Origin of the sequence: Dyella dinghuensis (assembly GCF_003977615.1) — a bacterium.
GTDB classification, from domain to species: Bacteria; Pseudomonadota; Gammaproteobacteria; order Xanthomonadales; family Rhodanobacteraceae; genus Dyella_B; species Dyella_B dinghuensis.
In genome coordinates this window covers 745,814-844,397 of record NZ_RYZR01000003.1, presented here as the reverse complement: position 1 = coordinate 844,397, position 98,584 = coordinate 745,814, and the positions used below count along the sequence as shown (strand labels likewise).

The window sequence follows — 98,584 nt, the reverse complement described above, 5'->3', positions numbered from 1 at the left end:
CTCAACCTTGCTAAAAGGTTGATCCGTGTTTGGATGAAGGTGCTTTCTAATGAAAGAAGTGAGGCGTGCGGTGAGCGTGGCCCCTCACCCCGGCCCTCTCCCCGGAGGGGAGAGGGAGTAACGCATCAGGTCGCGGCGTTGCCTGCCGGTTTGGCCTCCGGCAACGCGACCGACAGCTCGAGTATTTCATGCCCGCTGTCGCGCTCGACGTTGATGTTGATCGCGTCCAGGTCGACGTTCACGTACTTCTTGATGACTTCGAGCAATTCATTGCGCAGCAAGGGGAGGTAATCCGGTGCGCCTCGGGTGGAGCGCTCCTGCGCAACGATGATGCGAAGACGCTCCTTGGCGACCACGGCAGTCGGTTCGGGCCGGCGCTTTAGAAAATCGAGAATACCCATCGCGATCAACCTCCGAATACGCGCTGGAAGAAGCCCTTCTTGGGTGCTTCAAGGAAGCGCATTGGGCGGGTTTCGCCAAGGATGCGGGCCACGGTGTCGCGGTAGGCCTGCCCGGCGTACGAGTTTTCGTCGAGGATGACCGGCACGCCGGAGTTCGATGCGGCGAGCACGTTCTCCGATTCCGGGATGACACCCACCACGCTGAGGCCGAGGATTTCCTCGACGTCTTTCACGCTGAGCATTTCGCCCTGTTCCACACGCGCGGGGTTGTAGCGGGTAAGCAGCAGATGCTGGGCAATCGCGCCGTCGCCGCGTTCGGCGCGACGTGTCTTGCTGGCGAGAAGGCCGAGAATGCGGTCGGAGTCGCGCACCGACGACACTTCCGGATTCACCACCACGACGGCGTGATCGGCGAAATACATCGCCAGATGCGCGCCCTTTTCGATACCTGCCGGCGAGTCGCAGACGATGTAGTCGAAGCCGTCGCTCGATAGATCGTTGAGTACCTTCTCGACGCCTTCCTGTGTCAGTGCATCTTTATCGCGCGTCTGGCTGGCGGCGAGCACGGAGAGATTTTCGTAGCGTTTGTCCTTGATCAGCGCTTGCTTGATCGTGGCTTCGCCCTGGATGACGTTGACGAAGTCGTACACCACACGACGTTCGCAGCCCATGATCAGATCGAGATTTCGCAAGCCGACGTCGAAGTCGATGACCGCCACTTTCTTGCCCTGCATGGCCAGTCCGGTGGCAAGCGATGCGCTGGTAGTGGTTTTGCCGACGCCGCCCTTACCGGACGTCACAACGATAATCTCAGCAGTCAAGGCTCATCTCCGCATGTGTTCTTGTAATAGTCATTATTTCAGTGGCGCAATCAATAGTTTTTCGCCCTCGAGCCAGCATTGCACAGACTGGCCCTCCAGGTCTTTCGGAATTTGTTCGAAGACGCGGTAGTGGCCGGCAATCGCGATCAGCTCGGCACGGAAATCCGACACGAAGATGCGCGCTTTTATATCGCCTTGCGCGCCAGCCATCGCGCGGCCTTTCAGGCTGCCATAGATATGAATGCTGCCGTCGGCGATAACTTCGGCACCGTTCGCAATCGCGCCGGTGACGACAAGATCGCGATCGCGTGCATACACCTGCTGACCCGAACGCACCGCACTCTCGTGGCGTTGCGCGCCGACCGGTGCGTCCGTCGGTGACAGCACCGGTTCGCGTACCGGCGCAGGCGCGGGTGCTGCAGCGGGCGCGGCATTTGGCGCAGCATTCGTGGCGGGTGGCGCGATGCTGCCGCCGTCGGCGGGTTCGTAGGCTGCGCGGAACTTCGCGATCAGCGGCAGTCCCATGCGTTGTGCCAGCGCTTCGGTCGCGCTCGTGCCGTACGCCAGACCGACCGGCAACATGCCGGCACTGCGCACGGCTTCGAGCAGCGCATCGACGACGCCGTCATCGGGAAGATTGAGCAGGTGACTCAGATCGAGCACCACGGCAGCGCGTGAAAACAGCTGCGGCGCGGCACGAACGCGGCGTTCGAGTTCCTCGCACAAGGCCGCCGCATCGGGCCGTCGTACGCGCACACAAGCGATACCGACCTGGCCAAAGCGCAAGTCGCAAGCGTCAGAAGTCTGTTGATCCATTTTTACATTCATGAGCGCCGCTCTCCGGCGAGGCGGCGCTTGGTAGTGTTGTCAGTTTTAAGGGTGGGGCGGCCGGCAAGCCAGGGCTCGTCGGGCAAGCCGCCGTGTTCGAGATAGGTATCGCGAACATATGTGTAGCTGGGCAGATCTTTGGCGAGCAAGCTCACCTGTGGACCGTGTTCGCCCATGCGTTGCTGGCCGACTTCCTGAAAACCGTAGGTACCGTGGAAGAGCACCACGACATCGTCGACCGGTTCCAGAAACACTTCGCATGCCAGCAGCGGCACGCGTACTTCGGCGAAGCTGTTCACATCGCAATAGAAAATGCGGCCCAGGCCGTGGCGCCGGTAGGCGTTGGCGATGACGATGCGATCGATGTACACGAACGACGGATAGTGTTCGTTGAACCAGCGGTAATTGGGACTGCTGTAGTCGCCGCCGTCGCGCAGGGCGATCAGGAATCCGGCGAGCTGTCCGTCGATCTCGGCCACGCGGAAGTAGTCGGCGTGATCGTAGAAATAGCGCAACTGCACGGCGTCCAGCACGAGGATGGAGCGACCGGCGGTGTTGTTGAGCGCCAGGACGGCATCCAATTCGTGCTCGCGCACGTCGCGGATGGCAAGGGCCATTCGTTGCTCCGCAGTGAGTAGTTGCTAAGGAAAAGACCGACTGACGGCCCAGCTCCGGCGCATTATGGCATGTGCCACAAGGCGTATCATCCCGTATTGCGGCATGTAAAACCTTTGTAAAGCCACGCGCTGAGCAATCGAGGTAGGGGTGACTTCCCGCGCATTACAGGGCATTGGCGCGGCCCTATGATGCATGCCATGGCCATGACAACCAACTTCAACCATTTGCGGCTGCTGCGCATTACCGGGCTTATCGCTTATCTGTGCGATGGCACGCCGCTGTTCACCAGTTGGGCCACCAAGCGGCTGGATTTGCTACACCGGCCCGACTTCGCGTTGCTGCTTTGCACGCTGTTTTACCTGATCTTCGGCATCATCTATCTGCTAGTAACCAACAACCTCGGCGCGCGCACACACGTCGGTGCGCGATTATTCGGGTTGCTACTGATGACGGCGGCGGCGCTGGTGGTGGGCTGGTACAGCCACAGCGGGCTGTCCGCGATCCTGATGGTCGTGATCTCCGTCGTATTGCCGTGGCTGGTCCCTTTTTGGGTCGGCATCGGGTGGATGGTGCTGCAGACGATTTGTCTGACGGGGGTATTTGCGACCTTCCCCGAGTACACCATCGTGCTGGCGGTGCTGCAGGCCATCATCTATACGGCCTACTCGTTGGTCGGCTTTGTCATTTCCACTGTCGCGAGCCAGCAGGCGGACGAGCGCGATGTGCAGCGGCGCCTCAATTCCGAGCTGCGGGCGACGCGCGCGCTGCTCGCCGAATCCACCCGTATCGCCGAGCGCATGCGCATCGCGCGCGAGCTACACGACCTGATCGGCCATCACCTCACGGCGCTCAGCCTGAACCTGGAAGTGGCCAGCCATTTGAGCAATGAAGCGGCATCCGAACACGTGCGCAAGGCGCAAAGCACAGCGCGACTGTTGCTCGCCGACGTACGCGAAGCGGTGAGCGAGTTGCGCCAGGACGATGCCATCGATCTGACGCAGGCGCTGCAAAGCCTTATCGACGGCGTTCCCAGTCTGCAGGTGCACCTGACCACGCCCCCGCGTTTCGGGGTGGAAGACCCGCGCCGGGCGCAGGTTCTGCTGCGCTGTGTGCAGGAAATCATCACCAATACCGCCAAGCACGCCGGCGCCCGCAATCTCTGGCTGACTTTTGCCTACGACGATGAAAACCTGCTCAGCCTGAATGCGTGGGACGATGGCCGCGGTTCTGCATCGATTCTACCCGGTAACGGGTTGTCGGGCATGCGCGAACGTTTATCTGAGTACGGTGGCGATGTGTCGATGGAAAGCGAGGCGGGGCAAGGCTTTGCGCTGAGCGTGCGCTTGCCGCTGGGCGAGCCGTCGGTGCTGGCGCATACGCCGTCCCGGTTCGAGCCGCCTGCGTTGAGCGTGACATGATGGCCTGCAAGAATTTGTTTCAGTTAGCGGTACGCATGTGGCCTGCGATGTGCCACGAATATTGCGAGGATGCGCGATGATCTCCGTTTGTCTTGTCGACGACCAGAACCTGGTTCGCCAGGGAGTTCGTTCGCTGCTTGATCTGGCCGAAGATATCCGTGTGGTGGCCGAGTGCGCCGATGGCGTGCAGGCTGTGCAGGACATTCCACGGATCAAGCCCGATGTCGTGTTGCTGGACCTGCGCATGCCGAACATGAGCGGTCTGGAAGTCTTGCAAGCCTTGTCTGCAAGGAATGAATTGCCACCCACGATCATTCTCACCACATTCGATGACGATCAGTTGGTACTGCAGGGGTTGAAAGCGGGTGCGCGCGGTTATCTGCTGAAGGATGTCTCGCTGGAGCAACTTGTGGAAGCCGTGCGCACCGTCGCGTCCGGCGGCTCACTGGTAGCACCGATGGTGACGCAGCGCCTGCTGGCGGGCGTGAGTCGTATGCACAACCAGTTCACCAGCCTCGAACAGCCCGATCCGTTGACCGAGCGTGAAACGGAGATCCTGCGCCTGCTCTCAGGCGGTTACAGCAATAAGGAAATTGCCAATTCTCTGAAGGTGGCGGAAGGAACCGTGAAAAATCACGTTTCGAACATCCTGTCCAAGCTGGGCGTACGCGATCGCACCCGTGCGGTGCTCAAAGCGCTGGAGTTGGGGATCGTCTAGGAGGGATGCTCTGATCAATTCTACGCAGGCGTCACCGTGCCTGTCTGTTCGCATGACGCAGGGCCGTCGGCGAAGGCAGACTGGCCGTCTGTCGAGACGATGGACCGAAGGCATACGGACAGACAGGCACGGCCCAACGTGACGAATTTAAAGTAAAGGGTGATGTCCAGAAGGCGCGCAGGCCGTGCCACGCGACTTGCCAAGACAGCCAGTCTTCCCTGCGTCGCGCAACACACCCTGCGCGCCTTCTGGACATCATGCCGCCTGCGTAGAATTGATCAGAGCATCCCTAAGGCTCTAGACGTCCAATCCAGAAATGCTGCGCAGCAGCGTGGCTGCGGGTCCGCGTGGCCCGTAGCGTTCCTGAGCGTGAGCAAGTACCATCGGCAGCTTAGGCGCCGGCCGATCCCCGTCTGATGCGGTTTCCCTAAGGGAAAGCCATCCCTGGCGGTCCGCTTCGACCTGCGCTTTCCCGCACTAGAGAGACGTCTCGGAGAAACCTGGAATGGCGCGTGTTCTGGAATTTATCGTTGCCCTCATCATCGTCGTAGTTTTCGGCGTTGTGGTGGGTGTCATCATGCCCGGCAGCGGTCACGTTGAACGGTCAGTGGTAGTCAGCAAAGACTTGCGTCAGGTTTACGACGTTGTAGCCAACTTCCGTACCTTCCCCAACTACGGTGTGCTGCGCGCGTACGATGCCAGAACCCAATACACCTTGTCCGGCAATGCATATGGCCCGGGCTCGGAGATCAGTTGGAACGGTCAGGACGAAAAAGTGGGTGAGGGCAAGCTGACCATCGCCTCGGCCCAGCCCGATTTCGACAAGATCGACAGCACGGTCAACAGTGCGCAGATCATCTGGAATCTCGACAATGCCTGGCGCGGTAACGACAAGCATTTCACTCTGGATCTGCTGCGTCAGGGCAACACCGGCAAACTGACCAAGATCACGTGGTCGTATGACGTGGACTACGGTTGGAACCTGCTCAACCGCTACTCCAACATGTACATCCATGGTCAGCCTGACGCGTTCATCCAGTTCAGCCTGAACAACCTGCAGAATGTGCTCGCCGCTGTGCCGAACATCGACTACAGCAGCCTCGTGCCGTACATCGTGCAGACCAAGCCGACGCCTGTGCTGATCGTCTCCACGTCGATGCAGCGCAAAGACGGTCTGGACGGCCTCAATGAAGCCGTCGACGCCGCCGTCAAGCAGATCGAAGATGCCGCCAAGAAACTGGGCGTGCACACCACCGGTGCGCGCGTGATCTTCACGACGGATTACGGCGATCAGACCTACACCTTCGATGTGGCCGAGCCGATCGATTCGGCCAGCCTCAACGTGGCCGGTCAGAGCTATCAGCTGACGCCGCCGACCCCGCCGTCGCTGGCTGAGCAAACCGCCGCGCCGGCGTCGAGCAGCACCGCTGCCAATCCGGCCAACCAGAATCTGGACCCGGGTAGCAAAGATCGCTACGGCCGCCTGGTCATCGACAGCAACGTGCGCGGCACGCTTGCATTCGGCGGTCCTGCGCTCGAAGCGGAGTGGAACGGCACTGCAGCCGGTGTTCCGCAGACGCGCGACATGCTGCGCGCCTATGCACAGACGCACGGCTATAAGTTCGACGAAGTGACCAACCGTCTGTACGACATCCTTGCCCAGCCGGAAGTGAAAGACGCTGGCGGCAACATCACCACCTACGCGCAGTACGATGTATATCTGCCGATCGCCGATTCCGGTGACGGCGCCGCACTGCCGCAGCAGACGCCCGAGCAGCAGGCAGGCATCAAGCAGCCGCCTGTGATGAGCGCACAGCCCGCTTCCAGCGGCACTGCGCCGGCTCCTGCCAGCTCCAGCGCTGCGCCGGCTAAAGGCTAAGAAGCGCACTGCTTTGATGGTTCGCAAAGCCCTCCCTCCGGGGAGGGCTTTTTTTATTTCCGTATGCTTTTCACGGCGTTATTGGGCGAACTTTGTGCGTCGCTTGCGGTACATTGCCATGCGAACCGCGCAACGACGCGCGTGTGCAGGGCTCATCCGCGACCTCACATGATCGAAACCGACAAGCTCACCAAGCGCTATGGCCATTTGACCGCGGTGGATGCGCTAAGTATCTACGCCGAACCGGGTCAGGTATTGGGCCTGCTGGGTCCCAATGGGGCCGGCAAGACAACGGCCATGCGCATGATCGCGGGCTTTCAAGCACCCACCGCAGGCACGGCGCGTGTTTGCGGGTACGACGTGCGCAAGGAGCCGTTGAAGGCAAAGCGTGCGCTCGGCTATTTGCCGGAAGGCGCTCCCAGCTATGGCGAAATGACGGTGCGCGAGTTTTTGGTGTTCATCATGCGCATGCGCGGATTGCGCTCGGATGTCGGCCGTCGCCGTTTCGATGAAGTGGTCGGCCGCCTGGAGCTGGAAGGTGCGTTGAACGTCAGCATCGAGACGCTATCCAAAGGGTTGCGCAGGCGCGTGGGTCTTGCACAGGCCATCGTGCACGATCCGCCGGTGCTGATGCTCGACGAACCGACCGATGGTCTGGATCCCAATCAAAAACACACGGTGCGTCAATTGATCGATGCCATGGCACGCGAGCGCACGATCCTGATCTCCACGCACCTGCTCGAAGAAGTGCATGCGTTGTGCAATCGCGTGGTGATCATCGCGGGTGGGCGGCTGCGCGCCGATGCAACGCCCGCCGAACTGGAAGAACGTTCGCGCTATCACGGCGCCGTGTCGTTCAGCGCACCGGGCAGCGGCATTTCTCAAGAAATGCTGGGGCGTCTGCCACAAGTCGCTGGGATCGAAGTGGATCCGCTGGACGGGCGCGTCACCGTGTTCCCCAAGCCCGGTGAGCGCATTCTGGAACCGGTCGAGAGCTTGCTTCGCCAGCAAGGTCTGGAAGTTTCCGAGATCCAGCTTGAGCGCGGACGGCTCGATGAAGTGTTCCGTCAGATCACCTTGGGCTCGGAAACGGAGGCGCATCCATGAGTCCGGTGATGGCCTTGATGCGGCGCGAGTTGCGCAGCTACTTCGTTACGCCTGTCGCGTATGTGTTCCTGGTGATCTTCCTGGTGCTCGCTGGCATTCTCACGTTCTACGCCGGCGATTTTTACGATCGCGGCATCGCCGACCTGCAGCCGTTTTTCGTGATGCATCCGTGGCTTTATCTGATTCTGGTGCCTGCGGTATCCATGCGCCTGTGGGCCGAAGAAGCCAAATCGGGAACGCTGGAATTGCTGCAAACGCTGCCGACATCGTTGTGGCAAGCCATGCTCGGCAAATTTCTCGCGGCGTGGCTGTTCATCGGGCTTGCGTTGCTGCTGACGTTTCCGATCTGGATCACCGTGAACTATCTCGGTTCGCCGGATAACGGCATCATCATCGCCGGTTACCTTGGAAGTTGGCTGATGGCGGGAGCGTTTCTCGCCATTGGTGCATGCCTTTCCACGCTTACCAGCAGTCAGGTCGTCGCGTTCATCCTCACGGCCGTCGTGTGTGTACTGCTGATTCTTGCCGGTCAGCCGGAGGTGCTCGATTTCTTCCAGGGGGCGCTGCCACGCAAGCTGGTGAACGCCGTCGCTCATTTGTCCATGTTGCGGCACTTCGAGGCAATCGCGCGAGGCGTGTTGGACCTGCGGGATATTTTCTATTTCGTGCTCACCATCGTTGCCTGGCTGGCAGCCGGCGTGCTCATCCTCGACCTCAAGCGGAGTCACTGAAAGATGGCACGCTTGTTACTGCGTCGACGCACCATTCTGCTTAGCGCAGTGGTCCTGCTCATCGTGGCGTATTGCACGGCGACGCTCGTGACAAGCCGCTGGCTGACCATGGGGCGATTCGATCTGACGACCGATGGCCTGTACACGTTGTCGCCCGGAACCAAACAGGTCATCGACGGGGCAGAGCGGCCGCTTTGGCTCACGCTGTATTTTTCGCAACACGCAACCAAAGACCTGCCATTAGTGCGCAGCTATGAGCAGCGGGTGGCGGAGATGCTGCAGGAGATCGTCGCGCAATCGCGCGGGCGCATACGTCTGCAGATCGTCGACCCGGTGCCTTACTCGGACGACGAAGCACGCGCGGAAAGTGCAGGTCTTACGCCGGCCAATGGCGGCAGCAATGGCGAGCGCATTTTCTTCGGGTTGGTCGGAAGCACGCGTCAGCCAACCAGCGACGACACGCCGGATTCAACGCCCGACACGGCCGCTGATCGCACCGGCAAGGATGTCGATCGCACCTTGTCCATTCCGTTTCTCGATCCAAACCGCGAAACGTTCCTGGAATACGACGTTGCGAAGTTGCTGTATCAGCTCGATCAAGCAGAGAAGCCGCATGTCGGTGTCATCAGCGCATTGCCTGTGATGGGTGATCCGCTAAACGGTGTGCAGCCCTGGACAGTCATGCGCCAGTTGCAGCAGCTGTTCGATGTCGATGTGCTCGACGCCGACAAAATCAAACACATCGACAGCGATATCAAGGTGCTCTTGTTGATTCACCCCAAGCATTTGTCGAACGATGTGCAATACGCCATCGATCAATATGTGTTGGGAGGAGGACACCTTGTCGTCTTTGTCGATCCGTTTGCGGAGTCCGATCCCACACCGCTGGTGGATGAAACGAGCGGTGCACAAGGCGACCGCAGTTCCAATCTGCCGCGACTGTTCGCCGATTGGGGCGTGCAGTTCGATCCAAGTCAGATAGTTCTCGATCGTTCGCGTGCGCTGCAGATCGAACTCAACGGGACCAATCTTGCGCATCCGGCAATGCTGGGTCTGGGTGCGCAGGAAATCAATCGCGACGATCCGGTCACCGCGAGCTTGCAGCGTGTCAATGTGTCTACGGCGGGTCACTTCGATCTATTGCCGAATGCGACGACGCGATTGGTGCCACTGTTGCAGAGCAGTGCCGACGCCGAGTTGGCGCCTTTGCAGCGCGTGATCGATGCGGGCAGCAATCCCACAAGCCTGCTGCAAGGCTATCAGCCACAAAACCAGAATTATGTGATTGCCGCGCGGCTGCATGGTCCATTTGCCAGCGCGTTCCCCGAGCTCGCCAAACGCGCAGGTCATCTAGCGGCATCGCCGGGGAATGCAGAAGTTATTTTGATCGCCGACACGGATATGTTGACCGATCGCTTGTGGGTGGAAACGCAAACGCTGCAGGGTTTCGTGGACCAGCCTGTGCTGAGTGCGTTCGCCAACAACGGCGACTTCATCAGCAATCTCGTCGACAACCTCACCGGATCGTCCGCACTGCTCTCCATTCGTGGGCGTTCGACCTCACAACGCCCGTTTACGCGAGTACTCGCCTTGCGGCGCGCAGCCGATAGCAAGTTCCTGCAGAAGGAGCAGGAGTTGGAAGGCGAGCTGGCCGATACGAAGCAACGGCTCGACGAACTGCAGCCGTCGAAGGGCGCGCATGATGCCGCAACCAACGCCGAGCAGAAACACGAAGTCGAGCAGTTCCTGCAACGCGAGCTTGAAATCAGCAAGGAATTGCGCGACGTACAGCATCAGTTGAATGCCGAAATCGATGCGCTGGGTACGCGCATCAAGGTCATCAACATCACGCTATTGCCGGCGCTGATCATCCTGTTCGGCATCGCGTATGGTTGGCGCCGCACACAGCGTAATCGCCGTCAGCGTCCATGATGGCAATATGCCGCACGGTAAGTCTGCGGGTCACGGCGTGGCGTGATTTAAGCTTGAGCACGGCCGCCGTCGTACGGCGTGGGTGAGGGCGATGATTGCAGTCCTGATGAAGTGGATCGTTCCCTGGGAATTTTCGTGGATTTTTCTCGCGATATTCCTGGGGACGTGCGTGCTGTACTGGCGAGGCTGTCAAAAGCTGCCCGTCAGTCGGGGGCGTCGCATCGCGTTCTGGTCGGGCATGGCGATCGTCTATCTGTCGCTGCAAACGTATTTCGATTTCTATGCCGAGCATGAATTCTTCATGCATCGCATCCAGCAATTGCTGCTGCATCATCTGGCGCCGCTGATCATCATGGCGTCGTATCCGGGCTCGGTGTTGCGTGCAGGCTTGCCGTTGCGCTGGCGCGTGCATGGATTGAGGCCCTTGCTGCGGACGTGGCCATGGCGTGTCATTAACGCCGTGCTATTCAATCCTGCCGTAGCCACCATTCTGTTCGTGGTCTTCATCCTGATCTGGCTGATACCGTCGATGCAGACGATGGCGATGCTCGACTGGCGTGTCTATCGATTCATGAATTGGTCGATGATCGTCAGCGGCTTCATCTACTGGTGGCTGGTGCTCGATCACCGGCCGCGGCCACCGGGCCGCATGATTCCCGGCGTCCGCGTACTCTCGCCGGGTATCACCATGACGCCGCAAATTCTCGCCGGCGCCATCATCACCTTCTCCAAGGCCGACCTTTATCCGATCTTCGAAATCTGCGGTCGCGCGTTCGACTTCAACGTGTTTACCGGCCAATTGATCGGCGGGATCATCATCTGGGTACCCGCTGCGACCATCGAGACCATTGGCGGCCTGCTTGCCATGCGTCAATGGTTGCGCCTTTCACGCAGTGGCCGTATTCGCCGGCAGGCGCGATCGCGACAAGCGCTGGTAGATGCAGCGCCGTTAGGCGGACATAGCTAATTCGCGGTATGCACGTGCACCAGCCGGCGTGCCGTAAAGTGCGCCTCGGCAGGGTAACCAAAGGCGTTGTTGATATACGTCACGTCGTCGATGGTGACGTGCCGATTGACGTGACTGTGCCCGTAGACGTGCAGGCACGATCCCAGTTGCCGCAACTGTTTTTCCAGCAGGGTCGTGCCGAGAACGGGATAAATTTTTCGATGCCGGGCGGGGATGCGATCAGGCATCAGATCGATGCGCGGTAGAAAATGCGAGAAGGTGATGATCTTTTTCGCGCCATCCAGCTCGTGCGATGACGGCGCGATATTGCGTTCCGTGAAGAAGCGGGTGATGGCCGCATCGTCGTAACCGTCCGGCCAGCGGCACGCGCGATAGTCCACCCAGGCACTTTTGAGGAAGTCGCTAGCGTCGCCAAAGGAATAGTCGTACCACCCCAGCAACGGAACGATGGCCAGATCGCCGCGACGAAAAGCTGTCAGGTGTACGCCATGGTGCGTAGCCGTGTTACGCACGGTGATGTACTTCTCGAAGGAATCCTGCGCGTCGCTGCGGTGAATCCACAAATCGTGATTGCCGGGTACGTAAAGTACGGCGCCGAAGCGACGCGTCAATAACGCGAAGCATTCATCGATTAGGGCAAGCTTGTCCGAGATATCGCCGGCAAGTATCAGCACGTCGTCGTTGTAATCGTGCGATGAGAGCTGCCCCAACCATTCACGATTGGGTTCATAGTCCACGTGCAAATCGGAAACCGCAAATACTCGCATCGACGGCTCGCCTCAGGCAGCCAGCGTTAGATGGAACTAGTTCGTATCGACCGCGTTGGCCGGACGTACGAGAAAGGACACGGGCAGCTCGCTGCCATCGGCAAAGCGCAGCGTGACGTTGACGCTGTCGCCAGGCTTGACGGGGTGTGACGCATGTTCAAGCATCAGATGATAGCCGCTGGGAGACAGCGAAACGGCAGCGTGCGCGGGAATCGCCAGATGGTCCACCATGGCCATGTGACTCATGCCATCTGCGTCCTGCGTACTCTGATGAATCATGGCCGATGTATAGGCGTTCGTTTGCACGGCTGCAATCGTGGCAGCTTTTGCGTCGTTGTTCTGCAAAGTCACGTAGCCTGCTGCGGGTAAGTCTCCGGGCAACAGGCGAATCCATGCATGTTCGGCGGTGACGTGATTGGCTTGCTTAGCGTACGCGCTGCCGATGTGCAGTAATCCCACGAAAAGCAGCGCGGGCATAGCACCTCGTGTCACGACGCATTTCCTGAGCCGAGCATCAGCTGCAGATCGTGCACGATCTTGTCCTGAGGATCGGCAGGTGTGGCAAGCAGACGCGCCTTCCCGCTCTCATCGAAAATGTAGATGCCGGAGCTATGGCTGACTTCGTAACTGCCATCGGCAGCGCCCGGCTCACGCGTGAACGCGGCGCGATAGCGCTTGGTAAGTGCCTCGATATCCGTGGCAGATCCGGTAAGCCCAACCGCGCGCGGATCGAAGGCCTTGACGTAGTCGTGCATGACGGCAGGTGTATCGCGCGTCGGATCCACGCTGACGAAGAGGATGCGCACATTGTCAGCCGGCTTGCCCAGTTTCTGCAGCACCACGTGCAGGTGCGCCAGCGTCAATGGGCAAACGTCCGGACAATGCGTGTAGCCAAAATAGAGCACCGCGATCTTTCCACGGTAGTCGGCTGCGGTCACGGCTTTGCCTTCATCGTTGGTCAGCTGGAAGGCAAGATCCGGCATGTGTCCGGAGATATCCGAAAGCTGCCACGGCTGCGATTCATCGTGATGGCAGGCGGCGAGCAGCAGGCTGGCAGCGAAGAGGATCGAGAGGGAGGCCAGGCGGGCGAGGCGCGGCAACTTCATGCAAAAATCCCGTAGTAGACCGAGCAAGCATACGCCACGCGCGGTGCTTCATCGCACTTTTGCCGAGGGAAACCCATCTTCATGCGACAACTTGTCCGCAAAAACGATGGCTGGCTGGTCGGGATCGCGGGCGCGAGCGCCGTGTTGCTCGGCGCATTCGGCGCACATGCGCTGCGCGATACGCTCAGTGCTTCTCAGCACGAGCTCTGGCATACCGCGGTGGAGTACCACTTCTGGCATGCGTTAGCGTTGGCGGTTGCCGTGTGGTCGGGGCCGGGCAGGGCGTCGCGCATAGCGGTGATCTTGTTTGCACTGGGTATCGTGCTCTTCAGCGGAAGTCTTTATGCGCTTGCGCTCGGAGCGCCGCGATGGACCGGGATCGTGACGCCATTTGGCGGCGTGGCATTTATCGCCGGGTGGATCGCGCTGGGATTGTCACTTCGCTCCCAGCGCGATTGAAGGACGCGTTCAACGCGTTTCGTCATCCGTTAGCGGTTTGACCTTCCCTTGCTTTAATCGTCCGCTTTTCTGCAAGGCCTCGCGCAGCACGTATTCAATCTGGGCGTTGACGCTACGCAATTCGTCATCCGCCCAGCGTTGCATGGCTTCCAGCACCGTCGCGCTGATGCGTAGCGGATAGGCTTTTTTATCGGCCGCCATGATGCCGTCAGTTATGGAGCGTGCCGGCGTTGACTACCGGCTGCGTGCTGCGATCGCCGCAGAGCACCACCAGCAGATTGCTCACCATCGCCGCCTTGCGCTCTTCATCCAGATCGACGACGCCCTGCGTGCGCAGCTTATCCAACGCCATGGCGACCATGCCGACCGCACCTTCGACGATGCGTTCGCGCGCCGCGATAATCGCGCTTGCCTGCTGCCGCTGCAGCATGACCTGCGCGATTTCCTGTGCGTAAGCGAGATGGCTGATACGAGATTCGGTCACCTGCACGCCCGCTTTGCCCAGGCGCGCCTGGATTTCGTCGCGCAGGTGATTGTTGATTTCCTCGCCGTGACTGCGCAGCGACGGTTTGCCATCGTCGCGCCCGTCGTAGGGATAGCTTTGTGCCATCTGACGCAGGGCGGACTCGCTTTGGATCTGCACGAAGTTCTCGTAGTTATCGACGCAGAACACGGCTTCCGCGGTATCGACAACCTGCCACACCACCACCGCGGCGATTTCGATCGGGTTGCCATCGAAATCATTGACCTTCAACTTATTGCTTTCGAAGTTGCGCACGCGCAGCGAGATGCGCCGCCGGGTGTAGAACGGATTGGTCCAGCGCAGACCTTCCTCGCGCACCGTGCCGGCGTATTTGCCGAACAGCTGCATCACTTGCCCCTCGTTCGGGGCGACCTGGAAGAACCCTTTGAGGAACCAGATATCCAGGGCATGGATGGCGATACCTATGCCGCCGATCCACGGCGGCATGCCCGCCTGGCCGGCCAGCAGATAGAAAACAAAACCCGACAACGCCAGCAGCAACCACACAATGACAAACGGGATACCGCTGACGGAAAACCCAGTGCGCTCATTCATGATTTGACCCTCCTGATGCGCGAAGTAGATATCTTTTTGATATCAGATGCAAGTGCTGGTCGGAAGGCCGGGGAGCAGGCGGCCTAACCGTATCGGGAGCCGGGGAATCCATCGCAGGACGGCAACGCGCTAGTCGTACAATCTCCGTTTTTCAGGAGATCGCGATGAAGCCGTTTGGAACGCCCCATTCGAACCATGCCTTGAAGGTTCTACTGCTCGGATCCGGCGAGCTGGGCAAGGAAGTGGCCATCGAATTGCAGCGTTTTGCGGTGGAAGTGATCGCGGTCGATCGCTATGCGAATGCGCCGGCCATGCAGGTGGCCCATCGAAGTCACGTCATCGACATGCTCGACGGCGCCGCACTACGCGCCTTGATCGAGCAGGAAAAACCCGATCTGGTCGTGCCCGAAATCGAAGCGATCCACACGCCGACGCTGATGGAACTGGAAAAGGAAGGGCTGAAGGTCGTTCCGACCGCGCGCGCCACCTGGCTGACCATGAATCGCGAGGGCATTCGCCGACTCGCCGCAGAAGAACTTGGCTTGCCCACGTCACCTTATCGTTTCTGCGACAACGAAGCGGACTATCGCGACGCGGTGGCGGCCATCGGTTTTCCGTTCGTGATCAAGCCGGTGATGAGTTCGTCGGGCAAGGGGCAAAGCATCGTCCGTGATGTATCCGGCGTGCAGCACGCCTGGGACTACGCACAATCGGGTGGTCGTGCTGGCAAGGGCAAAGTGATCGTCGAAGGGTTTGTTCCGTTCGACTATGAAATCACCTTGCTCACCGTACGACACAAAGCGGGCACCAGCTTCTGCGCGCCGATTGGACACCGTCAGGAAGATGGTGATTACCGCGAATCCTGGCAGCCGCAGCCAATGAGCCCCGTTGCGTTGGCCGAGGCAGAGCGGCAAGCCGAGGCGATTACCAGCGCGCTGGGCGGCTGGGGTGTCTTTGGCGTCGAGTTCTTCGTCAAAGGCGACAGCGTGATCTTTTCCGAAGTCAGTCCGCGTCCGCACGATACCGGCCTGGTTACGCTGATCTCGCAAGACCTCTCCGAATTTGCATTGCATGCACGCGCGATTCTCGGTTTGCCCATTCCCATCATTCGTCAGAACGGCGCGTCGGCATCCTGCGCGGTGCTGGTCGAAGGTGAAGGGCAGGCGCCTCGTTATCACGGCATTGCCGAGGCGCTGGCGGAAATGGACACCCAGCTGCGCATCTTCGGCAAACCGGAGGTGAAGGGCCGCCGTCGCATGGCGGTAACGTTGGCGCGCGATACGGATATCGAGGCGGCGAAGGCCAAGGCCATCCGCGCCGCCAAAGTCATTCGCACCGAGTTGTAGAATTCATGTGACACCTGCGGCGCCGATGCCGCGCACACATCAAGACCACAATGGCAGCAGCCGTTGACGAAGGGAGAGCGAGATGGAATCGACGGGCTTTGCGCATTGGTTGGTCGTGCTGGTGGAAACCTTCGCACTCTTGTTTGTGCTGCTGCTGGTCGTTGTGGTCCTGGTCGTGGCGGTGGTCTGGGTGCTCGACCGCAACCAGACGCACAACTCGGTGCTGCGCAACTACCCGGTGATCGGGCACTTCCGTTACTGGTTCCTGCATCTGGGTGAATTTTTCCGGCAGTACCTGTATTCCAGCGATCGCGAAGAGCTGCCGTTCAATCGTGCGCAACGCATGTGGGTGTATCGCGCGGCGAAGAATTCGGAAAACACCAATTCGTTCGGTTCCACGCGCGATTTGCGTGGAGAAGGCGTGCCGTTCTTCGTCAACGCGGCGTTTCCGTCACTGGGCGACCATCACGTCGATCCCAAGCCGGTGCGCATCGGTCCGTATGCACGCGAGCCGTACGATCATGCTGCGTTCTTCAATATTTCCGCGATGAGTTTCGGTGCATTATCCGCACCTGCCGTGCGTGCGCTGTCCATCGGCGCGAAAAAGGCCGGTATCTGGATGGACACGGGCGAGGGCGGCCTGGCGCCGTATCACCTGGAAGGTGGTTGCGACATCGTGTTTGAGATTGGCACCGCGAAATACGGCGTGCGCACGCCCGACGGCAAGCTCGATGATCAGAAGCTGCTGGCGATCTGCGCGCACAAGCAGGTGAAGATGGTCAGCATCAAGCTGGGGCAGGGCGCCAAGCCGGGTATGGGCGGCTTGTTGCCGGCAGCGAAAGTCACGCCGGAAATTGCGGAGATTCGCGGCATTCCCGTGGGCAAGGATTCGCAGAGCCCCAACCGTCACCTGGATATCGGCAACGTTTCCCAATTGATGGACTCCATCAATCACATCCGCGATATCACCGGCAAACCCACGGGCTTCAAAGCGGTGTTTGGCGATATGGGATGGATCAACGAGTTGTGCGAAGAGATCTACAAGCGCGGCATCGAGAGCGCGCCGGATTTCATCATCGTCGACGGTTCGGAAGGCGGTACGGGCGCTGCACCGCAAACGTTGATGGAAGGTGTGGGTTTGCCGCTGCATGAAGCGTTGCCCGGTTTGGTGGATACGCTCACCACGCAAGGCCTGCGCGATCGCATCAAGGTGATCTGCTCGGGCAAGTGCATCACGGCGTACGACGTGGCGTGGGCGCTGTCGATGGGTGCTGACTTTGTCAATTCAGCGCGCGGTTTCATGCTTGCGCTGGGTTGCATCCAATCGCTGCAATGCAGCCGCAATACCTGTCCAACCGGCATCACCACGCAGAATCCTCGTCTGCAACGCGGCCTGGTCGTGACTGACAAGAGCGAACGCGTTGCGCATTACGCGAAAAATGTGATGCACGAAGTGGGCATCATTGCGCATAGCTGCGGTGTGGATGATCCGCGCGAACTGGATCGCACGCACTGCCGGATCGTCGGCGACGATGGTATTTCGGTGCCGCTTATCTCGTTGTTCCCGTATCCGAAGGCGCCGGAAGGGCAGAAAGCCAGCGAACTACCTTGACGGCATCATCGACGCAGATCTGTCCAGCCTTCTGTGGTGCGTACCTGCAGCGGCTGGAAACGCTTTTTGTAATCCATCTTGGGATGGCCATCGATCCAGAAGCCAAGATAAACCCAGGGAATACCACGGCGCCGCGCCAACTCGACTTGTTGCAGGATCGCAAACGTACCTAATCCGCGATCCTGTTCGTCCGGATCGTAGAAGGTGTAAACGGCGGAAACGCCCGTGTTGCACACATCGGTCACTGCGACACCAACAAGTTGACCGTTTAGATGCATCTCCAGAAAAACGGTCGGACTCCACGGCGCTGTGAGAAAGCGCCGGAAGTCGCTCGCTTCCGCTTCGTCCATGCCGCCACCGGGATGACGTGCTCGCAGATAACGCGAATAGAGCACATGACGCTCGCTGTTGTAGCCTGCCATGCGTTCGCTCACGGTAATGTCGGCGTTGCGTTTCAGGCAGCGGCGCTGCGAACGATCGGGTTTGAAGCGCGCCACATCAATGCGGCATGGCGTGCATGCATGACAATTCGGGCAATGCGGAAAATAAAGGTGACCGCCCGCGCGACGAAAGCCGTGATCCAGCGCAGCACCGTACAGCCGATCCAGCTGCGGCGCAGCCGGATCGATCACCAGATTCTGTGCCGTGCGCCCAACAAAATAACCGCAACTGTGCGGCAATGTTTGGAACAGTCGGACGTGATCGGAACGCATAGCCCGATTCTATGACCGCTGACGGCCACCGTGGCAAGGATTTTCGGGCAGAAAACGACTTAGATGACGTGCAGGTAGCGCAGAGCGAGGACCATGAACACGCCCAGGATGGCTAACAGGACAATACGCCTGACGCGGGCGACCGTATGTTCCCGTCGGTCATAGACCGTGCCGGGATTGCGGTCGGCCCGCAATTCCTCGCCGTAACGGACAATCGGCTCGATGCCCAGCTGGCGCAGCAGTTCACGCGCTTTCGTGTAATCGTCCGCGCGGCTCACCCACACTTGTGGCCAGTTGTCGCGGTTTTCCCGGCGCTGTTGATAGCTGAAGCGCTGGTAGCTCGGCCGGTTCCAGTTGGAACGATTGGTGATGGTGGTCTCGACGCCGTTTTCGCTCATGAAGGCGACAACGCGGTCGATGTTTTCCTGGCGAGGTGAGGTATAGAGCAGGCGCATGCGTTAAGTCTAACTAATCAATCGCCGCGCAGACGGATTAGCCCTTCTTGCGCGGTCGACGCGACCAACCGGCCATCCCGACTGAAGATCTGCCCACGTGCGAGGCCTCGCGCACCTTGCGCGGTCGGACTGTCGAAGGAATAGAGCAGCCAGTCGTCGACCCGGAACGGGCGATGGAACCACAACGCGTGGTCGAGGCTGGCCATCTGGATGTTGTGTGTGAGGTAGGACACACCGTGTGGCAGGGTGGCGGTGCCGATCAGGTGGAAATCCGATGCGTAGGCCAGCAAGGCGCGATGCAGGCTTGGCGAGTCGCCGATGGGCGAGGTGAGGCGGAACCAGATGTGCTGGATGGGCGGACGTTTGGCCGGGTGCAATTCGTCTCGCGGCCATACCTGACGAAATTCGAACGGGCCGTCGCTACCCAGCCAGCGCTGCAATTTCACCGGCAACCGTGCCAGTTCCTTTTGAGGAACGCGGTGCATCGGTTCCAGATCCTCCGGCGCGGGCACTTCCGGCATGGTGGATTGATGCTCGACACCTTTCTCCGGAACCTGGAAGGAGATGGCGCCGTTCAAGATCGGTTGACCGTGCTGAATGGCCACCACCCGGCGTGCGGAGAACGAACCGCCGTCACGCGCACGCTCCACGCTGTAGACGATCGGCGCATCGATATCGCCCGCGCGCAGGAAGTAAGCATGAAGCGAATGCGCTTCGCGCGACTCGTCGACCGTCTGCTGCGCGGCCGCCAGCGCCTGTCCGAGCACCTGGCCGCCGAACACGAAGCGTGTGCCGATATCCCGGCTCTGGCCGCGAAAAAGATTGTCTTCCAGCCGTTCGAGCTGCAACAGCTCGACCAGTTCGTTGACGTGCGTTTCCCGCATGGCGGTGGCCTGTGGCGTAAAAAGTAGCCCGCGATTATAGCGGTGCGGCGGTAGCTAATGGCCTGCGCCGATGCGTTTCAAACCGCTGCCCGCGAGCACCTCGGCCCATGGGAACAGCGGGCCGGGGTCCAATTTGCGCGGCACTTCCCTGGCGGGGTCGTCGCTGGCCGGCACCCGGGCAATATCCAGATCCTCATGGCCGGCGATCTCATGCAGGTTCGGATAGTCCGCTCGCAGCTGCGCCAGCAGCGCTCGCAGCGAGGCGATCTGCGCGGCCCTGTAAGGCTCCGTCATGGTTTGCTGGGTGGAGTCGAACCAGTGCGGGTAGCGTCCGCGGTTCACCAGCTCGATGCCGATCGATTGCGGGTTGTATCCGCGCACATGATGGGCAATGCGTGTGCCCGGCACGTACAGGTAAACCGAGCCGTCGCGGTCGATGTAATAGTGACCGCTGTTGCCGGTGCCGTCGTCGTACAACACCTTCTCGCCATACTCGCGGGCGGTCGCAAGATCCGGCAATTCCGTGCAATGAATCACCACCAGCGTGACCGCACTGGCGGGACGTTCGGGCAATTTGGCAACGTAGGGCAGCGGCTGGTCGTGAATGGTCAGCATCGGCATGACGGCAGTCTCGCATGAGCGGGGCTATCATGCGCGTCCTGTTTGGCAGGTTTATGGAGAAGGTCATGCCCGGACACGTCATTCTTTCCCACGGTTCGGACTCGGGCCCGGACGCCACCAAGGTCAGTGCGCTGGCCAAGGTCGCGGAATCGATGGGATGGACCAGTGAACGCCCCGACTATCGCGCGGACGACGCGCTTGGCCACGCCGGCTGCATCACGCCGCGCGTTGCCCGTTTGCACGACCGCATCGCCGCAAGCAGCACGCAGCCCGTGCTGGTCGGTTCGAGCATGGGATCTTTCGTTTCCGGTCTCGCGTCGCTGGAGGTGCCGGTCGCAGGGCTGTTCCTGTTGGCGACTCCGGCGGTGATTCCCGGCAGCGACTACGCGTTCGATGTCCGGCTGGACGTGCCCACGCTGCTCGTTCACGGCTGGCAGGATGATGTCTGTCCGCTGGATGACATTTACGAATTCGCCATGCGCCGTTCCTTGCCATTGCTGGTGCTGGACGATGACCATCGCCTGAGCGCACACGTCGACGCGATTGCGCGGCAGTTCGGTCTCTTCCTGGAACAACTGGCGGCGCGCACTTGAGCGATTACTTTGCAACCTGTCCCAAGGGACTGGAATATCTGCTGCGCGATGAGTTGATCGCGATCGGCGCTACCGATGTGCACGAAGCGCTGGCTGGCGTGCGTTTTTCAGGCAATCTGGACACCGCGTATCGCGCCTGCTTGTGGTCGCGTCTGGCCAGTCGCATCCTCGTGCCCATCGCCGAATTCGAGGCCGCTTCGGACGATGCACTGTACGCGGGCGTGCAGTCCGTCGACTGGACGGACCATCTCGCACCGCATGCAACCTTGGCCGTGGATGCCAACACGTCGCAAAGCAAGATGGCGCATAGCCAGTTTCTTGCGCAGCGCGTGAAAGACGCCGTGGTGGATCAATTCCGTGAGCGTGGGCAGGAACGTCCCGCTGTCGATACGGAAGAGCCGGATGTGCGCATCAATCTTCGGCTGCGACGCGATCGTGCGACGTTGTCGATCGATCTCGCTGGCTCGCCCTTGCACCGCCGTGGCTGGCGCGAGCAGCAGGGCGAAGCGCCGCTGAAGGAAAACCTTGCTGCAGCGATGTTGCTTCGCGCGGGCTGGCCGCAGATCTATGCGCAAGGTGGCGCGTTGCTCGATCCCATGTGTGGATCGGGCACGCTGCTGATCGAAGGTGCATTGATGGCGGCGGACGTGGCGCCGGGATTGCGCCGCGACTATTACGGGTTCCTCGGCTGGAAGCAGCACGACATTCCGCTATGGCGCGGTTTGCTGGATGAAGCGCGCAAGCGCGCCGAAGCCGGGTTGCCGGCGCTGCGCAGCTGCTTCTTCGGTTCCGATACCGATTCGCGCATGGTGCAGACCGCCAAGCGCAACGCGCAGGAAGCAGGCGTTGCGGGGTTCTTTACATTGGATCGCCACGATGCGCTGCATGTCGCGCCACCTCCTGGCGTAACTACTGGCCTGGTGATCACCAACCCACCTTATGGCGAACGACTGGGCGATCGCGAAAGCATGCCCAAGCTCTACCGCATGCTGGGTGAAGCGTTGCGTGATCGCTTCACGGGATGGCGCGCAGCGATACTTGCCGGCGATGCGGAACTCGGCCGCGCAACGACGCTTCGTCCCGAAAAGAAATACGCGCTCTACAACGGTGCGCTCGAAACCGTGTTGCTGATCTTCGAATTGCACGCGCGCGATGAAACGCCACGCGAGAGGCCGCCGCTTTCCGCCGGCGCGCAGATGCTGAAGAACCGGCTGGAAAAGAATGTCCGCCATTTGCGCAAACGGCTGGATCGCGAAGGCATTCATGCGTGGCGCGCGTACGATCAGGATCTGCCCGAATACGCGGCGGCCATCGATGTGTACACGGACACTTCCAATACCACGCACCTGCATATCCAGGAATATCGCGCACCCGCCGATGTACCTGCCGACGTCAGTCAAACCCGCGTACGCGAGATCGCGCGCGTCGCCGGCGAACTATTCGAAACACCGCGCACACGCATTGCGCTGAAGACACGCGAGCGCGGCAAGGGTGGTTCCAAATACGGGCAATTCGATCAGCGCGGCGAATTCATCGAAGTGGAAGAGGGCGGCCTGACGTTCATGGTCAACCTCTACGACTACCTGGATACCGGCCTTTTTCTTGATCACCGTCTGGTGCGCGCAAAGCTGCGCGAGCTGGCCAAGGGGCGCCGCTTCCTCAACCTGTTTGCCTATACCGCCACCGCTAGCGTCTATGCCGCGGCGGGTGGTGCGCGCGACACCACCAGTGTGGATCTGTCGGGAACGTATCTCGATTGGGCATCGCGCAATCTCGCGCTCAATGGATTCACCGGTACGAAACATCGCCTGATGCAATTGGATGCGACAGGTTTTCTGAAAAGCTCGCGCGATCATTTCGGGCTGATCTATGTCGATCCGCCGACCTTCTCCAATTCCAAGCGCGCGGACGATTTCGATGTGCAGCGCGATCACGTCGCCTTGCTGCTGGCGTGCGCGGATCGTCTTACTGGCGATGGCGTTATCGTGTTTTCGAATAACTTTCGCCGCTTCACGCTCGACCGTGAAGCGCTTGAAGATCGCCTGTCCATCGAGAACTGGGGCGCCGGCAGTATTCCCTTCGATTTCTCCCGCCGATCGAACATTCACGACTGCTGGTTGCTGCGGTTGAAGGCAGCTGAGGGCGAGATAAATCCTTGGGCAAATGTGAATGTAAAGAAATGAAACGCTTCAGTACAGATTAAGCGCTTCGGATCGAACATAACTTCCATCTTGACGGAGGTGTGTCATGTTCAAACGTAATGTCGGCAAGTTCGTAGCGATCGGTTTGGCTCTCGCCACTGCCGCGGCTGTGCCGGTAGGCGCATCTGCGGCCCCCTGGGGCTGGCACGGTGGTGGCGGTTACCACGGTGGTTACTACCATGGCGGCTGCTGCTATCGCGGCGGCGGTTATTGGTACGGCGGTCGCTGGATCGCGGGTGCTGTCGTCGGTGGCCTGGTGGCTGGCGCAGTGATCAGCGCCACGGCACCGCCCCCGTACTACTACGGGCCGCCGGCGGTGGTGTACGGCCCTGGTTACTATGCCCCGGGCACGGTGGTTTACAGTGCTCCCCCGCCGCCGCCGGTAGTGGTGACGTCGGACCCGTACCAGACGCGCTATGTCGGTCCTGCTCAATAATTGATCAGCACCTGATTCATTCAAGCAATCACAAAAAAAAGCCCGGCCGAGCCGGGCTTTTTTTGTGCACTGCAGTTTGCACTTCGCCGGGGTGAGGGAGTTAAGTGGGCGATGGCCTGGTGGGGTTGATTGCAGATGTAACGACCCCACGCTTGTGAGACGAACACACCACAGCGCCACGAAGATGAGGGGTCCTCATGACACCGCTTCATTGCCGTACCACCACGCAACGATGGCTTGACTCGCAGTCACGACGACCTCGCATTATGTGCATATCACGCTCTGTGAACGGCCTTTGCGGCATGTTGGCGGGCATTCTCCCTCGCTGATCGCCTCTCCACAGGTGTATCGCAGCACCCCCCTTCGCATCCCAACTGCGTCATGAACTCTCCAACACTAGCAGTCCACACTGAGGACGCCCTTGCGCGTTTCATGCGCATTCGTCGTCAAACCCTTGCGTTGACCAACGGGCTTGCACCGGAAGACCTGCAGGTGCAGTCGATGCCCGATGCCAGTCCGAGCAAATGGCATCTCGCGCATACCACATGGTTCTTCGAGCAGTTCGTGCTCGGGAATGATCCGTCGTATCGATCGCCCAACCCCGCGTGGTACTACCTGTTCAATTCGTACTACGAATCGGTAGGGCCGATGCATGCGCGGCCGCAGCGCGGATTATTGTCGCGCCCCACCGTGGATGAAATTCGCGATTACCGCGCGCGTATCGACGAAGCCGTGGGTGAGTTGATCTCGCACGGTATCGATGACGAGCTTGCCTCGCGCATCGAACTTGGATTGCATCACGAACAGCAACATCAAGAATTGTTGCTGACCGATCTGAAGCATGCGTTCTGGTGCAATCCGTTGCGTCCGGCCTATCGTGATGTCGTCATGGGCGCATCGGCCAGTCCATCGACGCCCATGCGCTTTGTTGCCGGAAGAGAAGGTGCGGTCGATATCGGTTATCAAGGTAAGCACTTCGCTTACGACAACGAAACGCCGAGACATCGCACGTGGCTGTCGCCGCATACCATCGCCAATCGTCCTGTAACAAACAGCGAATATCTTGCGTTCGTGCGCGACGGCGGTTATCGCGAAGCTGGGTTGTGGCTATCCGACGGATGGGCCACCGTGCAACGCGAAGGTTGGCAGCGGCCGTTGTATTGGCAGGACGATCTGTCGAGTGAATTCACGCTCATGGGCATTCGCGAGTTGGAACCCAACGCACTGGTTTGCCATTTGAGCTATTTCGAAGCCGATGCGTTTGCCCGATGGGCTGGCGCGCGGCTGCCCACGGAAGCCGAATGGGAAGACGCCGCCGCAGGTCTCAATGCAACCGGTAATTTTCTGGAAAGCCATCGCTTTCATCCGGTCGCTGCCTCGCATGGCGACGGTCTGCAGCAGATGTATGGCGATGTCTGGGAATGGACCGCGTCGCCTTATGTGAGTTACCCCGGTTTTAAAACGTTGCCCGGTGCATTGGGCGAATACAACGGGAAGTTCATGAATGGACAGTGGGTGTTGCGTGGCGGTTCCTGCGCAACTCCGAACGACCACATTCGTGTCAGCTACCGAAATTTCTTTCCGCCCCATGCCCGCTGGCAATTTGCGGGCATCCGTCTGGGACACGATCGATGAGCGTTCAAATGTCTGCACTGCGGGACGAACAGCGCCCGCCTGATAACGAACTGTTGCAGGTCGTCCAGCGGGGGCTGCGTGCGCAGCCCAAACGTCTGCCTTCCTGGCTGTTCTACGACGAAAAAGGCTCGGAGCTTTTCGAGCAGATTTGCGAGCAGCCGGAGTATTACCTCACGCGAGCGGAGATAGCGCTGCTGCGTGAACACGCGACCGATATTGCCAACGTGCTTGGTCCGGATGTTCGGCTTGTGGAATACGGCAGTGGGCACGCGATCAAAACGCGCCTGTTGCTGGAGCATCTGCAGACGCCGGTCTCGTGGGTGCCGATTGAAATCTCCTCCGAGCCGTTGCGCATCAGCATGCACAACATGGAGCAGGTTTTTCCGCAGCTGCCGATTCAACCGCTGTCCACCGATTTCACGCGTCCGTTGCGTCTGCCGGTGCCGCCGCGCATGCCGGGCCGCACGGTGATCTACTTCCCCGGTTCCACCATCGGCAACTTCGAGGAGCGCGACGCAGCGCAATTGCTGCGCAAGATGCGCGGCGAGATGGGCGATAACGGCGGCATACTCGTGGGCGCCGATCTCAAGAAAGACAAGAAAGTGATTGAGGCCGCCTACAACGATGCGGCAGGCGTGACAGCTGCTTTCACGCTCAACATGCTCACCCGGCTCAATCGCGAACTTGGCTGCAATTTCGAACTCAGCGGTTTCCGTCATCGTGCGCACTATAACGCCATGATCGGCCGTATCGAAACGCACATTCTCAGCAAGCGCGAACAACGTGTGCGCGTCGGTCGCATGCAGGTGCTTTTCCGCGAAGACGAAGCGATGCAGGTCGAATACAGCTGCAAATATTCATTGGAAGATTTTGCGGAGCTGGCGGCTTCTGCAGGTCTGGCTGTGCAGCATGTATGGACCGACCCGGAGGGTCTTTTCAGTCTGCAGCATCTGACCAGAGCGAGCGCGAAGTAACGCGCTCGCCTTTGCTCACGTCTTCTAAGCGGCTTTTCGCGCACCAAGCCGGCCGAGAATATCTTCCGCAGCCCGAATGCGCTCGGTGGCGCCGGGCAATTCGAGATTGACCTTCAACTTGTCCTGGCCCTCGAGTTTGTAGACGCGCGGTTGGCTCTGAATCAGGCGAATAATGGCCATCGGGTCGACATCCGGCTTGTCGCGGAAGGTGACGCGGCCGCCGTTCGCACCGAAGTCGAGCTTGCGGATGCCCAGCGGCGTTGCCATCAATTTCAGGCTGGCGATAGCGAACAGTTGCTTCACAGCATCAGGCAGCAGCCCAAAACGATCGATCATTTCCACTTGCAGCTCGCGCAGCGCGTCATGGTCGCGTGCGCTGGCGATGCGTTTGTAGAGCGTCAGGCGCGTATGGACGTCGGGCAGGTAGTCGTCTGGAATCAACGCGGGCAGATGCAATTCCACTTCCGTTTCATGTTCGCTGGTCAGATCGAAGTCGGGCACCTTGCCGGATTTCAGTGCGCGCACGGCGCGTTCCAGCAGTTCGGTGTAAAGACCGAAGCCGATTTCCTGGATCTGACCCGATTGCTCGTCGCCGAGCAGTTCGCCCGCACCACGGATTTCCAGATCGTGCGTCGCAAGCGTGAAACCGGCGCCGAGTTCTTCGAGCGACGCGAGCGCTTCGAGACGCTTTTCGGCATCCGCCGTTATCGCCTTGCGGTCGGGCACGATTAGGTAGGCATACGCACGATGGTGTGAGCGTCCGACGCGGCCACGCAGCTGATGCAACTGCGCCAGGCCAAAACGATCCGCACGATTGATGATGATCGTATTCGCGGTCGGGATATCGATGCCGGTTTCGATAATGGTGGTGCAGACCAGTACGTTGAAGCGCTGGCGATGGAAATCCGCCATTACTTGTTCCAGTTCACGCTCGGGCATCTGTCCGTGCGCGATGCCGATGCGCGCATCGGGGATCAGTTCCTGTATTGCGCGCGCCTCGCGTTCGATGCTGTCGACTTCGTTATGCAGGAAATATATCTGACCGCCGCGTTGCAGTTCACGCTGGAACGCTTCGCGTATCAGCGCTGGCTCCCACGCGGAAATAAAGGTGCGTACAGCCATGCGATGAGCAGGCGGTGTGGCAATCAACGAAAGATCGCGCAAGCCGCTCATCGCCATGTTCAGGGTGCGCGGAATCGGCGTGGCCGTCATGGTCAACAGATCGACTTCCGCACGCAGTTTTTTCAGCTGCTCTTTCTGCCGGACGCCAAAGCGTTGTTCTTCGTCGACGATCACTAGTCCAAGCTGCTTGAACTTGACGTCGGGCTGCAACAGTTTGTGCGTGCCGACGATGACGTCGATTTGACCATCGGCAAGCCTTTTTAGCGCCTCGTTCACATCTTTGGTGGAGCGGAAGCGCGACAGCACGTCAACTTTCACCGGCCAATCGGCAAAGCGGTCGGCAAAGTTGCGATAGTGCTGCTGGGCGAGCAGGGTGGTGGGCACCAATACGGCGACCTGCTTGCCGGCGGTGGCGGCGGCGAACGCTGCGCGCAACGCCACTTCGGTCTTGCCGAAGCCGACGTCGCCGCAAATCACGCGATCCATCGCGCGCGGCGCGGCCAGATCGCCCAGCACGGCGTCGATGGCGTACTGCTGATCCGGCGTTTCTTCGAACGGGAAACTGCTGCCGAACTCCTCGACCAACTGACGATCGATCGGTATCGATTCGCCGCCGCGCGCTTCACGTTGCGCGTAAATGGCCAGCAACTCGGCCGCGACATCGCGGACTTTCTCGGCCGCTTTCTTGCGTGCGCGTTCCCACGCATCGCCGCCCAGCGAATGCAGTGGTGCCAATTCCGGTGCGGTGCCGGAATAGCGGCTCACCAAGCCGAGCTGGGCGACCGGCACGTAAAGCTTGTCGCCCTTGGCGTATTCGATGGTGAGGAATTCGCCTTCCATGCCGCCCAATTCCATCGAAACCAGGCCCTGATATCGGCCCACGCCGTGATCGACGTGGACGATGGGTGAACCGATAGAGAGTTCAGTGAGATCACGGATCACCGATTCCGGATCGCGCGCCGCGCCGCGACGACGTTTGCGCTCGGTGCGCACGCGTTCGCCGAACAGTTCGCGTTCCGTGAGTACGGTGAGCGCCGGTTTCGCCAGCGCAAAGCCTTGCTCCATCGGCGCGATAGTGATGGCGAGCTTCGCGCTGTCCTCGTTGAGGAACGCCAGCCAGCCATCGACGTTTTGCGGGCGAAGACCGACCACCGCAACCTGTTCAAGCAATGCTTCGCGGCGCCCCGCCGAATCGGCGGCAATCAGCACGCGTCCCGGGTAGTTTTCAATGAAGTGACGCAGCGACGTGCCGGGTTCTTCACCCTTGCGATTGAGCGGCAGCTCGGGTGCCGGTTGCGTGCCTGACGACGTTGCATGCTCATGGCCGTTCTCGACCACTTCGACGCGCAGACGCTTGTTGAGTTGTTCGCGCAGCTGATCGGGCGAAAGATAAAGCTCGGCGGGCGGTAGTACTGGACGTTCGATGTCGTGCGCGCGCTGATCGTAGCGTTCCGCGGTCTGCAGCCAGAATTGCTCGGACGCTTCATGCGTGCCTTCACCGAGCACGAACAACGCATCGTCTGCTAGGTAATCAAACAGCGTAGCGGTATGTTCGAAGAACAATGGCAGGTAATACTCGATACCGCCGGGCGTCACGCCTTCCTTCATATCCTGATAAAGCGGGCAGCGGCGCACATCGATCGGGAAGCGCTCGCGCAAACGGCTGCGGAACGCTTTCGCCGCATCGTCGGTGACGGGGAATTCGCGCGCAGGCAGCAATTCGACTTTCTCGACTTGTTGCTGCGAGCGCTGCGTTTCCGGATCGAAGCTGCGGATCGATTCCACTTCGTCGTCGAAGAGTTCGATGCGATACGGCTCGGGCGCACCCATCGGGAAGATATCGATCAACGCGCCACGTACCGCGAAATCGCCGGGTTCGGCAACTTGCGGAACATGGCGATAACCGGAGGCTTCCAAGCGGCGCTGTTCGACAGCGAGATCAAGCTTCTGGCCTTTGCTCAGCATCAAGCCCGAGCCGGTTATGTGCGTGCGCGGTGCAATGCGCTGCATCAACGTGGCGGCGGAGACGACCAGCACCCCGCGCTTTACGCTCGGCAGCTGATACAACGTGGCAACGCGCTGAGAAACGATTTCCGGGTGCGGACTGAAGACGTCGTACGGCAACGTTTCCCAATCCGGAAAGTGCAGCACGGGCAACGTGCCGGCAAATAGGCGCAGCTCATCTTCCAGTGCATGTGCGCGCTGCGTATCGCGCGTTACGACCACCAGCAATCCCGGATGCGATTTCGCCGCTTCGGCAACCAACAAGGCGCGCGCTGAACCGTGTGGTGTGGTCCAGAAGCGGCGCTGCTTAGGAGTGGTGGGAAGGGGCGGGTGGCTGATCGGGTTCGACATGGGGACGCTGCATGGCAAGGCGCGGCCTCATGCCGCGCCTATCGAGCGCGCAAGTGTAGCGCGTCGCTCTGTCGGGCTCTTACAGCGTGAGGCGGATTTGTGCCGTGCCGCCTTCACCCGGCAGCATCGTGGCCACGAAACCCAGTTCCTTGCACAGCTGCAGCATCGGGCGGTTTTCCATCAGCACGTAGCCCCACAGCTCGCTGAGGCCGCGGCGGCGGGATTCGTCGACCAGTTGCTGCATCAGCAAGGCGCCCAGGCCGATGCGCGTCCAGTCGCGTTCCACCAGGACCGAGAACTCGGCGGTGTTGCTGGCCTCGTCCACGAAAATACGGCCCACGCCGCGCAGTTCGGCGGGTTTCACAGTTTCATCCATCAGGACGAAAGCGGCTTCCCATTCCGGATCGATGCGGCACATGCGCTGGGCCATCGGCGCAGGCAGTTCCGACATGGCATGCATAAAGCGACGGCGCACATCCTGCGGCGAAAGGCGCTGAAAGCAGCGCTGCAAGGCGGCGATATCGCCCGGTTCGATGGCACGCAGAACCAGCTCGCGCCCGTCTGCGGTGTGTACGGTCTGCCCATGGGGCGTCGTGACGACCCGAGGGCGCGTAAAGCGCTCACGGCTGCGCGGAGGCAGCGAGGTGTGCCGGGAAGGGGTTCCGGAGTCGCGGGCAGGGGTCATTGTCATGCCCATACTTTAGCGTATTGTGTGCGCTGCAACATGAATGCGTGGCAACGTTTCGCGGCAATTTGCGCCTAAAACGGCGCACTGAGCGTTGAGCCGGACGCCAGAGCTCTGTGGACTCAATGGCGCGTCGCAGCACGCTTCCACGGCTCAATCGGCCACATCGGGCTCAAAGAAGCTCCAGCGCACTTCGGCGAACTGCGCCTTCATCTCGCGCTCGACGGTGTTGATGGCCTCGATCAGGCTGAGATTGTCGGCGGTAGGAGTCATGCGGGCCTTGATCGCCACCATCACATCCGGGCCCATCTGTACGGTGATCAGATTCAGGATCTCGGCCACTTCCGCGCGATGGGTCAGAAAGGCGAGCAATTCGGCGCGGCGTCGCGGCTCCATACCCTGACCGATAAGCAGTGCCTTCACCTCGATCGCCAGCGCAATCGCCACCACGATCAGCAACACGCCAATGGCGACCGTGCCTAATGCGTCGAACATCAGATTGCCCGTAGCCATGGTGGCGCCGATGGCCATCGCAGCCAGACACAAGCCAGCGAGCGCGGCGAGATCTTCGCCGAAGATCACCAGCAATTCGCTGGAACGCGTTTCGCGAAACCATCGCCACAAATTCTGATCGCCGCGTGCGCGATTCACTTCCTGCATGCAACCGCGCATCGAAATGCTTTCCGCCACGATGCCGAACAACAGCACGCCCAGTGCGAGCCATGGCCACTTCAATGGTTCGGGTTGCGAGAACTTGTGGACGCCTTCGTAAACCGAAAACAGTCCGCCGACGGCGAAGAGCAGCACGGCGACGATGAACGACCAGAAATACATCGCCCGGCCCCAGCCAAGCGGATACTCATCAGAAGGCGGCTTCTTCGCTTGCTGCATACCCAGCAGAAGCAAACCTTGATTGCCGCAATCGGCCAACGAATGCACGGCTTCGGCCATCATCGCGCCCGAGCCGGTGATGACGGCAGCCACCAGCTTGGCGACGAAGATCGCGAAATTGGCGCCCAGCGCCAGCAAGATGGCTCTCAACGAATTGGCATGACCGGACATGCTTCAGTTCCTTGTCTGCAAACCAGCGCGTCAAGACGCCATCAACGAATGCCCACACCCACGCCGACACCAAAATGGATGTCCGGATGACCTTGCCGCATCTCGGCAGGTGTCCACACATGCGACTGCGACACGCTCGCCAGCGGATACACGTACTGCGCCTGATCGACCGCGCCCGAACGGTTTCCGTTGAGTTGGCCGCTGATGGTTATCAGAGAGCCGCCCGGAAAATTGAAAGGTTCGACGTAGCCGGGAAATAGCGCAATAAAACGTCCGGCAGCCTGTGCGTTCATGAGTGGACGCTGCGAGGAATCAAGCGGATAAGCGAGGATTTCAATCTCGCTGTGATCCGGAAAATTGCGCACGGCAATCACGCTGCCGCCCCAGATGACATTGCCTTTGCTGTAGTTCTCCGGCGACACCGCAACCTGCGCTGGCAACGCGGCGACTGTTCCCGGTGCGACCTGATAAATCGGGGCGGGTGCACAAGCGGCCAACGCGAGCGCAGCGATAGAAATCAACACATGCCGAGCGCGAAACAGCGTACGAAGGGTCATGACAATCTTCCTTCCCTCGAACATGGCAATGAGGTTGCCGTCTACACGGAGCTTAGCGGGCGCGCTTGGGCGGCGGTAGCCGTGCCGGATAACGCGAGGTTTGGGGCGGCGGCGCTTTTTCGTCGTCCTGCACCAGCCAGTCGAGCAGCCATTCCGCCGGACGTTCCTGCGAAAGCAAACGCGCCATGGCGGGCATGGCGTCGCGCAACGTTTGATCCAGGTTCCACGGCGCGTTGAGAATGACCATGCCCGAACCATTCAAGCGCAGCGGCGAGTCATCCGGATGCACCAAAAGCTCCGCGCGCAAGACGCGCCGCGCACCGCAATGCTGTAGCCAGCGCAGGAAAGGCTGCACCTGACTGCGCAGTTTGATCGGATACCACACGGCATACATGCCTGTCGGCCAGCGCAGCAGTGCTGCTTTCAACGCGGTTTCGATCAGCCGGTATTCGGCTTCCTGCGCTTCATACGGCGGATCGATCAGCACCAGTCCGCGTTTTTCTTTTGGCGGGATAAGCGCCTTCAGTGCTTCATAACCATTGCGGTGATGAACGTGAACTCGCGCGTCGCGATGAAAAAGCTCGCGCAACAATGAGGCCTCGTCCGTACGAAGCTCGCAAAGCTGTGCGCTGTCGATATCGCGCATGGCTCGCGCTGCCTGCAGCGGTGAGCCGGGATAGAGCTTCAGTCCATGCTCGTTGCCGGGCAACGTTGTGATGGTGTCGAGCCAATGGCGAAGCAGTGGCGGCAGTGTCGTGCTTTTCGCCTGATCGGACTTATGCAGATCGGGAAACAGCAAGCGTGAGATGCCGTCGCGATATTCCCCCGTCTTGCCTGCTTCCTCGCTGTCGAGCGCGTAGCAGCCGCTGCCCGCATGAGTGTCGATGAACGCGAAAGGGGTTTCCTTCACCCGCAACGCCTGAATCAACGCGAATAGCACGCTGTGCTTCAGTACATCGGCGAAATTGCCTGCGTGGTAGGCGTGGCGGTAATTCATGGCAATCCAGGCAAGCTTGGGCGATCAGTATAAGTCCACGACCGGTAGCCAGGGACGGGAATGACCCTATGGACCACTTAGTCGACCACGTTGTGACTCTCGGCCGTGCCCAGCAGCTCCGGTTGCGCAGTGCTGCGCTCTTCGCGGTGAAGAAAAGGATGCGCGAACACGGCGCCAAGAATCACGACGACACCTACGTAAAACCAAGCATCCAGCTGTCGCTGCTCGCCAAGCAGAATGATCGCCAGCACGATGGCGTAAACCGGCTCCAGATTGGTGATCATCTGCATCATGAACGCGCTGACGTGGCGCAATGCGAACAACACAAGCGTAAAGGGCAACAAGGTGCAGCCGAACGCCAGGGTCAACAGCAACACGGCATCGTGCGTGCTGGGCAGCGGAAAGGCCGATCCTGTGTGTGGAATCAACGGCCCCAATAGAGTCAGAAAAAGCGTGCCCGTACCAAGTTCGATACATGTCACCGTAAAGGGGTCGCCGTGCTCGACCAGCCGCTTGTTGAGCGAGCCGAACAGCGCGACGAAAAGTGCGGATACCACGCCCACGGCGATACCCATGCGCATGCCGGAAGGAACGCCGCCAGCGACCATCGCGACACCCGGCACCACGGCAATCGCTATCAGCAACTCGCGCGGGTCGAATTTTCGCCGCGTGATCCACGGTTCGATAAATGCGAGAAACGCCGGTCCAAGCGCGATGCATGTTGCGCCCACTGAAGCATTGGCCAGCTTGATCGCAGCATAGAACGTCAGCCAGTGCAGGGAAACCAGCACACCGATGCCTGCATAAGCCCATCGCAATCTCGCTGGCATGGCCCGCAAGCCGCGCCATACGCGTGGCATCAGCAACAGCGCGCCCGTCACCAGCAACATGCGCCACCAGACGAGCGCCAACGCCGGTAGCGTGATCAATTTGCCGAGAATGGCGGTAAAGCCCCAAAGCAGCACGCAGAAGTGAATTTGCAGACGGGCTTTGGTGACGGGCTGCATGGTGGCCGGGTTGCTTCAGAGGGCAGACCGGTCATTGTAGCGGGCAGCTCCGGCGGCGGGTGGCACATTAGCGAGAAGGGCTATTCGCGCCTTGTGGCGATTTCCTGGTGTTATCCGGCGGCGGCTTCTCGCTGCGCAGCGACGTCAGCACTTGCTGGCACGTGTTCGCGTACTTGTTGTCATGGCTAGGCACGATGACGGCGAGCAGTGCTGCCGCCGGCGCAGCAACGATGGCAAGTGCTACGGCGCCACCGCCGCGCAGGATCAGCGGTCCGGGATGTACACCGACATTCGGATCTTTCAGCGTGCCTTTCACATAAAGCGGCGAACGCAACGACACGATGCGCAGACCCTTCGTGTGAGGCGTCACATCCAGATTCAGATGCTCGTCGGCGAAGTTGATGGTGCCGGTGACATCGATAACGGCATCTTCCGTATCGAGCACGAACAGGCGGCTGGTGTAGAGGCCGTTTTCGCCGGCCATGTCGGCCGCGGCGCAGTTGATCTTTACCGTCTTGTCGCCAAAGAGCTTTTCGACGACAACATTGGCGACATTGAGACCGGCGGTTTCCAGCAGCGTCTTGCTGATCACGCCATCGTTCATCAGCAACTTCACTTCACCGTTGGAATCGGCCAACAAAGCGGAAATTGAATTGCCGCTTGCGTTAAGTTTGGCGTCGCCATTGATCTGACCGAAGCTCGATTGCATCTGCTGAACAGTCGGGAAGAGTTGTTTGAGCTCCAGCTGCCGCGCTTTCAGATCCAGCGCGATATGCATGGGCTGCGAACCGCCGTCGATACGAACGCGACTATCAAGGGTGCCCCCGGCTACGCTCATATCAAGCGGGTCCAGCCGCAGCTGGCCGTTATCGAGATAAACATGCGTAGTGAGTGCCGTGATCGGAAGCGAGCCCGGATGTTCGATACGTGCTGCCGAATAGGTGACATCGGCATCCATCGCGCGCAAGCGATCAGTTTTGAATTGTTCGACTGGCAGTGCCTTGTCCGTAGGCTGCTGCACGGTATCGCCGCGTTGTTCCTTTTGCACCTGACTATCCGCGCCAATCAACGGGGCCAGATCGACAAAGCGTAGTTGTTGCGAGTGCAGATCGCCGATGAGTCGAGGGCGAGCACCGCCGGTGACTACGGCGAGGTTGCCGCCGATGTCGCTTTCGCCGACACGCCCGCGGAAATCCCGATAGCTGAAGTGACTTCCATGCTTGTGAAGTTCGGCGGAAAGATGGCCCTCCGTTGCGAAGGGCGGCGTCTCCGGCAATGTGATGCCAAGTATGGGATACAACTTCGCCATGCTCGAACCCGCAAACCACACGCGCAGATCCAGCGCGCCAAGATGCATCGGATCGGTCAGCGTGCCGACGAATGCGATTTTCGTATCGCCAATGTGCAATCGTGCTTGCACGGGGAAGGGCGGGTTGGCCTGTTGCACTGCCAGCACAGCACCTGTCTTGCCGCTGCCGGTTACCGGCGCTCCCTGATAGCTGCCGGTCGCGGTCCATGCGAATTGGTAGCTGGTATGGCTCGCGTTAGCAGACTCGTCCGGTTTGGTCTTATTTGAGTCGACCGTCTTGGCGACATCGTGGCCGACGTCGGCGCGTGCTTCACTGGTCGCTTGCGTAACGATCTGGTCGTAAGGAATCGCCTGTTGGAACGGTGTGATGGCAATCTGCAAGTCGAGGCGATTCTTGGCATCGTTCACCGTGACCTGGCCTTTGTCGACACCAATCGAGCCGAGATTCAAGGTCCATGCCGAAGGTGTAGTGTTCTGCTGGAATGCGAATTCCCAATTGACTTGTCCATGATTGTCGCGTTCAAGATCGATCTGCGGTCCGACGAGCTGTACGACGGGCACATCGATGTGATGAATCAGGAGCGCCAGCGGCGAAATGCGAAACTGCAACGCATCAAGTTGCGCAAACTGCGGCCGATGCGTCCACGCAGGATTGCCAATCTGGATATTGCGCGCGGTGAACGTGGGCCAAGGCACCCATGCGCGCAACCCTTGTTCCGCCGGCTCACGTTGCCATGCCGCGGTCAGATCACCCTGAATCACAAACGGGCGACCCAGGGCAGCGCTGACGTTGTCGTCGATAGTTGGCTTGACCCGATTCCAGTCGAAATAAGCGACAAACAAAACCATTACGACGATCAACACCAGCAGCACGCCCACGATCCCGGTCAATATTTTCGGGGTGCGCCTCATCACTTCCTGCTCCGTGGCCCAGCCGGCTGTCGCGCAGCCGGCACGGGTTCAAGAGACTATGTTGGAGGCGAAGGATTTGTGTAATCGCACGGCAACACTCAGCACCGATTCATGCAATCGACGTAAATCGAGCCAGAAACGGCTGTTTTGCTCAATGATTGGTTGCGGATGCAGGCTCAGTGCGGACGGGAATGTCGATATTGCACACATCGATCTTGCCTGCAGGGAGCGTGTAGAAAGCATCGCGGCGATTGCGCTTCGCGTCGACAATTGCGGCAAATGTCGCGCTGTCCGTGCGCAACACTTGTAGCTTCTCTCGTTCAGCCGGTGGAAGATCCGAGGCCAATCGCACGGAAATAATCGGAGTGCGTTGCGCTGCCTGCGTATAGAAGCCAAGTGCACCGGTGCCGCGCGGCAGTCCGGAAAGATAGGGCATGCCTTCGATCACACGACCGGCGATAGCGAGATTGCGATCAAGCCCGCGCGGTGCCTGCCCGATCACGACATAGAGCGAATTGCCATTGCCGCTGTCGGGTGGAATGTCGCGTGCCACGCCGACCATGCCATAGCAGTGTGTTAGCCACTCTTTTCCATTGGCGGGATCACGCGCTGCAGGGAAGCCCTCGGTAAAGCCGACTTGCGGTGCGTAGACGTCGCCATCTGGCAACGGCGTCCAGGGCAGCTTTGGATCGATGGTGCGCGTGTATTCCGGTGGCAACTTCGGCTTTGCAGTACCCAGAGGTTTGATCTTGCTTTTGTCACCGCTGTCGTCGTCATTGGGATCGCCCCATTGCGTAACGAAGTTGTCCTGCACGCGGATGATCGCCAACCCGTCGAAGTAGTGTTCGTGCACGAGTGTGCGGATGTTCTGTGCATGCAGCGGCGTGAAATCGGGCGCCAGTTCGATTACTACGCGTCCTTGCGGCAGCTGCATGTAGAGCAGATTCGCTGGATCCGGTGTGCGCCATTCATCAGGTTTGGATTTGGCGATCAGCTCTTTTGCAGTAGGTGTGGATTTTGGCGTATCAGCTGCGACGGGTAGTACAAACAAACCGATAGCTGTCGCCAGCACCGCTGGAAGTAGGCGTACGCGCATGAGATTCCCCTGATGAATGGTTCGCGAAGAAAGGTAGCAGAGGAAGGCTCCTGCGCCTACTGTTGGCCTCGTCGAATACAAGCCATCCTTGCTATGGAACAGCCAGGTACGCATATGGCTTCAAGTAATGCGAGAGTTCCTTTTTCCTGACTTCGCTTTCACAAACTTTAATGCCAGCCATCGATGCTCATGTGTTTTGCACATTTGCGCGGGGATAGTGCTCACCCCACAAAACGATCTTCTTGGATTGAGCCATGAAACCTCATCACTCCGTCTATAGTTCTGCGTGAGAAACTCGAAGACGCACGCCTCAAAGCCGTCGAGACATTGGCTGCGACTCCCGGCAGTTTATCGATCGATTCCTTGCGTGAACTGTCCGCACTTCATGCGGCTTTGACTGCTGTGCGGCAGGAAATCAGCGAGCACGGTGCGAAGGCCGGATGGGGTAGTGAAGAAGCACTCTCCTAAGTTCGCGTTTACTACAGAAGGATGTGTCGAACGCTTCGTTTCTGATGTGGTCATGGACGTGAAGTGGGCATCACAATTAAGGCGTCTCTTATTGCCAGGCCGTTCATTTGGTCCGCGTACCATTCGCGTCGTAGAAGCTCGTTTGCACCAAGCTCTAAGGCCGTTACATCAAAGTGTTTGCACCGTACGCAAGTCGGCCTAGATATCTTATTTCTCGTGTAAGGAGTCGGAAATGTTCAAGCCCATGCTTGCAGTTACGACGGTCGCTTTTTGTATCGCACTTACTGCGTGTGGTGGCTCGAAAGCGGTTGCTCAATCCAACGGCACCTGCGGTAAACAGCTCACAGATTTGCAGACGGCGCTGAATACGGGTGCGATGACGCAGGATGAATACAATCGTTCGCGTGAGGAAGCCCTGAGGAACTGCTACCACAACAACTAAGTCTTTCGCGAAAAACAGAAGGCGTTCCGGATGATTTCGGGGCGCCTTATTGTTTGTGTTTTTCGCGTGCAGTTATCGGTGGATCGACTTGCTTTCTAGATGCGCAACCATGTCAGCTTATCGCAAGTTTATGTGCCGTTTTTATTTTTGTATCGAAGACTGATTTCAAGATTGATCAATGCGCACAAGGATTTGGACGTCTAGTTTTTGTCGATACGCGATTTTTGTCGACTGAACTTCGATTAACGCGGTGACGGCGAGAAGCTGTTTGCTCATGTTTCTTTCGGATTCGGTGCTGTACCGTTTTTTCGTACGATCTGGTCAACGAGGAACACCATGAAACGTCATTCTCTTGTACGTAAGGCCGCAACGCGTTTTAGTGCGCTTGCATTGGGCGTGTCCGCTGCGTTCGTGGGTGCGTCGTCTTTGTTGGTTTCCGCTCCGGCCGAGGCAGGCATATCGATAGGTATTGGCGTGTCGGTAAACATCGCGCCTCCCGCGTTGCCTGTCTACGAACAGCCTCCGCTTCCTGCGCCTGGTTATCTCTGGGTACCCGGTTATTGGGCATGGGCTGACGGTGGTTATTACTGGGTTCCGGGTACGTGGGTCCAGCCACCTAGTGTCGGTCTCTTGTGGACACCCGGATACTGGGGCTGGGGCGATGGCGTCTACGTGTTCCATGAAGGTTATTGGGGGCCGCAGGTCGGCTTTTATGGCGGCATCAACTACGGCTACGGCTATACCGGTAATGGTTATGCAGGCGGCCACTGGGGCAACGGCGGTTTCTATTACAATCAATCGGTAAACCATTTTGGCGGTGTGCACGTCACTAATGTTTACAACCAGACGGTGGTGAACAACGTTACGGTCAATCACGTCAGCTATAACGGCGGCACTGGCGGTGTTGCTGCTCAACCGACACCGCAGGAAGCTTCGTATGCGCAACAGCAACACACGCCTCCCGTAGCGGCGCAGCAACAGCATGCGCAGATGGCTTCTCAAAACTCTGCGTTGCGCTTTGCCAATAACCATGGCAATCCTTCCATTGCTGCAACTGCCAGGCCGGCAAATTTCACTGGCGGCGGTGTTGTCGCCGCCCATGGTGCACCGGCACCCGAGGCCGCTGCTGCACAACATGCCAATCCAGCGCCTGCAAACAATGGTGCCATGCGATCGGCTAATTTCGCGCCGCATCCGAATGCAGCATCTGCGCCCACTGAGCATGCAGCGGCACCCGAGCGTGAAGTGACGCACGCACCGGCGCCGCAGCCGGTAGAAAGATCGCAACCGGAAGAAAGGCCCACAGCGGCGCCTCAGCAGGCCTATCATCCCGCGCGCGCTCCAGAACAGACGCCTAGCGCAGCGCCGCAGCCTGCGTATCATCCGGCTGCGCGTCCTGCACCGGCGGCTCATACAGCACCTCACCCCGCGCCCAAGCCGCAGCCTCGTCCGCACAATGATCAGGATCACGGTGGATAACGCGCACATTGCCTAGGACATGGCGAACAAAGACACACTGAGCCGATGCTTGGTGTGTCTTTTTTGGCGTGGATGGCGTGCAAAAAATATTCAACGTATTAGTTGACAATCAACTGATATGTTGATATTCATACGCCATGATGAATATCCGGCGCACACTGCACGCGGTCAATGAAACCGGGCTGGACCCGGAATTGGGCAAATCGCGCCTGGATCAGGTCTTTTTTGCGCTCTCCGATCCGGTGCGGCGGGAGATTCTGGAACGCCTGGACGGGCAGGCGCTGCTGGTGTCCGAGCTCGCCGAATCGTTCGATATTTCCCTGCAAGCGGTGTCGCGCCACATCCAGGTATTGGTGCGAACCGGGCTTGTTCAGCAGGAGCGCACCGGGCGCATCAGTCGATGCAGTCTGGATGCGGGCCCGTTGCTCGATGCGGCGGTGTGGATGAACCGCTACAGCAAGTACTGGCAGCAGCAATTCGACCTGCTTGCCGCCACCCTGGCGGATATCGACGAGCGAAAAGCGCAGCGGAAGCCGCCTGTGCAACCGCGCAAGCAGACCAAGAAACGCGCCTTACGCAAGAAGTAATCAACGCTGCACAAGATCGGCGCGACTCCGACGTCAGCGTTAGAACGTCTTATGGAGGTTGTCATGGTCAAGCATCGTATTGCCTACGACAACTGATTTGATGTTTCGCTGGAGAATACCCTCATGAAATACGAAGACGTAAGCGGAAAACTGGCGGACTACCGCCGCCAGATCGCCGACATTCGCGAGAAGATGAGAGACGCCATCGCGACGGTCGAGCCGAAGGAAGTGAAAGATTATGAGTTCGCAATTGCCAGTGGCACGGTGCGTTTGTCCGAACTCTTCGGAGATCACGAAGATCTGATCGTCATCCATAACATGGGTGTCGCGTGCTCTTACTGCACATTATGGGCAGACGGATATAACGGCATTCATCAACACGTGGTTTCACGCGCGGGCTTCGTCGTTTCAAGTCCTGACAGTCCGAATGTGCAGAAGAAATTCGCCGAGAGTCGCGGCTGGCGGTTTCCGATGGTCAGCCACGCCGATTCGAGTTTTGCCGCAGACATGGGCTACGTCTCGGCCAAAGGCGGATGGATGCCCGGTGTTTCCGTTTTTAAACGCGATGGCGATGCGATCGTGCGAGTCTCCGATACCGGCTTCAGCCCGGGCGACGACTTCTGCGCAATTTGGCATTTCTTCGACATGCTGCCCGGTGGCGTGGGTGGATGGCCCGGGCCGGTGAAGAAGTCGTCATGCTGTGCAACTTCATGATCTGAGGACGTGTCATGTGTCCACTTTGCATAGGCACGGCGTTGCTACTGTGGAGCGGCACGGGTTCGGCGGGAGGTGTGGCCGCTGTTGCGCTAAGGTCGATCAGGCGACGTCGTCACACTTCGTCGTTTAATTGCTTTCATCGGTCGCTGCATCAGGCGGGCGAGAAGCGGACATGTTGCGGGCAGAAGGCGGAGTCATTGATCCAATCCTCCCGACCTTGTGTCACAGAGAAGTTACGTCATGGCTCTGAGGGATTGCCGCGTCATTGACATGCGTATGTGATGAAGTGTGGAAAGCGATGGTTCTGGAGAACATTGATGTGCCGCATGAAGTGGTCTTTCCTTTCCTGCTGTTTGTTACTCGGCGCCACCGTCGGCACAGCGATGGCGCAACAACATCATCGACGGGATGACGCTCCCGCGCATGCGAATTCCAGCCCTTGTTACGACCCTGCCGACACGACCGAGATTCGATTGTGGGCGGGCAGGGCACCTGGCGCGATCGGTGACGATCCCTGCCGCGATATTCCCTACCTGAAAATCTATCCTGCGGCAGCGGGTGTTTCTGCGACACGTGCGGCGATCATCGTGGTGCCGGGCGGTGGTTATGATCACCTGAGCGATCGCAAGGAGCAGGCGCCTGTCGGCGATTATTTCTCGCAGCAATTACACGTTACGACGTTCGTTCTTTTTTATCGTCTGGTCCAGCCGGATGGAACTTACCGGTATCCCGTTCCGATGTGGGATGGCCAGCGCGCATTGAAGCTCGTGCGCAGCCTCGCCGCACACTATGGCATCGGCCCCGACAGAATCGGGTTATTTGGATTCTCTGCCGGTGGTCATTTGGCCAGTACGATCACACTGCATCCGGCGACAGATTTTGGCTTGCCTCAGCGTGATTCCATCGATGACACCAACGCACGCCCGGATTTTCTTGGCCTGGGATATCCGGTCATTTCCATGTTGCCGAATAGCTATGCGTCACCCAATTCGCTTGGCCATCTTCTTTACGGATATGAAGGCCGCGATTTGGACCGGCTTGAACACTATCTGTCCGGACAGGCGAACGTAACGGCTCAAACACCGCCGGTCTTTCTGTTCGAGAGCATGGATGACGCGCAGATCAGTCCGCAAAACAGCGTCGTATTTGCCCAAGCGCTTCGCGCGGCGCAGGTCCCCGCGGATGTGCACCTGTTTGCACACGGCGTGCACGGCGCCGGCTTGGCGGTGGGTGTTCCCGATGAGGAAGGGTGGCCGGATATGTTTCGCGACTGGCTCGATAAGCGTGGCTTTCTGAAATAAAACCGCCAGCGTTGCTCGCAGCGCATCAACAGGGTGGAAGTGGCGGCGCCACTAGCTTGAGTGGCGCAGTATCGCGATGGCAATTTCGACCACGATCAGCACGATGATCGCCAACTCCAACAGTTCGCCGCGTTTGCCTGAGGCCTCTTCATACAATGCGGCGTAGGTATCCCGGATGATCGCCAGCTTGCGATCTACGGCGCCGCTGACCTGGCGCACGCGGAAGAGATCCAATGCCGCCGTATAGACGCGGGCAAGATAAACGTCTTCGGTGACTTGAAGGGCGTTGTCGACCTTTTCGGTGACTTCGGTGACTTCCGCAACGAGCGTGTAAAGCTTGCGTGCCAGATCGGCCGTCCGCCGCGCTGCAAAGGGATTGCTCGCGTGGTGAGCCGCCTCGACCAGGTCATACATGAGCGGCAGTTCGGCATCCAGCAGTTCGTCGTAAAAACGCATTTCAAGCAGCTGGGCGTTGGCGACCTCAAGAATGTCCCTGACGTCGGAGTCGCCGCGCGGTTCATAGATGAAGGCGCGATCCCAGGTCAGTACTACCAGATCGTCTGCGTAGTAAGAGAAGCGCTGTTGCAGCAGGTCACGGCGCGCCTGTTCGGATAGAGGTCGTTGTTCGCCGGAAAGTAGTGGCACCAAATCGATGTGCTCGTGCATGGTGCTGACCGGTATCGCTTCGTCGAAGGCCTGCACGATGCCCACCAGGTAATCTTCGTGCAGTAAAGCAGGGCTCGGTTTTGTCAAAGCAGGAAGCAAGGCGTCATGCAGCTGCTTCAGCAGTTGCTGCCACACGGGACTGTCGGCACTCGGGCCGAACATGGCGTCTACAGCATTCACCAGTTGCGAAAACGATGCCCAGCTGCACGCAGCAACGGGAATCTGTATGGAAAATCCCGCAGCCCCGAAGTCATACAAGCGCGCCGTGACCTGCGCCTGATAGGGATTGCCCGCAAGCGTCAGGCTCAGTGTTTCGAGTGTCAGCATCACCGGGGGTACGCCGAAGGTCACGGCTTTGGGCGGAGTGCTGCTGAGCTTGATACGCGTGCTGGCCGGAAGCTGCTGCTGGTCCCACAACCTTTCCACTTTTGGCAGGTCGATCGCGTCGGCGATGTCGACAAGGTGCATGGCAATAACGACGGCCGATTGAACGGTGGGTTGCTCGTACGGCATATGCTCGCGCCTTGGCTGGATACGCAACGATACCGATTGAATGTTATGCGCGCATGAAAGTTGCCTCCGGATCGGGGTATCCGTGTTGTACTCAGCCGCAGACAAGCTCAGTGCTGCGCGTTCTTGGGGAGGTCCAGGCGATCCAAAAACTGCAGCGTAAGATTCGCCACTTCCTGACTTTTTGTGTCCATGGCGAAATGTCCCGCATCCAGGATATGTATCTCTGCACTAGGCATATCCTGTTTGTAAGCCCATGCGCCGGCTACCGTAAAAGAGGGGTCATATTTTCCCCATACGACAAGCAGCGGCGGATGATATGTCTTTAAATAAGTTTGCCACTTCGGATACGCCGCGACATTCGTGCGGTAGTCGTAAAAGAGATCTTCCTGAATGCGATCCTGGCCTGGACGACCCAGAAATGCAGATTCATCCGTCCAAAGGTCCGGGTCGTAAAGCTCGGGGTGAGGATCGGTGCCGACGTGACGCTGTTTTGCGGCATCGAACGAGATCAGATTTGCGCGGAGCTTGTCGGCATAAGCCTCCCTGTTCGCCCAGTATTGACGGCGAGTGGCCCAGAGAGGACCCAGGCCTTCGTCATGAGCGACCGCATTTTGCACAACGATAGCGTCGATACGATCGGGATGCATGAGTGCAAGACGAAATCCAACGGGCCCGCCATAGTCCTGCACAAACAGCGCGTAATGGTGGACGCCGAGCGCCTGAGTAAACGCATCGATGATCAACGCCAAGTGATCGAAGGTATAGGAGAACGTCTCGGGGGAAGGTGCATCGGAGTGGCCAAATCCCGGATAGTCGGGTGCGATGACGTGATATCGCTCCGCAAGCACCGGTATCAACTTGTCGTACATCCGCGACGAAGATGGGAAGCCATGCAGCAAGAGAACGACAGGTGCATTGCTGCTGCCAGCTTCTCGATAGAAGATGTTCAACCCTTGAACATTTACCGTGCGATACACCGTCGTGGCTTCGTTCATGTGTGGCATCTCCAGGTTTTTATCGGTTTCCCCAGCGGTCAAGGCATTGACGCTTGCCAACAGCGCACATAAAGCGATGAAAATAATTCGTTTCACGGGAAGGGTCCGCAACCAGCATGGAGCGAAGCGCTGCATGCTCATTGAAACACTGATCTATGCAGGAATGTCCCGCACCACTTCGGTCAACTTGCCGGAACTGATTTCGTAGAAGAAGCCGTAGAGCTTGATGTGCTTGGGCACCGCAGGGCTCGAGCGAAGCATCGCGATGTCGTGCTTGAGCGACGTCTCGAAATCCATGATGGCAAGACTGTCGCGATCAAACAATGTCGAGATATCGGCGTGATAATGATCATGGAACTCCTCGATGAGCAGCTCGGGAGTCAGCGTTGTCGTGCCACAGAACGAGTGGTGAACCACGACGACGTTTTGAACGCTGAATATGTAGTCCATGGACGCTACGGACTCCAGCGCAAAGGCGGCGCGTCCACCCGCGTTCGTCTCGACAAACAGTGTTCGCGTGTGGCCAACCCGATTGCCGGATTCGTCGAGAATGTTTTCCCCCGGATAAACCTCGTCGCCCAAATACTCGGCGACAGCTTTAGGTATTTCGGCGGCTCGAGGGTCGAAGCAGTGGATCACAAGCGTCTTCATCGGGATGGCCTGGTTCGCTCCCTCGAAGGTATTCATATCGAACCCAGGTTGTTTCCTGTACTCGTAGTCGCTGAACTTGCTCATCTTGTTTCTCCACAGGAGTTTTAATGCATGCAGCCCCCTGCTCGGCGAGTTGCCGATCTTCGAAAGGTATAACGATTCTTCGTCGTGTGCGCGATCAAAGTGAAATGCAGCGCCAAATGCTGTGGTCTGACGTCACTGCCGGCCGAGAAATCGAAAGGTTGTTAAATGGCACGTAACTAGTTGCCTTGGACATAAATGTTCAAGTGAAAAGTTATGCTTCGATACTTTCTGGAAAAGTTGCGATTCGGGTGTGATCCGAACGCGTTGTGGCTATTCGGCAAAAGACCAGGAAGGGACCAGCCTGCGCCGGTTACGCGTTTTTGAATATCAGCGCCGCTGCGCAGTCGTACCTGATACATAACGGTTGCCAGGCACATTCCATCGCCAGGGAAAATCCTTGCCGACGCTGATGCCGATGCGAAGATTGCCGGCGCGTGCTTTGGGCGGAGCCATGCCATCGTCGACGATGGTGAAGCCATCATGGGCGCTAACAAGATCGAGTCCATTTTGCGCGCCATTGATGCCCATGGCCTGCGTCAGCCGAGCGGGCCCGCGGCATAAATCGCGATCACTCGCCACGCGTGGCCGCGCAGCGCGCATCTGTTCAATCCCATGTAGTGGCTCCAGCGCACGGATAAGTACACCGCAACCATCACCCTCAGGGCCGCTCACGCAGTTGGCACACCAGTGCATGCCGTACGTGAAGTAGACATACATATGCCCGGGTGGTCCAAACATCACAGCATTCCGTGGCGTCTTTCCCCGATACGTATGCGCAGCTGGATCGATAGCGCCGAGATAAGCCTCCACTTCCACAATCCGGCCCGCCCGGCCATCCTCGGACGCCAGGACTTTGTTGAGCAGTTGCGGTGCCACCTTCGTGGCGACCCGATCAAAGAACGCACGCGGCAACGGCGTGCCTGGCCAGATGATCGATGTGGCTTTCTTTTTAACCAACCGAGTTCTCCAGTTAGTGTTGTTCGTGCATGGATGCTGCATAGAGTTGACGATACGCATCGACCAGACTGTCGAGATTGAATGCGCGATTCCTTCCACTGGGATTGGGCAGAACCCAAATGGCGGCACCCTCCATGCGTGCCGGCTGCAATCCCCAGGCGAGCTCTCGTTGACCTGACAGTGCGGCGTACGCTGCCTTGCCTAGAAAGGCGACAAGGCGTGGCGCATAGCGCGCGATCTTCTGCTCGAATTCCACTGCGGCGGAGGTGAATTCCTCCCGTGAAAGCTGATCTGCGCTCGCCGTCGGTCGTTTCACTACGGATGTCACACCGCATCCGTATTTGAGTATCGTGCGATCGTCCTGAGGCGAAATTTCCTCAGGGGTAAAGCCCGCCAGATGTATGACACGCCAGAAGCGATTGCTTCTTCCAGCGAAGTGATGGCCCGTCGCGGCCGCTGTCATTCCGGGGTTTATTCCGCAAAAGAGCACGTTGAGACGTCCGGCAATGATGTCAGGGAGTTCTTCAGTCACGGCACACCTTGCAAACTCGGCTGAGGCCGAGTTCGACAGGAACCCATGCTTTATTCGCGAATATGGATTGCATCAACCGATTACTCGCAGATCGCATTGACCGCTTTCTGCGCGAGCTTTCTCAAGTCATTCCGCGAGGTGCCCGTGCGAGCGCGGATAGCTATGGAATGCATCGTCGCCGAGGCGAGCAGGGCGAGCGTTTTGGGATCGGCACCCTGTTTCAATTCTCCGGCGGTACGGGCAAGTTTGAAGCGCGCTTCAAACGCGGCATCGAGCGCACGAAAACCCTCTGCGGCGATTTCCAGTATCTGCGGATCGCCCGGCGCCTCGGTAACGGCCGTCCCGACGACGAAGCATCCGAGCACTTGATCGTCGCCGGAGAAGTAGATCGATAGTGCCGCGTCGTACACCTTCATCAAGGCTTCGGCCAAGGTGCCGCCGCTCTCCAGTGCTTTATGCATCGCTGCAAATTTGAGTTCCCAGTAGCCACTTAACGCCCTGACATAAATGTCGTGCTTGTCGCCGAACGCCGCCCGAAGGCTCGGCCGGTTCATGCCGGTGGCGGCGGAAATGTCATCGAGTGAGGTCCCGGAATAACCGCTCTTCCAAAACGCCTCCGCGGCCTGCCGCAGAGCGGTCTCAGGCTCGTAGGCGCGTGGCCGCCCGCGGGGCTTTTTCTCACTCTTATCTATTTTTGTTCCAGATAGCATAAAAATACTTGACCTCTCGTGTGCTGGGTGATTATTATCCGAACATGTACAAAATTCAACATGCATGAGCGTCAGGCGCGCGGCCGCTCGGTAGAGAGCCAAGTCACGGTCTTTGCGCCAGCCCGGCAGTCATTGAGGAATCTGCGATGCGTAAACAATTTGACGAAGTGGCGGGTGGGCTGGACGCGGGTGATCGCGCGAAAGACGAGCGCCGGAGCATCAAGGCAAAGCTGCGCCTGCCCCTGATGGCGGCGTTGCCGCTGTTGCTGGTGATAGGTGGCGGTGCCAGGTATCTGGCCACCGCGCACGATGTCGCGACTGACGATGCTTTTGTGCAGGCCGCGAAGGTCTCCATCAACGCGAGGGTTCCCGGTCAGGTGGTGAACATCGCGGTGCGGGACAATCAACCGGTTCGCGCGGGTCAGTTGTTGTTCCAGATAGATCCCGAGCCATACCGGATCGCCGTGGAACAGGCCGAGGCGCGGCTCGGCAGTGCGCGCCTTCAGGTTGAAGCGCTCAAGGCAACCTACCGCCGGCAATTGGCCGATGTGGAATCAGCCAAGGCTACGGCCGATTTCGACGAGCATGAATATGAGCGCAAGAAGGCACTGCTCGCCACGGATTTCACGTCGCGCTCGACGTATGAGCAGGCCCAAACGGACCTTTTGGTGGCGCGCCAGCACATTGCGTCGGCGCAACAGGACGTGTCCAACAGCGTCGCCGAATTGAATGGCGACCCGAATATCGATGTCGATCAGCATCCGACGGTTCGCGAGGCAAAAGCTCAACTGGATCGCGCACGGCTCGATCTCTCCTATACCACGGTGATCGCGCCGGACGATGGCGTCGTCACCAAGGTTGACGATCTGCAGGTAGGCGATTTCGTCAGTAGCGGCGCCACGGTGTTCTCGATGATGTCGAGCCGCCATGTGTGGATCGAAGCAAATTTTCGCGAAACCGGCTTGACGCATATGCGACCGGGTCAGGCGGCGAACGTCGATGTCGATACCTATCCTGGGCATCGTTTCAAGGCGCACGTTGTGAGCATCAGCCCCGGGACGGGATCGGAATTTTCGGTGTTGCCACCTGAGAACGCCACCGGCAACTGGGTGAAGGTCGTGCAACGTTTGCCCGTGCGGCTTGAGCTGGACAACATCGATCCGAAGTGGCCGCTGTACTCGGGTATGAGTGTCACCGCGCAAGTCGATACCCAGCAGAGCGTTCGTGCTGCAAGTCCTGGTATGGGAGCAGGACAGTGAATGCCCCCGTCGATCCCGGCACCAATGTGAGATCGCACCGGTTCCTGATCATCGCCGCGATGCTTGCGACCTTCATGCAGGCGATGAACATATCGATTCCGAATGCAGCGCTTCCGTATGTGCAGGGCGCGCTGTCGATGACCGACGACGAGATCGGCTGGATCTTCACCTCTTATATCGCCGCGAGCGCCATCGTCATGCCGATGACGCATTGGCTATCGGGCAGATGTGGGAGAAAGGCAGTCTTTCAGATTTCGCTCGCGGTTTTCAGCTTTGCACTGATACTCGACACGCTGGCGACGACACCGCTGCAATTCGTCTCTGCGCGCATTTTGCAGGGTGCCGCGAGCGGCACGCTCGCGCCGTTGTCGATATCTATCCTGCTCGATGAACTGCCGCCACTTCGGCACGGCCACATCGGCCTTCTATGGAGTGTGACAGCGCTACTTGGAATGCTGAGCGGCCCAGGCATCGGCGGTGCACTCAGCGAATATGTCGGCTGGCAATCGATCTTCTATCTCAGCCTTCCGATAGCCGCGTTTATCGCGTTGACGATGGGTTTCTATCTGAGGGAAAAGAAAGCAGAGAAAAGGCCGTCTTTTGACTTCTTTGGGCTGGCGACTTTTTCACTAGGCATCACAGGTCTGCAGATGCTGCTTGATCGCGGCGAGCGCATGGAGTGGTTTGCTTCAACCGAGATATGGGCGGAAACGATCGCATCCGTGCTCGGTTTCTACCTCTTCATTGTGCATGTGCTGACGAAAGACCAGCACTTCCTCAATAAGGCGTTGTTCAAGGACCGCAACTTCGGTGTTTCGACGGTGATGTTCTTCGCGTTGGGTTTCGTTCTTCTGCCAACCTTGGCGCTGACCTCGCCGATACTCGAAGAGCTATTCGGCTACCCGGCGCACACCGCCGGCTACATCACGATTCCGCGAGGCATTGCACTGATATCTGCATTGCTCCTCGCTTGGCGCTTGCCAGCGCGCGTCGACAATCGCTTGTTCGTCATCGGTGGCTTGTGCCTCGCGGTCTACGGCACATGGCAGATGGTCGGTTACTCGCCGCTGATGGATGAGCGCGCGGTGATTTTGGCAGGCATTTTCCAAGGCGCCGGTTTGGGCATTCTGATGCCCGCACTGACACGGGCTGCCTTCAGCACGCTGGACCCGACATTTCGCTCGGAAGGCACGGCGTTCTTCAACCTGTCGCGCCTTTATGGCAGCACGCTCGGCATTGCAATCGTGCAGATCTACTTCTTCAACAATACCCAGAGCATGCACCTGGCGCTTGCCAACAACCTCAGGCCATACCGCATTGCGAGTGAGACGGCCGGCTCTCTATCGATGCCGGCACTCGCCACGATGAATGATCTGGTCACCAGTCAGTCAGCGATTGTCGGGGTCATTGGTCAATTCAAACTTTTGATGGCGGTCATGCTGATCGCTAGCCCGCTTGTTCTGTTCCTTCGCAAACCGCGTGTCGACAAGTGACACTCCTGGAGTTGCAACATGAAACTGATTGGATCCATTTCATTGAGGTGCGTTGCAAGGACAGTCATCCTTGCCAGCGCTACGTCTGTGCTTCTATCCGCATGCATGGTGGGGCCTGATTTTGAAAGGCCGGCTGCACCCGTCTCGCAACACTACGATGCGCAGGCCGAACAGGAACTCAGCACCAGCAATACGGCTGCTGGCGCTCAACATATCGATCTGGGCAAGAGCATCGATGGTGATTGGTGGTCGACGCTCGGCTCGCCGAAGCTCGATGGCGTGATGCATAAAGCCATCGCGGGCAATTTCGATCTGGAAGCGGCGGACGCAACGATTGCGCAGGCGAATGAAGCCGTTACCGCAGCTGCCGGTGGTCTGAAGCCGCAGGTGGGTTTTGGAGCGCAGGGCGGCCGTCAGCGGGCGATTGAAGGAGCCAGCGTATCCACATCCAACTTCTACGCAGTCGGACCACAGGTGAGTTTCGACTTCGACATTTTTGGCGGTACGAAACGGTCGGTTGAGGAAAAGTCGGCACTCGCCGAACTTCAACAGCATCGATTTGACGCGGCCTATCTGACTGTCACCGGTGATGTCGCCAGCGAGGCATTGCTGCTCGCGTCCGCGCGCGCGCAAATTGACGCCGTCAACGTTTTGATCGCTGACGATCAGAAGAATCTCGAACTGGTTCGCACGGCTCATCAATACGGCAAAGCTACGCAGGTTGATATCGCGCTGGCTACGACGCAGCTCGCCCAAGACCAAACCTTGCTGCCGCCGCTTGCCCAGCAACGCGATGTGGCGCGGCACGCATTGTCGATTCTGGTGGGAAAGAGCCCGGGCGAATGGACGGCGCCGAATTTCGACTTAAGCGATTTTGCATTGCCTGGGGATGTACCCATCAGTCTGCCCTCCGAACTCGCGCGCAACCGGCCCGACATTCTCGAAGCCGAAGCGCAATTGCATGCATCGAGTGCTGCGATCGGCGTAGCTACCGCGGATATGTACCCACACCTGAAGCTTTCAGCTTCGCTCACTCAGGCAGGCCCAGGCATCGGCACGCTTTGGGGTGTTGCAGCGGGGTTGACCGGGCCGATTTATGAGGGCGGCACGCTCAAGGCGAATCGTCGCGCTTCCATCGACGGCTACAACGCATCGTTTGCCGATTATCAACAGACCGTTATCAAATCGTTGGGGCAGGTGGCGGACGTGCTGCAGGCCATCAACCACGACTCGGAAGAATATGCCGCGCAGCAGCGCGCGTTGAGCGCTGCCCAAACCAGCCTGCAATTGAACCGGCAGGGCTATCAAGTGGGCGAAATCGGCGTGCTCGACGTGCTGGACGCCGAGCGCGGTTACCAGCGCGCGTTGATCGGTCAGATCCAGGCGAAGACGGCGCGTTACCTCGACACCGTGCAACTGTCCATTGCACTCGGAGGAAATTCACACGATGCGTTCGAACAAAGAGTAGCGTACCGCGAGAAACCGTGAAGGATCGGCCCACTACTTTTCCTCACTTACCGGGTTCTTGAAGAAAAGCGGCGCTTCCGTCCAGGGCATCGATGCGGATGGGATGTTCAAGCAACTTCGGTTTCACACAGCAGCTGACGCGTGTTTCTTCCGCGCGGACCTGGCTTCCAACACGAGAGCACAAACATGTCTACGTCAGAAAATCTTCGCGATAAAAGAATTCCACTCAATCATGGCAACGGATCTATCCCAGCCGTTGGCTTTGGCACGCTTATTACGAAAGTCGATGCAGTGAAGCCGGCCATCAAGGCCGCGTTGGAAGTGGGATTCCGGCATATCGATGGCGCCGAGGTTTATCGCAACGAAACACTGGTTGGCGAGGCGCTGCAGGAGGCTTTTGAAGCTGGAACGGTGAAGCGAGAGGAACTTTTCGTCACCACCAAGCTATGGAACAACAATCATCGTCCCGAAAGACTCAAGCTTGCGTTCGAAGCCAGCTTGCGTCGTTTTCAGCTCGACTATCTTGATTCCTATCTGATCCACACGCCTTTCGCATTCCAGCCGGGCGATGAACAGTATCCGATGAACGAGCGGAACGAGCCGATCTACGATTCGGACATCACATTGGTCGACACATGGCGTGCGATGGAGAGTCTGGTGGACGAGGGCCGGTGCCGATCCATCGGTCTATCGGATATCACGCTGGAGAAAGTGAAAGAGATCGTTGCCATTGCGCGCATCAAACCCTCTGTCGTGCAGGTCGAATGCCATCCTTATCTTCCCGAATGGGAACTGCTCGATTTCTGCAAACAGCATGGCATCGTGCTGCTTGCCTATGCTCCATTGGGCCATGGCATGGAACCGAGAATAACGGACGATCCGGTGATCAAGGCCATCGCACAGCGTGTCGGCAAGATGCCGGCACAAGTGGCGTTGGCATGGGCAGTGCAGCGCGGCACGGCATTCCTTACCACATCGACGAACCCCGTGCATATCCGTGAGAACTTTGATATATCCGCGCTGCCCGACGATGCCATGCATGAGATGGAACATCTCATCACGACAAGCATTCGATTGAACGCGGTGGTGGAGACGGGCGTGCCTGGATTCGTTCCTCGGAGTGCGTAAGTTAGCGGACAGCGTTGACCCTACAGTGGTGGGTTAAAAAATAATCGCGGTAAGAAGAATTGTTACCAGTGGATGACGACTGATAACCGTGCTCACGTTCTATAACTTACCTAGCACTTTCGTATCACCAATGCATGGTGCCTTTATTTTTCGCAGGTCATTGAACTTACGGTGCAAACGTTTATGACTGCGTTGCTTGCGCACCTTGTTCCGTTAAAAACAAATCACCAAACGATTGCGTGACGAGCGTTGGCTTACGCTCGTTCGCGTTGAGCTGAGAAAACACAATCATTCCTAAGGTGATGGTTTCATCCAATACCGTGGCTGGTATTAGCGGCACCGTAGCGGCCGGCCTCTGACCCGTTTCGCGTCAGATGAATACACAGGTCCCGCATGTCTGAAATCACCGAAAAAAACAATCGTGGCGTCGATGCCGACACCACTGTCGCTCGTCTATTTGTGCTTGAGCTAAACGCCGGGCGCATTCACTCGATGAATACGGATGGCACAGAACACGAGACTATCGTGACGGGTTGTCACTTGCCGGATGGCATCGTAGTGGATACGGATGCTGGTCATATTTATTGGACCAACATGGGTGTGCCGAATCTCAACGATGGATCGATCGAGCGCGCCGACATCGACGGCACGAATCGCAAGACGATCCTTCCCAAGGGATGGACCCACACGCCCAAGCAGATCATCCTCGATAAGAAAGACAGAAAGCTTTATTGGTGCGATCGCGAGGGAATGCGCGTCATGCGCTGCAATCTTGACGGTTCGCAGCTGGAGACACTGATCGAATCCGGCCACGGCGAAGTCGAGCGCCAGGATCAGACACGTTGGTGCGTCGGACTGACGATCGACCCGAAACGCGGGCATATCTACTGGTCGCAAAAGGGACCGGACAACGCGGGCCGCGGCCGTATCTTTCGCGCCAATCTTGAAATTCCCGCCGGGCAAACCGCGGCGAACCGGACTGACATCGAGGTCTTCTTCGATGGTTTGCCCGAGCCGATCGATCTTGAGCTCGATACGAGCAATCGCGTGCTGTACTGGACCGATCGCGGCGACCCGCCGCGCGGTAACACGGTCAATCGCGCGTCTATCGACAACAAGCCGGCCGAGCCGGAGATCGTCATAAGCCATCTGATGGAAGGCATCGGCATTGCTCTGGATGTGGAAGGCGACCGCATGTTTGTGACCGATCTTGCGGGATCGATGTACTCCGCGCGGCTCGATGGTTCCGGTGAAAAGAATGTCCTCTACGCGCAGGGCAATTTGACCGGCATCGCGTACGCCGAAATCCCCAAGGAGAAGTGAGATGTCGCAAAACAAGCCTATTCGCCGAGTTGCCATTATCGGTACGGGAGTTATCGGTGCCAGTTGGGCCACACTCTTTCTTGCCAAGGGCCTCGACGTAGTCGCAACGGACGTCGCACCGGATGCGGAGGCAGCGCTTCGGCGCTTTGTTTCAACAGCGTGGCCTGCGATGCAACGCCTGGGTCTTGCAGCCGATGCTTCTCAGGATAGGCTGTCGTTCACTGCAAGCGTGACCGATGCCGTTAAAGACGCCGATCTGGTGCAGGAAAATGGACCGGAAAAAATCGACTTCAAAAAGACGCTCTATCGTCAATTGGACGAACTGTTGAAGCCTAGCGTCATCATCGCTTCAAGCTCGTCGGGCCTGACGATGAGCGAAATCCAGTCCGCATGCACACTGCATCCCGAACGCTGCGTTATCGGTCACCCGTTCAATCCACCGCATCTTGTTCCCTTGGTCGAGATTGTCGGCGGTGCAAAGACGTCGAAGGATACGATCGAGCGCGTCGACGAGTTTTACACGAGCCTCGGCAAGCGCACTGTGCGCGTGAAAAAGGAAGTGCCTGGGCATGTCGCGAATCGCTTGCAAGCTGCATTGGCACGGGAGGTCTACCATCTCGTCGCCGAGGATGTCGTCAGTGCCGCCGATGTCGACACGGCATTGTGCTGGGGACCCGGTCTGCGCTGGGGCATCATGGGTCAGCTGATGCTCAATCATCTGGGCGGTGGCCAAGGCGGTATCGAACATTTCTTCCAGCAATTCACCGGCCCGATGACTGCCTGGTGGAAGGTGCTTGGAACTCCGGAACTCACGCCCGAAGTGCAGAAGAAATTGATCGACGGTGTTCATGCCGAAGTCGGTTCGCGCTCGATCGACCAGCTTGCGTCGGAGCGCGACGAAGTCCTGCTCGGCTTGATCGAGCTGCGCAACAAGGCTGACAAGTCGCGCTAAAGGAAATCGACGGCTGCGGTCTCTGAGACCAACGGCGAGATCGATCGTACGTCTTCAACTTTTCCGGCTCTCAAGCCGTAGGGATGAGTTCCAAATGTCTACAGACACCGCAGCAAGTCATGCCGCTGGCGAAAAACCTGTGCCCGTACCCAACGGCGATTTCTATCAATTGGTCGATCACCTTACTCCCGAGGAGAGGGCCGTCGTCGCCAAAGTGCGCGCGTACATGGAGACGAAGGTCCGGCCGATCATCAATAAGTACTGGTCGGATGACGCGTTTCCGTTCGAGCTGCTGCCTTCGTTCAAGGAACTGGGTATTGGCGGGCTTGGCTACGAAGGTTATGGCTGCGCGGGCGGTAGCCAGAAGCTGTTCGGTTTCGTCGCGATGGAGATAGCGCGTACCGATGCATCGATGTGTACGTTCTTCGGTGTGCACAGCGGCCTGGCCATGGGCTCGATTTATCTCGACGGATCGGATGAGCAGCGGCAGAAGTGGCTTCCGCAAATGGCGCGTTTTGAAAAGATCGGGTGTTTCGGATTGACCGAGCCATTGGTTGGTTCGGGAACAGGCGGCGGATTGACTACGACCGCCAAGCGCGAAGGAGATACCTGGGTTCTCAACGGCCAGAAGCGTTGGATCGGTAACTCGCCATGGTGTGACATTTCGATCATCTGGGCCCGCGATGTCGCTGACAATCAGGTCAAAGGTTTCATCGTTGAGAACAAGATCACGCCCGGATTCAGCGTTGAGAAGATGGAGCACAAGATCGCGTTGAAGGTGGTTCAGAACGGGCAGATCACGTTGACGGATGTGCGCGTGCCTGAGGCGAATCGCCTGCAGGGCGGTAACTCATTCCGCGATACAGCACGCGTGCTGAGAATGACACGCTACATGGTGGGTTGGGCTTCCACCGGCATCCAGATGGGTGCGTTCGAAGCAACGCTCAAATACACCCAGGAGCGATTGCAGTTCGGCAAGCCGATTGCTTCGTTCCAGTTGGTGCAGGATATGCTGGCAAAGATGCTCGCCAACGTGACCGCATGCCAGTGCTTGATGCTTCGGCTCGCGCAACTCGATGACGACGGCAAGCTCAGCGATCACCAAGCTGCACTCGCGAAAGCGTTTTGTACGGCTAAATCGCGCGAAACCGTCGCATGGGGACGCGAGCTTTTGGGCGGCAACGGTATCCTCGCCGACTACGATGTCGGGCGTTTCTTCGTCGACGCTGAGGCGCTTTATTCCTACGAAGGCACCTATCAGATGCAAAACCTGATCGTGGGTAAAGCCATCACTGGCTACGGCGCCTTTGTTTGACGCGCGTCACCGCGAGCAGCCAAAAATCTATGGAGATGGAAGTGCCTGAGATTGTGACCGAACGCGTCGAGAACATACTTCGAATCCAGTTCAACCGACCGGAGAAGAAGAATGCGATGACGTCCAACATGTACTCGACAGTAGCGGAGTTGCTCAACGCCGCGGCCAAGGACGACGAAACGCGGGTTGTGCTCTTGCATGGCACCGGCGATGCATTCTGCGCGGGCAATGACCTCGGCGATTTCCTCCACCATCCTCCGCAGGGTGACGACAGTCCGCAGGCCCGCTTCTTCGCGGCGCTGATCGAGTTCGACAAGCCGCTTATCGCTGCGGTACATGGCCTCGCCATCGGCGGCGGCACGACGATGCTTACGCACTTCGATTTCGTGTACGCCGCGGAGCACACCAGATTCCAGATGCCGTTCGTGAATCTCGCGTTGGTGCCGGAGTTGGGAACGAGCTATTGGCTTCCCGCGCAGATCGGCTACCTCGCCGCAGCGGAATTGGTTCTACTGGCGCAGCCGTTCGATGCGCGTCGCGCGGCGGAGCTGGGGTTCGTCACACGCGTCGTGGCCGAGGCCGAACTCATGGCGACAGCGCTGGACACGGCAAACAAACTGATACGACTGCCGGCTGGAGCCGTGCGCGCGAGCAAGCGGCTGATGAGGCGTACCTTGAGTGCTCATATGGCGGCCGCTGCGGAACTCGAGTTCCAGGAGTACGCGTCGCGTTTGCAGTCGGATGATGCCAAGGAAGCCCTCACGGCATTCCTCGAAAAACGCGCGCCCGACTTCTCAAAGTCCAAAGCTACGGTGGGAGGAGCTTAGTAATGACCTCATCCTTAAATATTTCGACAGCGACGGAGCTAAAGCTCGAGAACGTTCTGTACGAGAAAAAGGGTTTGATCGCCTATGTGACGATTAATCGGCCCAAAGTACTCAACGCACTCAATACGTCGACCTGGACTGATTTGAACGCTGCATTCGAGGATGCGAAAGCCGACGCTTCCGTGCGCGGCGTGATCCTTACCGGCGCGGGCGACAAGGCTTTCATCGCCGGCGCCGACATTAGCGAGCTCGCGCATTTGGACGCCTACGAAGCGGAGCAGTCCAGCCGGTTAGGGCAGGGCGTGCTGGACCTCATAGAAAATCTCGGCAAACCCGTCATCGCCGCGATCAATGGTTTTGCGCTTGGTGGAGGTTGCGAGACCGCCATGGCGTGCACGATACGGATCGCCGTGGAACACGCCAGATTCGGCCAACCCGAAGTCAAATTGGGCTTGCTGCCTGGCGGTGGTGGAACGCAACGTCTGCCACGTCTCGTGGGAAAAGGGCGCGCGCTGCAACTGATCCTCACCGGCGAAACAATTTCTGCGCAGGAAGCCTATCGCATCGGTCTGGTCAACGAGGTTGTCGCTGCGGACAGCTTGATGGATCGAGCGGAAGCCATTCTCAAGCAGATCGCTGCCAACGCGCCGATTGCGGTGAAGTTTTCCCTGGATGCAGCGAACAAAGGTTTAGAGACCAGCCAAAGCGCAGGGCTTGCGCTGGAGGCTTCCTACTTTGGCATTTGCGCGGCCAGCGAAGACAAGAAGGAAGGCACCACCGCTTTCCTCGAGAAACGTGTACCTCAATTTCGGGGGCGGTGAAGTATCCGCCGCACACAGCGATTCATAGAGAACAAATATGGCAAGCAACAATATTTTTTCCGGTCTGAAAGTCGTCGACATGGCGAGCTTCATCGCAGGTCCCAGCGCCGCGGTGATCTTGTCCGACTTCGGCGCCGACGTCATCAAAGTCGAACCGCCGAGCGGCGAGCTGTGGCGGCACGCGCACAACGCCCCGCCACAACCGGTTTCCGAGGATGCTTACCCATGGCATCTGAACAATCGCAACAAGCGGGGTATGGCGATTGATCTGAAATCCCCGAGCGCGCGGCCGGTTCTCGAAAAGCTCGTCAAATGGGCCGACGTTCTCATCGTCAACACGCCGCACCCTGCACGTGCGCGGCTCAAGCTTGAATATGATGATGTCATCGCTTGGAATCCGCGCTTGATCTACGCGGATATCACGGGTTTCGGCGACAAGGGGCCCGATGCAAACCTGCCTGGCTTCGACATCACGTCGTATTGGGCTCGCAGCGGCTTGTTGTCGATGACGCGCGATGCCGGCGCGCCGCCAACCTGGCCCGTGGCGGGTAGTGGCGACAACGCGACGGCAATGGGACTCTATTCGGCGATTGTCACGGCCCTGTATCGCCGCGAGCGAACCGGGGAGGGTGCGCATGTCACGACCTCGCTGCTCGCCGAAGGCGTGTGGTCCGCGAGTGTTTCCATCCAGGCTGCGCTGTGCGACGCCAAATTCTTCGGGCTGCACGATCGCAAAAATCCCGCGAATGCAGCGATGAACGTCTATCGCTCCGCCGATGACACGTGGTTCGTTCTCGTCGTTACGTCCGACAAGTTGGCAGCCGTGGCTATGGCAATCGGCCGACCCGATCTCCTGACTGATCCCAGGTTCTCCGATCCGGCGAAGCTGATGGTGAATATGCCGCAGCTCACTGCCATCCTGGATGAGGTGTTCGGCTCGCAACCGATGGAACATTGGTACAACGTGTTCAACGGTGTGCACGTGACGTTCGGCGCGGTGCGGGCTCCACACGAAGTCATCGACGATCCGCAGCTCCATGCAAACAACATCATTGTTCCGATCGAGGGCGCCGGTGGAAAACTGACATCCACGATCAGTAGCCCGATTCAGGTGCATGGTGTCGACAAGGTATCCGCCAAGCGTGCTCCGAAGATCGGAGAGCATAACGAGGAGATCCTGCGGCAACTGGAATTTAGCGTGGCCGATATCGACGAGTTGTATGCAAGCGGGGCCATTCCGAAGGTAGAGGATCATGCGGTTTAGCGCAGCGAGCTTCGCTTGCCTAAACGACAAATGTACTAATCCTTAGCGTTTCCTCCCGCCGCGCTCAGGTAATAAGCCTGTCTCAGGTTTTGGTCTGATTTTTGTCCCTGGGACATGACGGTGTGGAGGGGGCGTGCTCGACGCTCGGAGCCCGAACGATCGCTCGTTCAAGGTCGTCATCGTTGGCGCCGGCTTCGGCGGTCTGGCGGCGGCCATTCGTCTGAAGCAAAAAGGAGAGCACGACTTTGTCGTGCTGGAGCGCGGCGACGATGTCGGCGGTGTCTGGCGCGACAATCGATATCCCGGCTGCGCGTGTGATGTTCAATCACATTTGTATTCGTATTCCTTTGCGCCCAACTCGAGTTGGAATTACCAGTTTTCTCCGCAGCCGGAGATTCTGGATTATCTTCGGCGTTGCACGCAGGAATTCCGGATATTGGAACACATCCAATTCAATACCGCGGTTCAACGCATGTATTGGAGTGAGGAACACGGCGAGTGGATCATCGGTACCGCGCATGGGGAATACCGTGGCCGCTACGTGTTTGCAGGCATGGGCGCGCTCAGCGATCCGAAGATTCCCGCTATAGAAGGGATGAGCCATTTCAAGGGGCCCATATTTCACTCGGCCCAATGGCCAAGCGATGTGAACCTGGAAGGCAAAGCGGTATGCGTGGTCGGTACGGGGGCGTCGGCCATTCAGTTCGTTCCACGGATTCAGCCCATCGTCTCGACGTTATATCTCTTTCAACGTACCGCGGCGTGGGTCGTCAAGCGCGGCGACTTTGCCATTACCCGGAATACCAGGGAACGCTTCCGTCGGTTTCCATGGTGGCAGCGGTGCGCTCGCTTCAGCATCTACGTGCAACGCGAATTGCTGGCGTTCGGATTTCGGCATCCCATCGTGATGCGCGTCGTCCAGATGCAAGCCATCAGACACATGCACGCGAGCATCAAAGATACGGTTTTGCGTCGAAAGCTTACGCCCCACTACACGCTGGGTTGCAAACGCGTCCTGGTTTCAGATGATTATTATCCCGCGCTGGCACAACCGAACGTACACGTTGTTCCTTCAGGGTTGGAACGTGTCACGGAAGACGGCGTCGTCGGCAGTGATGGAGTCGAACATAAGGTCGATGTGATCATCTTCGGTACCGGCTTTCAGGTACAGGATCTGCCGTATTCCCACTACATCTATGGGCGAGACAACACATCGCTGGCCGATGTCTGGCAGGGCAGTCCCCGTTCGCTTACGGGCACCATGGTCAGCGATTTTCCGAATTTGTTTCTCCTCCACGGACCAAATACGGTTCTTGGGCACACGTCGATGGTTTACATGCTGGAGACGCAAGTGGAGCAGGCGCTTCGCCTTATCCGGCGTGCAGAAACGTTGGGCGTTGCCGTGGTCGAGGCTGGTGCCGAAGCGCAGAAGCGTTACATAGCCTGGGTGGATCGCAAATTGCGCGGAACTGTCTGGGTGACGGCTGGTTGCAAAAGCTGGTACATGGACAAGACCGGACGCAACGCATCGATCTGGCCGAGTTACACGTTTGTCTACAGGAGTCGCGCGCTTAACTTTCGGCCAGAGGATTACGAGTTTCGTCAGCCATCGAAGCAGGATGAGTCTGCGTAATGGCCGTGGTCATTCTCTCTTTCAATGCGCCCGTTTCGGTAGCTTCCATTCCGGCCGAATGAAGTGACAGGTATAGCCATCGGGATAACGTTCCAGATAATCCTGATGTTCCGGCTCCGCTTCCCAAAAGGGACCTGCGGGAGCGATCTCGGTCACGATTTTTCCTGGCCATAGGCCTGATGCGTCCGCATCGGCCACCGTATCTTCGGCGATCTCTTTTTGATCGTCATTGAGATAGAAGATCGCTGAGCGGTAACTCGCGCCGACATCATTGCCCTGACGGTTCTTGGTGCTCGGGTCGTGGATCTGAAAAAAGAATTCGAGGATCTGGCGATAGCCGATGACACTTGGATCGAAGGTGATTTCGATCGCTTCGGCATGCGAACCGTGGTTTCTATACGTGGCATTGGCAACGTCGCCACCGGTATAACCAACGCGTGTGGACAGGATGCCCGGATAGCGGCGGAGCAAATCCTGCATACCCCAGAAGCAACCACCGGCAAGGATGGCTTTGTCGTGTTGAGTCGTCATCGGGCCTCCAACTATCTAGTCATTGCGCTGAGCGTTTAATGGGGTGAATCGGCCAAAAGGCAAGGTGCATAATCGTGCCCGAAATGACAAAGCGGATCGAAGCAGCCTCTCCGCGTCCCCGGGCGAGAATGACCGGCGTTGTTTATTTGCTTTACTTCCTAACCGCGATATCCGCCGAGACCTTCATTGGCCGGAGCCGGCTTGTTGCCTATGACGCCGTCAATCTGATTTCCCAACTGTTTTACGTCGCTGTAACGCTGCTCTTCTACGGCATGTTTAAGCCAGTGAATGCGCGTTTTTCGTTGCTCGCGGCATTATTCAGCCTGGCAGGGTGCGCCATCGATGTTCTGGGCGTCTTTAATATCGCTGTTTACGGGGTAAGTCCCCTGATATTTTTCGGGCCCTATTGCCTGTTATTGGGCTACCTCATTTTCAGGTCAACCTTTCTGCCACGCATTCTTGGCGTGCTGATGATGCTTGCCGGTTTGGGTTGGCTGATTTTTCTCTCTCCGCATGCAGGCACTCTATCCACGTACCTGGAGGTCTTGGGCTTCCTGGCAGAACTATCGCTTTGCCTGTGGCTCATCATGATGGGCGTGAACGTGCCCAAATGGCGAGAAAAGATAAACGCTCGACGCGTTGGAGATGGGTGACGAAGTTACTGCGCAACGATGTGCGTCGTTGCGGGGGCAGTCGCTGACGCCTAGCGCAACGTTGAGTTTGGAAGTTATGTCTACGTCGATATTTCTTGACTGTCTCTATCCCGTTGTCGAGCGCACGAGTCGTTTGCGAAGCGCATCGCTTTCACTGAAAATATATACGCCGCGAATTTCCTTGCGGCCGCAAAATTTTGCGCCACTGGATGGGTGCAAATACCAAAGTGGTCGGATCGTTGCGTTCATTCGTCGACAACAACCCACTCTTCTTATCAGGGGCTCCAATGAAACTAGGGATTTCAAAGATCGCCATCGGCGTGGCCATCGCTATTGCGTCCACGTCGGCTATGGCAATGGATGGTCAAATCTTCGTCAATGGCGAAGCGGCTGGTCAGGATACGGCTTTCAACAATCTGCGTAGCAGGGATCCCACCAGTTGGGCAGGCGCGGTGCGTCTGGGTTATCTGTGGAATGTCCAGTCGTATACCTGGGGCGTGGAAACCGGCTACGTGGATTTGGGTAACGTCTCCGGCACCAACTACCACCTCGTGAGCAGCTTAGGTGGTCCGTATGACCCGCTCCGTATAAGCGCTAAAACCGATGGTGAAATCTTGGGCGGCGTTTTCAAGTGGCATGCTGGCGATGCTAACGGCTGGTTCTTTTCGGTGCGCGGAGGCTGGTTCCATTCGCAGACCGACGGACATCAGCACGATACGTTCGGTCTGCTACCGAGTAGCACGTCCACGGCCACTGGCAACGGCTTTTATGCAGGCGCCGGCGTGGGCTACGACTTCAATCGTCATCTGGGCGTAAGCCTGAATTACGATGAATACCATTCGCAGGCCCCCGGCATCTGGCAAGGTCATTTCGGCACCAGCGTATACGGCGGCACGCTCGAATATCGCTTCTAAGTTCTACGCAAGACCACCACGCAACGCGGCCGCCATCGTGCGGCCGCGATTGTTTGCGAGCGTTGACTGTCGGTCCGCTGTCGACCCTAGACGGACATGAAACCAGCTTCTTGTAGCCTAACGTTTTGGCGAGGGCACAGGTCAGGCTGGTAGCGTTACGCCGGAAACTTCAGCGCAAATGGCCAGCAGACGATCTTGCAGCACCGCGTCGTAGGCCTGTCGATTCGGTTTCATCTGCTTGAGGTGATAGAAATATTTGCCTGTGACGTGCGCGTCAGAATTATCGTTCACGGCTAGCCAAGCTTGGGTAACGTGCGCCTTGTCCATATCGTCGGGCGCACCAGGTCCACCCATCCTGGTCGGCACCCAGCCGGGTTCCAGGGCATTCGACAGAACGTCTTTCCAGCGTCGGGCGACCGCGAAGGCGAGCATGGTGTCGTGCAGCTTGCTTTCGGCATAAGCAGAAGAGCCACTCCAGCGGCGCGTCTTCCAGAGAATGTCGTCCAGATTCGCGTCGACGTGATGATGCATACCGGAGCTGAGATAGACGAGTCGCTTTGGGCGCTCAATGAGTGCGGTGAGTAAATAAGCGGATAACGTGTTGACGGCGAAGACGTGCGGCAAGCCATCGGATGTCACGCGATGTCCTTCGCGATATCCGACCGCCGCATTATGGATGACTGCATCGAAGCGCCCGAGTGCGTTGACTTGTGCTGCAACACTCGTCGAGCCTGCGATGGTTTCCAGGTCGCCAATGACGACGGCCTCTGCTTCAGGTAGGGATCGTGCAGCATCCTCGGCGCGATTGGCGTTGCGTGCGTGGATCACGACTTTGTGGCCCTGACTTGCGAGCAGTTCGGCCGTCATCAAGCCAAGGCCGGTGGACGAACCCGTAATAAAGACGCGTGACATGTTTCTTTCTCCTGTGGCCGGCGCCAGCAAGCATTGGTTTGCCGGTACGACGTTTGTGTTCAATATTGTGGTGCGCGAACGGTGAGCACGAGACCCGCACCAATCAGTGCGCAGACTGCGCCGAAGAGATAGACGGCGGCATAACCGAAATGTCCGGCGATGATGCCCGCCGTAGGGCCGGATACCCCGTAAGCGATATCAAGAAAGGCGACGAATGCACCCATTGCGCTGCCACGATTAGCGGGCGTTACGCGCTTGAGTGCTTCCACACCAAGTGCTGGGAATACAAGTGCGCAGCCAAGTCCCGTGACGAGCGCACCGACGAGGGCGACGATTTCATACGGAGCGGTCCAAAGCATGGCTTGACCGATAGCTTCGACAACGAATGACCAGAGTGCAACGCGGTAACCGCTCATTTTGTCCGGCAAATGCCCGAGCACGAGACGCACGAGAATGAAGCCGATGCCGAAAGCCGTCATCACCAGGCCCGCATGACTCCATGTCTTTGCGGCGAAGTAAAGCGATGCGAAAGCCGTGAGACCCGACAAGCCAACGCCTTGCAACATGAGGCCAAGTCCCTCTCGCCAAATCTGACCGATGACACGGTAGAACGGCAGGCGTTGCCCCGCAGAACTTGCGTAGGACGTGCCACGCAGCGCAATCACTGCACCCATAAGCGGTGCGATGATGCACGCAATCATGGCAGTGCGAAGCCCATAGGCCTGATAAAGCATCATGCCGACCGGTGCACCGATAGCGAGCGCTGCAAACATCGCAATGCCGGTCCACGACATCGACATGCCGGCGCGTTGCGGACCCACCGACGCGATCGACCAGGATACGCAACCGGTGACGAACTGACTCTCGCCGAATCCGGCAACGAGACGGCCAGCGATGACCACAGCAAGGCTGATCGCAGGTGACTGACCAGGCGTCGCTGCAATCAGGTAAAGAAGTCCGCCGAATGCGCACACCACCGCGCCTTGGAGAGCCGATCGCTTGCCGCCGTGATGATCGGTGAGCCGGCCGGCATAACCACGCGTCAGCACGGTAGCGACGAACTGGATACCGATAACGAGACCAACAATAAAGTTACTGAAGTGAAGCTTCTCGTGAATGAAGAGCGGAATGACCGGCAGCGGCAGACCGACAGCGAGATAGCCGCAGAACAATGCCGCGATGATGCCGGGCGCGGGACGAGACAGATGAACCGGCGTTGCCTGAGGCCGACTCACATCGTTGATAGCGGGCGCTGACATAACAGCCTCCACGAACTTAAGTTGATGAGGATCGAGGCGTCGCCGGTTTCCGTCGGCGACGCCTTCGGATTACGCCAAGACTTCGGTGTTGGCGGCAGACGTGCTGAAGAGGTCTGGGCGATACCCGCTCGCTTTGAGCAAATAGTTGCGGGAGGCCATGACATCCGCGGACAGTTGCGCCACATCGACGCCGATCAATTTGCCTGCGCGCTTACGGATCTCACCGGCAACCATCACGGTGTCGACATCCGAACGCTCGACAGCCTGCACGACCGTGCCGATCGCATTCGTTACCGGGAAAACCGCCGCACCATCCGTGCGAATCATGATGATGTCGGCCTGTTTGCCCGGGCTCAGCGTGCCGATCGAATCTTCGAGACCCGCGGCCCGTGCGCCATTGACTGTTGCTGCTTCCAGCACGGCATTCACCGAGATGGGAGCCGGTACGTTGTCTTCCTTGTGGAAGCGGCGATAGCGCATGGCTGAGCGCTGCTGGCCGAACAACGCATGCATCTCGCCGAACATGTCGCTACCGAACGCGGTGTCCAGATCGATGCCAAGTGCGGGCTTCAAGCCGTAGTCGATGGCCTTCTGATACGCGAACGTCTCGTCATCGAAACCAAACAACGCATCCGAGCGCGGATTGACGGTGATGTTGACGCCGGCCTGTGCAAACAGCTTCCACGTTTCTTCGGGCACGCGTGTGCAATGGTTGAAGATATTGTGCGGCCCCAATACGCCCGGTTGTGCAAATTCCGGTGAAAGCTTGGCAAGGTCGCCGATGAACTCGGTCAGGATGCGCATGTCGAGTTCGCGCGCGATTTTCCACCAGTCGAGTTTGAGTTGCCCGAACAAGCCAACTCGAACGAGACCTTCGCCATGATTCCAGTTGAGTGCCAGCCGTTCGAGATCGCGCGGTAAATGCGCTGCCGAAGCCTGCTTGTCCATGGCGGCGCCCACCATATGCAGTGCGCGGATGCCCGCGTTATCAAGCGCATCGAGCGCTGCGTCCGTGTGTTCGGGCGTGCGCGAACTGTGGCAGGCGTCGATGATGGTGGTGATGCCTGCGTCGAGCGACGCGGTCGCCGTCAGCTTCGTGCTCAGATACATATCCAGTGGGCGATAGTGCGCACCGAGCTTTTCGGCCACGACGTCGATGTAAGCGAACAGATCATCCACATCGGGCATGAGCCGGCGCATCACGCCGAGCCACGCATGGTGATGGGCATCGATCAGGCCCGGCAGGACGATACTGCCCGATGCGTCAATGATCTCGGCATCCTCGATATGGAGGTCCGGGCCAATGGCCGCGATGCGGTCGCCCTGGACGAGAACGTCGCCGATCGCCAGGTTAGGAACCTTGGCATCCATCGTCAGGATGGTGCCGCCCTTGAAAAGGGTATTGCGTGCGAAACCGGACATAAGAAGGTCTCCCTTTATCGATGAGTGAAGCGGTCAATGGCTTTGGCGGTAGCGGCCTGAAGCCCTTGTCGACCCGCTGGCCTACCGTGGGCGCAACGATAGGTTGTGGCCCATCTTTGATAAAGGTAGAGTCGCTCAAATCATTTTTGCTAAAAGTCACAAATGGAGGAGGCCCCATGAGCTTCGATGGGCGGCTGCTTTCGGGGATGAGCGTGTTGGCCGCGGTGGTAGAGGCCGGCAGCTTCAGCAGGGCAGGCGAGATGCTCGGGCTATCGGCATCCGGGGTGAGCCGTTCGGTCGCGAGACTGGAAGAACGATTGGGCGTACGGCTTTTGAATCGCACCACCCGAACGCTGCATCTTACGGATGAGGGACTTCGTCTTTACGAGCGCGCGGCACCGCATCTTGAAGGCATCGAGGAAGCTGCGAATTTCGCGACAGGGGCCGCCGTGACGGTGCGCGGCGCGCTACGCGTGAGTCTCAATCCCATCTTTGCGCGTCACGTACTTGTGCCGAAGCTGCCGCTGTTGCGAGAGCGTTACCCGGGACTCGAGCTAACCATTTTGCAGAACCCGGATGTGGGTGATTTGATCACTGAAGGTATCGACGTTGCAGTGCGCTTCGGGCCGCAACCTCCTTCTACGATGTCGTCGCGACTCTTGCTCGAAACGCGAGTGCTGACGGTGGCGTCGCCCGCCTACATCGCCAGGCATGGGCAACCCAAAACACCCGCCAAGCTCGTCGAGCACGATTGCATTCAGTACATCGATCCGCGGCACGGCAAACCGTTTCACTGGGAGTTTCAGCGTGGCAGCGAGGTGCTTCCCGTTGAAACGAAAGGCCACCTGACGCTCACCGACGTCGACACGATGGTGCAAGCATGCGTGGCCGGCGTTGGTATCGCGCAGCTGCTGTACCTGGGCATCGAACCGTTGATTGCGAGTGGCGCACTCGTCGAGTTGTTCCCCAATTGGCCGGGAGAAACGTTTCCGCTGTACATCATGCGGCCATCGCGCCGTTTGGCGCCGGCAGCAGTCGAAGCCTTCCTGGAGTTTTGCCGAGAAATCTGTGCGGATAGTCGATAACCAAACATGCCTAATCAGAGTGAGCGGCATCGTATCTTGTAAGCGCATGAGACGACCTTCAGTCGCCGCGTTATTTTGTCGGGGAAAGTCTCTCTAGAAAATCCATTTCCAACTCACCTTCATACGTTTCGGCGCCGACCTTCAGTGCTTCCTTCACGCGCGCTTGCGATATCTCGCTGGCGACACTCAAATCTGACTCGTGGGCTTCCACCAGAAGCCCTTCTGCCAAAGAGCCGAAGGCTCCAATATCCACGGCCGCTTTGACATGAGCGATGGTATGCGCGGGAAATGAAGCGATGCGATAGGCCAGTTCCTCGACAAAGGGCGTCAATTTGTCCGCCGGCAACGCACGATTGATATAGCCGTAAAGCTCTGCCAGCTCGGCCGAAAAATCATTGCAACTTAAAAGCACCTCCAGGGCGCGCGCACGCCCCATGACTCGTGGCAATCGTTGCGTGGCGCCGCCGCCCGGAACAAGCCCGACCGCGACCTCTGGATGACCAAAGATCGCTTTACCTATGGCAGCAAAACACATGTCTGCGGCAAGTGCGATTTCACTTCCTCCACCCCGGCAACGTCCTTCGATTTTCGCAATCGTTACCTTGGGCATGTTTCTGAATCGCTCGCCGATCATCTGCGTAAGACGAAAGCTGCGCGTATGCGATACCAATTTGGAAGCGGCTCCAACCCGGCCTAAACCGGAGTGAGCGATAAAAAAATCAGGAAGGGCGCTCTGCAAGACGATAACGCGGACACTCTCATCGGTTTCGAGCTCCCTGCCAAGTTTGTCCAATTCCGGCGATAGAACTTCATCGAGAAGATTTATTGGCGGGTGATTGATGCTGACGAATGCAACGCCGGAGTTGATCGTGAGCTTCAAACATTTGTAGTCGGAAAATGGCATGGACTGATTCCTTTTAGGTCATCGTCTCGATGAGCTTTCGGTCATCTGTTAGAGCACCTCTGGACGGCTCAATTCCTCGAGCAGGAAAACAAACGACTCGTATGGTCGCCCCGTCGCATGCCGGAGGCCCATCTCACAGGTTCGGTTCGCCGAAACGTAGGCCTCGGCAGGGTGAGCATCCAGGACGGCTTTGACTTCGCGGGTCGACGAGACGACGAGTTCGGGATGCAGGAGGCCTCTATCCCCCGCCGTGCCGCAGCATGTCGTGCCGATCGGCACCTCGACATCGTCCGCCAAGTGCGCCGCAATTTGCTTGAGTGTCTTGGCCAATCCCAAATGCGTGATGGAGCAGGTTGGATGCACGGCGACACGCCCGAGCTTGCGCCGGATCGTCAACTTTGGAAGCAAGTCGCGACACCATGCAATCGAGTCGATGATGGTAAGACTCTCGTACTCGGCTTTGGTCTTTGCATCGAGTAGCGAAGCAATATCCTGGCTGAGCGCGAGAGTGCACGATGCCGCGTCAACGACGATCGGGAGCTTACCGTCGTCGCTCCATCGCAACATGGCGTCGGCGATGGATTTGGCCATGAACTCGTGGCCTTTCGGATACCCCTTCGATTTCCAGGGGGTCGAACAACACAGACCGATGGCGTCAGGCGGAATCCACAACGGTTTTCCGGCGCGTTCGGATAGTTCGACGAATGCCTCCGGCAATGAAGGCGAAGCCGGGCTATCCGGATCGCGGCCAAACATCCGGTTGATGCAGGCGGGAAAATACACGGCTGCGGCACCGCCCATTGGGGTCGACGGCAGAGCACGAGCAGATCGAGGCATAGGGCCAGGCACACTGGGAATCAGATCGGGACTAGCCACCGCTCGCGCAAGTCCAGTCAAACCCTTCAGCGGCTTGTATCCGAATACGGTGGAGAAGGCATGTGTGGCGGACAGGCCAACGCGAGCTAGCTTCTCGACCGAAGTCCAGTTCTTGGCGAGTCGTAGCGCGACGTTGTCGGCCGCCGGCGTAGTTTCCACCGCACGGAATTCGCGGATCAGGGCACCGGTGTTGATGCCGATCGGGCATGGAATTGCGCATGTACCGTCGCCCGCGCAGGTCTCGATGCCGTCGTACTGATATTCCTGCTGCAGCTGGGTAAGCATGGGTGATTCGGGTGATTGGCGAGCCATTTCACGCCTGGTCACGATACGCTGCCTTGGTGTCATGGTGACATTGCGGCTGGGACAAACCGGTTCGCAAAATCCGCACTCGATGCATTGCACGGAATCCGTGACGTTTTCGATCAACGGCACCGATTTCAAATTCTCCAGGTGGAGTTTTGCGTTGCGCGTCAGGATCACGTTCGGTCCGAGAATACCTTTGGGGTCGGCGAGCTCCTTGATTCGCCACATCATGGCGGTGGCCTTTGCGCCCCATTCCGATTCGACGAAAGGCGCCATGTTCAGACCAGTGCCGTGCTCGGCCTTGAGCGAGCCATCGTGCTTGCGGACGACAAGTTCGACGAGCTCTTTCATGAAGACCGCGTAGCGTTCGTGATCGTCTGGATTGCTAAAGTCCGCAACCAGCGTGAAGTGAAGATTTCCGTGCGCCGCATGACCCGCGACGCCAGGGATGAAGCCATGCTTGCTGAGCAATTCCTGGACGTCTCTCGCACCTTGCGCAAGGCGTTCTGGCGGAAAGCACACATCTTCGGTGATGAGCGTCGAGCCCTTCGGGCGAAGTTTGCCGACCAGCCCGAGCAGTCCCTCGCGCACATGCCATGCCAGCTCGACAGCTTCCTCCACGCTCGTGAACTCTACGGGATGGAGTAGATGGTTGCCGGAGGTCAACTCGATGACCTTGCTCTGCAAGACCTCGAGCGCTTGCGTGTCTTTGGCACCGAACTCTACGAGCAGAGCGGCAGCATTCGGATCGAGCGTTTTCCAGTAGCAAGGCGTGTTCGCGAAGGCATTGCCCGCGGCAGTGAGAGCAGGGGCGATCATCAACTCAACGGCGGTGGCGCCGAGACCAACGAGGCTCGGCACAAGGCCGACGGCTTCGTCGATGGTGGGTACCGGTATCCACGCGACACTGGTTACGTTGGGCGCGGGGACGGTGCTGATCACGGCCTCGGCAACGAATGCGAGCGTGCCCTCGGATCCCACGAGCAGCCGACGAAAGATTTCAAGTGGCGTTTCGCCGTCGAGCAGCGCGCAGAGCCGATAGCCATGAGTGTTCCGTATCGAATACTTTCGTCGCACACGGTCAGTCAGCTCACGATCGGCAAGCAGTTGTTCGCGAAGTACCAGCAGTCCTCGCGCCAGATCGGGTTCGGCTCGTTCGAATACCGCTTCCGCGTCGGGAGCCGAGGTGTCGATAACGGCGCCGGAGGCTGTTACGAACGTCATCGCCGAAACGGTCTGATAAGCGTCGTTCTTGACGGTGCAGCGCATGCCGCCCGAGTTGTTGGCGATCACGCCGCCGATGGTGCACGCATTCAGGCTCGCCGGATCCGGTCCTAGTCGTCGGCCGTATCGCGCAAGCATCGCGTTGATGTGCCCAAGGATCATTCCTGCACGCGCGCGCACTCGGAACCCATCGTTCTCCACTTTGGCACCGTACCAATGACGGCGCACGTCGATGAGCAGATCGTCCGATAGAGATTGACCGTTCAAGCTGGTGCCTGCGGCGCGAAGCGTCGCGTGCCTTCCGTTGTCGCGGCAATAGCGAAAGAGCTTGGCGATGTCATCGGTGGTTCGAGGCTGCACGACAACTTGCGGAATGAGTCGATAAGGGCTTGCATCGGAGGCAAACCGTACGAGATCGATGGCTCTATGGAGAACGTTCTGTTTTCCCAGCAGGGCGATGAGATCGGCCTTCAGATCAGTGGGTGTCCCGTCGACCAGCGAGGCGGACACTGCATCGCTCTTTGATGGCCCATTGCCGCGTCCTATGCGCGATGGGTTTGCGGAAAATAACTTTCTACTCATCGCGATGCCTCGTCGGGTGATTCGTGTTGGACGGTGTTGCTCAATACACCCATTCCCTCGATCTCCACTTCGAAGACATCGCCAGGCTTCATGAAAACAGGTGGTTTACGCGCTGCCCCAACGCCGCCGGGTGTCCCGGTGATGATCACATCGCCAGGCTCCAGACTGATCGCGACGCTGATCATTTCGATCAATGCCGGGACGCTGAAAATGAGCTTGTCGATCGATGAGTCCTGCATCACTTGACCGTTCAATCGGCCCTGAATGCGCAGGCCGTGAGCTCCTGGCGGCAAGGCGTCGGGCGTCACTAGCCAGGGACCGAATGCCCCTGTGCCATCGAAATTCTTGCCCATCGTCCATTGCGGTGTGCGCAGTTGAAAATCGCGGATCGTCGCGTCGTTGAAGAGGGAGTAACCCGCAACGTGATCGAGGGCTCTGTCCCGATTGATGCGTCGACCTCCGCGACCGATCACAACAGCGAGTTCTGCCTCATAGTCGAGCGTGTCGGATTCGCGTGGCAGACGGATCGGATCACGGTGAGCAATCAGACTGGTTGCGAACCGTGCAAAAATTTCCGGATAGACCGGTTTTTTGAGCCCGCTTTCCTCAAGGTGATCATCGTAGTTCAGACCGACACACAGGATTTTCGGTGGCTTGGGTACCGGAGGAAGTATCCGAACTTTGTCCAGATCGATGGTGGGTAGCAGCAGAAGGTCTCTGCCTGCGCGCAAGAGATCTGCCCCATTTGCAATCAGTTCGGGAAGCGTGCCTGGGAATCCGCTTTTGCGCTTCGTAAGACCGTGCCAACCCGAGCCGTCATTCGCCGCAATTCCGTGCTCGCCCCCTTTTTCGAAATGGACGATGCGCATCGGTTTCTCCTTCAGCGGCCAGCAGACACGTGCCCCCGCGCGATAGATTCATTCGGGCTACAGATATTGCTTAATTAAAAAGCTTCCGACGGAGCCGTTAGTCAAACGGTGTCGCGATATTGAGGTTGTGACCAACGCTAGCCCAGCGCCGTCTTTCTCGCTTGTACGAGATTGACCGGATATGTACAAAAGCTGCGCGATAGATTTCGATGCAACCTTCGTGATTACTTGTGTTGACCCATGGTCTTGGAGTCCATGTCCATGTCGTCGTCGGGCGGCGCTTTCGCAACGATCGTTTTATATTCTTCGGGGCTCAGAGTTGGCAGTTTTTGAAGGAATGCCACCATGCTCCAAATCGTGGCGTCGTCGTGGCTGGAACCCCACGCGGGCATCGCACTCATCTTGATGCCGTGCTTGATGACCCAGAACGCCGTTTTTGGATCGACATGCTGTAGAGCGAGGTTGGGCGGTTGCGGATACAGGCCGTGGCGAAGTTCCGAGTCGTCAACGCCGGGCGCGAGATGGCAGCCGGTGCACATGGCAGCGTATTGTCCTGCACCTTTCAGGATGACCTGCGGATCGTTCAGATCGGGCACGTTTTCGTTCTGGCTTCGAACTGCGATCGATCTGTCCCGTGCCATTTGTAAAACGGTATACGTAACAGGCCAATGCGGTGCATCGGCGCCCACGTCGTAGATTCCTGAAACGATGAATGCGCCCATGCCGAAGACCGAGACGACGGCAAGCGACACCATGTAGAGCAACCCTTTTCCAAATGTTTTCATCGTTGGTTTCCTTGGAACCGCGTATGTATACCCGGTTTGTTTGAAGCGGTGCTTGCGTGTGCGGCCATGGTCGGACAGTTCGGCTGCCCATTTCCTTTGACCTTACTGGGCACTGAGGAGGCATTGGATATTAACGATGGCCGCGTCGTCCGTTGAAGCCTGTCTGGACAGCAATAGGTCCTCTGTTTAGATGGCGTATGAACCTGGAAGTATCCGGACAACCGCACAGGCACAACTGTATGTGCGTGTAACCATTTGGGCTGGCGAGCGAAATTAGGGAAGAGCAGCTCTCCCGTCGGGCTGGAGTACAATCGTTTCCATGCCGCATCTGTCGATCCCGAAGTTGGGTCCAACCCGTTGGCGCCTGCGCGATATCCGTCGCGCGCGGCTGACGCGTTGGCTGCTGCTCGGGGGACTGCTGTTCATGATCGGATTGCAGTCAGCGCTCGCCGCGTATGTCTGCACCATGCCGGATGGCACGATGGGTCCGACGATGGCCATGGGTACGGCGGCGGCCGACCGGGCTATGGCGTCGACATGCCCGCAGATGAAGCATACGGCCGCGGATCGGGCGTTGTGCGCCAAGCACTGCGCCTCGGATGCGTCGGCGCCTACTGCGATTCATCCGTTATCTGTGCCACCAAGCATTTTGGTGGCGCTGCCTCCCTCGCCGACCTCTGCTGTTGCGTTGTCGTCGCCAATGACGGTCAATCAAAGGCAGCTTGATCGTCTCCGAGCACCGCCACCGCCGGCAAACCTTCTGTTCTGCTCCTTGTTGATTTAGCGAGCCGCGCTTCTCGTTGAAGCGTCGTCGTGCCCGTTTGGGCGCGATACCCGTTGGCTCCCAGGAGTAATCATCATGTTGCTGTCTCTGTTTACCCGTCGCTCGGTGGCGTCGGGATTGGCTGTCGTCCTGGGTGGGGCGCCGGTCTTCACGGCCTACGCGGCAGATCCGCCGTTAACCCTGGAAGCGGCAGTGCAAGAAGGCACAGCTCAAGCACCCGCGCTCATGGCACATCACGAACACGTTGCGTCGATGCACGAAGAAGCGGCTCGCGCGGGTCGTTTGCCTGATCCAACTTTGAATTTCGGTGTCGAGAATTTTCCCATCGACACATCGGGTGCTTTCAGCGTGCGCTCGGACCCTATGACGATGCGCACGATAGGCTTTACCCAAACGCTCCCCTCCCGCGCAGCACGTTCTGCCGATCGCGAAGTGGCGGATGCCGAGATCAAGGCCGCCGATGCTGAGGGCGCCGACACTATCCAATCGATCCAGGAACGTATTGCCGATGCCTGGATTGATCTGTGGGCAGCACAGCAAAAGCGCGCGCTACTTTCCGAGCTACACGCTGAAAATGCTTTGGCTGTGCAAATCGCGCAGGCGCGATTGAAAGGCGGCGCTGGCAGCGCGACCGATGCGCTAGCGACTCGCGCCGAAGCGGCAGCGCTCGACAATCGCGTGGAAGCCGCCGACGCGGACGTTGCAGTGGCGCAAGCAGGTCTGCAGCGATGGCTCGTGCATACCGCTACAGATCTTGGCGACGCGCCTGACTTCGGACGATTGCCAGTCGCGCCCGAGCATCTTGAACAAGCCGTCGACCAACAAGCTCCCATGCAAGTCTGGGAGGCGCGCGAGCAAGTCGCACAGGCCGCATTGGATCGGGCACGTGCCACCAAACATCCCGACTGGAGCGTGAGTTTCCTTTACGGACAGCGCGCGGGACCGCTCTCGGACATGGTGATGGTGCAATTTGGCGTGACGTTGCCGCTGTTCACACGCAATCGGCAGGACCGGACCATCAGTGCAAGGGAAGAGCAGTGGGAAGCGGCGCAGGACAACCATGAAGACGCGCGTCGTGAACAACAAGCCTTCGTAACGCGTACTGTCGCGAGTTGGCAGGGTTGGGCTCGTCAGATCCAGCGATATCAGGGCACGATGCTTCCCCTGGATCGCGATCGCACGAAAACAGCGCTAGCCGCCTACCGCGGGGGCGGTGCTTTGCAACCTTGGCTGGATGCTCGCCGCGACGAAATCGAACTGCGTATGACTTATGTCGATGCACTTACGGCACGCGCGCGCCTGTGGGCATCGCTGGCCTACCTGTTACCGACTTCGGAGAGCATGCCATGAAGCGTGTGCTGACTATTTTTGCGGCTATCACCATAGCGGCACTGTTACTTGCTATCGGCTACTTCAGTGGTCGATACACACCATCGTCTTCCACATCATTGGTTGCTGCGACATCCGAAGCGCAGGACAAAAAAGTTCTGTATTGGTACGACACCATGGTGCCGGAGCAGCATTTCGATCACCCGGGATTGTCGCCCATGGGCATGAAGATGGTGCCCAAGTACGCCGATGAAGGTGCTGATGCGAGCATTGTCCGGATTGATCCGACGACTGTTCAAAACCTTGGAATACGAACGGTCCCCGTGCAGCATCGGGTTTTGGCGTCGGTAAGCCAGGTTCCCGGCACGGTGACCTGGGATTTGCGGCAAGCCACCACGGTAAGTGCTCGTGTCGACGGTGTCGTAAGCCAGCTCTACGTGCGTGCTCCGTACACCGCTATCACGGCAGGTGAACCATTGGCGACGATGTTGGCGCCGGAATGGAATTCCGCCATCGCCGAATACAGCGCACTTCAGCAGGCCCAATCCTCCGACGCTAAAGCATTGCGTGCTGCTGCACGTCAACGCCTTGATGTCATGGGCTTGACCGACGCCGATATCCGAAGCGCTCACCGCAGTTCGACCGGCGGTATAACCGTGCACGCCACTGCAAGCGGCGTGATCACTGCTCTTGATGTACGAGAAGGGCAACGTGTAAGTGCCGGTCAGACCCTGATGACTGTGAATGGCTTGTCCACTGTTTGGGTTGAAGCCGCACTGCCCCAGGTGACTGCTGGAACGGTGCGTCATGGCACGCCCGTGACCGTTGTAGTGGATGCACTGCCAGGGCGCGAGTTCCGCGGCACCGTGGAAACCTTGCTGCCCGACATCGACACCATGACACGCACGCAACGCGCGCGCATTGTGCTTGATAATGCGGATGGAGCGCTGAGTCCAGGCATGTTTGCCTCGGTGCGCATTGCACCGGCGAACGGCGAGGCTGTGCCGGTCGTGCCAAGTGATGCACTCATTACATCGGGCTCTGAAGCGCGTGTGATCGTCGTGGAGGGGAACGGACACTTTCGCCCCGTATCCGTGCGCACAGGTCGTTCCTCGGAGGGATACACGGAAATTCTCGGGGGACTGCAGGGCAACGAAAAAGTTGTGGTGTCCGGTCAATTCCTGATTGATTCGGAAGCCAGCTTGTCCGGCGCACTCGATCGACTCGATACCCACTCCTCTCAACCTGCTCCGGCAGCGAGCGCTCCGATGTCGGGGATGCATATGGGAGATCAGCCATGATTGCCACGCTGATTCGTGCAGCCATTGCACACCGCGTGCTCGTATTGCTGGCTGCATTGGTTCTGGCCGCTGTCGGGGTGTATGCCACCATGCACACACCGATTGATGCGTTACCCGATCTTTCCGATACGCAGGTCATCATCCGTACCACTTGGCCGGGCCAGTCGCCGCAAGTGGTGGAGGATCAGGTCACTTACCCCCTCGCTACGACGATGCTTTCCGTACCCGGCGCCAAAGTCGTACGTGGCTATTCGTTCTTCGGGGATTCCTACGTCTATGTGTTGTTTGACGACAACACGGATCTCTATTGGGCGCGATCGCGTGTATTGGAGTATCTGAGCCAGGTTCGCAGTAGTCTTCCAGCCGGTGTAAACCCTGCGTTGGGCCCCGATGCAACGGGGCTGGGATGGATCTACGAGTACGCGCTGGTTGATCGCATCGGTAAACACGACCTGGGTCAGTTGCGTGCCATACAGGACTGGTTTCTTCGCTACCAGTTGAAGACGGTCCCGGACGTTGCAGAAGTAGCCAGTATCGGAGGCATGGAGCGCGCCTGGCAGGTCGTGCCCGATCCTCAAGCACTGGCGGCTCGCGGCATCACTGTCACCCAATTGATTGACGCGGTCCGTGCCGCCAATGGTGCGAACGGCGGCTCGGTCATTGAGCAAGGCGAAGCCGAAGTGATGGTGCGCAGCGAAGGTTATTTGAAAACGCGCAATGATTTCGAAAGCGTTCCTGTCGTCACCAGTAACGCCGGCATACCGGTGTTTTTGCGCGATGTCGCGACGGTACAACGTGGCCCTACGTTTCGGCGTGGCATAGCGGAACTGGATGGGCAGGGCGAGGTGGCCGGGGGTGTGATCGTACTGCGGTCGGGGAAGAACGCTCGAACCGCGATTGCCGCCGTCAAGGCCAAACTGACAGAGCTCCAGCGCAGTCTGCCAACAGGCGTAGAGATTGTGCCGACCTACGATCGGTCGCAGCTGATCGATGCCGCCGTAGAGAACGTCTGGGGCAAATTGCTGGAGGAGTTCCTGGTTGTCGCGCTGGTGTGTGCCTTGTTCCTTGGCCACATGCGATCGGCTTTCGTTGCAGTCATCACGCTGCCGTTGGGTGTGCTGGCCGCTTTCATCGTGATGAATTTGCAAGGCGTATCGGCCAACTTGATGTCACTTGGCGGCATTGCGATTGCCATCGGCGCGATGGTGGATGCCGCCATCGTGATGATCGAGAACACACACAAACATCTGGAACATTGGCGTGACGCGCATGATGGGCAAGAGCCGCAAGGTGCGACACGTTGGGAGCTTGTGGCGGAATCGGCGGCTGAGGTCGGGCCGGCGCTTTTCATCAGCCTGCTGATCATCGCGCTGTCGTTCGTGCCGGTGTTTGCGCTGCAGGGGCAGGAAGGCAAGCTGTTCAAGCCGCTTGCGTTCACGAAAACCTATGCGATGGCGGCTGCGGCGGGATTGGCGATCACGTTGGTGCCGGTGTTGATGGGCTATCTCGTGCGAGGCCGCATTCGCCATGAGAACGATAACCCGCTCAATCGCGGTCTGATGACACTGTATCGGCCGATTCTTGATGCGGTGCTGCGCTATCCAAAAACGACGCTCGCGCTGGCCGGCGCACTGTTGCTTAGTGCGGCAATACCCATGAGTCAGTTAGGCAGCGAGTTCATGCCTCCCATGGATGAAGGCACCTTGTTGTACATGCCCACTGCATTGACGGGGCTATCGGCAGACAAGGCCTCGCAGCTGCTGCAACTCACCGACCGCATGATCAAGACCGTTCCGGAAGTCGATCATGTTTTTGGCAAGGCGGGGCGCGCGGAAAGTGCTACCGATCCGGCGCCGCTGGAGATGTTCGAAACCACGATCAGCTTCAAGCCCAAGGATCAATGGCGTCCAGGGATGACGATGGCCAAGATCGAAGCCGAATTGGACAGGGCGGTGCGCGTACCCGGCTTGACCAACCTCTTCGTACCGCCGATTCGCAATCGGATCGACATGCTGTCCACCGGCATCAAGAGTCCGATCGGCATCAAGGTGCTAGGTACGGATTTGATGACGCTGCAAACTGTGGCCGATCGCATCGAGACCGTGGCCAAGAACGTGCCGGGAGTTAGTTCTGCGATTGCGGAACGCCCCACCAGTGGTCGTTACCTCGACGTGCATGTCCGTCGTGATGCCGCTGCGCGCTATGGGCTGACGCAAGACCAAGTGCAGCAGCTTATCGCGACGGTAGTCGGCGGCGATCCTGTTGGACAGACGGTTGAAGGACGCGAACGCTATCCCATCGTCGTGCGCTATCCGCGACTTGAGCGCGATTCGGTCGAAGCGCTGCGAGAATTGCCGATTCTCGCCAATGGAACACAACTCACGCTCGCGCAAGTCGCTGACGTCAACCTGGATGCGGGTCCATCCGATCTGAAAAGCGAGAACGGCCAGTTGGCGACGTATGTTTATGTCGATACGTTCGGCAGCGATCTGGGAACAGTCGTGAGCCGTTTACAGCGTGTCGTGGCAGAACAAGTTTCGCTGCCGCCCGGCGTGACGATTGCCTGGTCGGGACAGTTCGAATATTTACAGAGCGCCATGGAACGCCTGAAGCTCGTCGTACCGGCCGCGTTGGCGATCATTTTTGCGCTGATCTTCGTTGTGTTTCGTCGGTCGAGTGAAGCCGCCTTGATCATGGCGAGCGTGCCGCTCGCACTAGTCGGCGGACTATGGTTGATCTGGCTGCTCGGCCACGCGGTATCCGTAGCAACCATGATCGGTTTCATCGCACTCAGTGGCGTGGCGGCTGAATTCGGCGTCGTGATGCTGCTGTATCTTCGCCATGCGTGGGACAAGCAGCTTGCGCAGAATCCGCATGCGGGTGTTGCTGAACTCGATATGGCGATTCGCGAAGGCGCGGTGCAGCGTGTGCGTCCGAAAGCGATGACAGTGGCCGTCATTCTGGCAGGCTTGTTTCCGATCCTGCTCGGTCATGGTGCGGGCTCGGAGGTGATGCAACGCATCGCTGCGCCCATGATCGGCGGCATGCTAACGGCACCGCTTTTGTCAATGGTTGTGTTGCCCGCGGCGTTTCGACTGCTTGCATCGCACCGGATACGGAAGGCTTCAGAGGCGCAAGCTGTGCTTCAGTCCGCTTCTCCCCGGGGTTAAGTTCGTTGCTACATATTGGGTGGTGCGTGGACGCGCACCACCCATGGAATGGGCGACGCGTCAAACAGTAGTTACTTTGAGTCCATGTTCCCGTAAACGCGCGAGAACACTGTCAGGCCCTGCAACGTGGTAAAGGCCGACGACGACCAATGCAGGTTTCGGACTCTTCAACATTTCGTCAATGCGTGGCACCCAGCGCCCATTTCTCCCGATCACGTGTTTGTCGTACATGGCGGGTTGCGATGCTTTCATTCTGGCAACCATCTGCTCCGCACCACTCATGTCACCGCGTGCCCAGCGGGAATAGACCAGCTCGTTTTTTGCAGCCCCATCAAGAAGGTGATCCAGCGTGTATTGCAGATATTGAACATCTTCGGCTGCCGAAGATGTGCCCATGAAAGCAACCAGGTCATCAATAGATGGGAATTCGCTGGAAATAGTGATGCCGTCGTTTTTCGCCATCGGCATCAACACCTTTTCCGCCGTGCCGGCTTCCGGCAGATTCATGGCCGCGTAGTAGGCTTGCTCCACCGTAAATGCCGCGAACCACGGTCTGTATTGGGCCATACTATCCAATGGCACCTGCGCCAATTTCGCCGCTTCTGCCAAACGGCTTTGGTCTCTTTCACTCAACTTCGATAGCAGCGGCTTCGACTCGTCGATCCCGTATTGTTTGATGAGTACCTGTATGTCTTGATGCCGAATCAGGTTGGTTTCCGTCCATAACGCAGAACAGTTTTGCAACAAACCTTCTATCCGCGCGTCTTTCCAGATAGTTCGACGTGCTGGTGTTTCTCCCGTCAAAAATACCTTGCCGCCGTGCCCCTCCACCGTCCACAACGGCCAGTTCGAGGGAGCAGCCGCCCATCCAAGTTTCGACCATGAACTGGCTGCAACGGCAGCCAACCCGAGGCCCAGCAGCATCTGTCGCCTTGAAAGACAAACTGTGTCTGCTAGTTGCTCAAACCGCTCATTCTTTTCGAGAACATCTGTCATGAAAGCTTCCCTGTCACAGCCTTGATTGAAGATTCGCGCCTCCATAATTCAGCACTGGCAGCTTTTTGAGATGTGCCACTTAGCACCATGCCACTCGACACATAGCTGGCCCTGGTGGTTTGAACGGCGAAGCCCAGCTAGACAAGTGGATTGCCTGCGAGAGTTGGCTTCATAACCAAAGTGCGTACTCACAAGTGGGCGCCGCTCTACAACCATGTCCACCTTCAATGGTTCCGCGACCTGCTGGTCATCACCATCGCTATGCCCCCAAGAATCGCGGTAGAAGCGACAATCAGGCGCGGAGTGATCGCTTCCGATAGGAACAGCACTCCGCCAAATGCCGCGATCAGCGGCACGGACAGCTGTACGGTGGCGGCGCGCATGGCAGAAAGCCTGCTCAAGGCTGCATACCAGATGACATACCCGATGCCCGACGTGAGTGCGCCGGATGCAACGCTCAGAGCGACACCGGCCGCATCCGTGTAAGCGCGGGCGTTGACGATGAAAAGCAAGCTCAGCAAGGGAACAAGCAACGCAGCCCTCGCAAAGTTTCCCGCTGCTGCGGCAAGAGGGTCGGTCAGGCGGCGGCCGCGCAATGAGTACACGCCCCACGCCACGCCAGCGATCGCCATCGACGCAGCGCCGAGGAGCGGTGGCGCTGCGATACCCGGCGACACCAGATAGCAAAGCCCAGCGACGGCCAATGCGAGACCGAACCACGCGACGTACCCGAATTTTTCGCCGGAGCGCACGCCAACGCTGAGCATGGTCAATTGAACCGCGCCGAACAGAATCAATGCTCCCGTGCCTGCCGACAACGTGAGATACGCGAAGGAGAAGAACGCGACATACGCAAACAGCATGGTCGCAGCGAGCCAGTCGGCATGGCGGGGCGAGGATCGCTCCGGCCGGAGTCGAACGATGACAGCGAGCATGATCGCCCCGGAAACGAGCCTGATGGCGGCAAAACTGACCGGATCGATTTCGTGTCGTTGCAATGCAAACCGGCACAATAGCGAATTGGCCGCGAAGGCGAGCATCGCCAGCGTAGTGAAGACGGTCGTCTGCAAGATGAGCAGTCCGCCGCGTGTTTCATGCATGGGTCGCCACCAGAACGACTGCCCACGACAGCAACGCAACGCCGAGGGGCGCGCTGAGATGCTTGCCCCAGCGCACGTTTTTTTCGATAGCCATCACGGCTGCAAGCAAGAGCATCCACCCGAGGCTGCCGGTACCGAGAGCGAACATCAATAGCATCAGCGCCCAGCAGCAGCCGACGCAGAATAAACCGTGATGCGCGCCAAGCGCGAAGGCTTGCCGTGCTCGCGCTTGCCCACGCCAGTGTTCAATGACGAAGCTCAACGGCGTACGGCATTTTTCCAGACACCGGTATTTGAGCTTGCTGAACTGAAATACGCCGGCCAACGCAATGATGGCGACACCAATCAGCCATCCATTCCACGCCAGCGTGGGTACGCTTGCGAGCACGGACAGCAGTACAGTGTGAAGTGCATGCGCCAGGAGTCCGAAGGCTCCCCACACCGTGATATAGCCAAGGCCGAGCAGCGTAAGGAGACGTCCATGGTCTGGTCGCTCGCCCGTCAACCGGTCGAAGGTATTGAACAGTGGCAACGTGGTGGGCAACATCATCGCCATTGTCATGAGGATCCACGCGACGGCCTCGAGTAACACGGGCACGACCACGTTGCCACCCGGAACGACACGACACAAAAACGCAATCGATCCTGAGGCTATCCAGTTACCGTGTTCGATATAGCGTCCATAAGGACTGCGCGTCCACGCCCACAACGCAACCCAAGCGAAAGCAACCAGCGCGGCGAGGATTGGCACGAACACGCGAACATGGCGCGAAGCGCCAAGCGGCGAAGGGCCTGCCGTTGAGTTCATGCGTCGAAGACGAACGTGCTCTGCAGGGCGTTGTGATTCTTGATGTCGAGATTGATGCCGAGGGCAGCGTTTCTGGATCGATAAGTCGGAGCCTTGCCGACAAACACCGGCGCCCCGGGCACGGTTGAAAACACGGTATCGGACAGCGTGGTCTGGCCACCGGTCGCGCCGAGATAGGGTTCGAGTTCGGCGTAGTAGTTCGTGCCGATCTCGAGTTCGCCCTTACCCGAAACCACCGTGAACCGGATGGGCGCTCGCTCCACCGATACGACCTGGCCGATGAGCTTGGCGAGATCGGCGACCGGTCCGCCGGCCTGGCCGGTGTAGACCTTTAGCAGTGCCTCTTCCTGTGCTTTTGAAGCTTGGTCGCCGATGTAGATCGCGGCAGTCCAGTTGCCTTGCAGAATGTTGCCGGGCACATGGGCCACGGCCGCGATGGTATTGCCGGCAACATCGACACCGTCGACCACTCCCTTGTCGATATGCCAGGCGACAATGGTGTCGCACGTACCGTTGTCAGGATCTTCGCCGATCCAGCAGGGGCATAGGACCTTGCAGTTGCAAACTTCGAGCAGACGACCTTCCAGGTGATAGCTCATACGAACCTCCAATGAAGGCACGCGAACACCAACACGCCGCTTTGGCACAGCGGTGCGAAGGGGGTATCGATTCTCCTGCCGCGGGTTTGGCCAAGTCAAGTTTGATTGCGAGCAGCGACGGATTGATACGGAAATACACGAGAAAACCCGTGACTGCTAATCGGAGTATCAGTTCGAGTCTTGCCTGTGATGCCGGATCGTAAGCACCTTAGGAAACGTCCTTTACTTTCCGCTTTAGAAAGTCACGTATGTAATCGGCAATATCACGCGCATTCGTCTCAAGCGCGAAATGTCCGGTATTCAACAAATGCACTTCGGCTTCCGGAATGTCACGCTTATAGGCCTTTGCGCCCGCGGGAAGGAAGAATGGGTCTTGGTCGCCCCATACCGCGAGCAATGGCGGTTGATGCTCGCGAAAGTAGGCTTGCCATGCCGGATAGGAGGCGACGTTGGTGCGGTAATCCAGCACGAGGTCAAGCTGGATATCATCCATTCCCGGGCGGCTCATGTATGCAATGTCGAGGGTGTAGCCGTCGGGCGATACCTTCAGGGGATCGGCTCCATGCAAATACTGCATACGTATCGCTTCGGGTGAAAGAGCATCGCGGCACGCTTCTCGTGTCTTCTCCGACGGGGCCCGCCAATACGCTTGATAAGGACCCCAAACGTTGCTCAAACCATCTTCGTAGGCATTGCCATTCTGGCTGATGATTGCCGTCACGCGCTCGGGATGAGCAACTGCGACACGAAAGCCGGTGGGTGCACCATAGTCGAAAACATATAGCGCATATTTCTTGAGGTTCAATGCGTTCGTGAAACCAATGACGATCTGCGCAAGATGGTCGAACGAATAGTCAAATGTTCCACGCGGGGGTGCCTTCGTATTGCCAAAGCCCGGAAGATCCGGGGCGATCACATGGTAATCGTTAGCCAGCAACGGAATGAGGTCACGGAACATGTGACTGGCGGTCGGGTATCCATGCAAGAGAAGTAGCACCGGTGCGTCCAGGCGACCCGCTTCACGGTAGAAGACGTCGACGTCTTCCACTTTTTGCATTTTATATAACGTGGTCATGGTGACATGTTCCTGTGGAGGTTTCGCAGGACGAGATCGGTCGCTAGAAACCTCTGAGCGATCGAACGCATTCGATATGCGATCTACGGCGAGAGCGAGTGATCCGATAATGGTCGCTGTCAAAAAATCGCGACGCTTCGCATTTAGCTGGCCCGGCGCATGGAAATTTTTATTCATGACTTGTGACCTTCGTGACGGATGTCGCTGCTTTTCTGGTAGCTCGTCGTATTCATGTCATGCGGAACGCAACAATGACATTTTCCAGCGGCACCCATTCTCCGAATATGAAGTGAAGGAGGTCTTTAAGCTTTTCATCGAGTGCGATCGTGCGTCGCGACAAAGGCTGAGTTGCCAAGTAGGGTGCGGCAATACACGTCAAGATGCATCATACGAAAGGGCTATTTCTTGATCGATGCGAGATCGCTTTTTTTGCGCTAACCACTGACACCAAAATGTGTGCGTTTTTCGAAACCAAGGTCTGTGCAGTTTGAGGTGCGTACGTACTTTGCTGACCAGTGGACAGCTAAGTCTGTGCACTTTAAATAAAACATTATTTAGAATTCGTGGCGCTCGCCTTAAGCAACCCTTCGATGACCAAAGTTTGTGCTGAAACCTTTGGCAGAGCGTCCACTTTCGGCCCTGAGGAGTCATTCGACGTCTTGATCTGACTGCCACAAAGCCGCCTGTCGGAACCTTGCCCGCGCGCGGCATGTGCAGTTTGGGTTCGGAGCGGCAGAGGAGCTGCGTGCGATTTGCGCCCGTGGGGTCATCCGCTTGCAAATCCCCCATGTGCGTCTTACAGTGAACCATATGGTTCACTATCAAACACGCCTCGACACAACGTTCGCCGCGCTCTCCGATGTCACCCGACGCGGCGTGCTGGAGCAGCTCGGGGGTTCAGAAGCCTCAATTACCGACCTTGCCCAAAGGTTTCACATGACCCTCACGGGCATGAAGAAGCACGTCAGCATCTTGGAGCAGGCGGGACTCGTGATCACGGAGAAGGTTGGGCGCGTACGAACCTGCAAGCTCGGACTGCGCCGGCTGGAAGAAGAGGCCGCCTGGATCGAGCAGCACCGCCAACTATGGAGCGCGCGTTTCGACGCGTTGGACGAGATTGTCGAGAACTTGAACCGCAAGGAGAAGGCAAATGCCAGAAGCAAGAGAAAGTAGTTCCGCCGTCATGAACCGCACCGTTGTGGAGCGCAAGTCCGACCGCGAATTCGTCGTGACACGAACGTTCAACGCCCCGGCGCATATCGTGTTCGAAGCGTGGAGCAAACCCGAATTGTTCAAGATTTGGTGGGTTCCGAAGTCGGTGGGCATGTCGCTGGTCTCGTGCGACATGGATGTTCGCACCGGGGGTACGTATCGCCTCGTGTTCAGCCATCCGGACTTCGATCAACCGATGGCGTTCTTCGGCACGTACAAAGAAGTAACGCCGCACAAGCGTCTCGTATGGACGAACGAAGATAGCGATCAGGGCGCCTTGACCACGGTAACGTTCGAAGAAAATGCCGGCAAGACGCTGGTCATTTTTCACGAACTCTACCCAACGACGGAAGCCCTTGAGGAAGCCCTCGCCGGTTCGGCGGAAGGCCTGCCCGAACAGTTCGCGCAGCTGGATGAGTTGCTCGCAGGCAGATAGTGAACACACCGCGGCCACGTGCGCATGGAAAGGATGGCGATGAAACACACGATCGCTAGCCGCGCTGGCCCAGTCGGCGCCGCATGAGGACGATATGCTCAGACGCGATTTCCTGAAGACTGCCATGGCGACCGCAGTGCTGACTGCGGTCCTTCCCGTTCGAGCCAAGGAGACTCTCACCATGTCGAATCAGCATGTTGCCGACGTCAATGGTCAGCATCTCTTTTACAGCGTGCATGGCGCCGGCAAGCCGCTCATTCTTCTCCACGGTGGCATCGACCCGGACAGCTTCGGGAGCAATCTGGCCGAACTGGCCAAGAGCCGGCAGGTGATCGCCGTCCATCTCCAGGCACATGGGCGCACGCCAGATACGGACAGGCCACTGCGCAGTGAAACGATGGGCGACGACATTGCCGCGCTGATCGGCCATCTGAAACTCGGCAAGGCCGACGTCATGGGCTACTCACTGGGCTCCAGCGTCGCGCTGCAGACCGCTATCCGTCATCCGGACGTGGTTAACCGGCTCGTGCTCGTGTCTGCGGCAATGAGGCAGGACGGCTTTTATCCGGAGGTGGTAGTGGCCTTCAAACAGTTGGAGGCCAACGCTGCCACGTTGGGCCCTGGCGTCAAAGCATCGCCGTTAGGGCAGACCTATCCCAATGTCGATTGGACCAACCTCTTCAGGAAGGTCGGCGACATGACCAAACGTTCCTTCGACTGGAGCGCCGAGGTCGCCAAGCTTCAGGCGCGCACACTGCTGGTCTATGCCGACGCTGACGCCATCCGGCCCGAACACATGGTCGAGTTCTGGAAGGCGTTGGGCGGCGGCCAGCGCGATGCCGGAATCGATGGCTCTCTGCGGCCCGCAAACGAGCTCGCCATCTTGCCGAATACCACCCACTACACGCTCCCCGTCGCCCCGTTGCTGCCGGAGATCGTCGAACGCTTCCTCGGCGCTGCATCGAAGGCAGTAGCCTAGGAACCCGCGAAGCGCTCGCGGAGCTATCAAAGTGCAGGACAGTAGTGTGCCTCCTTCGATGTGTTGAACAATCGGACAACCGGTACATACATGGGTGTTGTGCCCGATGGACGCACCCCTGAGAGCCATGACTTCAGGCCCATGCACTAGTGTGAGGTTCACACTACAGTGCACTCCATCATAAGTGGAAGAGCGGGTCAGCCGTGGACGATAACGCGGGCCAACTCAAGAAATTTCAGAAAGAGCTTTCTACCGGCACGGTATCGCTGGTGTTGCTGGCGGTGCTCGGGCAGTCGCGGCAGCCGATGTATGGCTATCAGATTGCCAAGCGTCTGGAGGAGCTGGGCGAAGGTGCGCTGGCGGGCAAGCAGAGTGCGCTTTACCCCGTGCTGCGAAATCTGGAAGCGGCCGGCTTGTTGGGGAGTGAGGTGGAGCCCTCGGTGAGTGGGCCGCCGCGCCGTTATTACCGCATTACGAAGTATGGCCGCGAAGTATTGCGAGAGTGGATCGTGGCGTGGGAAGGCACGCGCGATTCGGTTGATAAAGTTCTGCAAGGAGAATGGCGATGACGACACGTCCAGATCTAACGCCGCGCACGATCGCGGAATATCTGGATCAGCTGCGCGCCGCGTTGCGTGGCGCCGATCCGGCGTTGATTCAGGATGCACTGTACGACGCAGAAGAACATCTGCGCGCAGAGTTGGCCGAACAGCCTGGGCGCAGCGAAGCGGACATGCTTGCCAGGGTAGTGAGCAGTTATGGTGCTCCGGACGAGGTCGCGGAGATTTACCGCGATCAGGAAATCAAGATTCAGCGTGCACTACGTCCGCCGCCGGTGCCGAAGCGGCGCTCGCTCGGTGGCAAGTTTTTTGGCGTCGCAGCCGATCCGCGTACTTACAGTGCGTTGTTCTACATGGTGCTGTCATTGGCGACAGGTATTTTCTATTTCACCTGGACGGTAACGGGTATTTCGTTGTCGCTGGGTCTGGGGGTGCTGATTATCGGCATCCCGTTCATCATGTTGTTCTTCGGCTCGGTACGCGTGTTGTCGCTAGTGGAAGGGCGCATGGTGGAATCGATGTTGGGTGTGCGCATGCCGCGTCGTCCAGCGTTCTCCACGCAAGGGATGTCGATATGGAAGCGGATCGGTGCGATGTTTACCGACCCGCGTAGCTGGAGCACGCTGTTCTACATGCTGATGATGCTGCCGCTTGGCATCATCTATTTCACGCTTACGGTCACGCTGCTTAGCATCTCGTTGGGGTTTACAGCGGCACCCTTAGTCAAGCTCGTCGCGAGCATGTCCGGATTTCAGGACAGCTGCAACGGTCCTGACTGGGTGTGCAATGGCATCCTGGTGTTGAACGGTTGGCCTGCCGCTTTCATCCTGTGCATCATCGGCGTGCTGCTCTTGTTCACCACTTTGCACATGGTGCGTGCCATCGGACGTCTACATGGTCAGATGGCGAAACATCTGTTGGTCGCCGGAGCCGTGAAGGAGTAAGTACAGATGACCTCGACAGAAGGCAACGGCGTCCTTGCTGCACTGGCGGGTGAATGGCTGGGCGAGGAACAGATCGCTACAACCCGCTGGGGCGAAGGCGGCCCCGCGACGGCGAAAGTGAGTGCGCGTTTCGAACTCGGCGGCAAAGCCTTGCTGCAGGACTATCGTGAAGAACGCGACGGCAAGCCATCGTTGCAGGCGCATGCGATTTTCGTAGCGGGCGCGGAACCGGGCGAATACGCGCTTTACTGGTTCGATAGTTACGGCTTTACGCCATCGCATCCCGCGCTGGGGCATTGGGATGGAACGCAGCTGGTTTTCCTGCGCACGTCATCGCGTGGGCAAACGCGTCACATCTACCGGCCATCCGAAGAGGGGGACTACCAGCTCACGCTGGAAAGCTCTTTCGATGGGGGCGTGCATTGGGAACGTGTTATGCACGGCGAATATCGCCGCGCATGAACGATCAACGGTAGTTCATGTCCGGCGATGAGAGCAGGAATGTGTTCCATTCCTGCTGTGACGTTGCCTTCGCAAGGGCATCGTGCGTGGCCGGCGAAAGATACGGTTCGATCGCGTCGTAATAAAGACGTGTCGTCAGCATTGGAAAACCCGCGCCGCGCTGGGTACTTCCCACGGGCGTGAACAGCTGGTTGTTACCCGTGCCGATGGCGCGTGCGATGTCGAATCGTTTCGCCATCTGTCCGGAACTGGACCAACTGATGTTGTCCAGCGGCCAGCCGTCCGGCGTAATACGCCCAAACAACGGTTGATCGAGTTGATTGAGCCAGCCCACCATCGGTTGCGCGTTGACGATCGGCGTGCCGTCATAGCCCAGCCGCACGGACGATACGACGAACTGCATCGGATCCTTGAACTTCTTGCCTGCGTTGCTGATCAGGTCGCGTGACTGGAACATGACGCGCATAACCTCTGCGATGTCGCCGTCACTATGGCGGAAAGTGCGCGCCATTTTCGCCACCAGGTCCGGTGGGGGATTGTCGGAGATAAAATATTCGGCGAGCTTGCGTGAAATGAATTGCGCGCAAGCTGGTTGCTTCACGATCAAATCTACAGCTTGTTGCACTTCGTCAAAGCCGCTGCCCTTGATGGTTTTGCCGAGCAGCACCTTGTCGCTGAAATCGTGCCGTTGCGGATTGAATTCGAACAAACCATTGCGAACGACGAGCGGCGCGACCTTCGGACCGAATTTCTCGGGTTTGCCGTTGGTGGGAGCAATGCCGACACCAGTAAGTATCAACGCCAGTTGCTGCACGTCCTGCTGCGTGTATCCCGAGTTGACGCCGAGCGTGTGCAGCTCCATCAATTCGCGCGCGTAGTTTTCGTTGACGTGGCCTTTCGCGTTCTGTGCGTTGTCGAGAAATTCCAGCATGGCCGGACTTTCCAGCGTGGCCATCACCAGATCGCGGAATTTGCCTAGCGCATGCGGGCGGATCGCATTCTGTTCGTAATCGGCCAGTTCCCAACGCACGCGTCCTTTCTGGGCATAAACGCTGAAATGATTGAGCCAGAACCACGCCAGTTGTTCCTTGAGCTGGTTGGGCCCGTAGATGGCATGCAATAGCTCCGCTTGTTGCGCTTCCTGTCCGAGTTTGTTGCCGCGTGCCTGCAGGGCTTGATTGGCGGCTACTTTGGTAGGGCCGTCGAGCATGGCTTTAATTTGCTGCTGCTCGTCTTGAATGGACGTCAGCAACTGATCGAGCGGTGTGTAGAAGGATTCGTAGGATGCAATTTGCGCTGCGACCGGCGCAGGCAAGCTATCGCCGAGGCGATCATCCAGCTGCTTTTCCAGCATGGTTTTGCGGCCGAGTGCGCGGTATTGCGCCACGGTTGCCGTATCCAATCCGAAAGCATCGCGCCGCAGCCACGCCGCATCCTCCTGGCTCAGCGTGGCGTTGCTGCTGGATGCCTGCGTAACGGTAGGGGCAATAAGTAAGGTTATCGACAGCGACAGGGCGGCAAGAGCGGTTGGACGCATGCGGCGAGTCTCTCGGGTTTTGGCTCGTCCCGCAGGCTTGCGGGGAGGGCGGCAGAAATAACCTGGCGCAGGGATTCTGCCACATCGTCATGACCGTCTGCGCCGACGTGTTTCACAGCGGCGCAGACGATCAATGACGGTTGACGGTTTGATTTGGGGTGCGCTGCATCACACCAGTTGCAGATCGCGCGGGCGCGCCTGCGGGAACACCGTCTGCAGACGATTGCCTTGCAGTCCCCAGATGCGGCCGAGCAATCCGCTGTACACGTCGCGGTAGTTGTTGAGTACCTTGTAGTCGCGATTCTGCAACAGGTTTTCTTGCGTGACCGCAATCTGTTCACCCGCGATGCGGCCGCCGTTGACCTTGCCACCAAGCACCCAGTGCACGGTGCCATGACCGTGATCAGTCCCATGGTCGCCGTTTTCACGGAACGTGCGGCCGAATTCGGAAACGACTACCACTGTCGTGTTGTTCCATTCATCGCCCAGCGTGTTGGCATAGGCAGCAAGGCCTTCACCCAGATTGCGAAGATTGTTGGCGAGACCGCCCGTGACATTGCCTTGATTCACGTGTGTATCCCAACCGCCGACGTCGACAAAGCCCAAGCGATATTGATCGCGCATCAACGTGGCGATGCGCTGCGTTTCCTGCGCAAAACCCGATGCACTTGGCGCGCCGCGGCTGGCCGCGACCATTTCGTTCTGGAGATCCATCGACACCGTTGAACGCAGGCTCAAACCATCGGCTGCAGCCGATGCCAGCGACGTGTTCTTGTACATGCCGGCGAGAATGGAGGCCTGGCGATCGTCAAAGTGCGCCTTGGTGTCGCCCTTGAGCGAGATATTCGGAATGTCCTTGCTCGCGCCCTGGAAACTCAGCGGTAGGCTGTTGGTAAACGCGATGGCCGGAACGCCCGTGAGTACGCTGGAAAGGCGTGCCATGAAGCCCGAGCGGAAGTTGCTGCCCTGGTCCTGCGGCTGGCCGCGTTCGATGTTGTCTTGCGTTTCAAAGTGACTGCGCGACAGATCGTCCGTACCTGCGAATGGAATGAAAGCGATTTGCTTCTTCTGCCACAGCGGATAGATCGAATCGCGCAATACCGGATTCAAACCCCAGTTGGAATCCAGCGCGATGGCGCTGTTGGACGAGTTGTCGGGCTTCGCGATCGCAATCGTCGGACGCGATTCGTAATAGAAATCGCTGCTGTAGGGCACGAGCATGTTGTTGCAGTCGTAGCCGCCACGCAGAAACACAAACAGAAAGCGCGGCGAGTTTGTCGGCGTGGCAAACAGGCGGCCGGAGAAAGAGAGCGCTGGCAATGTGGCAGCAGCACCTGCAGCAAGGAGAAATTCGCGACGGTTCATGGCGTGCCTCAGCGATAGTTGAAGTCAGGTGAAGACAGAAGGAACGTGTTCCATTCAACTTGTGACGCGGCCTTGGCCAGCGCATCGCGCGTGCTCGCAGACAGCGTCGGTTGGAGCGTTTCCTGGAAGAGTGTTGAGTTGAGCATCGGCGGATTGGCTTGCGTCACCTGGCCATCGCTACCGGCGAAAAGACGGTTTCTGCCGCTGCCGATGGCGCGTGCTACATCAAAGCGTTTCGCCATCTGGCCGGAACTGGACCAGCTCGCACTATCCAGTGCCCAACCATCCGGCGTGATGTGGCCGTAGGGCAGTTCGCTCATCTGATTGAGCCAGTTCACCAGCGGATCGGCGTTGCTGATCGGCTTGCCGTCGTAGCTGATGCGCATGGCCGAAACAAGAAACTGCGTAGGGTCCTTGAACTTCTTGCCGTAGCTCTGCGTGATGTATTTGGACATGAACATCGTGCGTAGCACGGCAGCGATATCGCCATCGGTACGCTGGAAGGTTTGCGCCATCTCATTGACGAGTGCGGGCGGCGGATCATCGGCAACGAAATACTGTGCGATCTGCTTGGAGACAAAGGTCGCACACGCCGGTTGTCGCACAATCAAGTCGACCGCCTGCTGGACTTCATCGAAGCCGCTGCCATGAATGGTTTGTCCCAGGAATTCCTTGTTCGAGAAATCGTGGCGGCCGGGCAGGAAGATAAACAAACCATCGCGCACGACACCGGGACGTTGACGAAGGAAGCTATCGTCGATGCCGTCGATGACATTGGGGCCGCGTTGCGCCACCACGCCTGAACCCGTGAGTATCAGCGAAAGCTGCTGCACGTCCTGCTGGGTGTAACCGGAATTGACGCCGAGCGTGTGCAGTTCCATCAACTCGCGCGCGTAGTTCTCATTGGTTTTGCCGCGGATATTTTTTGCGTTGTCCAGGTATAGCTCCATGGCGGGGCTTTCCAGCGTCGCCATGACCAGATCCTTGAACTTGCCCAGCGCACGCGGGCGGACCACGTTTTCTTCGTAATCGGTCGTAAACAGGCCCACGCCGCCCTTGGGCGCATACACGCTGAAATGGTTGAGCCAGAACCACACCATCTGTTCTTTCAGCTGATTCTTGCCATAGATGGCACGCAGCAGCTCGACCTCCATGCTTTGCTTATAGAGGTCGCGGCGATACATCTGGAAATCTTTCTTCGCCATATCCTTGGCGCTGGTATCGGAGTCGTCGGTCTTCTTGACCTTCTGCTGCTCATCCCGGTATTGGGCCACCAGTTGCGCGGGCGCGGTGTTATAGACCTCGTAGCTATTGATGAGCGGTGCGACGGCAGGGGGAAGCGGATCGTCGCCGCCGGCCAGTTCTTCGTCGAGGAAACGTGTACGACCGATTTCGCGGTAGCGCTCGATGGTGGCGCTATCCAGGCCGAAGCTGACACGGCGCAGCCATGCGACATCGTCAGGGCTTAGCGGACGGGTGTCGGCGGCCTTCAGCGACAGCGGGCAGATCAGTGGTGCCGCCAGCAAAAGAGCCACAAGCAGACGGGAAGGTCGCTTTCGTGGGTGTGGGATCGTTTCTGCTTGCATGGTTGGGCCCCCCGTTGAGTGTCTTTACTGCCTCAACGTCTATCTTTCCTCAGGGCTGACCCAAATGTTGCTTTAGGTGAAGAATATTTCACTGTGATTCACGAAAAGCAGGCCGTGACGTTAATGCGGAGTTACCATGCGAGGCTGGATGGAGCCCAACCATGCACAAAACTTACGATCAGGCTTATTTCGACAAGTGGTACCGCGATCCCGATCACGCGGTGAGTTCGCCGGGGGCGTTGAAGCGCAAAGTGGCGATGGTGGTGGCGCAGGCCGAGTTCTATCTCGGCAGGCCCATCCGCAATGTGCTCGATGTTGGTTGCGGTGAAGGTGTATGGCGCGCGCCGCTGCGTGCGCTGCGACCTGATGTGCATTATCGCGGCCTGGATGCCAGTGAATATGTCGCTCGACGTTTCGGGCGCAGCCGGAATATCGGTCTTGCGCGCTTCAGCCAACTGGCGGAACTGCGTTTTGACACGCGCTTCGATGTGATCGTGTGTTCCGACGTGATGCATTACCTCAAGCCGGCCGAAATACGCGCGGGGCTTATTGGCATTGCCGAGATGCTGGAAGGTGTGGCGTTTCTGGAAGTGTTTACCAATCGCGATGATCCGGATGGCGATCATCAGGATCTGCAGCTGCGCTCACCGGCTTGGTATCTGCATGCTTTTCACGAAGTGGGGCTGTTGCCGTGTGGCTCGCAATGCTATGTGGGGCCGCGATTGGAGCGGCATATTTCGGCGTTGGAGCGTGCTCAGTTGCCGGTGGGTACTTAGAGCCAATTATTCGTGACAGTGTTGCCTTGCTCGTCATTGACCGGCTACGCCGTTGAAAAGCGCTTCGGCGCAGGCCGGAATCCAGTGTCGTCAAGCTTCAATAGTGTTCATACACATCAAACAATATCGCCACTAGATTCCGGCCTGCGCCGGAATGACGGGCAAAAAGCGAGAGGCACGCCTGGCTTTCGTTCGTCGCTTTAGAGCAGACGGAATGATGTTGGCGGCTTAGACCAACATCACCTTCACGCCAGCACTGCGAAGTGCCTCGACCATCTCAGGCGCAGCGCTGTTATCGGTGATGGCGGTATGCAAGGTTTGCACGGGCGTGATCACGGAAAGGCTGCGCTGCCCCAACTTGCTCGCGTCGAATACAGCGATGGTCTCGCGCGATACACGAATCATCAACGCATTGAGCGACGCTTCCAGCGGATCGGGCGTCGTGACACCAACCACCGGATCGAGGCCGTCGACACCCAGAAACAGGCGATCCGCCGAAAGACGCGACAACGCCTGTTCCGCATCGGGTCCAACCAGCGAATACGATGTTTGCCGTAGCAGACCGCCAAGCATCATCACGCGAATGTTCGGCAGTCCCGACAATTCCAGCGCAATGTTCAGCGCATTCGTCACGACTGTGAGCGACTCGAATTTCATCTGGCGAATCTGTCGCGCAATTTCCGCGGTGGTAGAACCCGAATCCAGAATGATGGTTTCGCCGTCCTGAATCAGCTTCGCTGCCGCTTGACCGATGCGCAACTTTTGCGGATGCGAGCGCGTCTCTTTGATGTTCAACGGCACATCGTTGGTGGTCGCTTGCGTAACGGGCAGCGCGCCGCCGTGTGAACGCGCGATCACCGAATTGCGGGCGAGCGTTTCCAGGTCGTTGCGGATCGTGACGGACGACGTACCAAAGCGTGTGGCGAGTTCTTCGACCGTCGCGCGGCCGTTGCTCTCGACGTAGTCGACGATCATGCGTCGGCGCTCCTCGACGAGAAGACGCTGCGAGGGGACGGAGGCGCGGGCTTCACTCATGACGGATATTCAACAGTCTGGCGGCATTGTCATGGTATATCTTGCGCAGGATTGTGTCTGTCAGTCCGACCCCGTAGATCGACCAGCGGCCCTGCGGCGGTGTTTCGGCCGGGGCGTAATCGAAGTATTCATCCTCGGTCTCGAGAAAACGGTAGTAAATCTCGTAGAGCTCGTCGCAGAACAGCTGCTGTGGGACATCGTCGCCATAGGGTGAGGGCACCGCATCCGTGCCGAACAGGATGCGATCCTGATAGCGGTCGAAAAAGCGCTGTGCCGTGCGCGGTTGCCGCCCCAGCTCGCCAATGCGGGCGCTGATATCCACCAGCGTATTGGGAAAACGGTCCAGACAGGACGACACGGCATCCAGGTTCTCAGCCCAGTTGCCTACATGCATCAGCGCAAACGTGGTCTTGGGATGCCGGGCGATCAGGCGATCGCGCGCCGCGAGGATCTCTTCGTTGCTCGGAAATTCCGGGCCGTAGAACGACCAGTCCGGGTGATGGCTCAGTTCTTCATAGCGCTCGTTGTATTCGTCGGTCCGCAGGAAGAAGGCCTCGGGGTCTGAAACATGCAGAAACACCGGCATGTTGTAGGCCGCACAGGCCTCCCACATTGGATCGAAGCGCCGATCATCGACCGCTACCAATGAACCGCTATCGATCTGTTCGCGCAGATACAGGCCGAGCGTTTTAAGCAACTTCAAACCGCGCGCGCCGACACGATGCGCATGTTCAATCGCATCGGCCTGCAGTTGCGGGTAATTCGATTCGGCAAATAGCCCATAGGAAGGCTCGGTGAGCGTGATGAAACGCCCGGGTGCTGCCTCATCAAACATGCGAACGGTTTGTTCCAGCCCCTTGCCTATACCGCCTGTGAGATTGACGAGTGTGCGGATACCTTTTCGATCCATCACCGGAAGCAGGTCTTCGGGTTTCGCAAAAACCGTGATGTCTTCGCCGACAGAAACACCGTTGCGTACGTTGGTCGACCAGGTGAGATGCGTGTGCGCATCGATGACCGGAAAACGCGGCGTTTCGATGCGCGATTTGGATACGCGCAACATGCTGCGCGGTTTGAAATCCTTCAGCCGCAACTCGCTCTTGCTTTGATCGGGCGCTGTTTGCAGCGGATTTTTCCCGCTGCTCGCCTGAATGGTGCCGGCGCCGCGCGGTGGCGCGCAGCAGAAGCACCCACCACGCGTTTGCGTGCGGAAAGACCAGGGAGCCGGGTGTGCAGGAGATGGTTTACGTAGGCGTTGCGTCATGACTTTCTCTGCTTCCACGTGATGGCGGGAAGAGGGTGCGCGTGAGTGTTGATCGAAACACACCTGGAGGGAAACGCAAGCGGCGCCGGTGCCTTACCCCCTCTCCCCGGCGCAGGCGGAGGATGCGTGAGGCATCCCGCCGGGGAGAGAGGTCGGCGCCGCCGAGACTGCCGAAGCGGAGGGGGAGGCCCCTCGAACAGTCAGCGCGGATACTTGGCCATGATCTGGTGTACGGCCTTCGTGAGTGCCACGGCCTGGTCCAAAGGACGCAACCACATGTTGCGGCCGAACATCACGCCGGTGGCGCCGGAGGCCATGTAGAACTCGACCTTGCGCAACACGGCTGCGTCGTCGTCGTTTTTCTCACCCCCCGAGAACAGCACCATCGTGCGTCCGGCTGAGCGCACGACGCGTTGCGTGCGCGCGGATGCGTCTTCATCGAGCTTGTTATACGGCGCGGGCACGTTGGCGCGGTTATCGTCCGGCTCGTGCAACTTCACCAGATCGGCGCCCAGCTCCAGTGCGACACGTGCGGCGTAATCCTGCGCGTAGAGGCTGCCTTTGCCGCCTTTGGCATCGATCGCCGAACCACGCGGATACGACCACAGCACCAGCGGCATGCCGTAGCGTTCGCAATCCTGGCGGACTTTCTCGAACTGGCGAAATTCGTCGTGCTGGCGCGGCGAACCGATATACATGGTGTAGCCGACCGCGTCGGCGCCCAATCGCACGGCGTCTTCGACGGAGGCGAAGAGCGGCGAGGTGGCGTCTGCGTCGCTGGGGATATTGGTCTTGCCGTTGAGCTTCAGGATCAACGGAACCTGCCCGCACCAATCGCCCATGTACTTCTCGGCCAGACCCACGCCGAGCGCGATCGCCGAAAAGTTGCCTTCCACCGCGAGGCGGAACTGGTACTCCGGATCGATCGCGGGCGGGTTCGGGAAGAAGTCGGTCGGGCCGTGTTCCAGTCCCTGGTCCAACGGCAGCACAAGCAGGCTGCCGTTACGGGGGCCGTGGCCATACATCAACCGGTGCAGGCGGGTTCGCTTGCCGTGGGAAAGGGAAAGTTTCGAAAACTTTTCGGAAGATTTCGAAAGGTGTTGTAACTCGTCTTTCATTTCGAATACTCTGGGAGCGTCATCGGATGGTTTCACATTCGAGCGAATTGAGCAAAATGTCAATACTTCATAAGAAAACGAAAGAAAAAACAATGCTGGAGACGCTGGCGGCTGCGCCGGCCGCCGAGCAGCAGGCGGAAGGCTATGCCGACACCCTGCGGGAAATCCTGCAGCAACCGGCGACCTGGAAAGACACGTTCGATTTGCTCCATAGCACCATCGTCCAGCAGCGGGTGGCGAAAGCGATCGAGCCGCGGCCGATGCATATCGTGCTCACGGGGTCGGGCAGTTCCATGTACATCGGCGAATGCCTCGCGCCGATCCTGCAATCGGGTCTTGGCGTACCCGTGCAGGCGATCGCCGCGGGCACACTGCTGACGCATTGGGACAGCGTACTGCCGCAAGGCCCCGGCTTGCTGATTTCGCTGGCGCGCTCGGGCGACAGTCCCGAAAGCGGCGGTGTGGTGAGCACCTTGCTGGCCGAAGCGCCTCAATGGCGGCATCTGGTGATTACCTGCAACGCCGACGGCAAGCTCGCCACGCAATACAACAACGATCCGCGCGTCACGGTGCTGGTGCTGGACGAACGCACCAACGACCGCAGTCTGGTAATGACCAGCAGCTTCACCAATCTGCTGCTCGGCGGTACTGCGTTGCTGCAGCGTACGCGCGATGCGATGGTCGAAGACGCCATCGATCAGGCTGCGTCGAATGTGCGGCGGGTTTTCGATACGTCGTCCGACAGCGTGGCCGCGCTGGCGCAGCGCGATATCGCATCGGTGGTCTATCTCGGTAGCGGGCCTGCGTTTGGCGCCGCACGCGAAGGCGCGCTGAAAATGC

At 58.6% G+C, this 98,584-nt stretch carries 92 protein-coding genes (1 of these 92 only partly in view); 46 read left to right on the top strand and 46 right to left on the bottom strand.

Going from position 1 to position 98,584, the window contains the following annotated elements:
• Positions 1–125: 125 nt before the first annotated feature.
• Genes minE through EKH79_RS06955 form a run of 4 tightly spaced genes read right to left on the bottom strand, consistent with a single transcriptional unit; the run spans position 126 to position 2,667 of the window.
• Positions 126–401: a cell division topological specificity factor MinE gene (gene minE / locus EKH79_RS06970; protein WP_126673032.1), complete on the bottom strand. Its 276-nt coding sequence runs from the start codon at positions 399–401 to the stop codon at positions 126–128.
• A 5-nt stretch (positions 402–406) separates the two neighbouring features.
• A complete protein-coding gene (gene minD / locus EKH79_RS06965; RefSeq protein WP_126673031.1) occupies positions 407–1,222 on the bottom strand; it encodes a septum site-determining protein MinD in 816 nt (271 codons plus the stop codon).
• 33 nt (positions 1,223–1,255) lie between these two features.
• Entirely contained in the window at positions 1,256–2,050 is a 795-nt protein-coding gene (gene minC / locus EKH79_RS06960) for a septum site-determining protein MinC (protein WP_126673030.1), read from the bottom strand.
• Positions 2,047–2,667: a GNAT family N-acetyltransferase gene (locus EKH79_RS06955; RefSeq protein WP_126673029.1), complete on the bottom strand. Its 621-nt coding sequence runs from the start codon at positions 2,665–2,667 to the stop codon at positions 2,047–2,049. The genes minC and EKH79_RS06955 overlap by 4 nt, the downstream gene beginning before the upstream one ends.
• A 204-nt stretch (positions 2,668–2,871) precedes the next feature.
• Here EKH79_RS06955 and EKH79_RS06950 point away from each other — a divergent pair, with 204 nt between their 5' ends.
• The 7 genes from EKH79_RS06950 (at position 2,872) to EKH79_RS06920 (ending at position 11,420) form a co-directional block, all read left to right on the top strand.
• Positions 2,872–4,086: a sensor histidine kinase gene (locus EKH79_RS06950; RefSeq protein ID WP_425478480.1), complete on the top strand. Its 1,215-nt coding sequence runs from the start codon at positions 2,872–2,874 to the stop codon at positions 4,084–4,086.
• A 76-nt stretch (positions 4,087–4,162) separates the two neighbouring features.
• The gene (locus tag EKH79_RS06945; RefSeq protein ID WP_126673027.1) at positions 4,163–4,804 is read left to right on the top strand and encodes a response regulator; all 642 of its coding nucleotides are present in this window, start codon (positions 4,163–4,165) and stop codon (positions 4,802–4,804) included.
• Between the two features lie 505 nt (positions 4,805–5,309).
• A complete protein-coding gene (locus EKH79_RS06940) occupies positions 5,310–6,683 on the top strand; it encodes an SRPBCC family protein (protein ID WP_126673026.1) in 1,374 nt (457 codons plus the stop codon).
• Positions 6,684–6,851: 168 nt separating this feature from the next.
• Positions 6,852–7,790 (top strand): ABC transporter ATP-binding protein, encoded by a 939-nt coding sequence (locus tag EKH79_RS06935; protein WP_126673025.1) that lies wholly within the window; start codon positions 6,852–6,854, stop codon positions 7,788–7,790.
• Positions 7,787–8,521 carry an ABC transporter permease subunit gene (locus EKH79_RS06930; protein WP_126673024.1) on the top strand — a complete coding sequence of 245 codons (735 nt, stop codon included), beginning with the start codon at positions 7,787–7,789 and terminating at the stop codon, positions 8,519–8,521. Before EKH79_RS06935 ends, EKH79_RS06930 begins: the two co-directional genes overlap by 4 nt.
• 3 nt (positions 8,522–8,524) lie before the next feature.
• Entirely contained in the window at positions 8,525–10,453 is a 1,929-nt protein-coding gene (locus tag EKH79_RS06925) for a GldG family protein (protein ID WP_126673023.1), read from the top strand.
• Positions 10,454–10,544: 91 nt separating this feature from the next.
• On the top strand, positions 10,545–11,420 hold the full coding sequence (locus EKH79_RS06920) for a cytochrome c oxidase assembly protein (RefSeq protein ID WP_126673022.1): 876 nt from the start codon (positions 10,545–10,547) through the stop codon (positions 11,418–11,420).
• Here the strand turns inward: EKH79_RS06920 and EKH79_RS06915 are convergent.
• From EKH79_RS06915 to EKH79_RS06905, 3 genes are read right to left on the bottom strand one after another with little or no spacing between them, the layout of a single operon-like run.
• Positions 11,417–12,187 carry a metallophosphoesterase gene (locus tag EKH79_RS06915; RefSeq protein ID WP_126673021.1) on the bottom strand — a complete coding sequence of 257 codons (771 nt, stop codon included), beginning with the start codon at positions 12,185–12,187 and terminating at the stop codon, positions 11,417–11,419. The genes EKH79_RS06920 and EKH79_RS06915 overlap by 4 nt on opposite strands.
• A gap of 36 nt (positions 12,188–12,223) precedes the next feature.
• Positions 12,224–12,664: a copper chaperone PCu(A)C gene (locus EKH79_RS06910; RefSeq protein ID WP_126673020.1), complete on the bottom strand. Its 441-nt coding sequence runs from the start codon at positions 12,662–12,664 to the stop codon at positions 12,224–12,226.
• 11 nt (positions 12,665–12,675) lie between these two features.
• The gene (locus tag EKH79_RS06905) at positions 12,676–13,293 is read right to left on the bottom strand and encodes an SCO family protein (protein ID WP_126673019.1); all 618 of its coding nucleotides are present in this window, start codon (positions 13,291–13,293) and stop codon (positions 12,676–12,678) included.
• A gap of 81 nt (positions 13,294–13,374) precedes the next feature.
• Here EKH79_RS06905 and EKH79_RS06900 point away from each other — a divergent pair, with 81 nt between their 5' ends.
• Positions 13,375–13,752: a DUF423 domain-containing protein gene (locus tag EKH79_RS06900; RefSeq protein WP_126673018.1), complete on the top strand. Its 378-nt coding sequence runs from the start codon at positions 13,375–13,377 to the stop codon at positions 13,750–13,752.
• Positions 13,753–13,761: 9 nt separating this feature from the next.
• Here the strand turns inward: EKH79_RS06900 and EKH79_RS06895 are convergent, their stop codons facing one another.
• Both EKH79_RS06895 and EKH79_RS06890 read right to left on the bottom strand, forming a co-directional pair.
• Positions 13,762–13,953 (bottom strand): type II toxin-antitoxin system antitoxin, encoded by a 192-nt coding sequence (locus tag EKH79_RS06895; RefSeq protein WP_126673017.1) that lies wholly within the window; start codon positions 13,951–13,953, stop codon positions 13,762–13,764.
• Positions 13,954–13,960: 7 nt separating this feature from the next.
• Positions 13,961–14,830 carry an SPFH domain-containing protein gene (locus EKH79_RS06890; RefSeq protein WP_126673016.1) on the bottom strand — a complete coding sequence of 290 codons (870 nt, stop codon included), beginning with the start codon at positions 14,828–14,830 and terminating at the stop codon, positions 13,961–13,963.
• Positions 14,831–14,994: 164 nt separating this feature from the next.
• Between EKH79_RS06890 and purT the strand changes: the two genes are divergently transcribed.
• Both purT and EKH79_RS06880 read left to right on the top strand, forming a co-directional pair.
• A complete protein-coding gene (purT, locus tag EKH79_RS06885) occupies positions 14,995–16,176 on the top strand; it encodes a formate-dependent phosphoribosylglycinamide formyltransferase (RefSeq protein ID WP_126673015.1) in 1,182 nt (393 codons plus the stop codon).
• Between the two features lie 82 nt (positions 16,177–16,258).
• The gene (locus EKH79_RS06880; RefSeq protein ID WP_126673014.1) at positions 16,259–17,788 is read left to right on the top strand and encodes an FMN-binding glutamate synthase family protein; all 1,530 of its coding nucleotides are present in this window, start codon (positions 16,259–16,261) and stop codon (positions 17,786–17,788) included.
• Between the two features lie 5 nt (positions 17,789–17,793).
• On the opposite strand, the gene EKH79_RS06875 is transcribed toward EKH79_RS06880, so the two are convergent.
• The 4 genes from EKH79_RS06875 to EKH79_RS06860 are packed head-to-tail and all read right to left on the bottom strand — an operon-like array spanning position 17,794 to position 20,461.
• Positions 17,794–18,501: an arginyltransferase gene (locus tag EKH79_RS06875; RefSeq protein WP_126673013.1), complete on the bottom strand. Its 708-nt coding sequence runs from the start codon at positions 18,499–18,501 to the stop codon at positions 17,794–17,796.
• A 59-nt stretch (positions 18,502–18,560) separates the two neighbouring features.
• Positions 18,561–18,956 carry a hypothetical protein gene (locus EKH79_RS06870; RefSeq protein ID WP_126673012.1) on the bottom strand — a complete coding sequence of 132 codons (396 nt, stop codon included), beginning with the start codon at positions 18,954–18,956 and terminating at the stop codon, positions 18,561–18,563.
• A 17-nt stretch (positions 18,957–18,973) separates the two neighbouring features.
• Positions 18,974–19,840, bottom strand: coding sequence for an acyl-CoA thioesterase II (tesB, locus tag EKH79_RS06865; RefSeq protein WP_126673011.1), 867 nt, complete (start codon positions 19,838–19,840; stop codon positions 18,974–18,976).
• Between the two features lie 54 nt (positions 19,841–19,894).
• Complete coding sequence (locus tag EKH79_RS06860; protein ID WP_126673010.1) at positions 19,895–20,461, bottom strand: N-acetylmuramoyl-L-alanine amidase; 567 nt, start codon at positions 20,459–20,461, stop codon at positions 19,895–19,897.
• A 65-nt stretch (positions 20,462–20,526) separates the two neighbouring features.
• On the opposite strand from EKH79_RS06860, the gene EKH79_RS06855 reads away from it, so the two are divergent.
• The 5 genes from EKH79_RS06855 to egtD all read left to right on the top strand — a co-directional run bounded on the left by EKH79_RS06855 (position 20,527) and on the right by egtD (position 26,300).
• The gene (locus EKH79_RS06855; RefSeq protein ID WP_126673009.1) at positions 20,527–21,054 is read left to right on the top strand and encodes an alpha/beta hydrolase; all 528 of its coding nucleotides are present in this window, start codon (positions 20,527–20,529) and stop codon (positions 21,052–21,054) included.
• Entirely contained in the window at positions 21,051–23,237 is a 2,187-nt protein-coding gene (rlmKL, locus tag EKH79_RS06850) for a bifunctional 23S rRNA (guanine(2069)-N(7))-methyltransferase RlmK/23S rRNA (guanine(2445)-N(2))-methyltransferase RlmL (RefSeq protein ID WP_126673008.1), read from the top strand. Before EKH79_RS06855 ends, rlmKL begins: the two co-directional genes overlap by 4 nt.
• Positions 23,238–23,301: 64 nt before the next feature.
• Complete coding sequence (locus EKH79_RS06845) at positions 23,302–23,691, top strand: hypothetical protein (RefSeq protein WP_126673007.1); 390 nt, start codon at positions 23,302–23,304, stop codon at positions 23,689–23,691.
• A gap of 432 nt (positions 23,692–24,123) precedes the next feature.
• Complete coding sequence (egtB, locus tag EKH79_RS06840) at positions 24,124–25,326, top strand: ergothioneine biosynthesis protein EgtB (RefSeq protein ID WP_233590214.1); 1,203 nt, start codon at positions 24,124–24,126, stop codon at positions 25,324–25,326.
• Between the two features lie 8 nt (positions 25,327–25,334).
• Positions 25,335–26,300 carry an L-histidine N(alpha)-methyltransferase gene (gene egtD / locus EKH79_RS06835; RefSeq protein WP_233590212.1) on the top strand — a complete coding sequence of 322 codons (966 nt, stop codon included), beginning with the start codon at positions 25,335–25,337 and terminating at the stop codon, positions 26,298–26,300.
• 24 nt (positions 26,301–26,324) lie between these two features.
• Here egtD and mfd read toward each other — a convergent pair whose 3' ends face one another.
• The 8 genes from mfd to EKH79_RS06795 all read right to left on the bottom strand — a co-directional run bounded on the left by mfd (position 26,325) and on the right by EKH79_RS06795 (position 37,402).
• Positions 26,325–29,777: a transcription-repair coupling factor gene (gene mfd, locus EKH79_RS06830; protein ID WP_126673004.1), complete on the bottom strand. Its 3,453-nt coding sequence runs from the start codon at positions 29,775–29,777 to the stop codon at positions 26,325–26,327.
• 79 nt (positions 29,778–29,856) lie between these two features.
• Positions 29,857–30,462, bottom strand: coding sequence for a GNAT family N-acetyltransferase (locus EKH79_RS06825; protein WP_126673092.1), 606 nt, complete (start codon positions 30,460–30,462; stop codon positions 29,857–29,859).
• A gap of 153 nt (positions 30,463–30,615) precedes the next feature.
• The gene (locus tag EKH79_RS06820; RefSeq protein ID WP_126673003.1) at positions 30,616–31,524 is read right to left on the bottom strand and encodes a cation diffusion facilitator family transporter; all 909 of its coding nucleotides are present in this window, start codon (positions 31,522–31,524) and stop codon (positions 30,616–30,618) included.
• Positions 31,525–31,565: 41 nt separating this feature from the next.
• Complete coding sequence (locus tag EKH79_RS06815; protein WP_126673002.1) at positions 31,566–32,081, bottom strand: Slp family lipoprotein; 516 nt, start codon at positions 32,079–32,081, stop codon at positions 31,566–31,568.
• Between the two features lie 52 nt (positions 32,082–32,133).
• A complete protein-coding gene (locus EKH79_RS06810) occupies positions 32,134–33,078 on the bottom strand; it encodes a 23S rRNA (adenine(2030)-N(6))-methyltransferase RlmJ (protein ID WP_126673001.1) in 945 nt (314 codons plus the stop codon).
• 77 nt (positions 33,079–33,155) lie between these two features.
• Positions 33,156–34,085, bottom strand: a complete 930-nt coding sequence (locus EKH79_RS06805) for a DMT family transporter (protein WP_126673000.1) — start codon at positions 34,083–34,085, stop codon at positions 33,156–33,158.
• Positions 34,086–34,152: 67 nt separating this feature from the next.
• Complete coding sequence (locus tag EKH79_RS06800) at positions 34,153–36,306, bottom strand: AsmA family protein (RefSeq protein WP_126673091.1); 2,154 nt, start codon at positions 36,304–36,306, stop codon at positions 34,153–34,155.
• A 151-nt stretch (positions 36,307–36,457) separates the two neighbouring features.
• Positions 36,458–37,402, bottom strand: a complete 945-nt coding sequence (locus EKH79_RS06795) for a peptidylprolyl isomerase (RefSeq protein ID WP_126672999.1) — start codon at positions 37,400–37,402, stop codon at positions 36,458–36,460.
• 700 nt (positions 37,403–38,102) lie between these two features.
• Here EKH79_RS06795 and EKH79_RS06790 point away from each other — a divergent pair.
• The 5 genes from EKH79_RS06790 (at position 38,103) to EKH79_RS06770 (ending at position 42,396) form a co-directional block, all read left to right on the top strand.
• Positions 38,103–38,312, top strand: coding sequence for a hypothetical protein (locus EKH79_RS06790; RefSeq protein WP_126672998.1), 210 nt, complete (start codon positions 38,103–38,105; stop codon positions 38,310–38,312).
• A 336-nt stretch (positions 38,313–38,648) separates the two neighbouring features.
• Positions 38,649–39,791, top strand: a complete 1,143-nt coding sequence (locus EKH79_RS06785) for a YXWGXW repeat-containing protein (protein ID WP_126672997.1) — start codon at positions 38,649–38,651, stop codon at positions 39,789–39,791.
• Between the two features lie 137 nt (positions 39,792–39,928).
• Positions 39,929–40,378: an ArsR/SmtB family transcription factor gene (locus EKH79_RS06780; RefSeq protein ID WP_199754166.1), complete on the top strand. Its 450-nt coding sequence runs from the start codon at positions 39,929–39,931 to the stop codon at positions 40,376–40,378.
• A 123-nt stretch (positions 40,379–40,501) separates the two neighbouring features.
• Positions 40,502–41,092 (top strand): DUF899 family protein, encoded by a 591-nt coding sequence (locus EKH79_RS06775; RefSeq protein ID WP_126672996.1) that lies wholly within the window; start codon positions 40,502–40,504, stop codon positions 41,090–41,092.
• A 329-nt stretch (positions 41,093–41,421) separates the two neighbouring features.
• Entirely contained in the window at positions 41,422–42,396 is a 975-nt protein-coding gene (locus EKH79_RS06770) for an alpha/beta hydrolase (protein WP_126672995.1), read from the top strand.
• 51 nt (positions 42,397–42,447) lie between these two features.
• On the opposite strand, the gene EKH79_RS06765 is transcribed toward EKH79_RS06770, so the two are convergent.
• From EKH79_RS06765 to EKH79_RS06740, 6 genes are all read right to left on the bottom strand, one after another.
• Positions 42,448–43,575 (bottom strand): RMD1 family protein, encoded by a 1,128-nt coding sequence (locus EKH79_RS06765; protein WP_126672994.1) that lies wholly within the window; start codon positions 43,573–43,575, stop codon positions 42,448–42,450.
• A gap of 107 nt (positions 43,576–43,682) precedes the next feature.
• Positions 43,683–44,570, bottom strand: coding sequence for an alpha/beta fold hydrolase (locus tag EKH79_RS06760; protein ID WP_233590208.1), 888 nt, complete (start codon positions 44,568–44,570; stop codon positions 43,683–43,685).
• Between the two features lie 153 nt (positions 44,571–44,723).
• Positions 44,724–45,305, bottom strand: a complete 582-nt coding sequence (locus tag EKH79_RS06755; protein ID WP_126672993.1) for a carbonic anhydrase — start codon at positions 45,303–45,305, stop codon at positions 44,724–44,726.
• Between the two features lie 327 nt (positions 45,306–45,632).
• Positions 45,633–46,262: a DNA-3-methyladenine glycosylase gene (locus EKH79_RS06750; RefSeq protein ID WP_233590206.1), complete on the bottom strand. Its 630-nt coding sequence runs from the start codon at positions 46,260–46,262 to the stop codon at positions 45,633–45,635.
• 13 nt (positions 46,263–46,275) lie between these two features.
• The gene (gene mug, locus EKH79_RS06745) at positions 46,276–46,794 is read right to left on the bottom strand and encodes a G/U mismatch-specific DNA glycosylase (protein ID WP_126672991.1); all 519 of its coding nucleotides are present in this window, start codon (positions 46,792–46,794) and stop codon (positions 46,276–46,278) included.
• An 80-nt stretch (positions 46,795–46,874) separates the two neighbouring features.
• Positions 46,875–47,504, bottom strand: coding sequence for a TetR/AcrR family transcriptional regulator (locus EKH79_RS06740; protein ID WP_126672990.1), 630 nt, complete (start codon positions 47,502–47,504; stop codon positions 46,875–46,877).
• 146 nt (positions 47,505–47,650) lie between these two features.
• On the opposite strand from EKH79_RS06740, the gene EKH79_RS06735 reads away from it, so the two are divergent.
• From EKH79_RS06735 to EKH79_RS06685, 11 genes are all read left to right on the top strand, one after another.
• On the top strand, positions 47,651–48,763 hold the full coding sequence (locus tag EKH79_RS06735; RefSeq protein WP_126672989.1) for an HlyD family secretion protein: 1,113 nt from the start codon (positions 47,651–47,653) through the stop codon (positions 48,761–48,763).
• A complete protein-coding gene (locus tag EKH79_RS06730) occupies positions 48,760–50,256 on the top strand; it encodes a DHA2 family efflux MFS transporter permease subunit (RefSeq protein WP_199754164.1) in 1,497 nt (498 codons plus the stop codon). The genes EKH79_RS06735 and EKH79_RS06730 overlap by 4 nt, the downstream gene beginning before the upstream one ends.
• An 18-nt stretch (positions 50,257–50,274) precedes the next feature.
• Positions 50,275–51,744: an efflux transporter outer membrane subunit gene (locus EKH79_RS06725; protein WP_126672988.1), complete on the top strand. Its 1,470-nt coding sequence runs from the start codon at positions 50,275–50,277 to the stop codon at positions 51,742–51,744.
• 165 nt (positions 51,745–51,909) lie between these two features.
• Positions 51,910–52,851, top strand: coding sequence for an aldo/keto reductase (locus EKH79_RS06720; protein ID WP_126672987.1), 942 nt, complete (start codon positions 51,910–51,912; stop codon positions 52,849–52,851).
• 393 nt (positions 52,852–53,244) lie between these two features.
• Positions 53,245–54,174 (top strand): DUF5050 domain-containing protein, encoded by a 930-nt coding sequence (locus EKH79_RS06715; protein ID WP_126672986.1) that lies wholly within the window; start codon positions 53,245–53,247, stop codon positions 54,172–54,174.
• A gap of 1 nt (position 54,175) precedes the next feature.
• On the top strand, positions 54,176–55,126 hold the full coding sequence (locus tag EKH79_RS06710; protein ID WP_126672985.1) for a 3-hydroxyacyl-CoA dehydrogenase NAD-binding domain-containing protein: 951 nt from the start codon (positions 54,176–54,178) through the stop codon (positions 55,124–55,126).
• A 94-nt stretch (positions 55,127–55,220) separates the two neighbouring features.
• Positions 55,221–56,441 (top strand): acyl-CoA dehydrogenase family protein, encoded by a 1,221-nt coding sequence (locus EKH79_RS06705; protein WP_126672984.1) that lies wholly within the window; start codon positions 55,221–55,223, stop codon positions 56,439–56,441.
• A 41-nt stretch (positions 56,442–56,482) separates the two neighbouring features.
• The gene (locus EKH79_RS06700; protein WP_126672983.1) at positions 56,483–57,268 is read left to right on the top strand and encodes an enoyl-CoA hydratase; all 786 of its coding nucleotides are present in this window, start codon (positions 56,483–56,485) and stop codon (positions 57,266–57,268) included.
• A gap of 2 nt (positions 57,269–57,270) precedes the next feature.
• Positions 57,271–58,089: an enoyl-CoA hydratase-related protein gene (locus tag EKH79_RS06695; RefSeq protein WP_126672982.1), complete on the top strand. Its 819-nt coding sequence runs from the start codon at positions 57,271–57,273 to the stop codon at positions 58,087–58,089.
• Between the two features lie 37 nt (positions 58,090–58,126).
• Positions 58,127–59,353: a CaiB/BaiF CoA transferase family protein gene (locus EKH79_RS06690; RefSeq protein ID WP_126672981.1), complete on the top strand. Its 1,227-nt coding sequence runs from the start codon at positions 58,127–58,129 to the stop codon at positions 59,351–59,353.
• A gap of 133 nt (positions 59,354–59,486) precedes the next feature.
• The gene (locus tag EKH79_RS06685) at positions 59,487–60,986 is read left to right on the top strand and encodes a flavin-containing monooxygenase (protein ID WP_126672980.1); all 1,500 of its coding nucleotides are present in this window, start codon (positions 59,487–59,489) and stop codon (positions 60,984–60,986) included.
• Between the two features lie 21 nt (positions 60,987–61,007).
• Here EKH79_RS06685 and msrA read toward each other — a convergent pair whose 3' ends face one another.
• Positions 61,008–61,517 carry a peptide-methionine (S)-S-oxide reductase MsrA gene (gene msrA, locus EKH79_RS06680; protein WP_126672979.1) on the bottom strand — a complete coding sequence of 170 codons (510 nt, stop codon included), beginning with the start codon at positions 61,515–61,517 and terminating at the stop codon, positions 61,008–61,010.
• An 83-nt stretch (positions 61,518–61,600) separates the two neighbouring features.
• Between msrA and EKH79_RS06675 the strand changes: the two genes are divergently transcribed.
• Both EKH79_RS06675 and EKH79_RS06670 read left to right on the top strand, forming a co-directional pair.
• Positions 61,601–62,170 carry a DUF4386 domain-containing protein gene (locus tag EKH79_RS06675; RefSeq protein WP_233590227.1) on the top strand — a complete coding sequence of 190 codons (570 nt, stop codon included), beginning with the start codon at positions 61,601–61,603 and terminating at the stop codon, positions 62,168–62,170.
• A gap of 287 nt (positions 62,171–62,457) precedes the next feature.
• Complete coding sequence (locus EKH79_RS06670; RefSeq protein ID WP_158621210.1) at positions 62,458–63,084, top strand: outer membrane protein; 627 nt, start codon at positions 62,458–62,460, stop codon at positions 63,082–63,084.
• A gap of 141 nt (positions 63,085–63,225) precedes the next feature.
• Here the strand turns inward: EKH79_RS06670 and EKH79_RS06665 are convergent, their stop codons facing one another.
• From EKH79_RS06665 to EKH79_RS06655, 3 genes are all read right to left on the bottom strand, one after another.
• Positions 63,226–63,996: an SDR family NAD(P)-dependent oxidoreductase gene (locus EKH79_RS06665; RefSeq protein ID WP_126672976.1), complete on the bottom strand. Its 771-nt coding sequence runs from the start codon at positions 63,994–63,996 to the stop codon at positions 63,226–63,228.
• 59 nt (positions 63,997–64,055) lie between these two features.
• Positions 64,056–65,255 (bottom strand): arabinose transporter, encoded by a 1,200-nt coding sequence (locus EKH79_RS06660; RefSeq protein WP_126672975.1) that lies wholly within the window; start codon positions 65,253–65,255, stop codon positions 64,056–64,058.
• Between the two features lie 69 nt (positions 65,256–65,324).
• Positions 65,325–66,677 carry an amidohydrolase family protein gene (locus tag EKH79_RS06655; RefSeq protein ID WP_126672974.1) on the bottom strand — a complete coding sequence of 451 codons (1,353 nt, stop codon included), beginning with the start codon at positions 66,675–66,677 and terminating at the stop codon, positions 65,325–65,327.
• Positions 66,678–66,853: 176 nt separating this feature from the next.
• Here EKH79_RS06655 and EKH79_RS06650 point away from each other — a divergent pair, with 176 nt between their 5' ends.
• Positions 66,854–67,762 (top strand): LysR family transcriptional regulator, encoded by a 909-nt coding sequence (locus tag EKH79_RS06650; RefSeq protein ID WP_126672973.1) that lies wholly within the window; start codon positions 66,854–66,856, stop codon positions 67,760–67,762.
• Positions 67,763–67,832: 70 nt separating this feature from the next.
• Here the strand turns inward: EKH79_RS06650 and EKH79_RS06645 are convergent, their stop codons facing one another.
• The 4 genes from EKH79_RS06645 to EKH79_RS06630 form a co-directional block, all read right to left on the bottom strand.
• Positions 67,833–68,666: an enoyl-CoA hydratase/isomerase family protein gene (locus EKH79_RS06645; protein WP_126672972.1), complete on the bottom strand. Its 834-nt coding sequence runs from the start codon at positions 68,664–68,666 to the stop codon at positions 67,833–67,835.
• Between the two features lie 48 nt (positions 68,667–68,714).
• Positions 68,715–71,582 (bottom strand): FAD-binding and (Fe-S)-binding domain-containing protein, encoded by a 2,868-nt coding sequence (locus EKH79_RS06640; RefSeq protein WP_199754162.1) that lies wholly within the window; start codon positions 71,580–71,582, stop codon positions 68,715–68,717.
• Positions 71,583–71,650: 68 nt separating this feature from the next.
• Complete coding sequence (locus tag EKH79_RS06635) at positions 71,651–72,523, bottom strand: fumarylacetoacetate hydrolase family protein (protein ID WP_126672970.1); 873 nt, start codon at positions 72,521–72,523, stop codon at positions 71,651–71,653.
• A 224-nt stretch (positions 72,524–72,747) separates the two neighbouring features.
• The gene (locus tag EKH79_RS06630) at positions 72,748–73,308 is read right to left on the bottom strand and encodes a c-type cytochrome (protein WP_126672969.1); all 561 of its coding nucleotides are present in this window, start codon (positions 73,306–73,308) and stop codon (positions 72,748–72,750) included.
• 319 nt (positions 73,309–73,627) lie between these two features.
• Here EKH79_RS06630 and EKH79_RS06625 point away from each other — a divergent pair, with 319 nt between their 5' ends.
• From EKH79_RS06625 to EKH79_RS06610, 4 genes are all read left to right on the top strand, one after another.
• On the top strand, positions 73,628–74,092 hold the full coding sequence (locus EKH79_RS06625; protein WP_126672968.1) for a hypothetical protein: 465 nt from the start codon (positions 73,628–73,630) through the stop codon (positions 74,090–74,092).
• 75 nt (positions 74,093–74,167) lie between these two features.
• The gene (locus EKH79_RS06620; protein ID WP_126672967.1) at positions 74,168–75,442 is read left to right on the top strand and encodes a TolC family protein; all 1,275 of its coding nucleotides are present in this window, start codon (positions 74,168–74,170) and stop codon (positions 75,440–75,442) included.
• On the top strand, positions 75,439–76,722 hold the full coding sequence (locus tag EKH79_RS06615) for an efflux RND transporter periplasmic adaptor subunit (protein ID WP_126672966.1): 1,284 nt from the start codon (positions 75,439–75,441) through the stop codon (positions 76,720–76,722). The genes EKH79_RS06620 and EKH79_RS06615 overlap by 4 nt, the downstream gene beginning before the upstream one ends.
• Entirely contained in the window at positions 76,719–79,892 is a 3,174-nt protein-coding gene (locus EKH79_RS06610) for an efflux RND transporter permease subunit (RefSeq protein WP_126672965.1), read from the top strand. The genes EKH79_RS06615 and EKH79_RS06610 overlap by 4 nt, the downstream gene beginning before the upstream one ends.
• A 60-nt stretch (positions 79,893–79,952) precedes the next feature.
• On the opposite strand, the gene EKH79_RS06605 is transcribed toward EKH79_RS06610, so the two are convergent.
• From EKH79_RS06605 to EKH79_RS06585, 5 genes are all read right to left on the bottom strand, one after another.
• Positions 79,953–80,888, bottom strand: coding sequence for a TraB/GumN family protein (locus EKH79_RS06605; RefSeq protein WP_158621209.1), 936 nt, complete (start codon positions 80,886–80,888; stop codon positions 79,953–79,955).
• Positions 80,889–81,112: 224 nt separating this feature from the next.
• Positions 81,113–81,988, bottom strand: a complete 876-nt coding sequence (locus EKH79_RS06600; RefSeq protein ID WP_126672963.1) for a DMT family transporter — start codon at positions 81,986–81,988, stop codon at positions 81,113–81,115.
• The gene (locus tag EKH79_RS06595; RefSeq protein ID WP_126672962.1) at positions 81,981–82,796 is read right to left on the bottom strand and encodes a DUF2182 domain-containing protein; all 816 of its coding nucleotides are present in this window, start codon (positions 82,794–82,796) and stop codon (positions 81,981–81,983) included. The genes EKH79_RS06600 and EKH79_RS06595 overlap by 8 nt, the downstream gene beginning before the upstream one ends.
• The gene (locus tag EKH79_RS06590; protein ID WP_126672961.1) at positions 82,793–83,395 is read right to left on the bottom strand and encodes a DUF1326 domain-containing protein; all 603 of its coding nucleotides are present in this window, start codon (positions 83,393–83,395) and stop codon (positions 82,793–82,795) included. The genes EKH79_RS06595 and EKH79_RS06590 overlap by 4 nt, the downstream gene beginning before the upstream one ends.
• Positions 83,396–83,603: 208 nt before the next feature.
• Entirely contained in the window at positions 83,604–84,470 is an 867-nt protein-coding gene (locus EKH79_RS06585) for an alpha/beta fold hydrolase (protein ID WP_126673087.1), read from the bottom strand.
• A gap of 810 nt (positions 84,471–85,280) precedes the next feature.
• Between EKH79_RS06585 and EKH79_RS06580 the strand changes: the two genes are divergently transcribed.
• The 6 genes from EKH79_RS06580 to EKH79_RS06555 all read left to right on the top strand — a co-directional run bounded on the left by EKH79_RS06580 (position 85,281) and on the right by EKH79_RS06555 (position 89,063).
• On the top strand, positions 85,281–85,643 hold the full coding sequence (locus EKH79_RS06580; protein ID WP_126672960.1) for an ArsR/SmtB family transcription factor: 363 nt from the start codon (positions 85,281–85,283) through the stop codon (positions 85,641–85,643).
• Between the two features lie 10 nt (positions 85,644–85,653).
• Entirely contained in the window at positions 85,654–86,118 is a 465-nt protein-coding gene (locus tag EKH79_RS06575) for an SRPBCC family protein (RefSeq protein WP_126672959.1), read from the top strand.
• A gap of 181 nt (positions 86,119–86,299) precedes the next feature.
• Positions 86,300–87,097 carry an alpha/beta fold hydrolase gene (locus tag EKH79_RS06570; protein ID WP_126672958.1) on the top strand — a complete coding sequence of 266 codons (798 nt, stop codon included), beginning with the start codon at positions 86,300–86,302 and terminating at the stop codon, positions 87,095–87,097.
• A gap of 203 nt (positions 87,098–87,300) precedes the next feature.
• A complete protein-coding gene (locus EKH79_RS06565; RefSeq protein ID WP_126672957.1) occupies positions 87,301–87,666 on the top strand; it encodes a PadR family transcriptional regulator in 366 nt (121 codons plus the stop codon).
• Positions 87,663–88,601 (top strand): sensor domain-containing protein, encoded by a 939-nt coding sequence (locus EKH79_RS06560; RefSeq protein ID WP_126672956.1) that lies wholly within the window; start codon positions 87,663–87,665, stop codon positions 88,599–88,601. Before EKH79_RS06565 ends, EKH79_RS06560 begins: the two co-directional genes overlap by 4 nt.
• A gap of 6 nt (positions 88,602–88,607) precedes the next feature.
• Positions 88,608–89,063 carry a DUF1579 family protein gene (locus EKH79_RS06555; protein WP_126672955.1) on the top strand — a complete coding sequence of 152 codons (456 nt, stop codon included), beginning with the start codon at positions 88,608–88,610 and terminating at the stop codon, positions 89,061–89,063.
• Between the two features lie 4 nt (positions 89,064–89,067).
• Here EKH79_RS06555 and EKH79_RS06550 read toward each other — a convergent pair whose 3' ends face one another.
• The 3 genes from EKH79_RS06550 to EKH79_RS06540 form a co-directional block, all read right to left on the bottom strand.
• Entirely contained in the window at positions 89,068–90,600 is a 1,533-nt protein-coding gene (locus tag EKH79_RS06550; protein WP_126672954.1) for a DUF1800 domain-containing protein, read from the bottom strand.
• Positions 90,601–90,768: 168 nt separating this feature from the next.
• Entirely contained in the window at positions 90,769–91,965 is a 1,197-nt protein-coding gene (locus EKH79_RS06545) for a DUF1501 domain-containing protein (protein ID WP_126672953.1), read from the bottom strand.
• Between the two features lie 8 nt (positions 91,966–91,973).
• Positions 91,974–93,551 (bottom strand): DUF1800 domain-containing protein, encoded by a 1,578-nt coding sequence (locus tag EKH79_RS06540; RefSeq protein ID WP_126672952.1) that lies wholly within the window; start codon positions 93,549–93,551, stop codon positions 91,974–91,976.
• A 161-nt stretch (positions 93,552–93,712) separates the two neighbouring features.
• Here EKH79_RS06540 and EKH79_RS06535 point away from each other — a divergent pair, with 161 nt between their 5' ends.
• Positions 93,713–94,327 carry a class I SAM-dependent DNA methyltransferase gene (locus tag EKH79_RS06535; protein WP_126672951.1) on the top strand — a complete coding sequence of 205 codons (615 nt, stop codon included), beginning with the start codon at positions 93,713–93,715 and terminating at the stop codon, positions 94,325–94,327.
• 228 nt (positions 94,328–94,555) lie between these two features.
• Here the strand turns inward: EKH79_RS06535 and agaR are convergent, their stop codons facing one another.
• From agaR to EKH79_RS06520, 3 genes are all read right to left on the bottom strand, one after another.
• Complete coding sequence (gene agaR / locus EKH79_RS06530) at positions 94,556–95,362, bottom strand: transcriptional repressor AgaR (RefSeq protein WP_126672950.1); 807 nt, start codon at positions 95,360–95,362, stop codon at positions 94,556–94,558.
• Complete coding sequence (locus EKH79_RS06525) at positions 95,355–96,626, bottom strand: amidohydrolase family protein (RefSeq protein WP_126672949.1); 1,272 nt, start codon at positions 96,624–96,626, stop codon at positions 95,355–95,357. Before EKH79_RS06525 ends, agaR begins: the two co-directional genes overlap by 8 nt.
• 200 nt (positions 96,627–96,826) lie before the next feature.
• On the bottom strand, positions 96,827–97,744 hold the full coding sequence (locus EKH79_RS06520; RefSeq protein WP_126672948.1) for a class I fructose-bisphosphate aldolase: 918 nt from the start codon (positions 97,742–97,744) through the stop codon (positions 96,827–96,829).
• A 92-nt stretch (positions 97,745–97,836) separates the two neighbouring features.
• On the opposite strand from EKH79_RS06520, the gene EKH79_RS06515 reads away from it, so the two are divergent.
• A protein-coding gene (locus tag EKH79_RS06515; protein WP_199754154.1) for an SIS domain-containing protein crosses the window boundary here: on the top strand, positions 97,837–98,584 show its 5' portion. 419 nt of this gene lie beyond the right edge of the window; only the first 748 of its 1,167 coding nucleotides appear in the window; it begins with the start codon at positions 97,837–97,839; its stop codon lies off the right edge, out of view.

What these genes read in the sequence shown, in the direction of transcription:
- purT (WP_126673015.1), top strand. Translation starts at nt 14,995, where the DNA reads ATGAAGCCGTTTGGAACGCCCCATTCGAACCATGCCTTGAAGGTTCTA.
- tesB (WP_126673011.1), bottom strand. Translation starts at nt 19,840, where the DNA reads ATGCGGGAAACGCACGTCAACGAACTGGTCGAGCTGTTGCAGCTCGAA.
- EKH79_RS06725 (WP_126672988.1), top strand. Translation starts at nt 50,275, where the DNA reads ATGAAACTGATTGGATCCATTTCATTGAGGTGCGTTGCAAGGACAGTC.
- EKH79_RS06580 (WP_126672960.1), top strand. Translation starts at nt 85,281, where the DNA reads ATGGTTCACTATCAAACACGCCTCGACACAACGTTCGCCGCGCTCTCC.
- EKH79_RS06915 (WP_126673021.1), bottom strand. Translation starts at nt 12,187, where the DNA reads ATGCGAGTATTTGCGGTTTCCGATTTGCACGTGGACTATGAACCCAAT.
- EKH79_RS06710 (WP_126672985.1), top strand. Translation starts at nt 54,176, where the DNA reads ATGTCGCAAAACAAGCCTATTCGCCGAGTTGCCATTATCGGTACGGGA.
- EKH79_RS06670 (WP_158621210.1), top strand. Translation starts at nt 62,458, where the DNA reads ATGAAACTAGGGATTTCAAAGATCGCCATCGGCGTGGCCATCGCTATT.
- EKH79_RS06635 (WP_126672970.1), bottom strand. Translation starts at nt 72,523, where the DNA reads ATGCGCATCGTCCATTTCGAAAAAGGGGGCGAGCACGGAATTGCGGCG.
- EKH79_RS06920 (WP_126673022.1), top strand. Translation starts at nt 10,545, where the DNA reads ATGATTGCAGTCCTGATGAAGTGGATCGTTCCCTGGGAATTTTCGTGG.
- EKH79_RS06945 (WP_126673027.1), top strand. Translation starts at nt 4,163, where the DNA reads ATGATCTCCGTTTGTCTTGTCGACGACCAGAACCTGGTTCGCCAGGGA.
- EKH79_RS06755 (WP_126672993.1), bottom strand. Translation starts at nt 45,305, where the DNA reads ATGAGCAAGTTCAGCGACTACGAGTACAGGAAACAACCTGGGTTCGAT.
- EKH79_RS06600 (WP_126672963.1), bottom strand. Translation starts at nt 81,988, where the DNA reads ATGCATGAAACACGCGGCGGACTGCTCATCTTGCAGACGACCGTCTTC.
- EKH79_RS06860 (WP_126673010.1), bottom strand. Translation starts at nt 20,461, where the DNA reads ATGCCGATGCTGACCATTCACGACCAGCCGCTGCCCTACGTTGCCAAA.
- EKH79_RS06650 (WP_126672973.1), top strand. Translation starts at nt 66,854, where the DNA reads ATGAGCTTCGATGGGCGGCTGCTTTCGGGGATGAGCGTGTTGGCCGCG.
- EKH79_RS06610 (WP_126672965.1), top strand. Translation starts at nt 76,719, where the DNA reads ATGATTGCCACGCTGATTCGTGCAGCCATTGCACACCGCGTGCTCGTA.
- EKH79_RS06735 (WP_126672989.1), top strand. Translation starts at nt 47,651, where the DNA reads ATGCGTAAACAATTTGACGAAGTGGCGGGTGGGCTGGACGCGGGTGAT.
- EKH79_RS06560 (WP_126672956.1), top strand. Translation starts at nt 87,663, where the DNA reads ATGACGACACGTCCAGATCTAACGCCGCGCACGATCGCGGAATATCTG.
- EKH79_RS06930 (WP_126673024.1), top strand. Translation starts at nt 7,787, where the DNA reads ATGAGTCCGGTGATGGCCTTGATGCGGCGCGAGTTGCGCAGCTACTTC.
- EKH79_RS06935 (WP_126673025.1), top strand. Translation starts at nt 6,852, where the DNA reads ATGATCGAAACCGACAAGCTCACCAAGCGCTATGGCCATTTGACCGCG.
- EKH79_RS06940 (WP_126673026.1), top strand. Translation starts at nt 5,310, where the DNA reads ATGGCGCGTGTTCTGGAATTTATCGTTGCCCTCATCATCGTCGTAGTT.
- EKH79_RS06585 (WP_126673087.1), bottom strand. Translation starts at nt 84,470, where the DNA reads ATGACCACGTTATATAAAATGCAAAAAGTGGAAGACGTCGACGTCTTC.
- EKH79_RS06820 (WP_126673003.1), bottom strand. Translation starts at nt 31,524, where the DNA reads ATGTCCGGTCATGCCAATTCGTTGAGAGCCATCTTGCTGGCGCTGGGC.
- EKH79_RS06535 (WP_126672951.1), top strand. Translation starts at nt 93,713, where the DNA reads ATGCACAAAACTTACGATCAGGCTTATTTCGACAAGTGGTACCGCGAT.
- EKH79_RS06800 (WP_126673091.1), bottom strand. Translation starts at nt 36,306, where the DNA reads ATGAGGCGCACCCCGAAAATATTGACCGGGATCGTGGGCGTGCTGCTG.
- EKH79_RS06595 (WP_126672962.1), bottom strand. Translation starts at nt 82,796, where the DNA reads ATGAACTCAACGGCAGGCCCTTCGCCGCTTGGCGCTTCGCGCCATGTT.
- EKH79_RS06925 (WP_126673023.1), top strand. Translation starts at nt 8,525, where the DNA reads ATGGCACGCTTGTTACTGCGTCGACGCACCATTCTGCTTAGCGCAGTG.
- EKH79_RS06890 (WP_126673016.1), bottom strand. Translation starts at nt 14,830, where the DNA reads ATGAATGAGCGCACTGGGTTTTCCGTCAGCGGTATCCCGTTTGTCATT.
- EKH79_RS06955 (WP_126673029.1), bottom strand. Translation starts at nt 2,667, where the DNA reads ATGGCCCTTGCCATCCGCGACGTGCGCGAGCACGAATTGGATGCCGTC.
- EKH79_RS06675 (WP_233590227.1), top strand. Translation starts at nt 61,601, where the DNA reads ATGACAAAGCGGATCGAAGCAGCCTCTCCGCGTCCCCGGGCGAGAATG.
- EKH79_RS06550 (WP_126672954.1), bottom strand. Translation starts at nt 90,600, where the DNA reads ATGCGTCCAACCGCTCTTGCCGCCCTGTCGCTGTCGATAACCTTACTT.
- egtB (WP_233590214.1), top strand. Translation starts at nt 24,124, where the DNA reads ATGCGCATTCGTCGTCAAACCCTTGCGTTGACCAACGGGCTTGCACCG.
- mfd (WP_126673004.1), bottom strand. Translation starts at nt 29,777, where the DNA reads ATGTCGAACCCGATCAGCCACCCGCCCCTTCCCACCACTCCTAAGCAG.
- EKH79_RS06795 (WP_126672999.1), bottom strand. Translation starts at nt 37,402, where the DNA reads ATGCGCGTACGCCTACTTCCAGCGGTGCTGGCGACAGCTATCGGTTTG.
- EKH79_RS06910 (WP_126673020.1), bottom strand. Translation starts at nt 12,664, where the DNA reads ATGCCCGCGCTGCTTTTCGTGGGATTACTGCACATCGGCAGCGCGTAC.
- EKH79_RS06695 (WP_126672982.1), top strand. Translation starts at nt 57,271, where the DNA reads ATGACCTCATCCTTAAATATTTCGACAGCGACGGAGCTAAAGCTCGAG.
- EKH79_RS06855 (WP_126673009.1), top strand. Translation starts at nt 20,527, where the DNA reads ATGCCCGGACACGTCATTCTTTCCCACGGTTCGGACTCGGGCCCGGAC.
- EKH79_RS06660 (WP_126672975.1), bottom strand. Translation starts at nt 65,255, where the DNA reads ATGTCAGCGCCCGCTATCAACGATGTGAGTCGGCCTCAGGCAACGCCG.
- EKH79_RS06590 (WP_126672961.1), bottom strand. Translation starts at nt 83,395, where the DNA reads ATGAGCTATCACCTGGAAGGTCGTCTGCTCGAAGTTTGCAACTGCAAG.
- EKH79_RS06870 (WP_126673012.1), bottom strand. Translation starts at nt 18,956, where the DNA reads ATGCGCCTGCTCTATACCTCACCTCGCCAGGAAAACATCGACCGCGTT.
- EKH79_RS06520 (WP_126672948.1), bottom strand. Translation starts at nt 97,744, where the DNA reads ATGAAAGACGAGTTACAACACCTTTCGAAATCTTCCGAAAAGTTTTCG.
- EKH79_RS06720 (WP_126672987.1), top strand. Translation starts at nt 51,910, where the DNA reads ATGTCTACGTCAGAAAATCTTCGCGATAAAAGAATTCCACTCAATCAT.
- EKH79_RS06555 (WP_126672955.1), top strand. Translation starts at nt 88,608, where the DNA reads ATGACCTCGACAGAAGGCAACGGCGTCCTTGCTGCACTGGCGGGTGAA.
- EKH79_RS06790 (WP_126672998.1), top strand. Translation starts at nt 38,103, where the DNA reads ATGTTCAAGCCCATGCTTGCAGTTACGACGGTCGCTTTTTGTATCGCA.
- EKH79_RS06575 (WP_126672959.1), top strand. Translation starts at nt 85,654, where the DNA reads ATGAACCGCACCGTTGTGGAGCGCAAGTCCGACCGCGAATTCGTCGTG.
- EKH79_RS06605 (WP_158621209.1), bottom strand. Translation starts at nt 80,888, where the DNA reads ATGACAGATGTTCTCGAAAAGAATGAGCGGTTTGAGCAACTAGCAGAC.
- minC (WP_126673030.1), bottom strand. Translation starts at nt 2,050, where the DNA reads ATGAATGTAAAAATGGATCAACAGACTTCTGACGCTTGCGACTTGCGC.
- EKH79_RS06525 (WP_126672949.1), bottom strand. Translation starts at nt 96,626, where the DNA reads ATGACGCAACGCCTACGTAAACCATCTCCTGCACACCCGGCTCCCTGG.
- EKH79_RS06880 (WP_126673014.1), top strand. Translation starts at nt 16,259, where the DNA reads ATGGAATCGACGGGCTTTGCGCATTGGTTGGTCGTGCTGGTGGAAACC.
- EKH79_RS06815 (WP_126673002.1), bottom strand. Translation starts at nt 32,081, where the DNA reads ATGACCCTTCGTACGCTGTTTCGCGCTCGGCATGTGTTGATTTCTATC.
- EKH79_RS06715 (WP_126672986.1), top strand. Translation starts at nt 53,245, where the DNA reads ATGTCTGAAATCACCGAAAAAAACAATCGTGGCGTCGATGCCGACACC.
- EKH79_RS06895 (WP_126673017.1), bottom strand. Translation starts at nt 13,953, where the DNA reads ATGGCGGCCGATAAAAAAGCCTATCCGCTACGCATCAGCGCGACGGTG.
- EKH79_RS06825 (WP_126673092.1), bottom strand. Translation starts at nt 30,462, where the DNA reads ATGACCCCTGCCCGCGACTCCGGAACCCCTTCCCGGCACACCTCGCTG.
- EKH79_RS06625 (WP_126672968.1), top strand. Translation starts at nt 73,628, where the DNA reads ATGCCGCATCTGTCGATCCCGAAGTTGGGTCCAACCCGTTGGCGCCTG.
- EKH79_RS06785 (WP_126672997.1), top strand. Translation starts at nt 38,649, where the DNA reads ATGAAACGTCATTCTCTTGTACGTAAGGCCGCAACGCGTTTTAGTGCG.
- EKH79_RS06905 (WP_126673019.1), bottom strand. Translation starts at nt 13,293, where the DNA reads ATGAAGTTGCCGCGCCTCGCCCGCCTGGCCTCCCTCTCGATCCTCTTC.
- EKH79_RS06540 (WP_126672952.1), bottom strand. Translation starts at nt 93,551, where the DNA reads ATGCAAGCAGAAACGATCCCACACCCACGAAAGCGACCTTCCCGTCTG.
- EKH79_RS06665 (WP_126672976.1), bottom strand. Translation starts at nt 63,996, where the DNA reads ATGTCACGCGTCTTTATTACGGGTTCGTCCACCGGCCTTGGCTTGATG.
- EKH79_RS06705 (WP_126672984.1), top strand. Translation starts at nt 55,221, where the DNA reads ATGTCTACAGACACCGCAGCAAGTCATGCCGCTGGCGAAAAACCTGTG.
- EKH79_RS06615 (WP_126672966.1), top strand. Translation starts at nt 75,439, where the DNA reads ATGAAGCGTGTGCTGACTATTTTTGCGGCTATCACCATAGCGGCACTG.
- EKH79_RS06645 (WP_126672972.1), bottom strand. Translation starts at nt 68,666, where the DNA reads ATGCCATTTTCCGACTACAAATGTTTGAAGCTCACGATCAACTCCGGC.
- egtD (WP_233590212.1), top strand. Translation starts at nt 25,335, where the DNA reads ATGTCTGCACTGCGGGACGAACAGCGCCCGCCTGATAACGAACTGTTG.
- EKH79_RS06740 (WP_126672990.1), bottom strand. Translation starts at nt 47,504, where the DNA reads ATGCTATCTGGAACAAAAATAGATAAGAGTGAGAAAAAGCCCCGCGGG.
- msrA (WP_126672979.1), bottom strand. Translation starts at nt 61,517, where the DNA reads ATGACGACTCAACACGACAAAGCCATCCTTGCCGGTGGTTGCTTCTGG.
- minE (WP_126673032.1), bottom strand. Translation starts at nt 401, where the DNA reads ATGGGTATTCTCGATTTTCTAAAGCGCCGGCCCGAACCGACTGCCGTG.
- EKH79_RS06775 (WP_126672996.1), top strand. Translation starts at nt 40,502, where the DNA reads ATGAAATACGAAGACGTAAGCGGAAAACTGGCGGACTACCGCCGCCAG.
- EKH79_RS06655 (WP_126672974.1), bottom strand. Translation starts at nt 66,677, where the DNA reads ATGTCCGGTTTCGCACGCAATACCCTTTTCAAGGGCGGCACCATCCTG.
- EKH79_RS06620 (WP_126672967.1), top strand. Translation starts at nt 74,168, where the DNA reads ATGTTGCTGTCTCTGTTTACCCGTCGCTCGGTGGCGTCGGGATTGGCT.
- EKH79_RS06770 (WP_126672995.1), top strand. Translation starts at nt 41,422, where the DNA reads ATGAAGTGGTCTTTCCTTTCCTGCTGTTTGTTACTCGGCGCCACCGTC.
- EKH79_RS06545 (WP_126672953.1), bottom strand. Translation starts at nt 91,965, where the DNA reads ATGAACCGTCGCGAATTTCTCCTTGCTGCAGGTGCTGCTGCCACATTG.
- EKH79_RS06845 (WP_126673007.1), top strand. Translation starts at nt 23,302, where the DNA reads ATGTTCAAACGTAATGTCGGCAAGTTCGTAGCGATCGGTTTGGCTCTC.
- EKH79_RS06805 (WP_126673000.1), bottom strand. Translation starts at nt 34,085, where the DNA reads ATGCAGCCCGTCACCAAAGCCCGTCTGCAAATTCACTTCTGCGTGCTG.
- EKH79_RS06875 (WP_126673013.1), bottom strand. Translation starts at nt 18,501, where the DNA reads ATGCGTTCCGATCACGTCCGACTGTTCCAAACATTGCCGCACAGTTGC.
- EKH79_RS06810 (WP_126673001.1), bottom strand. Translation starts at nt 33,078, where the DNA reads ATGAATTACCGCCACGCCTACCACGCAGGCAATTTCGCCGATGTACTG.
- EKH79_RS06630 (WP_126672969.1), bottom strand. Translation starts at nt 73,308, where the DNA reads ATGAAAACATTTGGAAAAGGGTTGCTCTACATGGTGTCGCTTGCCGTC.
- EKH79_RS06765 (WP_126672994.1), bottom strand. Translation starts at nt 43,575, where the DNA reads ATGCCGTACGAGCAACCCACCGTTCAATCGGCCGTCGTTATTGCCATG.
- EKH79_RS06950 (WP_425478480.1), top strand. Translation starts at nt 2,872, where the DNA reads ATGACAACCAACTTCAACCATTTGCGGCTGCTGCGCATTACCGGGCTT.
- EKH79_RS06690 (WP_126672981.1), top strand. Translation starts at nt 58,127, where the DNA reads ATGGCAAGCAACAATATTTTTTCCGGTCTGAAAGTCGTCGACATGGCG.
- EKH79_RS06780 (WP_199754166.1), top strand. Translation starts at nt 39,929, where the DNA reads ATGATGAATATCCGGCGCACACTGCACGCGGTCAATGAAACCGGGCTG.
- EKH79_RS06900 (WP_126673018.1), top strand. Translation starts at nt 13,375, where the DNA reads ATGCGACAACTTGTCCGCAAAAACGATGGCTGGCTGGTCGGGATCGCG.
- EKH79_RS06760 (WP_233590208.1), bottom strand. Translation starts at nt 44,570, where the DNA reads ATGAACGAAGCCACGACGGTGTATCGCACGGTAAATGTTCAAGGGTTG.
- EKH79_RS06570 (WP_126672958.1), top strand. Translation starts at nt 86,300, where the DNA reads ATGTCGAATCAGCATGTTGCCGACGTCAATGGTCAGCATCTCTTTTAC.
- agaR (WP_126672950.1), bottom strand. Translation starts at nt 95,362, where the DNA reads ATGAGTGAAGCCCGCGCCTCCGTCCCCTCGCAGCGTCTTCTCGTCGAG.